The 111,301-nt window shown below is 66.0% G+C and carries 104 protein-coding genes, 1 tRNA gene, 3 pseudogenes and 1 riboswitch (1 of these 109 running past the window's edge); of the genes and pseudogenes, 57 read left to right on the top strand and 51 right to left on the bottom strand.

Features of this window, described 5'->3' with window-relative positions; all coding sequences use genetic code 11:
- Window positions 1–463, bottom strand: partial view of a long-chain-fatty-acid--CoA ligase gene (locus ACFOOL_RS03525; RefSeq protein WP_380094907.1) — the 5' portion only. The gene continues 1,250 nt to the left of window position 1, outside the view; only the first 463 of its 1,713 coding nucleotides appear in the window; its start codon is at window positions 461–463; its stop codon lies beyond the left edge, outside the window.
- 369 nt (window positions 464–832) lie between these two features.
- On the opposite strand from ACFOOL_RS03525, the gene ACFOOL_RS03520 reads away from it, so the two are divergent.
- The 8 genes from ACFOOL_RS03520 to ACFOOL_RS03485 all read left to right on the top strand — a co-directional run bounded on the left by ACFOOL_RS03520 (window position 833) and on the right by ACFOOL_RS03485 (window position 12,332).
- Complete coding sequence (locus tag ACFOOL_RS03520; protein WP_380094905.1) at window positions 833–3,310, top strand: acyl-CoA dehydrogenase; 2,478 nt, start codon at window positions 833–835, stop codon at window positions 3,308–3,310.
- Window positions 3,307–5,268: a 3-hydroxyacyl-CoA dehydrogenase NAD-binding domain-containing protein gene (locus ACFOOL_RS03515; RefSeq protein WP_380094903.1), complete on the top strand. Its 1,962-nt coding sequence runs from the start codon at window positions 3,307–3,309 to the stop codon at window positions 5,266–5,268. The genes ACFOOL_RS03520 and ACFOOL_RS03515 overlap by 4 nt, the downstream gene beginning before the upstream one ends.
- Before the next feature lies 1 nt (window position 5,269).
- Window positions 5,270–6,553 (top strand): acetyl-CoA C-acetyltransferase, encoded by a 1,284-nt coding sequence (locus ACFOOL_RS03510; RefSeq protein WP_380094901.1) that lies wholly within the window; start codon window positions 5,270–5,272, stop codon window positions 6,551–6,553.
- A 210-nt stretch (window positions 6,554–6,763) separates the two neighbouring features.
- A complete protein-coding gene (locus ACFOOL_RS03505) occupies window positions 6,764–8,374 on the top strand; it encodes a peptide ABC transporter substrate-binding protein (RefSeq protein ID WP_380095909.1) in 1,611 nt (536 codons plus the stop codon).
- 106 nt (window positions 8,375–8,480) lie between these two features.
- On the top strand, window positions 8,481–9,404 hold the full coding sequence (locus tag ACFOOL_RS03500; protein WP_380094900.1) for an ABC transporter permease: 924 nt from the start codon (window positions 8,481–8,483) through the stop codon (window positions 9,402–9,404).
- Complete coding sequence (locus tag ACFOOL_RS03495) at window positions 9,404–10,324, top strand: ABC transporter permease (protein ID WP_380094898.1); 921 nt, start codon at window positions 9,404–9,406, stop codon at window positions 10,322–10,324. Before ACFOOL_RS03500 ends, ACFOOL_RS03495 begins: the two co-directional genes overlap by 1 nt.
- Window positions 10,324–11,307 (top strand): ABC transporter ATP-binding protein, encoded by a 984-nt coding sequence (locus ACFOOL_RS03490; RefSeq protein WP_380094896.1) that lies wholly within the window; start codon window positions 10,324–10,326, stop codon window positions 11,305–11,307. Before ACFOOL_RS03495 ends, ACFOOL_RS03490 begins: the two co-directional genes overlap by 1 nt.
- Window positions 11,307–12,332 carry an ABC transporter ATP-binding protein gene (locus tag ACFOOL_RS03485; RefSeq protein WP_380094895.1) on the top strand — a complete coding sequence of 342 codons (1,026 nt, stop codon included), beginning with the start codon at window positions 11,307–11,309 and terminating at the stop codon, window positions 12,330–12,332. The genes ACFOOL_RS03490 and ACFOOL_RS03485 overlap by 1 nt, the downstream gene beginning before the upstream one ends.
- A 9-nt stretch (window positions 12,333–12,341) precedes the next feature.
- Here ACFOOL_RS03485 and ACFOOL_RS03480 read toward each other — a convergent pair whose 3' ends face one another.
- The gene (locus ACFOOL_RS03480) at window positions 12,342–12,824 is read right to left on the bottom strand and encodes a response regulator (protein WP_380094893.1); all 483 of its coding nucleotides are present in this window, start codon (window positions 12,822–12,824) and stop codon (window positions 12,342–12,344) included.
- Window positions 12,825–12,996: 172 nt separating this feature from the next.
- On the opposite strand from ACFOOL_RS03480, the gene ykgO reads away from it, so the two are divergent.
- Window positions 12,997–13,122 (top strand): type B 50S ribosomal protein L36, encoded by a 126-nt coding sequence (ykgO, locus tag ACFOOL_RS03475; RefSeq protein WP_046105532.1) that lies wholly within the window; start codon window positions 12,997–12,999, stop codon window positions 13,120–13,122.
- Between the two features lie 95 nt (window positions 13,123–13,217).
- Here the strand turns inward: ykgO and ACFOOL_RS03470 are convergent, their stop codons facing one another.
- The 3 genes from ACFOOL_RS03470 to ACFOOL_RS03460 form a co-directional block, all read right to left on the bottom strand.
- Window positions 13,218–13,925: a hypothetical protein gene (locus tag ACFOOL_RS03470; RefSeq protein WP_380094891.1), complete on the bottom strand. Its 708-nt coding sequence runs from the start codon at window positions 13,923–13,925 to the stop codon at window positions 13,218–13,220.
- 112 nt (window positions 13,926–14,037) lie between these two features.
- Window positions 14,038–15,477: a pyruvate kinase gene (gene pyk, locus ACFOOL_RS03465; protein WP_380094889.1), complete on the bottom strand. Its 1,440-nt coding sequence runs from the start codon at window positions 15,475–15,477 to the stop codon at window positions 14,038–14,040.
- Window positions 15,474–16,028, bottom strand: coding sequence for a DUF1036 domain-containing protein (locus ACFOOL_RS03460; protein ID WP_380094887.1), 555 nt, complete (start codon window positions 16,026–16,028; stop codon window positions 15,474–15,476). Before ACFOOL_RS03460 ends, pyk begins: the two co-directional genes overlap by 4 nt.
- Window positions 16,029–16,263: 235 nt before the next feature.
- Here ACFOOL_RS03460 and ACFOOL_RS03455 point away from each other — a divergent pair, with 235 nt between their 5' ends.
- Window positions 16,264–16,527 carry a DUF2312 domain-containing protein gene (locus ACFOOL_RS03455; protein ID WP_380094885.1) on the top strand — a complete coding sequence of 88 codons (264 nt, stop codon included), beginning with the start codon at window positions 16,264–16,266 and terminating at the stop codon, window positions 16,525–16,527.
- Window positions 16,528–16,767: 240 nt separating this feature from the next.
- On the opposite strand, the gene dxs is transcribed toward ACFOOL_RS03455, so the two are convergent.
- Window positions 16,768–18,696, bottom strand: a complete 1,929-nt coding sequence (gene dxs / locus ACFOOL_RS03450; protein ID WP_380094883.1) for a 1-deoxy-D-xylulose-5-phosphate synthase — start codon at window positions 18,694–18,696, stop codon at window positions 16,768–16,770.
- A 146-nt stretch (window positions 18,697–18,842) separates the two neighbouring features.
- On the bottom strand, window positions 18,843–20,438 hold the full coding sequence (locus ACFOOL_RS03445) for a DUF882 domain-containing protein (protein WP_380094881.1): 1,596 nt from the start codon (window positions 20,436–20,438) through the stop codon (window positions 18,843–18,845).
- Between the two features lie 259 nt (window positions 20,439–20,697).
- On the opposite strand from ACFOOL_RS03445, the pseudogene ACFOOL_RS03440 reads away from it, so the two are divergent.
- Window positions 20,698–20,874: pseudogene (locus tag ACFOOL_RS03440) on the top strand (type II toxin-antitoxin system RelE/ParE family toxin); the annotation flags it as partial.
- 13 nt (window positions 20,875–20,887) lie between these two features.
- Window positions 20,888–21,187, top strand: coding sequence for a HigA family addiction module antitoxin (locus tag ACFOOL_RS03435; protein WP_380094880.1), 300 nt, complete (start codon window positions 20,888–20,890; stop codon window positions 21,185–21,187).
- Window positions 21,188–21,194: 7 nt separating this feature from the next.
- Here ACFOOL_RS03435 and ACFOOL_RS03430 read toward each other — a convergent pair whose 3' ends face one another.
- From ACFOOL_RS03430 to ACFOOL_RS03415, 4 genes are all read right to left on the bottom strand, one after another.
- The gene (locus tag ACFOOL_RS03430; protein ID WP_380094878.1) at window positions 21,195–22,886 is read right to left on the bottom strand and encodes a L,D-transpeptidase family protein; all 1,692 of its coding nucleotides are present in this window, start codon (window positions 22,884–22,886) and stop codon (window positions 21,195–21,197) included.
- A gap of 163 nt (window positions 22,887–23,049) precedes the next feature.
- A complete protein-coding gene (locus ACFOOL_RS03425) occupies window positions 23,050–23,730 on the bottom strand; it encodes an outer membrane protein (protein WP_380094876.1) in 681 nt (226 codons plus the stop codon).
- A gap of 107 nt (window positions 23,731–23,837) precedes the next feature.
- Window positions 23,838–25,322, bottom strand: a complete 1,485-nt coding sequence (locus tag ACFOOL_RS03420) for a sigma-54-dependent transcriptional regulator (protein ID WP_380094874.1) — start codon at window positions 25,320–25,322, stop codon at window positions 23,838–23,840.
- A 302-nt stretch (window positions 25,323–25,624) separates the two neighbouring features.
- Window positions 25,625–25,798, bottom strand: a complete 174-nt coding sequence (locus ACFOOL_RS03415) for a YdcH family protein (RefSeq protein WP_380094872.1) — start codon at window positions 25,796–25,798, stop codon at window positions 25,625–25,627.
- Between the two features lie 160 nt (window positions 25,799–25,958).
- Between ACFOOL_RS03415 and ACFOOL_RS03410 the strand changes: the two genes are divergently transcribed.
- The 4 genes from ACFOOL_RS03410 (at window position 25,959) to rpsU (ending at window position 28,379) form a co-directional block, all read left to right on the top strand.
- Window positions 25,959–26,165, top strand: coding sequence for a YdcH family protein (locus ACFOOL_RS03410; RefSeq protein ID WP_380095907.1), 207 nt, complete (start codon window positions 25,959–25,961; stop codon window positions 26,163–26,165).
- A 79-nt stretch (window positions 26,166–26,244) separates the two neighbouring features.
- Window positions 26,245–26,736 carry a 5-(carboxyamino)imidazole ribonucleotide mutase gene (purE, locus tag ACFOOL_RS03405; protein ID WP_380094870.1) on the top strand — a complete coding sequence of 164 codons (492 nt, stop codon included), beginning with the start codon at window positions 26,245–26,247 and terminating at the stop codon, window positions 26,734–26,736.
- Between the two features lie 7 nt (window positions 26,737–26,743).
- Entirely contained in the window at window positions 26,744–27,835 is a 1,092-nt protein-coding gene (locus tag ACFOOL_RS03400) for a 5-(carboxyamino)imidazole ribonucleotide synthase (protein WP_380094868.1), read from the top strand.
- Window positions 27,836–28,157: 322 nt separating this feature from the next.
- Entirely contained in the window at window positions 28,158–28,379 is a 222-nt protein-coding gene (gene rpsU, locus ACFOOL_RS03395; RefSeq protein ID WP_380094867.1) for a 30S ribosomal protein S21, read from the top strand.
- Between the two features lie 65 nt (window positions 28,380–28,444).
- On the opposite strand, the gene ACFOOL_RS03390 is transcribed toward rpsU, so the two are convergent.
- The 4 genes from ACFOOL_RS03390 to ACFOOL_RS03375 all read right to left on the bottom strand — a co-directional run bounded on the left by ACFOOL_RS03390 (window position 28,445) and on the right by ACFOOL_RS03375 (window position 31,773).
- Complete coding sequence (locus ACFOOL_RS03390) at window positions 28,445–29,647, bottom strand: multidrug effflux MFS transporter (RefSeq protein ID WP_380094865.1); 1,203 nt, start codon at window positions 29,645–29,647, stop codon at window positions 28,445–28,447.
- Complete coding sequence (locus ACFOOL_RS03385; protein WP_380094863.1) at window positions 29,644–30,453, bottom strand: alpha/beta hydrolase; 810 nt, start codon at window positions 30,451–30,453, stop codon at window positions 29,644–29,646. The genes ACFOOL_RS03390 and ACFOOL_RS03385 overlap by 4 nt, the downstream gene beginning before the upstream one ends.
- Before the next feature lie 35 nt (window positions 30,454–30,488).
- Entirely contained in the window at window positions 30,489–31,145 is a 657-nt protein-coding gene (locus ACFOOL_RS03380; RefSeq protein ID WP_380094861.1) for a DsbA family oxidoreductase, read from the bottom strand.
- 76 nt (window positions 31,146–31,221) lie between these two features.
- Window positions 31,222–31,773 (bottom strand): hypothetical protein, encoded by a 552-nt coding sequence (locus tag ACFOOL_RS03375; RefSeq protein WP_380094859.1) that lies wholly within the window; start codon window positions 31,771–31,773, stop codon window positions 31,222–31,224.
- A 144-nt stretch (window positions 31,774–31,917) separates the two neighbouring features.
- On the opposite strand from ACFOOL_RS03375, the gene ACFOOL_RS03370 reads away from it, so the two are divergent.
- Window positions 31,918–32,130: a SlyX family protein gene (locus tag ACFOOL_RS03370; RefSeq protein ID WP_380094857.1), complete on the top strand. Its 213-nt coding sequence runs from the start codon at window positions 31,918–31,920 to the stop codon at window positions 32,128–32,130.
- 99 nt (window positions 32,131–32,229) lie between these two features.
- On the opposite strand, the gene ACFOOL_RS03365 is transcribed toward ACFOOL_RS03370, so the two are convergent.
- From ACFOOL_RS03365 to ACFOOL_RS03330, 8 genes are all read right to left on the bottom strand, one after another.
- On the bottom strand, window positions 32,230–33,630 hold the full coding sequence (locus tag ACFOOL_RS03365) for an NAD(P)(+) transhydrogenase (Re/Si-specific) subunit beta (RefSeq protein WP_380095906.1): 1,401 nt from the start codon (window positions 33,628–33,630) through the stop codon (window positions 32,230–32,232).
- Between the two features lie 10 nt (window positions 33,631–33,640).
- Complete coding sequence (locus ACFOOL_RS03360; protein WP_046105516.1) at window positions 33,641–33,949, bottom strand: proton-translocating transhydrogenase family protein; 309 nt, start codon at window positions 33,947–33,949, stop codon at window positions 33,641–33,643.
- A gap of 1 nt (window position 33,950) precedes the next feature.
- Window positions 33,951–35,390 (bottom strand): Re/Si-specific NAD(P)(+) transhydrogenase subunit alpha, encoded by a 1,440-nt coding sequence (locus ACFOOL_RS03355; RefSeq protein ID WP_380094855.1) that lies wholly within the window; start codon window positions 35,388–35,390, stop codon window positions 33,951–33,953.
- Between the two features lie 64 nt (window positions 35,391–35,454).
- Complete coding sequence (locus tag ACFOOL_RS03350; protein WP_380094853.1) at window positions 35,455–35,619, bottom strand: aa3-type cytochrome c oxidase subunit IV; 165 nt, start codon at window positions 35,617–35,619, stop codon at window positions 35,455–35,457.
- Window positions 35,620–35,671: 52 nt separating this feature from the next.
- Window positions 35,672–37,471: a M3 family oligoendopeptidase gene (locus ACFOOL_RS03345; RefSeq protein ID WP_380094851.1), complete on the bottom strand. Its 1,800-nt coding sequence runs from the start codon at window positions 37,469–37,471 to the stop codon at window positions 35,672–35,674.
- Between the two features lie 72 nt (window positions 37,472–37,543).
- The gene (locus tag ACFOOL_RS03340; protein WP_380094850.1) at window positions 37,544–38,302 is read right to left on the bottom strand and encodes a sulfite exporter TauE/SafE family protein; all 759 of its coding nucleotides are present in this window, start codon (window positions 38,300–38,302) and stop codon (window positions 37,544–37,546) included.
- A 380-nt stretch (window positions 38,303–38,682) separates the two neighbouring features.
- Window positions 38,683–39,414, bottom strand: coding sequence for a DUF1013 domain-containing protein (locus ACFOOL_RS03335; protein WP_380094848.1), 732 nt, complete (start codon window positions 39,412–39,414; stop codon window positions 38,683–38,685).
- Between the two features lie 115 nt (window positions 39,415–39,529).
- Complete coding sequence (locus ACFOOL_RS03330) at window positions 39,530–40,552, bottom strand: NAD(P)H-quinone oxidoreductase (protein WP_380094846.1); 1,023 nt, start codon at window positions 40,550–40,552, stop codon at window positions 39,530–39,532.
- A gap of 82 nt (window positions 40,553–40,634) precedes the next feature.
- Between ACFOOL_RS03330 and ACFOOL_RS03325 the strand changes: the two genes are divergently transcribed.
- Complete coding sequence (locus ACFOOL_RS03325) at window positions 40,635–40,817, top strand: DUF1192 domain-containing protein (protein ID WP_380094845.1); 183 nt, start codon at window positions 40,635–40,637, stop codon at window positions 40,815–40,817.
- A 296-nt stretch (window positions 40,818–41,113) separates the two neighbouring features.
- Window positions 41,114–41,641, top strand: a complete 528-nt coding sequence (gene rcdA / locus ACFOOL_RS03320; RefSeq protein ID WP_380094843.1) for a protease adaptor protein RcdA — start codon at window positions 41,114–41,116, stop codon at window positions 41,639–41,641.
- 55 nt (window positions 41,642–41,696) lie between these two features.
- Here rcdA and rpmE read toward each other — a convergent pair whose 3' ends face one another.
- Entirely contained in the window at window positions 41,697–41,918 is a 222-nt protein-coding gene (gene rpmE, locus ACFOOL_RS03315) for a 50S ribosomal protein L31 (protein ID WP_380094841.1), read from the bottom strand.
- Between the two features lie 223 nt (window positions 41,919–42,141).
- Between rpmE and ACFOOL_RS03310 the strand changes: the two genes are divergently transcribed.
- A complete protein-coding gene (locus tag ACFOOL_RS03310) occupies window positions 42,142–43,959 on the top strand; it encodes an ABC transporter ATP-binding protein (protein ID WP_380094839.1) in 1,818 nt (605 codons plus the stop codon).
- Between the two features lie 333 nt (window positions 43,960–44,292).
- On the opposite strand, the gene ACFOOL_RS03305 is transcribed toward ACFOOL_RS03310, so the two are convergent.
- A complete protein-coding gene (locus tag ACFOOL_RS03305; RefSeq protein ID WP_380094837.1) occupies window positions 44,293–44,991 on the bottom strand; it encodes a thiamine diphosphokinase in 699 nt (232 codons plus the stop codon).
- Between the two features lie 27 nt (window positions 44,992–45,018).
- Window positions 45,019–45,119: riboswitch (TPP riboswitch) on the top strand.
- A 67-nt stretch (window positions 45,120–45,186) separates the two neighbouring features.
- Between ACFOOL_RS03305 and thiB the strand changes: the two genes are divergently transcribed.
- From thiB to ACFOOL_RS03290, 3 genes are all read left to right on the top strand, one after another.
- On the top strand, window positions 45,187–46,191 hold the full coding sequence (gene thiB / locus ACFOOL_RS03300) for a thiamine ABC transporter substrate binding subunit (protein ID WP_380094835.1): 1,005 nt from the start codon (window positions 45,187–45,189) through the stop codon (window positions 46,189–46,191).
- Between the two features lie 252 nt (window positions 46,192–46,443).
- Window positions 46,444–48,036: a hypothetical protein gene (locus tag ACFOOL_RS03295; protein ID WP_380094833.1), complete on the top strand. Its 1,593-nt coding sequence runs from the start codon at window positions 46,444–46,446 to the stop codon at window positions 48,034–48,036.
- On the top strand, window positions 48,020–48,655 hold the full coding sequence (locus tag ACFOOL_RS03290) for an ATP-binding cassette domain-containing protein (RefSeq protein ID WP_380094830.1): 636 nt from the start codon (window positions 48,020–48,022) through the stop codon (window positions 48,653–48,655). Before ACFOOL_RS03295 ends, ACFOOL_RS03290 begins: the two co-directional genes overlap by 17 nt.
- A gap of 15 nt (window positions 48,656–48,670) precedes the next feature.
- Here the strand turns inward: ACFOOL_RS03290 and ACFOOL_RS03285 are convergent, their stop codons facing one another.
- The 4 genes from ACFOOL_RS03285 to ACFOOL_RS03270 form a co-directional block, all read right to left on the bottom strand.
- On the bottom strand, window positions 48,671–50,596 hold the full coding sequence (locus tag ACFOOL_RS03285; RefSeq protein ID WP_380094828.1) for a hypothetical protein: 1,926 nt from the start codon (window positions 50,594–50,596) through the stop codon (window positions 48,671–48,673).
- A 48-nt stretch (window positions 50,597–50,644) separates the two neighbouring features.
- Entirely contained in the window at window positions 50,645–51,934 is a 1,290-nt protein-coding gene (locus tag ACFOOL_RS03280; RefSeq protein WP_380094826.1) for an adenylosuccinate synthase, read from the bottom strand.
- Window positions 51,935–52,223: 289 nt separating this feature from the next.
- Entirely contained in the window at window positions 52,224–53,807 is a 1,584-nt protein-coding gene (gene serA / locus ACFOOL_RS03275; protein WP_380094825.1) for a phosphoglycerate dehydrogenase, read from the bottom strand.
- 149 nt (window positions 53,808–53,956) lie between these two features.
- On the bottom strand, window positions 53,957–55,138 hold the full coding sequence (locus ACFOOL_RS03270; protein WP_380094823.1) for a phosphoserine transaminase: 1,182 nt from the start codon (window positions 55,136–55,138) through the stop codon (window positions 53,957–53,959).
- Between the two features lie 210 nt (window positions 55,139–55,348).
- Here ACFOOL_RS03270 and ACFOOL_RS03265 point away from each other — a divergent pair, with 210 nt between their 5' ends.
- From ACFOOL_RS03265 to ACFOOL_RS03250, 4 genes are read left to right on the top strand one after another with little or no spacing between them, the layout of a single operon-like run.
- On the top strand, window positions 55,349–56,650 hold the full coding sequence (locus tag ACFOOL_RS03265) for a PQQ-dependent sugar dehydrogenase (RefSeq protein ID WP_380094821.1): 1,302 nt from the start codon (window positions 55,349–55,351) through the stop codon (window positions 56,648–56,650).
- 9 nt (window positions 56,651–56,659) lie between these two features.
- The gene (locus ACFOOL_RS03260; RefSeq protein WP_380094820.1) at window positions 56,660–57,640 is read left to right on the top strand and encodes an ABC transporter substrate-binding protein; all 981 of its coding nucleotides are present in this window, start codon (window positions 56,660–56,662) and stop codon (window positions 57,638–57,640) included.
- 5 nt (window positions 57,641–57,645) lie between these two features.
- Window positions 57,646–58,395, top strand: coding sequence for an ABC transporter permease (locus ACFOOL_RS03255; RefSeq protein ID WP_380094818.1), 750 nt, complete (start codon window positions 57,646–57,648; stop codon window positions 58,393–58,395).
- Window positions 58,374–59,102, top strand: coding sequence for an ABC transporter ATP-binding protein (locus tag ACFOOL_RS03250; protein WP_380094817.1), 729 nt, complete (start codon window positions 58,374–58,376; stop codon window positions 59,100–59,102). The genes ACFOOL_RS03255 and ACFOOL_RS03250 overlap by 22 nt, the downstream gene beginning before the upstream one ends.
- Before the next feature lie 95 nt (window positions 59,103–59,197).
- On the opposite strand, the gene denD is transcribed toward ACFOOL_RS03250, so the two are convergent.
- From denD to ACFOOL_RS03220, 6 genes are all read right to left on the bottom strand, one after another.
- Window positions 59,198–60,184 (bottom strand): D-erythronate dehydrogenase, encoded by a 987-nt coding sequence (gene denD / locus ACFOOL_RS03245; protein WP_380094816.1) that lies wholly within the window; start codon window positions 60,182–60,184, stop codon window positions 59,198–59,200.
- 142 nt (window positions 60,185–60,326) lie between these two features.
- Window positions 60,327–61,055, bottom strand: a complete 729-nt coding sequence (locus tag ACFOOL_RS03240) for a hypothetical protein (protein ID WP_380094815.1) — start codon at window positions 61,053–61,055, stop codon at window positions 60,327–60,329.
- A gap of 160 nt (window positions 61,056–61,215) precedes the next feature.
- Window positions 61,216–62,559: a phosphoglucosamine mutase gene (gene glmM / locus ACFOOL_RS03235; RefSeq protein WP_380094813.1), complete on the bottom strand. Its 1,344-nt coding sequence runs from the start codon at window positions 62,557–62,559 to the stop codon at window positions 61,216–61,218.
- 140 nt (window positions 62,560–62,699) lie between these two features.
- On the bottom strand, window positions 62,700–64,631 hold the full coding sequence (gene ftsH, locus ACFOOL_RS03230) for an ATP-dependent zinc metalloprotease FtsH (protein ID WP_380094811.1): 1,932 nt from the start codon (window positions 64,629–64,631) through the stop codon (window positions 62,700–62,702).
- A 224-nt stretch (window positions 64,632–64,855) separates the two neighbouring features.
- The gene (gene rpoH, locus ACFOOL_RS03225; protein ID WP_380094810.1) at window positions 64,856–65,725 is read right to left on the bottom strand and encodes an RNA polymerase sigma factor RpoH; all 870 of its coding nucleotides are present in this window, start codon (window positions 65,723–65,725) and stop codon (window positions 64,856–64,858) included.
- A 227-nt stretch (window positions 65,726–65,952) separates the two neighbouring features.
- A complete protein-coding gene (locus ACFOOL_RS03220) occupies window positions 65,953–66,981 on the bottom strand; it encodes an RluA family pseudouridine synthase (RefSeq protein ID WP_380094809.1) in 1,029 nt (342 codons plus the stop codon).
- Here ACFOOL_RS03220 and ACFOOL_RS03215 point away from each other — a divergent pair.
- The gene (locus ACFOOL_RS03215) at window positions 66,980–67,327 is read left to right on the top strand and encodes a hypothetical protein (RefSeq protein WP_380094807.1); all 348 of its coding nucleotides are present in this window, start codon (window positions 66,980–66,982) and stop codon (window positions 67,325–67,327) included. The two genes, ACFOOL_RS03220 and ACFOOL_RS03215, sit on opposite strands and share 2 nt — an antisense overlap.
- 15 nt (window positions 67,328–67,342) lie before the next feature.
- Here ACFOOL_RS03215 and ACFOOL_RS03210 read toward each other — a convergent pair whose 3' ends face one another.
- Window positions 67,343–68,290: a hypothetical protein gene (locus ACFOOL_RS03210; RefSeq protein ID WP_380094805.1), complete on the bottom strand. Its 948-nt coding sequence runs from the start codon at window positions 68,288–68,290 to the stop codon at window positions 67,343–67,345.
- A 182-nt stretch (window positions 68,291–68,472) separates the two neighbouring features.
- Window positions 68,473–69,042, bottom strand: coding sequence for a DUF1134 domain-containing protein (locus tag ACFOOL_RS03205; RefSeq protein WP_380094804.1), 570 nt, complete (start codon window positions 69,040–69,042; stop codon window positions 68,473–68,475).
- Window positions 69,043–69,169: 127 nt separating this feature from the next.
- Between ACFOOL_RS03205 and ACFOOL_RS03200 the strand changes: the two genes are divergently transcribed.
- From ACFOOL_RS03200 to flhA, 10 genes are all read left to right on the top strand, one after another.
- Window positions 69,170–69,637 carry a YHS domain-containing (seleno)protein gene (locus ACFOOL_RS03200; protein ID WP_380094802.1) on the top strand — a complete coding sequence of 156 codons (468 nt, stop codon included), beginning with the start codon at window positions 69,170–69,172 and terminating at the stop codon, window positions 69,635–69,637.
- Window positions 69,638–69,719: 82 nt separating this feature from the next.
- On the top strand, window positions 69,720–70,400 hold the full coding sequence (gene chpT, locus ACFOOL_RS03195; protein WP_380094800.1) for a histidine phosphotransferase ChpT: 681 nt from the start codon (window positions 69,720–69,722) through the stop codon (window positions 70,398–70,400).
- A gap of 77 nt (window positions 70,401–70,477) precedes the next feature.
- Window positions 70,478–70,846, top strand: coding sequence for a response regulator (locus ACFOOL_RS03190; RefSeq protein ID WP_380094798.1), 369 nt, complete (start codon window positions 70,478–70,480; stop codon window positions 70,844–70,846).
- Between the two features lie 349 nt (window positions 70,847–71,195).
- A complete protein-coding gene (gene sciP / locus ACFOOL_RS03185) occupies window positions 71,196–71,474 on the top strand; it encodes a CtrA inhibitor SciP (protein WP_380094796.1) in 279 nt (92 codons plus the stop codon).
- 232 nt (window positions 71,475–71,706) lie between these two features.
- Window positions 71,707–73,338: a flagellar basal-body MS-ring/collar protein FliF gene (gene fliF / locus ACFOOL_RS03180; RefSeq protein ID WP_380094794.1), complete on the top strand. Its 1,632-nt coding sequence runs from the start codon at window positions 71,707–71,709 to the stop codon at window positions 73,336–73,338.
- Window positions 73,339–73,343: 5 nt separating this feature from the next.
- Entirely contained in the window at window positions 73,344–74,438 is a 1,095-nt protein-coding gene (gene fliG / locus ACFOOL_RS03175) for a flagellar motor switch protein FliG (protein WP_380094792.1), read from the top strand.
- 4 nt (window positions 74,439–74,442) lie between these two features.
- Entirely contained in the window at window positions 74,443–75,105 is a 663-nt protein-coding gene (locus ACFOOL_RS03170; protein ID WP_380094789.1) for a hypothetical protein, read from the top strand.
- Complete coding sequence (fliN, locus tag ACFOOL_RS03165) at window positions 75,105–75,449, top strand: flagellar motor switch protein FliN (protein WP_380094788.1); 345 nt, start codon at window positions 75,105–75,107, stop codon at window positions 75,447–75,449. The genes ACFOOL_RS03170 and fliN overlap by 1 nt, the downstream gene beginning before the upstream one ends.
- A 13-nt stretch (window positions 75,450–75,462) precedes the next feature.
- Entirely contained in the window at window positions 75,463–76,830 is a 1,368-nt protein-coding gene (flbD, locus tag ACFOOL_RS03160; RefSeq protein WP_380094786.1) for a sigma-54-dependent transcriptional regulator FlbD, read from the top strand.
- Between the two features lie 157 nt (window positions 76,831–76,987).
- Window positions 76,988–79,132, top strand: coding sequence for a flagellar biosynthesis protein FlhA (gene flhA / locus ACFOOL_RS03155; protein ID WP_380094784.1), 2,145 nt, complete (start codon window positions 76,988–76,990; stop codon window positions 79,130–79,132).
- 12 nt (window positions 79,133–79,144) lie between these two features.
- On the opposite strand, the gene ACFOOL_RS03150 is transcribed toward flhA, so the two are convergent.
- Together ACFOOL_RS03150 and ACFOOL_RS03145 are read right to left on the bottom strand one after the other, a co-directional pair.
- On the bottom strand, window positions 79,145–79,609 hold the full coding sequence (locus tag ACFOOL_RS03150) for an AAA family ATPase (protein WP_380094782.1): 465 nt from the start codon (window positions 79,607–79,609) through the stop codon (window positions 79,145–79,147).
- Between the two features lie 66 nt (window positions 79,610–79,675).
- Window positions 79,676–79,870: a DUF2934 domain-containing protein gene (locus ACFOOL_RS03145; protein ID WP_380094781.1), complete on the bottom strand. Its 195-nt coding sequence runs from the start codon at window positions 79,868–79,870 to the stop codon at window positions 79,676–79,678.
- A 235-nt stretch (window positions 79,871–80,105) separates the two neighbouring features.
- Between ACFOOL_RS03145 and ACFOOL_RS03140 the strand changes: the two genes are divergently transcribed.
- Window positions 80,106–80,774, top strand: coding sequence for a PRC-barrel domain-containing protein (locus tag ACFOOL_RS03140; protein WP_380094779.1), 669 nt, complete (start codon window positions 80,106–80,108; stop codon window positions 80,772–80,774).
- Window positions 80,775–80,847: 73 nt separating this feature from the next.
- On the opposite strand, the gene fliJ is transcribed toward ACFOOL_RS03140, so the two are convergent.
- Together fliJ and fliI are read right to left on the bottom strand one after the other, a co-directional pair.
- Complete coding sequence (fliJ, locus tag ACFOOL_RS03135) at window positions 80,848–81,261, bottom strand: flagellar export protein FliJ (protein WP_380094777.1); 414 nt, start codon at window positions 81,259–81,261, stop codon at window positions 80,848–80,850.
- A 60-nt stretch (window positions 81,262–81,321) separates the two neighbouring features.
- Window positions 81,322–82,662: a flagellar protein export ATPase FliI gene (gene fliI / locus ACFOOL_RS03130; RefSeq protein WP_380094775.1), complete on the bottom strand. Its 1,341-nt coding sequence runs from the start codon at window positions 82,660–82,662 to the stop codon at window positions 81,322–81,324.
- Window positions 82,663–83,048: 386 nt separating this feature from the next.
- Here fliI and ctrA point away from each other — a divergent pair, with 386 nt between their 5' ends.
- Entirely contained in the window at window positions 83,049–83,744 is a 696-nt protein-coding gene (ctrA, locus tag ACFOOL_RS03125; protein WP_380094773.1) for a response regulator transcription factor CtrA, read from the top strand.
- Between the two features lie 121 nt (window positions 83,745–83,865).
- Window positions 83,866–85,143, top strand: coding sequence for an RNA polymerase sigma factor (locus tag ACFOOL_RS03120; RefSeq protein ID WP_380094771.1), 1,278 nt, complete (start codon window positions 83,866–83,868; stop codon window positions 85,141–85,143).
- A 141-nt stretch (window positions 85,144–85,284) separates the two neighbouring features.
- On the opposite strand, the gene ACFOOL_RS03115 is transcribed toward ACFOOL_RS03120, so the two are convergent.
- Together ACFOOL_RS03115 and ACFOOL_RS03110 are read right to left on the bottom strand one after the other, a co-directional pair.
- Entirely contained in the window at window positions 85,285–85,998 is a 714-nt protein-coding gene (locus ACFOOL_RS03115; protein ID WP_380094770.1) for a flagellar hook assembly protein FlgD, read from the bottom strand.
- Between the two features lie 12 nt (window positions 85,999–86,010).
- Window positions 86,011–87,492 (bottom strand): flagellar hook-length control protein FliK, encoded by a 1,482-nt coding sequence (locus ACFOOL_RS03110; protein WP_380094768.1) that lies wholly within the window; start codon window positions 87,490–87,492, stop codon window positions 86,011–86,013.
- Window positions 87,493–87,744: 252 nt separating this feature from the next.
- Between ACFOOL_RS03110 and mnmA the strand changes: the two genes are divergently transcribed.
- Window positions 87,745–88,896: a tRNA 2-thiouridine(34) synthase MnmA gene (gene mnmA, locus ACFOOL_RS03105; RefSeq protein WP_380094766.1), complete on the top strand. Its 1,152-nt coding sequence runs from the start codon at window positions 87,745–87,747 to the stop codon at window positions 88,894–88,896.
- A 93-nt stretch (window positions 88,897–88,989) separates the two neighbouring features.
- On the opposite strand, the gene ACFOOL_RS03100 is transcribed toward mnmA, so the two are convergent.
- Window positions 88,990–89,175, bottom strand: a complete 186-nt coding sequence (locus tag ACFOOL_RS03100) for a hypothetical protein (RefSeq protein WP_380094764.1) — start codon at window positions 89,173–89,175, stop codon at window positions 88,990–88,992.
- Between the two features lie 216 nt (window positions 89,176–89,391).
- Here ACFOOL_RS03100 and ACFOOL_RS03095 point away from each other — a divergent pair, with 216 nt between their 5' ends.
- Entirely contained in the window at window positions 89,392–91,098 is a 1,707-nt protein-coding gene (locus ACFOOL_RS03095; RefSeq protein WP_380094763.1) for a vWA domain-containing protein, read from the top strand.
- 307 nt (window positions 91,099–91,405) lie between these two features.
- Here the strand turns inward: ACFOOL_RS03095 and ACFOOL_RS03090 are convergent, their stop codons facing one another.
- Window positions 91,406–92,356 (bottom strand): ring-cleaving dioxygenase, encoded by a 951-nt coding sequence (locus ACFOOL_RS03090; RefSeq protein WP_380094762.1) that lies wholly within the window; start codon window positions 92,354–92,356, stop codon window positions 91,406–91,408.
- Between the two features lie 183 nt (window positions 92,357–92,539).
- Here ACFOOL_RS03090 and ACFOOL_RS03085 point away from each other — a divergent pair, with 183 nt between their 5' ends.
- Together ACFOOL_RS03085 and ACFOOL_RS03080 are read left to right on the top strand one after the other, a co-directional pair.
- Entirely contained in the window at window positions 92,540–93,148 is a 609-nt protein-coding gene (locus ACFOOL_RS03085; protein ID WP_380094760.1) for a UdgX family uracil-DNA binding protein, read from the top strand.
- 94 nt (window positions 93,149–93,242) lie between these two features.
- Window positions 93,243–93,319, top strand: a tRNA-Met gene (locus ACFOOL_RS03080).
- 178 nt (window positions 93,320–93,497) lie between these two features.
- Here ACFOOL_RS03080 and ACFOOL_RS03075 read toward each other — a convergent pair.
- Both ACFOOL_RS03075 and ACFOOL_RS03070 read right to left on the bottom strand, forming a co-directional pair.
- Window positions 93,498–93,587, bottom strand: a pseudogene (locus tag ACFOOL_RS03075) (IS5/IS1182 family transposase); the annotation flags it as partial.
- Window positions 93,588–93,627: 40 nt separating this feature from the next.
- A pseudogene (locus tag ACFOOL_RS03070) lies at window positions 93,628–93,921 on the bottom strand (transposase); the annotation flags it as partial.
- Between the two features lie 523 nt (window positions 93,922–94,444).
- Between ACFOOL_RS03070 and ACFOOL_RS03065 the strand changes: the two are divergent.
- From ACFOOL_RS03065 to ACFOOL_RS03050, 4 genes are all read left to right on the top strand, one after another.
- Window positions 94,445–95,422, top strand: a complete 978-nt coding sequence (locus ACFOOL_RS03065; protein ID WP_380094758.1) for an ABC transporter permease — start codon at window positions 94,445–94,447, stop codon at window positions 95,420–95,422.
- Between the two features lie 17 nt (window positions 95,423–95,439).
- Window positions 95,440–96,723, top strand: a complete 1,284-nt coding sequence (locus ACFOOL_RS03060; protein WP_380094755.1) for a sugar ABC transporter substrate-binding protein — start codon at window positions 95,440–95,442, stop codon at window positions 96,721–96,723.
- 26 nt (window positions 96,724–96,749) lie between these two features.
- Window positions 96,750–98,243: a sugar ABC transporter ATP-binding protein gene (locus ACFOOL_RS03055; protein ID WP_380094753.1), complete on the top strand. Its 1,494-nt coding sequence runs from the start codon at window positions 96,750–96,752 to the stop codon at window positions 98,241–98,243.
- Window positions 98,244–98,367: 124 nt separating this feature from the next.
- A complete protein-coding gene (locus tag ACFOOL_RS03050; protein WP_380094750.1) occupies window positions 98,368–99,012 on the top strand; it encodes a cysteine hydrolase family protein in 645 nt (214 codons plus the stop codon).
- Between the two features lie 63 nt (window positions 99,013–99,075).
- Here the strand turns inward: ACFOOL_RS03050 and ACFOOL_RS03045 are convergent, their stop codons facing one another.
- Window positions 99,076–99,963 (bottom strand): LysR family transcriptional regulator, encoded by an 888-nt coding sequence (locus tag ACFOOL_RS03045; RefSeq protein WP_380094748.1) that lies wholly within the window; start codon window positions 99,961–99,963, stop codon window positions 99,076–99,078.
- Between the two features lie 120 nt (window positions 99,964–100,083).
- Here ACFOOL_RS03045 and ACFOOL_RS03040 point away from each other — a divergent pair, with 120 nt between their 5' ends.
- From ACFOOL_RS03040 to ACFOOL_RS03020, 5 genes are all read left to right on the top strand, one after another.
- Window positions 100,084–101,577: an aldehyde dehydrogenase family protein gene (locus tag ACFOOL_RS03040; RefSeq protein WP_380094747.1), complete on the top strand. Its 1,494-nt coding sequence runs from the start codon at window positions 100,084–100,086 to the stop codon at window positions 101,575–101,577.
- A gap of 89 nt (window positions 101,578–101,666) precedes the next feature.
- A complete protein-coding gene (locus ACFOOL_RS03035) occupies window positions 101,667–102,488 on the top strand; it encodes an enoyl-CoA hydratase/isomerase family protein (protein WP_380094745.1) in 822 nt (273 codons plus the stop codon).
- Between the two features lie 20 nt (window positions 102,489–102,508).
- Window positions 102,509–103,711, top strand: coding sequence for a CaiB/BaiF CoA transferase family protein (locus tag ACFOOL_RS03030; protein WP_380094744.1), 1,203 nt, complete (start codon window positions 102,509–102,511; stop codon window positions 103,709–103,711).
- Window positions 103,708–104,868, top strand: a complete 1,161-nt coding sequence (locus ACFOOL_RS03025) for a thiolase family protein (protein WP_380094742.1) — start codon at window positions 103,708–103,710, stop codon at window positions 104,866–104,868. Before ACFOOL_RS03030 ends, ACFOOL_RS03025 begins: the two co-directional genes overlap by 4 nt.
- Before the next feature lie 11 nt (window positions 104,869–104,879).
- Window positions 104,880–105,287: a Zn-ribbon domain-containing OB-fold protein gene (locus ACFOOL_RS03020; protein WP_380094740.1), complete on the top strand. Its 408-nt coding sequence runs from the start codon at window positions 104,880–104,882 to the stop codon at window positions 105,285–105,287.
- On the opposite strand, the gene ACFOOL_RS03015 is transcribed toward ACFOOL_RS03020, so the two are convergent.
- Entirely contained in the window at window positions 105,196–105,438 is a 243-nt protein-coding gene (locus ACFOOL_RS03015) for a helix-turn-helix domain-containing protein (RefSeq protein ID WP_380094738.1), read from the bottom strand. The genes ACFOOL_RS03020 and ACFOOL_RS03015 overlap by 92 nt on opposite strands.
- Before the next feature lie 352 nt (window positions 105,439–105,790).
- Here ACFOOL_RS03015 and ACFOOL_RS03010 point away from each other — a divergent pair, with 352 nt between their 5' ends.
- The 3 genes from ACFOOL_RS03010 to ggt all read left to right on the top strand — a co-directional run bounded on the left by ACFOOL_RS03010 (window position 105,791) and on the right by ggt (window position 109,503).
- On the top strand, window positions 105,791–107,422 hold the full coding sequence (locus tag ACFOOL_RS03010; protein WP_380094736.1) for an L-lactate permease: 1,632 nt from the start codon (window positions 105,791–105,793) through the stop codon (window positions 107,420–107,422).
- Between the two features lie 10 nt (window positions 107,423–107,432).
- Window positions 107,433–107,633, top strand: a complete 201-nt coding sequence (locus ACFOOL_RS03005; RefSeq protein ID WP_380094734.1) for a hypothetical protein — start codon at window positions 107,433–107,435, stop codon at window positions 107,631–107,633.
- A 208-nt stretch (window positions 107,634–107,841) separates the two neighbouring features.
- A complete protein-coding gene (ggt, locus tag ACFOOL_RS03000) occupies window positions 107,842–109,503 on the top strand; it encodes a gamma-glutamyltransferase (RefSeq protein WP_380094733.1) in 1,662 nt (553 codons plus the stop codon).
- A 278-nt stretch (window positions 109,504–109,781) separates the two neighbouring features.
- Here ggt and ACFOOL_RS02995 read toward each other — a convergent pair whose 3' ends face one another.
- Together ACFOOL_RS02995 and ACFOOL_RS02990 are read right to left on the bottom strand one after the other, a co-directional pair.
- Entirely contained in the window at window positions 109,782–110,513 is a 732-nt protein-coding gene (locus tag ACFOOL_RS02995; protein ID WP_380094731.1) for an SDR family oxidoreductase, read from the bottom strand.
- Window positions 110,514–110,532: 19 nt separating this feature from the next.
- The gene (locus ACFOOL_RS02990; RefSeq protein WP_380094729.1) at window positions 110,533–111,264 is read right to left on the bottom strand and encodes a FadR/GntR family transcriptional regulator; all 732 of its coding nucleotides are present in this window, start codon (window positions 111,262–111,264) and stop codon (window positions 110,533–110,535) included.
- Window positions 111,265–111,301: the final 37 nt, after the last annotated feature.

Here is a 111,301-nt window from a genome sequence, read left to right as displayed (position 1 = left end):
TCTTGACGAGGCCGGCGGCGAGCAGGGCTTCGCCCTTGCCGAAGATCTGCTCGAGATCCAGCGTCACCATGAGGTCGGCGCCGGCATCGCCGACCACATGGCTCAGCTCGGAGACCGTATAGAGCGGATTGCAGTTGACCACGATGCCGCCGGCGCGCAGCACGCCGTAATAGGCGATGGGATAAAAAGGCGTATTGGGCAGCATGAGCGCCACGCGCGTACCCTTCCGGACGCCGAACTGCGATTGCAGCGCCCCGGCAAAGGCGACGATCTTGCGGCCCAGCTCGCCGAAAGTGGTGGTGCCGCCCAGAAAATCCAGCGCCACGGCGGCGGGGGTCCTGGCGCAGGCGGCCAGCACCTGTTCATGGACCGGGGTGGTGTCGATCTCGGCGTCCCAGGCGATGCCTTCGGGATAGGAGGCGATCCAGGGGCGGGCGTCGTCGTCTCGGCCAGGAATTTCCATGCGTGTCTCCTCCAATTTCCCCGATGGGGTAGCGGTCTGCTCGCTCCGCGCGAGGCCATGCCGTGGGCGCTCTTTGGCACCTTGTCAGGCGGCCTTGCCGGGAAAACTATCCCACGGGCTTACGTTAGCGTCAATTCGCTGCCGCTGAATATGACAGTTTTGCAAAGCCGTTCGAACGCGGCGAACGAGAATGGACCGATCGGGCCTTTAGTTGACGTATACGTAAACTTGGGTAGACTGACCTCCACAATCCCGCCCCGCCGCGCTATGCTGGCGGGCAGCCGGGGACGGTCCGGCGGGCCGGTATCGATGGCGACGGACGCCGTTCCCGTCCTCCGGGGCCGCGACCGTCCGAGGAGGATGGCGACGATGACCCTGCTGCTGGTTGCGATCGGTCTTGCCGGATTTGCGACGCTCGCCGTGCGGGAAAGTCCGCTCTGGCAGTGGGGCGTGGCGCTGCTGGCCCTGGGGGCGCTGTCCGGCCTCGATTTCGTCGGCGCCGGGGCGGTGTACGGTCTCGGCTGGTTCGGCTGGACGCTGATCGGCCTCGGGGCGCTGCTGCTGATCCTTGCCATCAAGCCGATCCGCATGATCGTCCTGACGCGGCCGGTTTACGGCGCCGTCCGGTCGATCCTGCCCAGGGTGAGCCGCACCGAACAGGAGGCGCTGGATGCCGGCACGGTCGGCTGGGACGCGGAACTGTTTTCCGGCCGCCCCGACTGGTCCAGGCTGATGGATATCCGCCCGCTGACCCTGACGGCGGAGGAGCAGGCATTTCTCGACGGACCGACCGAAACCGCCTGCGCCATGATCGACGACTGGGATATCCGCCACAACCGCGCCGATCTTTCCCCCGAGCTCTGGCAATTCCTCAAGGACAAGGGTTTTCTGGGGATGCTGATCGGCAAGCAGCACGGGGGGCTGGGCTTTTCGGCGCAGGCCCAGTCGATGATCGTCTCGAAGATCGCCAGCCGCTCGGTGGCGGCCGGGATCACGGTCATGGTGCCCAATTCGCTGGGGCCGGGCGAATTGCTCGAGCGCTACGGCACTCCGGCGCAACAGGAGAAATATCTTCGCCGCCTCGCCACCGGCGAGGAGGTGCCCTGTTTCGCGCTGACCGGGGTGCATTCGGGGTCCGATGCCGGGGGCATGCGCGATATCGGCGTCGTCACCCGCGGCACCTATGGCGGTGAGGAGGTTCTGGGCGTCCGCCTTTCCTTCGACAAGCGCTACATCACCCTCGCCCCCATCGCCACGCTGGTGGGTCTCGCCTTCATCCTCAAGGACCCGGACGGCCTGCTGGGCCGGGACGCCGATATCGGAATAACCCTGGCGCTGATCCCGCACGATCATCCCGGCCTCGATATCGGCAAGCGCCATTATCCGGCCCGGCAGGCCTTCATGAACGGGCCGGTGCGCGGCAGGGATCTCTTCATCCCGATGGATTTCCTCATCGGGGGCACCGAATATGCCGGACAGGGCTGGCGCATGCTGATGGAGTGCCTCTCCACCGGCCGGGCCATCTCGCTGCCGGCCATCGGCGCCACCTCGATCAAGCAGACCCTGCGCGCCACTTCCGCCTATGCGCGGGTGCGCCGCCAGTTCGGGATTCCCATCGGGATCATGGAGGGCGTCGCCGAGCCGCTGGGCGAGATGATCAAGCGCGCCTATGCGTTCGAGGCGGCGCGGCGGCTGACCGCCTCGATGGTGGACGAGGGCCAGCGTCCCGCGGTCATTGCGGGCCTGCTCAAATACACCACCACCGAGGCCATGCGCGACAGCATGGACGACGCCTTCGACATCCAGGGCGGCCGCGCCATCCAGGACGGGCCGGGCAACTATCTGTTCGGCGCCTACCAGTCCATGCCGGTGGCGATCACCGTGGAGGGGGCCAATATCCTCACCCGCACGCTGATGACCTTCGCCCAGGGCGTGCTCCGGGCCCATCCCTATCTGCTCAGGGAAATCCAGGCGGTGCAGGCCACCGGCCGGCGCGCCGGGCTGGCCGCGTTCGACGCCGCTTTCGGCGGGCATGCGAAATTCATGCTGCGCAATATCGTGGCGAGTTTCCTGCACGGGCTCACCAATGGCGCGTTCGCCTCGGCGCCCAATGACGGGCCGATGGCGCGCTATTACCGGCGCCTGCACCGCTATGCGCAGGATTTCGCACTGGTGGCGGACTGGACCACGGTGGTGCTGGGCGGGGCGCTCAAGCGCAAGCAGAAAATTTCGGGGCGCATGGCCGACCTTTTGGGCGATCTTTACCTCATGTCGGCGACGCTGAAGCGCTTCGACGAGGAAGGGCGGATCGCCGAGGACAGGGAACTGGTCGAGGCGATACTGGACGACCGGATCGCCTCGATGGAGCGGATTTTCGGGGAAGTCTTCGCCAATTTCCCCAATCCTTTCTTCGGGTGGGCCATGCGGGTGCTGTGCTTCCCGCTCGGGCGGCATGCGCGGCCGTCCACCGACCGGGTCAATTACCGTTTCGTGCGCGCCGTGCTGCGGCCCGGTCCCTTCCGCGACCGCCTGACTACCGGCGTCTATATTTCCATGGACCCCAATGACGTCACCGGCGTTCTGGAAGATGCCTTTGTCAAGGTGACCGAGGCGGAGGAGGTGGAAGCCAAATTCGTCAAGGCCGTGCGCCGGGGCGTCGTCGAAAGGCGGCTCGACCGCGACGCCATTGCCGATGCGGTGGCGGCGGGCGTCCTCAACGACAACGAGGCGGGGCTGATGCGGGCGGCGGACGAAGCCACGGAACGGGCCGTGCAGGTGGATGATTTCGGCATGGACGTGCTCGAGCCGACCGGGCCGCGGCCAGCGACGAGAGAGGAGCCCAGATGATCGCCCCCCAGGCAACCGATACCAGGCACTGGCGCTTCCATGCCGATCTGGAAAAGATCGGCTGGCTGACCATCGAATCTCCGGGTGGCTCGGTCAACACGCTGAGCCGCGAGGCGATCATGGAACTCGAAACGCTGGTGGCGCGCCTCGAGGATCTGGCCAGTTCGGACGAATTGATCGGGGTGGTGCTGCTTTCGGCCAAGGACAGCGGCTTCATCGCCGGCGCGGATATTTCCGAATTCGACGCCATGAGCGATTTTTCGGTGCTGCCCGAGGCGCTGCGGCGCACCCATGCCCTGTTCGCGCGCATCGAAAACCTCAAGATTCCGGTCATTGCCGGCATTCATGGCTTCTGCCTCGGCGGCGGGCTGGAACTGGCGCTGGCCTGCCATTACCGCATCGCGGTCGATGACGAAAAAACCCGGATCGGCTTTCCGGAGGTGAATCTGGGCATTTTCCCCGGCTTCGGGGGCACCGGGCGCTCGATCCGCCAGGCGGGACCGGTCGATGCCATGGGAATCATGCTCACGGGCAGAATGCTGCGGGCCCGTGCCGCGCGCGGGCTCAATCTGGTCGACAAGCTGGTGCGCCACCGCGACATGCTGCGCTGGGAAGGGCGGCGGGCGGTATTGGAACAGCGCCGGTCGCGCCCGGCGCCCTGGTCGAAAAGGATCATGGGGCTGGGGCCGTTGCGCAGCTATGCCGCGGGCAGGATGCGCGAACAGGCCGGCAGGAAGGCGCGCAAGGAGCACTATCCGGCCCCTTATGCGCTGATCGACCTGTTCGAGCAGCATGGCGACGACTGGAAGGCGATGATCCGCGGCGAGATCGACGCCTTCGTGCCGCTGATGGGCTCGCCCACCGCCACCAATCTGCGGCGGGTCTTCTTCCTTTCCGAAGGGTTGAAGAAGCAGGGGGAGAAGGGCGCCGGATTTTCCCGTGTCCACGTGATCGGCGCCGGCGTCATGGGCGGGGACATCGCCGCCTGGTGCGCCTATCGCGGCATGAGCGTCACCCTGCAGGATCTGGACATGGCGCGCATCGGGCCGGCGCTCGAGCGGGCCGAAAAACTGTTCCGCAAGCGTTACCGCAAAAAACGCGAAGTCGACGCCGCCATGCTGCGGCTGGTGGCCGATCCCGAGGGCAAGGGCGCTGCGCGCGCCGATGTGATCATCGAGGCGGTGGTGGAAAAGCTCGAGGTCAAGCAGGAAATCTTCCGCGAGGTGGAGCGGAGGCTGAAGCCCGGCGCCATCCTTGCGACCAATACCTCCTCCATCGAGCTCGAGCGCATTGCCGAGGCCCTGGAGGACAGGAGCCGGCTGATCGGGCTGCATTTCTTCAACCCGGTGGCGCAATTGCCGCTGGTCGAGGTGATCCGTTCGCAATTCAATGCCGACGAGGCCATCGCCCGGGGCGCGAGCTTCGCCCTGGCCATCGGCAAGAGCCCGGTGGTGGTCAAGTCGGCGCCCGGTTTCCTCGTCAACAGGGTGCTGATGCCCTATATGCTGGGCGCGGTGGAGCAGGTGGAGCGCGGCGAGAGCAAGGAATTGCTCGATGCGGCCGCGCTCGCCTTCGGCATGCCGATGGGGCCGATCGAATTGATGGACACGGTCGGGCTCGACGTGGGCAGGTCGGTGGCCATGGAACTGGGCCATGAAGTGCCGGCCGAGAGCCGCTTCGCCCGGCTCGTCGCCGAGGGCAGGCTGGGCCGCAAAAGCGGCGAGGGCTTTTACCGATGGGACAAGGGCCGGGCCGTCAAGGGGCCGGTGCCGCCCCATGCCGATCTGGCCGGGCTGGGCCGGGAACTGGTGAAGCCGCTGGTCGATGCGACCGCGCTCGTGGTCGAGGAAGGCGTCGTCGCCTCGCCCGAACAGGCCGATATCGGCGTGATCCTGGGCACCGGTTTCGCGCCGTTCCTGGGCGGCCCGCTAAAAGCCCGCGCCGATGGGAGGGCGTGACATGACCCAACTCAAGCGCGTCGCCATTGTCGGCTCGGCCCGCATCCCCTTCGCCCGGGGCGGCACCGCCTATGTGGATGAAACCAACCTGGCCATGCTGGGCACGGTATTGGCCGGCCTTGCCGACAAATACGGGCTCCGGGGCGAGAAGGTGGATGAGGTGGTCGCGGGGGCCGTGCTCAATCACAGCCGCGATTTCAATCTCGCCCGGGAAGCGCTGCTCGATGCAGGCCTGTCCCCGCGTACGCCGGGCACCACCATGCAGATCGCCTGCGGCACCAGCCTGCAGGCGGCGCTGATGCTGGCCGGCAAGATCGCCTCGGGGCAGATCGAGAGCGGCATCGCCGCCGGCTCGGACAGCGTCTCGGACAGCCCCATCGTTTTCGGCCCGAAATTCCAGCACCGGCTGCTGGCGCTCAATGCCGCCAAGACCGCGGGGCGAAAGCTCAAGGCCTTCAAGGGCTTCTCCTTCGGCGAACTGGCCCCGGTCGCGCCTTCGGTCAACGAGCCGCGCACCGGGCTGTCCATGGGCCAGCATTGCGAATTGATGGCGCGCGAGTGGAAGATCGGCCGCAAGGAGCAGGATGAGTTCGCCGTCGCCAGTCATCGCCATGCCGCCCAGGCTTATGAGGAGGGCTTTCATGACGACCTGCTGGTGCCCTGTGCCGGTCTCTTGCGCGACAATAATGTGCGGCCCGACGCCAATATGGAGAAGATGGCGACGCTCAAGCCCGCCTTCGACAAATCCAGCGGCCATGGCACGCTGACGGCGGGCAATTCGACCCCGCTGACCGACGGCGCGGCGGGGGTGCTGCTGGCGAGCGAGGAATGGGCGCGCGCGCGCGGCCTGCCGATCCTGGCCTGGCTGACCACGGGCCGGGTGGCGGGCAATGATTTCGCCCATGGCGAGGGGCTGCTGATGGCACCCACCATCGCGGTTTCCGAAATGCTCGGACGGGCCGGGCTGGGCTTTGCCGATATCGATTATTTCGAATTGCACGAGGCTTTCGCGGCGCAGGTTCTCGCCACGCTCAAGGCCTGGAAGGACCCGGCCTATTGCCGCGAGGTGCTGGGGCGGGACGCGCCGCTGGGCGAGATCGATCCCGCGCGGATCAACGTCAAGGGGTCGAGCCTGGCATATGGCCATCCTTTCGCCGCCACCGGCGCCCGCATTCTGGGGCTGGCGGCCAGCCTGCTGGCCAGGCAGGCTGGCAAGCGGGCGCTGATTTCCGTCTGCACCGCCGGCGGCATGGGCGTTGCGGCCCTGCTGGAGGCGGCAGGGTGAGCGTCTGCCCGGCGTTCCGGGTTTCCAAGCGGAGATAAGATGACGTTTAGGTCAATCTTTCGCTTGTCAGTGGACGGAATTGCGGGATACCGTCCGGAAATCTTGACCGGCGGGTAAAATCCCGCCGGCAATAGAGAATGAGCCGCCGTGTGCAATGGGCGGCCGTTGGAGAAACGCAGAATTCCATAAGGAGATGGGACGAGCATGAAAATCACCACAGCCCTCAAGGCGGTGTCGACCGCCGGCGCCATGGCGCTGATGTTGACCACGGCAGCGTCCGCCGTAACGCTGCAATTGCACAATGGCGGGGACCCGCGCACGCTGGATCCGCACAAGGCATCGGGCAATTGGGAAGATCGTCCGATCAGCGACTATATCGAGGGGCTGATGACCCTGGACCCGGCCGGCGAGCCGGTTCTGGGCCAGGCCGCGTCCTATGAGGTCTCCGATGACGGCCTCGTCTATACCTTCACCCTGCGCGACGACGCCATGTGGTCCGACGGTACGCCGGTGACCGCCGGGGATTTCGTGCTCGGCATGCAGCGCCTGCAGGATCCGGCGACCGCCTCCGACTATGCCTATCTGATGTATTTCGTGAAGAACGCCGAAGGCATCAACTCGGGCGAGATCACCGATTTCGATGAATTGGGCGTCAAGGCGCTCGACGACAAGACGGTCGAGATCACCCTCAATGCGGCGACGCCCTATCTCCTGGCGGCGCTGACCCATTATACCGCCTATCCGGTGCCGGCCCATGTCGTTGAGGAGCATGGCGAGGACTGGAGCCAGATCGGCAATGTGGTCGCCAACGGCCCCTATGTGCCGGTGGAATGGGTGCCGGGTTCCTTCGTGCGCTCGGAAAAGAACGAGCATTATTACGACGCCGCCAATGTCGCCATCGACGAGGTGGTCTATCACATCACCGAGGACGACAACGCCGCGCTCAACCGCTACCGCGCCGGCGAGTTCGACATCCTCTCGAGCTTCCCGGCCGACCAGTACCAGCTTTTGCAGGACCAGTATCCGGGCGAGGCGCATGTCGCGCCGTTCCTGGGCGTCTATTACTACGTGATGAACCAGGAGCGCGAGGAGCTCCAAGACGTCAATGTCCGCAAGGCGCTGTCCATCGCCATCAATCGCGAAGTGATCGGCCCCGACGTGCTGGGGACAGGTGAATTGCCGGCCTATGGCTGGGTGCCGCCGGGCACGGCCAATTACGAGGGCGAGCAATATATGCCCGACTGGGCCAGCGAGGATTATGGCGCCCGCGTCGAGGAAGCCAGGGGATTGATGGAGGAGGCCGGCTACAGCGCCGACAATCCGCTCAACCTGCAACTGCGCTACAACACCAATGAGAACCATCGCCGCATCGCGGTGGCCATCGCCTCCATGTGGGAGCCGATCCACGTCAAGGTGGAGCTGTTCAACGCCGAAGTGGGGCCCCACTATGACGCCCTGCAGGCCGGCGACTTCCAGATCGGCCGGGCCGGCTGGCTGATGGACTATAACGACGCCTCCAACATGCTCGACCTGCTCAAGTCCGGCACCCAACAAGCCAGCGGCACCGTCGCCTGGGGCAATAATTACGGCCGCTATTCCAATGCGGAATATGACGACCTGCTGGCCCAGGCCGCGACGGAGCTGGATCTGGTGGAGCGTGCCGGCCTGATGCATCGGGCCGAGGCCATCGCCATGGACGAGTTCGGCGTGTTGCCGATCTATTACTACGTGTCCAAATGGGTGGTCTCTCCGAAGATTTCGGGCTTCGAGGACAATGCGGTGGACCGTCACCTGACGCGCTACCTGTCCAAGGCCGAGTAACCCGATCCTGGGGGTCGCTGCCGATGCAGCGATCCCCTTTCGTCCCGCTCGCATTCCACAGGCCCCTTCCTGCGGATGCTCGGAGCCGCGGACAAGGAATGCCGAAATGCTCAGTTACGCGCTGCGCCGGGTACTGTCCGCCATCCCCGTCGCCCTGATCGCCGTCACGGCGTGCTTTTTCATCCTCCGGCTCGCTCCGGGCGGCCCCTTCGACCAGGAACGGGCGCTGCCCGAAACGATCCTGCGCAATCTGCGCGCCGCCTATGATCTCGATCAGCCGCTGATCACCCAATATCTGCTCTATATCGGCCGGTTGCTGCGCGGCGATCTGGGGCCGTCCATGGTGGTGCAGGATTTCACCGTCTCGCAGCTCCTGGCGCTGGGCCTGCCCTTCTCGGTCATGCTCGGGCTCGTCGCCTTCGTCATCGCCACCATTATCGGCCTGATCGCGGGCGTCATCGCGGCGGTGACGCAGAACAAATGGCCGGACTATGTGCTGGTGCTGGTGGTGATGATCGGCGTGGTGGTTCCCAATTTCCTCATGGGGAGCCTGCTGCAGCTGGTGTTCGGCGTCTATCTCAAATGGCTGCCGGCGGGCGGCTACCGGGTGGGCTCCATTGCCCATCTCATCCTGCCGGTGGTGGTACTGGCCTGGCCGCATGCCGCCCGTATCTCGCGGCTGATGCGCGGCTCGATGATCGAGGTCCTGGGCAGCAATTACGTGCGCACGGCGCGCGCCAAGGGCATCGGCCAGCGGCTGGTGCTGACGCGCCACGCCATCAAGCCGGCGCTCATCCCGGTGGTCTCCTATCTGGGGCCGGGTCTTTCCTATCTGCTGACCGGCTCGCTGATCGTCGAGCAGATCTTCGGCCTGCCCGGGATCGGGAAATATTTCATCAATGCCGCCCTCAACCGCGATTACGGCCTCGTGCTGGGCACGGTCATCCTCTACATGGCCGTCATCCTCGTCCTCAATCTGCTGGTCGACCTCGCCTATGCCTGGCTCGATCCCAAGGTGAGGTACCGCTGATGGCCGGCATTACCCGCAAGGACGAAACCCTCAATCTCTACGCCGAGAAGCTGGCGGCGCTGGATGCGCCCAAGGGCCGCTCGCTCACCGACGACGCCATCCGGCGGCTGCTGGCCAACAAGGCGGCGCTGGTGTCGCTGTTCCTCATCGCGGCCATCGTGCTGATCGCCTTTATCGGCCCCTATTTCCTGCCCTGGGGCTATTCGCAGGTGGATTGGGGGGCCATCCGCAAGCCGCCCGATTTCGACAAGATGCACTATCTGGGCACCGACCAGAATGGCCGCGACCTGCTGGCCCGGCTGTTGCAGGGCACGCAAATGAGCCTCATCGTGGCGGCGGTGGCCACCATCGTGTCGGTGGTCATCGGCATCGTCTACGGCGCCGTCTCGGGCTATCTGGGCGGACGGGTCGACGCGGTCATGATGCGCTTCGTCGATATCATGTATGCGCTGCCCTATATCCTGTTCGTCATCATCCTCGTGGTGATCTTCGGGCGCAGCCCCATCCTGCTGTTCGTGGGCATCGGCGCCCTGGAGTGGCTGACCATGGCGCGCATCGTGCGCGGCCAGACGCTCAGCCTCAAGGAGCGCGAATTCATCGAGGCGGCCAAGGCCAGCGGCGCGCGGCCCTGGACCATCATCATCCGCCATATCGTGCCCAACCTCACCGGGCCGGTGGTGATCTACGCCACGCTCACCATTCCCGAAATCATCATCACCGAAAGCTTCCTGTCCTATCTGGGCCTGGGCATCCAGGAGCCGCAGACCTCGCTGGGCACGCTGATCTCGGAAGGGGCGCAGGTGACCGAAGTGATGCCCTGGCTGCTGATCGGGCCGGCGGTGGTGCTGGTGACGCTGCTGTTGTGCCTCACCTATGTCGGCGACGGATTGCGCGACGCGCTGGACCCCAAGGATCGCTGATGAGCAAGGTTCTCGACGTAATCGACCTCGGCGTCACCTTTGAGTTGCACGACACCGAAGTGCGGGCGGTGAACGAGCTGAGCTTCTCGCTGGAAGCGGGGGAAACCCTGGCGGTGGTGGGCGAAAGCGGCTCGGGCAAGAGCCAGGCTTTCCTCGCCATCATGGGGCTGCTGGCCCGGAACGGGCGCACCTCGGGCCGGGCCCTGCTGGGCGATATCGACCTTCTGGGCCTGGGGGCGTCGCAGCTCGACCGGGTCCGAGGCAAGGACATCGCCATGATCTTCCAGGATCCGATGACCTCGCTCAATCCCAGCCTCAAGGTGAGGACGCAACTGGCCGAAGTGCTGGTCAAGCATCGCGGCTTCGACCGGGGCAAGGCTGAGCGCGCCGCCATCGAGATGCTGGAGCGGGTGGGCATTCCCGAGCCGGCCAAGCGCGCCGCCGCCTATCCGCACGAAATGAGCGGAGGCATGCGCCAGCGGGTGATGATTGCCATGGCGCTGCTGTGCCAGCCCAAGATCCTGATCGCCGACGAGCCGACCACGGCGCTCGACGTGACGGTGCAGGCGCAGATGCTGGACCTGTTCAAGTCGCTGACCGACGATTTCGGCACGTCGCTGGTGCTGATCACCCACGATCTGGGGGTGGTGGCCGGGGTCGCCGACCGGATGATGGTGATGTATGGCGGGCGGGCTGTCGAAAAGGGCAGGGTCGACGATCTGTTCTACGACCCGCGCCATCCCTATACGCTGGGTCTTTTGCATTCGACCCCCCATATCGCCCGCCGCGCCGAGCGGCTCGATCCGATCCAGGGCCTGCCGCCCAGCCTCGAGCACCTGCCGCAGGGCTGTTCCTTCCACCCGCGCTGCGCCTTCTGCTTCGCGCGGTGCATCGAGGAGCGGCCGCTGCTGCTTCCGGCCGGCGAGGGGCGGGAAAAGGCGTGCTTTTACGAAGGCCCGCTGCAATCGGAAGAGGTGGCGTAATGATCCAGTCGCCCGGCAACCTGCTCGAAATCCGCGACCTGAAGAAGACCTTCTCCATCGCCACGGGCCTGTTTTCGCGAACGCTGACGCTGACGGCGCTCGACGACATCAATTTTACCGTCCGCCAGGGCGAGACGCTGGGCATTGTGGGGGAAAGCGGCTGCGGCAAGTCCACGCTGGGGCGCTGCATCCTGCAATTGATCAGCCCCGACCAGGGACAGGTGCTCTGGCTGGGCCAGGATTTGACGCGCCTTTCGGGCGAGGACATGCGCCGACGCCGCGCCGATCTGCAGATCATCTTCCAGGACCCGCTGGCCTCGCTCAATCCGCGCATGACCGTGGGCGAGATCATCGAGGATCCGCTCCGGGAGCTCCGGCCCGAGCTCAACCGGACGGAGCGGCGGGCGCGGGTGGTCAGGATCATGGAGGCGGTGGGGCTCCTGCCCGAGATGATCAATCGCTACCCGCACGAATTTTCCGGGGGGCAGGCCCAGCGCATCGGCATCGCGCGGGCGCTGGTCACCGAGCCCAAGCTCATCGTCTGCGACGAGCCGGTCTCGGCGCTGGACGTCTCGATCCAGGCCCAGATCCTCAACCTGCTCTCCGAGCTCAAGGACGAGTTCGGGCTGACGCTGATCTTCATCTCGCACAATCTGTCGGTCGTGCGCCATGTCTCCGACCGGATTCTGGTGCTCTATCTGGGGCGGATCGTCGAGTTGGCGAGCGGCGACGAAATCTATGGCGATCCCAAGCATCCCTATACGCAGGCGCTGCTGACCGCGGTGCCGATCCCCGACCCCAGGCTGGCCCGGCAGCGCAATATCGACGCGCTCAAGGGCGAAATCCCCTCGCCGATCAATCCGCCCTCGGGCTGCCCCTTCCGCACCCGCTGCCGGCATGCGAGACCCCGGTGCGCCGAAATCCGGCCGCCGCTGGAGCAGCTTGAAAACGGCCGGCTGGTCGCCTGCATCCGCTGGCGCGAGATCGAGGCGGAAAGGGCCCTGGAGGCGGCGCCGGGCGGCTGAGCCGTCGCCTCAGCCGCCGCGTCGGTCCGCATCGATGGCGACGGTCCGGCGGCGGCGGTCGGGACCGGCATAGGCGGCCGCTTCGATGAAGGGCCGGGGGCTGGCCGCGATGGTGTCGAGGCGGGACTTGAGATGATTGGCGGCGAATGGCTTGCGCAGGAATTCGGTGACGCCGGCATCGCGCGCCGCGGCGATGCGCGCGGCGCCGGGGGCGGCGGCCATCATGATCACCGGGGTGAGGCGATTGCGGCTGTCCCGGTCCCGGCGCAGGGACCGGACCAGTTCCACCGCGTCGGTGCCGGGCAGGGCCTCGTCGATGATGATGAGTTCGAAGTCGCGCCGCGCCAGCTCGAGTCGTGCCGCCTTGGCGTCGAAGGCTTCGCAGATGTCGCGCCGGCCGATGGAGCGCAGCATGGCGCCGACCAGGCTGGCCATATTGGGCTGAGGATCGATGATCAGGGCGCCGGTCCGGTAGATAATTTCGCTGGTCATGGGCACACACCGCAATTTGCCGCGATGCAAGATGATAGGATATTATCCTGACCGGCGCGTTAACGGCGAAAACTGCGCGAAGGCGCGTTGACAGGCGGGGCCGGTTTCCTTATGTAGAGGCCAGTTTCCGGGCGCCTTGGCGCCCCTTTTGTTTGACCCGGGGATTTGAAAGATGAAGATCCGCAATTCGCTGAAGGCGTTGATGACTCGCCACCGCGCGAACAAGCTCGTCCGCCGCCGCGGACGCGTCTACATCATCAACAAGGTGGACAAGCGCTTCAAGGCCCGCCAGGGCTGAGCCAGCGCCTATGCTGCCAGTTTTCCAAAGCCCGCCTCCGGCGGGCTTTGTCGTTTCTGCCGGTCGCCTTCGCTCGCGTGAAACGCTGAAACGACCTAAAAAGCGAACTTTACCGAGGCGCCCAGATCGGCGCGCCAGACGTGGTCGATCTCGTAGGGCGTTATCGCCGTGACGCCCATATTACCCTTTCTGGTGTCCCCGGTCCTGAAGCCGCCGGCATAGGAGATCGCCGCCTCAAGGCCCAATACTGCAGCGGGCGTGATCCTATGCCGAAGGCCGGCGCCGATCTCGAGGGCCGGACTTAGGCTGGCATGGTCGGCCACGTCGGTAACAAACGAGCCCGAAGCCCTGTCGGTTTCGATCACGCCGGTGAGGGAGTTGATCGACACGCCCAGCCCGGCGCTGGTCCGCAGAAAGGTCTCGTCCGCAACAACCCAGTCATGGGCGATGTTTGCCATGATCACATTGCTGATTGCATCGCCCCCGAAATCGGATGTCCCGCCATAGCGGGAAAAATGCGCATCCCAGCTCACGCTTCCTCGTATATGCCGATAGCTGACGAAGGCGGAAAGAGCGGGGTCGATCCGGCGCCCCACATGGCCGCCGATCCCGATGGTGTTCCCGAAGGTCACGTTGGCGACGACGCCGCCGGCATCGGGGGCCATTCCGCCATTGGTGGTGCTGGACGATCCGAAGGCCGCGCCGCCGGTCAGGTCGAGACCGGCGAAAAAGCCGTCCTCCTGCGCCGAGACAGGTATGGACAGGGCCAGAATGGCCAATGCGGCAAGTGTCAGACGTCGCAATTTCGCCCCCGTATACGGGGCAGATCATTAAGATTTATCGTTAATAAAGTTATACCTATGCCCGGACCGGGCCATGACGATGGGCGGGGAACGACCGCGCCCGGCTGGAGCCTCAGCTCGAGCCGGCGCCGTCCTGCCGCACGAAGGCGATGCGCAGCATATTGGTGGCCCCGGGTGTGCCCAGGGGTACGCCGGCGGTGATGGCGATGCGGTCGCCGGGTCGGGCGAAGCCTTCCTGGTAGGCGATGACGCAGGCGCGATCGACCATGTCCTCCAGGTTCACCGCATCCTCGGTCTGCACGCAATGGATGCCCCAGACGATGGACAGCCGGCGAATGGTGCGCAGATTGGGCGAGAGGGCGATGATGGGCTTGTTGGGCCGCTCGCGCGCCGCGCGGATGCCGGTCGAGCCCGAGGCGGTATAGGTGACGATGGCGGCCAGATCGAGCGTTTCGGCGACCTGGCGGGTGGCGGCCGAGATGGCGTCGGCCGCGGTGGCCTCGGGCTCGGTCTGGGCGGCGCGGATGATGTTGCGGTAATTGGCGTCGCCCTCGACCGCGGCCGCCACCTTGTTCATGGTGGCGACGGCCTCGACCGGGTACTGTCCCGAGGCGCTCTCGGCCGAGAGCATGACGGCGTCGGCGCCCTCGAAGACGGCGATGGACACGTCCGACACTTCGGCGCGGGTGGGCACCGGCGAGGAGATCATCGATTCGAGCATCTGGGTGGCCACGATCACCGGCTTGCCGTAGCGGCGGCACATGCGGATCATGCGCTTTTGCAGGCCCGGCACGGTCTCGAGCGGCAATTCGACCCCCAGATCGCCGCGCGCCACCATGATGGCGTCGGAGAGCTTGACGATCTCCTCCAGCCGTTCGATGGCCTGCGGCTTTTCGATCTTGGCCATGACCCCGGCCCGGCCCTGGACGATCTTCCTCACATCGATGATGTCCTCGGGGCGCTGCACGAAGGAGAGGGCGATCCAGTCCACCTCCGCCTTGAGCGCCTCGAGCAGGTCGGCATGGTCCTTTTCGGTCAGCGCGCCGGTGGGCAGGAGCGTGTCGGGCAGGGAGACGCCCTTCTTGTCGCTGAGCTTGCCGCCATAGACCACCTCGGTCTCGATGGCGCCATTGCCCACCTTGGTCGCCCGGAGCTGGAGCTTGCCGTCGTCGAGCAGCAGGCGGTCGCCCACCGAGACGCTTTCGATGATCTCGGGATGGGGCAGGTAGACGCGCTCGGCCGTCCCCTCGTCGTCCTGATGGCTGTCGAGGGTGAATTTCTGTCCGGCGGCCAGGTTGACCGCGCCGCCGACGAATTTCCACACGCGCAGCTTGGGGCCCTGCAGGTCGGCCAGGATGCCGATAGGGCGCCCCAGGCGCGCCTCGACGCTGCGGATGCGCGCGACGGTCTGGTGCAGCAATTCGTGGCTGGCATGGCTCATATTGATGCGGAAGACGTCCGCCCCGGCCCTGGCCAGTTCCTCGATCATCTTCTCCTCATGGCTGGCGGGGCCGAGGGTGGCGAGGATCTTCGCGCGTCTGATCCGTCTCATTGCGTATCCATATCGTCTGGCGTTAGGGGAGTGTCGGGAGCGTCGGGATCGACGAGGAAGGCCGGGTCTTCGAGGTCTTCGCCCAGATCCGGGCCGACAATGCTCGGCTCGCCGGCGCTTTCGGTGAGTTGAAGCGTCCAGTCGGTCCGGTTCTGTGTATCGATTTCAAAGAACCCGGTGCGCTCATAACCCCGGGCGAGGCAATCCTCAACCCCGAATATGGTGAAGGTTTCGTCACGGGTGCACATGAAGACCTGGCCGTTCCAGGCGCCCCCGCCGATATCGTCCACGGCATAAAGATAATAGAAGCGCCGTTGCAGATTGCCCTGATAGAGCACGCGGCAGTCGCCGGGCGGGGTCTGCCACCAGCCCTCGCTGATCCAGCCGCGCTCGGCGCGATAGCCCAGGGCGACCGAAACCAGATTGGCGGTTTCGTTGCAGATGCGCAGATCGGCACGGGCGGGCGCGGTCATGGCCATGAAGCCACCCAGGGACGCGATCAGCAGGAGCGAGCAGAGACGGATGCCGTGCAAGTGGACGCCGGGAAACATTGGGAAAACGTGCCCTTCTTTGAGCCGATGCGGATGGCGAGGTCAATGGTTAATGGCCCGATATGACGGAATTGCGAGACCGGCGCGCCGCCATTTTCCCCAGGGTGTGGATTTGCCCATAAAAAGGTTGAACCGCTCGGGGGCATGGGGTTGATGGGGGCTGGAAAGTTTCCCGTTCATTTTCATGTCCGCCCGGCGCCCGATCCCGGCTGCGGACCGACCAGAGAGGTTGCCCATGGCCGTCGAGGACAGCGTCGCGCAGGATCAGCTCCGCGCCTTCATCGAGCGCATCGAGCGGATGGAAGAAGAAAAGGCGGCCATCGCCGCCGACATCAAGGAAATCTACGCCGAAGCCAAGGGCAACGGCTTCGACACCAAGATCCTGCGCAAGATCGTCGCCATCCGCAAGCAGGATGCCAATGAGCGCATGGAGCAGGAAGCGCTGCTCGAGCTCTACATGTCGGCCCTGGGCATGGTGCAGGCGCCGCCCGAGCACTAAGGGCCTTTCATATTGTGAACGGAAGCGGCGACCAGCGCTCCCTCCCCCCTTGAGGGGAGGGATGGGGAGGGGGTGGTTTGGGAGATCACCGAAGGACCCCCACCCCCGACCCCTCAAGGGGGAGGGGAGCAAAAGCAACGATTCCGCCTACAATGAAAGGCTCTAAGGCAGCTTTGCGCATTGGACCAAACGCCCGCGTCAGCGGGCGTTTGCGTTTCACCTGCAGCGGAACGAAGCAGGCTACACCTTGGCCAGTGCCGCGTTCAGCGCCGCCTGATCGTAGCCCAGCGCCGCGAGGGCCGATTTGACGATGCCGGCGTGGTCGAGGCCGGCGGCCGCATACATTTCGGCCTGGCTCGCATGCTCGACAAAGGTGTCGGGAATCATCAGCGGGCGGAATCGCAGCTTGCCGTCGAGCAGGCCGTTGGTGGCGAGGAAGGTGGCCACATGGCTGCCGAAGCCGCCCAGCCCGCCCTCTTCGGTGCTGATCAGCACGTCGTGGCCGGCGGCGAGCTCGGCGATCAGTTCCTCGTCCAGCGGCTTGAGGAAGCGGGCGTCGGCCACGGTGGGATTGAGCCCGAGCGCGGCGAGCTTGTCGGCGGCGGCGAGCACTTCGCCGAGCCGTGTGCCGTAGGAGAGCAGGGCGATGGTGGCGCCGCGGCGCAGGATGCGGCCCTTGCCGATGGGCAGGGCTTCGCCCCGCGCCGGCATGTCGACCCCCATCCCTTCGCCGCGCGGATAGCGGAAGGCGATGGGGCCGCGGTCATAGGCGGCGGCGGTCGCCACCATGTGGCGCAATTCGGCCTCGTCGGCGGCGGCCATCTGCACCAGGCCGGGCACGGCGCCGAGATAGGCATTGTCGTAATTGCCCGCATGGGTGGGGCCGTCGGCGCCGACATAGCCGGCCCGGTCGATGGCGAAGCGCACCGGCAGGCCCTGGATGGCCACGTCGTGGATCACCTGGTCGTAGGCGCGCTGCAGGAAGGTCGAATAGATGGCGCAGAAGGGGCGCATGCCTTCGCTGGCGAGCCCGGCGGCGAAGGTGACCGCGTGCTGCTCGGCGATGCCCACATCGTAGATGCGGGTGGGAAACAGCTCGGCGAACCTGTCGAGCCCGGTGCCCGAGGGCATGGCGGCGGTGATGGCGACGATGCGCGGATCGGCCTCGGCCTGCTGGATCAGCGAGGAGGCGAAGACCGAGGTGTAGGAGGGCGCATTGGAGGGCGCCTTGGCCTGGGCGCCGGTGATGACGTTGAACTTGTTGACGCCGTGATATTTGTCGGCGGAATTCTCGGCCGGCTCGTAGCCCTTGCCCTTGCGGGTCACCGCATGGACGAGGATCGGGCCGCCGCCGAAATCCCTGACATTTTCGAGGATGGGCAGCAGGTGGTCGAGATCGTGCCCGTCGATGGGCCCCACGTAGTAAAAGCCCAGTTCCTCGAACAGCGTGCCGCCGGTGAAGAAGGAGCGGGCGAATTCCTCGGTCTTGCGCGCTGGCTCGTGCAGGAAGGGCGGCAGCTTCGACACGAAGGTCTTGGCCGCCTCGCGGGTGCCGCGATAGACCGGGCCGGAGACCAGATGGGCCAGATAGGTGCGCAGCGCCCCGGTGGGCGGGGCGATGGACATGTCGTTGTCGTTGAGGATGACGATCAGCCGGGCATCCATGGCGCCGGCATTGTTCATCGCCTCATAGGCCATGCCGGCCGACATGGCGCCGTCGCCGATGACGGCGACGACATTGCGCGGCGTCTCGAGGTGCTCGCTGGCCACCGCCATGCCCAGACCGGCCGAGATCGAGGTCGAGGAATGGCCGGCGCCGAAGGGGTCGTATTCGCTCTCGGCGCGGCGGGTGAAGCCGGACAGGCCGTCCTTCTGGCGCAGGGTGCGGATGCGGTCGCGGCGGCCGGTGAGGATCTTGTGCGGATAGGCCTGGTGCCCGACATCCCAGATGATGCGGTCATTTGGGGTGTCGAAGACGGCGTGCAGCGCCACGGTGAGCTCCACCACGCCCAGCCCGGCGCCCAGATGGCCGCCGGTGACCGAGACGGCCTCGATGGTTTCGGCGCGCAATTCGTCGGCCAGTTGGCGCAGTTGCTCGCGCGGCAGGGCGCGCAGGTCGGCTGGGCTCCGGACGGTGTCGAGCAGCGGCGTGGAAGGCTTGTCGGCCAAACTGGTCCCCGTGATTAGCTGGATCGGCCCCTGTTTATGCCTCGGGCCGGGCCTTGGCAATGCCGGCCCGCCCCCGGGCCCGGGGAGAGGGCGTTGAACGGCACCATCGGGGCTTTTGCAAGGCAGGCCATCCCGATGGCGCAGGCTCAGTCGAGCTGCGCGAAGCGGGTCGGGGAGAGGCCGGCGATATCCGTGCCCACCCCCTGGACGGCGGTATAGCGGCCCATTTCGGGGGTCGGATCGAAATCGGCCTCGTCATGGTCGAAGATGACGGCGAAATGACCGGAGGCGAGCGCCGCCGGGGCGGTGAAGAGGTCGGCGACGTGTTCGAGGTCGGGGGCGACGAAATCGGGCCGGCGCATGGGGCCGTCAGCGCGCCCGGCGACATGGCGGGCGAGCGCCTGGGCCAGCGGGGTCGTGTCGGCGGCGCCGGCGGCCTCGAAGGTGTGGTCGAAAAGTCCCGCGAACGCATTGGCCCGGGGGGCCGGCTGGCTGGCGCGCAGGCCGGCCGCGGCCCGGACCGGCGGGGCCAGCGCAACGCGGGCAGCGGGCGGCGCGGGGGGCGTGCCGGCATTGGCGGAGTTGCGGATGATCGCCTCCAGCGCCTGCTGCGCGCCCGGATCGGGCAGGGCGGCGGGAGCATAGGCGGTCAGGACGTCGGCGGGCGGATCGGTCATGATCACCCGGGGCGTGGGCATGGTGGGGGCGGTCAGCGCCGCCAGCGCGGTCACCGCATCGCTGCGCAGATCGGTCGGCATGGCGACCGGCAGGGCCACGGCGACCGCCGCGTTCCCGCCCAGCTCCTCGTCCGTCAGCGGCGCGCTGCCGCTGGTGGCGAAGGGGATCGGGGCGGCCTCGGCCATGGCGACGGCCGGCATGGCGCCGTTTCCGGCATCGAGATCGCTGGGCCGCATGACCGGCATGGCAGGGGCGACAGGCTGGGACAGGGCTGCGGTCTGGACCTGCGGTGCCGGCGCCGGGGCCGGCGGGGTCGCCGCCTCGGCGCCATTGCCGCCGAACAGCACGTCCATCAGCGTCCGGCCGCTGCCGGCGCTGGCCACCCTGGTGCCGGAACTGGAGGCATTGCAGGGATAGGCATGGCACTGCTTCCACTGGGCCAGGGCGACCTGATAGCCCTCCTGGGAGAGCGGCTTGCCGTCGGTGGGCAGGTGCATGGTGCGCCCGTCGGGGAACAATTCCTTGAGCTGGGCGCGGGTCATGCGCGGCCAGGCGCGCACCGAGCCGGTGTCCAGATGCACGAACGGACTGCCTGAATTGGGATAATAGCCGACGCCGCCCACCTGCTTTTTCATGGCGGCGGCGCGCAATCTGGTCAGCGGCACGCCGGGAATGAAGAAATCCATCGCGGTGCCGCGCATATGCTGGGAATCGTCGGCGACGCCGGACGAGGTTTTGGCCAGCATGGCGTTGGTGGCCGGCGAGCGATAGGCCGAGACCACGTTGATCGGCTGGGTCGCGCCCACGTCCTGATAGACTTCCCAGATCAGGTCGAACAGGCGCGGGTCCATCTTGGCGGGCTCGTTGCGCCGCCAGTCGCGCAGGAACTGGTTGAGCTGGTTGAGGCCGGACTGCACATATCGGCCGTCGCGCTTGAAGACGATCCGCGCGGTTTCCTTGGTGTGGGTATAGTGGAGATAGAGCGCCCGCTCGGTGGCGGCCTGGGCCGGTGCCGCGGCCAGCATGGCCGAGACTGCCATGATCGCGCCGGCGACAAGCCGCACACGACGCCCCCAATTGAAAATCCCCATCCCCGTCACGCCAAACTCTGCCCGGTTCAATCGCCAGATATGGTGGGATGTTAGCGTCAAAACCGAACGATTTTGTTAACGCTAACCGGATGCGACCCGGCCGGGCCGGTGCCTCACGCCTTCGTTATTACGGGCAAAACCGGGCGCAACCAAGGCGAAACCGTAAAGCAAAGGTTAAGCGACGGGCCGTGCAATGTATTTCGTATCGCAACATGATACATTCCGGTCAGCAATGCTCGATGCTGCAATGGAATTGGGGGACCTGCGCTCACCGCCGGGCAACAGGCTGGAAGCGCTCAAGGGGGACCGGGCCGGTCAGCACTCCATCCGTATCAACGACCAATGGCGGATCTGCTTCGTCTGGAAGGCGGATGGCGCCCACTCCATCGAGATCGTCGACTATCACTAGGACCATCATGACCATGCGCGCTCGTATCCAGCCACCCGTTCATCCCGGTGAAATCCTCAAGGAGGAATATCTCGTGCCCCTGGGCATGTCGGCCGGACTTCTGGCCCGGCGCCTGCATGTGCCCCGGACACGGATCGAGCGGATCGTGGCCCGCACCCATCCGGTCACCACGAATACGGCGCTGCGCCTGGCGCGATTTTTCGATACTACGCCGGACTACTGGATGAACCTGCAGGTGGCTTACGATCTGGCGAGCGAAGCTGCCGCCATTGCCGACGAGCTTGATGGCATCGAGCGGCTGAGCGCCGCCTGATCCCGCCTCAGGGCGAGAGGTCGCCGGGCACCTGTTCGGCTTCGGCGACGATGGCGGGGACCGGAGCGGTTTCGAGGCCCAATGCCGCGATCAGCGCCTCGTTGTGCCCGTAAATGTCCCCGAAGGAGCGGATGGTGCCGTCGGCGTCCACCCGCAGGGTGAAATAGACCAGGTGCACGGGAATCCGCGTCTTGGGGTTCACCCAGCGCTCGGACGGCCCGAACAGCTTTTCCAGTGACGCGCGGGAGATGTCGGCCTCGTTGGCCATCAGCGCCTCGGCGAACTCCATGGGATTCTCGACGCGGATGCAGCCATGGCTGAAGGCGCGCTGCGAGCGCGAGAACAGGCCCTTGGAGGGAGTGTCGTGCAGATAGACGTCGTGCTTGTTGGGAAACAGGAACTTGATCTGGCCCAGCGCGTTGCCGGCGCCCGGGCGCTGGCGCACGCGGAAGGGGAAATTGCCGGCCGAGACCTGGCTCCAGTCCACCTGCCACGGGCTCACCACCGTGCCGTTATAGAGCAGGTCCATGTTCTGGTTGTCGGTATAGGCGGGATTGCGCAGCACCGCCGGGGCGATCTCGCTGCGGGTGATGGAGGTGGGGACGTTCCAATAGGGGTTGACCACCAGGTGGCGGATGGCGTCCGAAAAGATCGGCGTCTGGTGCTTGGTGGTGCCCACTACCACGCGGGTGGCATATTCCTCCCGGCCCTCGCGCAGGACGGCGAGGCGGAATTCGGGGATGTTCACCATGACGGCGAAATCGCCCAGCTCCGACGGCATCCAGCGCCACCGCTCCATATTGGCGATGATGTCCTGGCGGCGGGTGGCGCCGCCGCCGTTGAAGGCTGCGATGGTGGCCGGACCGATGATGCCGTCCACCTCCAGTCCCTGGCTCTGCTGGAAGTTCCGCACGGCCGAAACGGTCAGCTCGTCATAGGTGCCCGAGGCGGAGGCCGTCAGCTTCAGGCGCTCGCGGATGAGCGGCACGCGCGGATCGGAATGGCCCGGGCGCAGGACCGGTCCGTTGCCGATCGGGGCGGGGCGGGCGGCGCTGTCGTCGAATTCGGCCAGTGCTTTCCTCAAGGCCAGAAATTCGGGATGGCGGGGCTGGAGCTCCCCCAAGATCGCCGCCGGATCGTCGCTTCTGGCGAGGCGCTCGAGCAGTGCGGCCTCGTCGATCGGCTTGGGCTGGATATCGAGCATCTCGCTGATCGACTGGGGCTTGATGCGGCCATTGTGGATATGATGGGCATAGCGCATGGTGGCGCGCGAAAAGGCGGTTTCCAGCGCCGCCATGGCGGAGGCGTCGCCGCGGGCGCGCGCCAGGTCGATATCGGGGGTGAGATAGTCCTCTGGGCGCAGGCCCTCGGCGGCGGCATCCCGGAACAGGGTCACGATCTTTTGCGCTGCAGGGGAAAAGCCCGTGCCGCTGCCGGCCTGGCTCAGCCAGATCGGCTCGAAATGGCGTTCGCCGTAAAGGAAATACAGACGCTGGGCCTCGGCATGGGCCTGGGTGTCGGCGCGGGCACCGTAATAGGCGGCGGAGAGATCGGCCTTGATGGTGCGGGCGATCTCGCTGCGGGGCGGGGCGATGACCACGCGGACCGGCTCGAGGCTCGCCACCTGCTGGGCCAATGCGGGCGTTCCGGGGCCGGCGAGGGCGAGAAGCGCGACCAGAACGACCAGAACCTTGTTCATACCTGCTCCTTGGCGGCGAAGCGACGGACCGAATCCGCCGATTCCGGGCCGGGCCCGCAAGAATCCCAATAGCCTGCAAAGTTTAACGGGAGCAATCGCTCGCGAATTCGTGAAACGCGTCTGTGGCGGCGGCGCAACGCATGGGCGCTGCGCCGCGCCGGGATCAGAACTTGTAGTTGAGCCCGCCGCGCACCACCGAGAAGCGCTGGCCGATGTCGCGGTCCCCCACGGTGGGCAGGCCGTTATAGGCCTGGCTGCCCAGGTCGACATAGAGATATTCGGCCTTGAAGGAGAGATTGGCGGTGGCCTGCGCCTCGAGGCCGAGGCCCGCCGTCCAGCCGAAATGATTGGCCGTCTGGATGGTGGTGACGCCGTCGTCTATCTTGGCCGAGCCGCGGCCATAGGCGATGCCGAGCGTGGCATAGGGCATGACCTGGCCGACCGGCACGCCGGCCCGGGCGCGCAGCGTGCCGAAAAAGTCGGTCTTGGCCTCGAAGGTGCCGCCGCCGGCGACGGGCTCGCTATAGCCGATATTGGCCCATTGCAGGTCGGTTTCGCCGCCCACGACGAAGCCGCCCATGTCCATGTTGTAGCCGACCTGGCCGCCCAGCATCCAGCCGCTGCTGTTGTTGTCGGTCTGGCCGCCGGCCAGGGCCGGGCTGTTGGTGGTGGTGCCCCAGCCATAGCCGCCGCTGACGCCGGCGTAAAAGCCGGACCATTGCGCGGCGCTGGCGGGCGAATAGATGGGGGAGGATGCGTTGCCGGCGTTCCAGTTCAGATCGGCGGCCTGCGCCGATGTGGAGACGGCCAGAACGGCGAGCAGCGCGATGCCGGAATGTCTCATGATGGCCTCGTGGTTAAGAACTTGGCGCAAAGTCACTCCAATCTCTTAACGATGCGGTAAGGAACACGGTTAACGCGCCGGCCGGGGCGATCACATTTGCCCCAGGATCAGGCCGCGTCGCCGATCAGCCCCTCCGCCAGGCCGTATTCGTGCAGCTTGCGATAGAGCGTCGAGCGTCCGATGCCCAGCGCCCGGGCGACGCGCGACATGCGCCCGCCATGATGGCGGATGGCGAATTCGATGGCCGCCCGCTCGATATCGGCCAGGGGGTGCAGCTGGCCGTCATCGCCCAGGAAGCGGTCGGGCGAGGGGGCCAGCGCCGGCTCGGGGCGGATGCGGGGCAAGGCGGCGTCGATATGGATCGGGGCGACGGGAAGCGGGGTCTGCTCCAGGGTCCGCAGTGCCTCCTCGCGCCCCGAGGACCGGGAGACGATCTGCGGGAAATCCTGGGCTTCGAGGAAGGCGCCGTCGGTAAGCACCACGGCGCGATAGACGGCGTTTTCGAGCTGGCGGATATTGCCCGGCCAGTCATAGGCGCAGAGCAGGTCCATGGCGGCGGGGGAGATGCCCAATATGCGCTTGCCCGCCTCGGCCGAGAACCGGGCGATGAAATGGTCGGTGAGCGCCCCCAGGTCCTCCTTGCGCTCGCGCAGCGGCGGCACATAGATGGGGAAGACGTTGAGGCGATAGAACAGGTCCTCGCGGAATTCGCCGGACTTGGCCAGGTTGAGCAGCCGCCGGTTGGTGGCCGAGATCAGCCGCACATTGACCTTTTCGGGTCTCGCGGCGCCCACCGGCTCGATCTCGCCCTCCTGCAGGGCGCGCAGCAGCTTTACCTGCAGCTCGGGCGACAATTCCCCCACTTCGTCGAGAAACAGCGTGCCGCCATGGGCCTCGGCGAACTTGCCCGGCTGGTCGGCGATGGCGCCGGTAAAGGCACCCTTCTTGTGGCCGAACAGCACCGATTCGACGAGATTGGGCGGGATGGCGCCGCAATTGACGGTGACGAAGGGTTTGCCGGCCCGCTCGCCCGTTCCCTGGATGATGCGGGCGACCAGTTCCTTGCCGACGCCGGTTTCGCCCTCGATCAGCACCGGGATGGCGCTTTTCGCCGCCTTGGCGCTGAGCGTGAGCACGCGCGCCATGGCCGGGGCCGCGGCGATCATGTCGCGGCGCGTGAAGGTGCCGCTCTTGCGGGCGCGCTCGGCGCGGATCGCGGCTTCCAGCGTATCGAGCTTCATGGCGTTGCGCAGCGAGATGACGAGGCGCTCGGGCGCTACCGGCTTGACGAAATAGTCGGCGGCGCCCTGGCGCATGGCGGAGATCACGGTTTCGAGCGAGGCATTGGCCGTCTGGATGATCACCGGGGTGGTCAGACCCTCCCGGCGCATCGCCTCCAGCACCGCCATGCCGTCGAGATCGGGCATGACCAGGTCGAGGATCATGGCGCCCACGCCGGGGTCCTCGCGCAGGATGGACAGGGCCTGCTCGCCCCCGGTCGCGGTGATGGGCTTGAAGCCGGACCGGTTGGCGATCTCGGCCGTCAGCCGCAATTGCACCGGATCGTCATCCACAACCAGAACGCGCGTCATCACTACCCCATAGCCCAGCCGGTGCCGGCACGAATCGTGCTGTGCCGTTTTGGGAAAGACGATGCCGGCAGGGCCTTAAGAGGATGTTAATGTTAGAGCATCGGACCGAAAAGTGCGGCATGGTTTGGGGACGGACCGACGCGGTCATAAACGGATAGGAGCGCTCGATCCGCTTCCATCGGATCGTCCGGCGCTCCAGGAAACAAGTGCACCCGCCGGGCTCGCTTCCGGCCAGCAAAAAGGGCCCCGGCTTGCCGCCGCGACCCTCCAGGCCAGATCGTCCCCGTTCGGCGTCTGCCACGCTATTGGGCGGCGCTCTGCAGCTTGGAAAGTTCGTCCTTCACCTCGAGTTTCTTGCGCTTGAGCGCCGAGATCATCAGGTCGTCGACCTGGCGGTTCTGCATCTCGATCTGGATTTTCCGGTCCAGTTCCTGATGCCGCCTCTCGAGCGCCGCGATATAGCCTTCAGTCGTCATGAGAACTCCTTTCAGCGTGTTGGACGGGGTTATCGTCCCAAATATTTCGGGCTTTGTCGATGCCGTTGGAGCCGATGCCGGAAAACTGATGCAAAGCCCGGCGCGATCGGATAACAGGGGAAGGATCAGCGTCTGACCATATCGGTGTTCCATGCTGCCATTGACCAAGGAGCAGGAGGCTCAGCTGGGTCTCGAACTGGCGACCAAGCGCCAGGAGCACGCCGATCTGGATGCGGCCATCCATACGCTCACCCAGTCGCATCTGGCCGACAGGATGCTGATCCAGCGCCTCAAGAAGCGTAAGCTGGCGCTCAAGGACCGGATCGTGCAACTGGAAAACATCCTGCTTCCCGACATCATCGCCTGAGCGCGGCCCGCGCTTCGCTTGAGTTGCGCCCCGAATTGCGCTAAGGGCGCGCTTTGCGGAGCGGGACGAGGGAAATTCCATGCTCAAGCCACCCGTTGCCATCGTCATGGGCAGCCAATCGGACTGGCCCACCATGCGGCTGGCCGCCGAAACCCTCGAAACCCTGGAAGTCGAATATGAGGCGCGCATCGTCTCGGCGCACCGCACCCCCGCGCGGCTGGTGGATTTCGCCACCAATGCGCGCGAGGAGGGGATCGGGGTCATCATCGCCGGCGCCGGCGGGGCGGCGCACCTGCCCGGCATGATCGCCTCGATGACGACGCTGCCGGTGCTGGGCGTGCCGATCCGCTCCAAGGCGCTCAACGGGCTCGACAGCCTCTATTCCATCGTGCAGATGCCCGGCGGGGTTCCGGTGGGAACCATGGCCATCGGCGAGCCGGGCGCCATCAATGCCGCCCTCATGGCTGCCGCCATGCTGGCGCTGGCCGACGAGGACCTGGCCGACCGGCTCGAGGCCCATCGTGCCCGCCAGAGCCAGGCCGTGCCCCAGTTTCCCTCCGATCTCGAATAGGCGTTCCTTGTCCGAAAAACCCGCAATTCTGCCTTCGGGCGCGACCATCGGCATATTGGGCGGGGGGCAGCTCGGACGCATGCTGGCGCTGGCCGCCGCGCGGCTGGGGTTCAGGAGCCATATCTATTGTCCCGATCCGCACAGCCCCGCTTTCGAGGTCACCCCGCACAGGACCGTGGCCGCCTATGACGACATGGCGGCGCTGCGCAGCTTCGCCGCCGCAGTCGATGTCGTCACCTACGAGTTCGAGAACGTGCCGGCGACGACCGCCGAAATGCTGGCGAGGCTGAAACCCCTACGTCCCGGCGCCAAGGCGCTGGCGGTCTCGCAGGACCGGCTGGCCGAAAAGGGTTTCCTGTCCTCCAAGAACATTCCCGCGGCGCCCTATCGCGCCGTCCATGGCCTTGCGGATCTCGAGGCCGGCCTTGGCGAGCTGGGCCTGCCGGCAGTGCTCAAGACCACGCGGCTGGGCTATGACGGCAAGGGCCAGCGTGTGCTGCGCGTGGCGGGCGAGGCCGAAGCCGCCCTGGCCGCGCTCCAGCCCCATCCGCTGGTGCTCGAGGCCTTCGTGCCGTTCGAAAAGGAGATTTCGGTGGTGGTGGCACGCGGGCTCGATGGCGCGGTGCGCGCCTTCGATCCCGCCTGGAACGTGCATCGCGACCATATCCTCCACACCTCCACCGTGCCGGCAGGCATCGCTCCGGCGCTGGAGCGGCAGGCGGGGATGATCGCCAAGGCCATCGTCATCGCCCTCGACTATGTGGGGGTCCTGGGCGTCGAATTCTTCGTCGTCGGGGGCGAGGGCAAGCCGGGCCTGCTGGTCAACGAGATCGCGCCGCGCGTGCACAATTCCGGGCACTGGACCGAGGCGGCCTGCCTCACCGACCAATTCGAGCAGCATATCCGCGCCATCGCCGGCTGGCCGCTCGGCGATCCGCGGCGCCATGCCGATGTGGTGATGAAAAACCTCATCGGCGCGGAAGTCGAAACCGTGCCCTCAGCGCTGGACGGCGAGAGCCAGCCGCATCTTTACGGCAAGACCGAAATCCGCCCGGGCCGCAAGATGGGGCATGTCAACACCATTTTGCGCCAGGAGTAGGCGGATGCCGTCCTTACTTTCTGCCCGCACGCCGCAACCATCGTCACCACCCGGTTTATCCGGGTGGTCCATGCGACCTCGCGGCGAAACTGGATTGCCCGGATAAACCGGGCAATGGCGAAGGAAGTGCTGGCCCGGCCTCCTCTCCCCGCGATCCTGCCTGCGCAGACGGCATTTTCGGGTGGTGGTATGGACATGGCCAGCGCGATGAGCTATAGACCGCGCCACGGTGACCGGCTCCGCTGGTCGGCGGGGTGGCTGCTTTGGCCCTCTCGTTCCCATCCAACCAGTTTGCAAGAAGCTTTGAAAGGGCGGTTGACCTTTGCAAGTAGTCGTTCGCGATAACAATGTTGACCAGGCGCTGCGCGCGCTCAAGAAGAAGCTGCAGCGCGAAGGCGTCTTCCGCGAGATGAAGCTGCGCAACTACTACGAAAAGCCCTCCGAGAAGAAGGCCCGCCAGAAGGCCGAGGCCGTGCGCCGCGCCCGCAAGCTGGCCCGCAAGCGCGCCCAGCGCGAAGGTCTCGTGGCGGCGCCCGGCCGCTAGGCCGCCCGGCTTTCAGAATGCCCGAAATTACGACGCCGTCCCCAACGGGGCGGCGTTTTTTCATGTCAGCTTGCGGCGCGGCGGCAGTGCAGCATGGCGGTGGGGATGGCGAGCGCCGCCAGCAGCGGCAGCAGCACCATCATCGCCAGGCGCGCATCGTCGAACAGCGCGCTGGCCAGCAGCGAGGCGAGGAACCCCCCGCCCATCTGGAGGAAGCCGGTCATCGCCCCGGCGGCGCCGGCGATATCGCCGAAACGGCTCATGGCGGCGGCGGTGGCGGTGGGGCCGATGGCGGCCAGCGCCAGCATCCAGAAGCTGACCGGCGCCATGACGGCGAGCACCGAATCGGGGAACAGGCCCGGCGCGACCGCAAAGCCGGCGCCGCCGATGGCGAGCAGGACGAGGCCGAAGGCGATCATCTGCGATCCTTCGAGGCGCCGCGCCAACCGCGCCGCCACCACATTGCCGGCGATGAACGATCCGGTCTGGATGAGAAGCGCCATGGCGAACTGGAACGGGGTGAGGCCCAGTGCGTCGATCAGCACGAAGGGTAGCAGGGCCGCGAATGCGTAAAAGCCCCCGAAGGCGAGCGCCTGCACCAGCGCGGGCAGCATGAAATCGGGCGAGGCCAGCAGGCGCGCGTAATTGCCGGCGATCCGCACCGGGTGCAGCGGCACGCGCGCCGCCTCGGGCAGCGTCTCCCGCGCGCCCAGGCCCAGCATGGCGATGATGGCAAGGCCGAAGCCGGCCATGATGGCGAACATCACGTGCCAGCTTCCCGCCAGCATCAGCACGCTGCCGAGGGTGGGGGCGATTACCGGAACGACGGTGAGGATGAGGTTGACAAGGGTGAGGATGCGCACCGCTTCCATGCCGAGGAACTGGTCGCGCACCATGGCGCGCGACAGCGCCACACCGGCCGAGACGCCGAACCCCTGCAGCGTCCTGCCGACCAGCAGCATCTCCAGCGTCGGGGCCAGCGCTCCCACCAGGCTCCCCAGCACGTAGATGGCGAAGAACCCCACCCCCACGGCGCGGCGGCCATAGCGGTCCGAAAGCGGGCCGCAGATGAGCTGCGCCAGCGCGAAGGCGGCGAAATAGACGGTGAGCGTCAGCTTGCCGCCGGCATCGGTGGTGCCCAGATCGGCGACGATGGAGGGCAGGGCCGGCGCGTAGAGGGTGAGGCTGAGCGGGCCGGTCGCCACCATCAGCCCGCCGATGATGGCGGTGCGCCGGGCGGACATGCCCACGAATGGCGATGTGGTCAATTGGCGAGGGCTTTCTCGAAAAAGGGCCGGGCATGGCTCCAGATGCCGGCGTCCCACAGATCGGAATGGCCGGCATCGGGCACGATCCAGAGTTCGTCCGGATGCGGCGCGAGGGCGTGGAGCCGCTCGCCATTGCTCACCTCGATGACGGTGTCGCCGGTGCCGTGGGCGACCAGTACCGGCTCCTCGACCCCTTCGATCCACAGATCGCTGCGGAACTGGTCCTGCATGACCCAATGCACCGGCAGGATCGGATAGCGCTCGGCGGCGACGTTGACCGCCGAGAGGAACGGGGTTTCGAGCAGCAGCGCCCTGGCCTCGCGCCGGCTGGCCACATAGGTGGCCGGGCCGGTGCCCAGCGAGCGTCCCCAGATCAGCAGCGGCGCGCCCTTTTCGGCGGCCCAGTCATAGGCGGCGAGCGCATCGGCCAGGATCCCGGCCTCGCTGATCCGGCCGGGGGACGCGGGAAAGCCGCGATAATCGAAGGCGAGGAAACCGTAGCCATCGGCGGCGAATTGGGCGTAGCGCTCGTGCTCGTCGCCGAAACTGCCCGAATTGCCCTTGTAATAGACGATGACCGGCATGCCGGGCCGGGGAGCCTGATACCAGCCGTGGATGCTGCCGTCCTCCACGGGGATGGCGACCTCCTCGGCACCGGCGAGGCCGGCGGCGGCAAGGGCGGTCACCTCGCCCTGGGGGAAATATTGCAGCGCCCGCTGGTTCACATACATGTAGCCCACCGCCCCGGCATAGGCGACGGCGAGGAGCAGGAGGAGGGCGAACGTCAGGCGGCGCAGCAGTTTCACGGTCGAATCCCGGCTTGGCTTTGCGCCGGACTATATCAGCCGGCGTCGCCCTGTCCGAGTTCGGAAATGGTCTTGTCGAGCGCCTGGGCGAAGACCTCGTCGGGCTGGGCGCCCGAAAGCGCGTATTTGCCGCCGAAGATGAAGAAGGGCACGCCGCGAATGCCTTGTTGCGCGGCGTCGGTGGCCAATTGGGCGGTGACCGACAATTCGTGCTCGTCATTGATGGCGTCGAGCGCGTCGCCCCGGTCCCAGCCGAATTCGGCGGCGATGTCGACCAGCACATTGTCGTCGTTGATCTGGCGATGCTCGAGGAAATAGGCCTCGGCGATGGCATTGGCCAGCTCGTGCTGGTTGCCATTGGCCTTGGAGAGCCGCGTGATGGTGTGCGCCTTGGCGGTGTTGAACATGCGCGGCTGGCGGCTGAGATCGAGATCGAGGCCGGCCTTCTTCGCCTCCCCCTCGACCCGTTCCCACATCTCGCTGGGGTCTCGGCCATATTTGGCGCGCAGCATCTCGCCCACATCGACGCCTTCGGGCGGCACGTCCGGATCGAGATAGAAGGGATGGTTCTCCACCGTCACCTCGATATCGTCGGGCAGCGCCGCGATGGCCTGGTCCAGCCGTGCCGAGCCGACCAGGCACCAGGGGCAGACCACATCGGTGAACACGTCGATCTTGAGCAGTCTGGCCATAGGAACTCCCGGGAAAATCTCCTGCCCAGATGGACCCTCGGGCACCCGCTGGCAAGAGGGCACCCGCGGGTAACCGTCAGGCGGGGGGAGCCTGCTGGCCCTGCATCAGCGCGAAGGGCGGGCTGTAGGCGGCGGCGATGGCAAGGCCCATGGTGGCGCTGAAGCCCAGCACCAGCAGCATGGGGGTCATCAGCCAGCCGGCGCCGGGCGCGGCGGCGCCGACCCGGCGCAGCGCCGCCAGCCCCACCAGGAAGAGCGTGGTGCAGACGAGGCTCAACTGCAGCGAATCGAGCGGCGGCGTCACGAAAGGCAGGGCGATGTAACAGCCGACAAGGACAAGGAGCCAGAGCCGGGCGGCCCGGCTTGCGCGTTCGTGCGGCAACAGGCCGAAGGCGGCGCCGAGCAGGCAGAGCTGGGCCAGATGCGCCACCGCGCCCATCCAGCCGGGCAGGCCGAACGGCGCGAAGAACAGCGGCAGGATGCCCAGCGCCTCCGCTCCCAGATTGACGAGGCCGAAGGCGCCCAGCGGCAGGAAGGCGGCAACCAGCAGCACGATCGCGCCGCGCAGGTCGAGCGCGCCGGCTCGGGGGCGGGGCGGGGCGATGTTCAGGACTCTTGCGGTGGCCATTGGCTTGGCTCCTCTCGGCGATTGCGTGGAGTCAATGGCCGGGAAGGGGATCGGGTTCCGTAAGCGTCAACCGGTGCGCGCTTGAGGCGGCTTGCCCCCCCGCCCCCGATGGGCCTATCCGGAGGCGGCAATAAAGGAGGGCTCATGACGGCTTCCGACCACGGCGACCGGCTCGATGCGCTGGAAATGCGCATCGCCTATCAGGACCGGACCATCGAGGACCTCAACGCGGCGCTCACCGGCCAGTGGCAGGTCATCGACCGGTTGACGCGCCAGCTCGCTTTGCTGGAGGAGCAGGTCCGCTCCGGCGGCTATATCGCCGATCCGGACACCGAAAAGCCCCCGCCGCATTATTGAGGGGGGCATCGCCTCCTCGCCTGCGCCGGCAATGAAAAGGCCCGCCGAAGCGGGCCCGTTCCGATTGTCTTGGGGTCGAGGCCCGCCCGCAAGGGGCGATCAGTGGCCCAGCGCCTTGACGATGTCCTCGGTCACCTTCTTGGCGTCGCCGAACAGCATCATGGTGTTGTCGCGGAAGAACAGCTCGTTCTGCACGCCGGCATAGCCGGCGGCCATGCCGCGCTTGATGAACAGCACCGTGCCGGCGTCCTCGACATTGAGCACCGGCATGCCGTAGATCGGCGAGGTCTTGTCGGTCTTGGCGGCGGGGTTGGTGACGTCGTTGGCGCCGATGACGAAGGCCACGTCGGTCTGGGCGAACTCGGAATTGATGTCTTCCAGCTCGAACACTTCGTCATAGGGTACGTTGGCCTCGGCCAGCAGCACGTTCATGTGCCCCGGCATGCGGCCGGCCACCGGATGGATGGCGTATTTGACCTCGACGCCGGCGGCCTTGAGCAGGTCGGCCATTTCCCGCAGCGCATGCTGAGCCTGCGCCACCGCCATGCCGTAGCCGGGCACGATGATGACCTTGCCGGCATTCTTCATCAGGAACGCCGCGTCGTCCGCCGCGCCCTGCTTGACCGGGCGGTCTTCCTCGGCGCCGGAAGCGGCGACGGCATCGCCCCCGAAGCCGCCCAGGATCACCGAGATGAAGGAGCGGTTCATCGCCCGGCACATGATGTAGCTGAGGATCGCACCCGAGGAGCCCACCAGCGCGCCGGTGATGATCAGCGCCGTATTGCCCAGGGTGAAGCCGATGCCGGCGGCCGCCCAGCCCGAATAGGAGTTGAGCATGGAGACCACGACCGGCATGTCGGCGCCGCCGATGGGGATGATCATCAGCCCGCCCAGCACCAGGGCCAGGATGGTGATGGTCCAGAACATCCAGGGCGCGCCGGTGACGGCGAAGGCCCAGACCAGCGCCAGGATGGCGATGCCGAAGCCGATATGGATGAGGTGCCGGGCCGGCAGCAGGATCGGGCGGCCGCTCATATTGCCGTTGAGCTTGGCGAAGGCGATCACCGAGCCGGTGAAGGTGAAGGCGCCGATGGCGGTGCCGATCGACATTTCGATCAGCGCCTGGGCGTGGATATGGTCCAGCGTGCCGATGCCGAAGGCTTCGGGCGCATAGAGCGCGGCGGCGGCGACGAAGACGGCGGCCAGGCCCACCAGCGAGTGGAAGGCGGCGACCAGTTGCGGCATGTCGGTCATCTTGACCGCGCGGGCGATATAGGCGCCGATGCCCCCGCCGAGGGCGAGGCCGGCCACGATCAGCAGCCAGCTCAGCCAGTCGCCGGGCGCGGCCACGAACAGCGTCGTGACCACGGCGATGCCCATGCCCAGCATGCCGAACATATTGCCCTGGCGGGCCGAGGAGGGATGGGAGAGGCCCCTGAGGGCGAGGATGAACAGGACGCCCGAGACCAGATAGAGAAGGGCGGCGATATTTGCGTCGATCATTTTCCGATCAGCCCTTCTTCTTGTACATGGCCAGCATGCGCTGGGTCACGAGGAAGCCGCCGAAGATGTTCACCGAGGCGAAGACCAGGGCGATGAAGCCGAACAGCTTGGATACCCAACTGGCGTCATGGACCATGTTGACGCCCACGGCGAGCAGCGCGCCCACCACGATCACCGAGGAAATGGCGTTGGTGACGCTCATCAGCGGGGTGTGCAGGGCCGGGGTGACGCTCCAGACCACGAAATAGCCGACAAAGATCGCCAAGACGAAGATGGCGAGACGGAAGGTGAAGGGGTCGATCGCGGACATGTCCATTCTATTGGCCTTCCTTGGATGCGGCGGGCTTTCTGGCGGCGGGTTTCTTCGCCGTGGCGGCGCGGGCCGGTCTGGCCGGAGGCGCGGCGGCGGATTGATCCGCGTCCTTGCTCTCCGGTGCCGGCTTGGGCGCGGTCTTGGATGCGGTCTTGGACGCGGTCTTGGACGCTGCCGCCTTGGCGGCGGCGAGCTTGCGGGTTGCCGGCTTGCTCACCGCGCCGGTCTTGGCCGGCGCATCCTTGGGCTCGAGCTTGGCGGCAGGCTTTTTCGGCGCGGCCTTGGGCGCAGCGGCCGGCTTGGGCGCTTCGGCCGGAGCGGCGGCGATGAAATTGGGATGCACCACCGCGCCGTCGCGGGTCAGGACAGTGGCCTTCACCAATTCGTCCTCCCAGTCGATGGCGAGCGCCTTGTTCGCCTTGTCGATCAGGGTTTCGAGGAAGGCGAGCAGATTGCGCGCATAGAGCTGGCTGGCGCTGGTGGGAATATGGCCGGCCAGATTGGTGTGGCCGATAATGGTGACGCCCCGATGTTCGATCGTCTTGCCGGGCTGGGTCAGCTCGACATTGCCGCCGCGCTCGGCGGCGAGGTCGACGATCACCGAACCCGGCGTCATGCTTTCGACCATGGCTTTGGTCACCAGTCTGGGCGCCGGACGGCCCGGGATGAGGGCGGTGGTGACGACGATGTCCTGCTTGGCGATGTGCCCGGCGACCAGTTCCGCCTGTGCCGCCTGCTCGTCCTTGGTCAGTTCGCGCGCATAGCCGCCGGTGCCCGAGGCGTCCTTGAGCGCTTCGGTCATGATGAACTTGGCGCCCAGCGATTCCACCTGCTCGCCGGCGGCGGCGCGCACGTCGGTGGCCGAGACCACGGCCCCGAGCCGCCGTGCGGTGGCGATGGCCTGCAGGCCCGCGACGCCCGCACCCATGACGAAGGCCTTGGCCGGGCGTACCGTGCCGGCCGCCGTCATCATCATCGGCATGGCGCGGCCGAAAGCGGCGGCGGCCTCGATGACGGCCTGGTAGCCGGCCAGGTTCGCCTGCGAGGAAAGAATGTCCATCACCTGGGCGCGGGTGATGCGCGGCATGAATTCCATGGCGATGGCGGTGACGCCGGCCTGGGCCAGCGCTCCGACCGCCGCCTCATTGCCATAGGGGTCGAGCGCGCCGATCACCAGCGCGCCCGTGTTGACGCCCTTGAGTTCGGCGGCCTCGGGACGGCGCACGCACAGGACGATATCGGCGCCTTTGAGCGTCGCGGCGGCGGTGCTGCCGATGGTCGCGCCGGCCTCGGCGAATTGCGCGTCATCGATGCGCGACAGGGTGCCCGCACCCTTTTCCACCGCCACCTCGGCCCCCAGGCCGATGAGCTTGGCGACGGTTTCGGGGGTGGCGGCCACGCGGCTTTCGCCCACGAACCGCTCGCGCAGTACGGCAATTTTCATCGGAATTCTCCTGCCCGCCTGCCCGGGGCAGGCTTGGTTTTTAGGCCTGCTTGTTCGGTCCCGGTCAGGGATTGATGAGGAAATACAGGATGATCATCGACACCACGGAGGCGTAGATCACCCATTTCACGCCGGTGACGAAGCCATTGTAGGTTTTTTCGTGTTCGGCGTAGTCCATGGCGGATTCCAGTACCGGCTCGGCATGATGTTCAGGGCGGGTCTTGGCCATAACGTCCTCGAAAAATACAGTCGTCTTTAAGTGTTACGCCGAAAGTCGTGGCTTAGGGCGAGGTGGTTTCCAGCTCGTCGATCAGCCGCTCGATCATCGACAGGCCAAGCGACCAGAATTGGGGATCCTTCGCATTCAGCCCGAAGGGAGCGAGGAGTTCGGTGTGATGCTTGCTGCCCCCTGCCTTGAGAAGCTCGAAATAGCGCTCCGCAAAGCCTTCGCTGGCCTTCTCATACTGTGCATAGAGGGAGTTCACAAGACAGTCGCCGAAAGCATAGGCATAGACATAGAAGGGCGAATGGATGAAGTGTGGGACATAGGCCCAGAAAACCTCGTAGCCGTCATTGGCGGTTATGCCTTCGCCCAGCGACTCTGCCTGTATCTCCAACCAGATGGCGTTGATTTCCTCGCTGCGCAGCTCGCCCTGGCGGCGCGCCGTGTGCACTCGCCGCTCGAAGCTGTAGAAGGCGATTTGCCGCACCACGGTGTTGAGCATGTCCTCGACCTTGGAGGCGAGGAGCGCGAAGCGCTGCGCCGGCTCGGTGGTCTTTTCCAACAGCGCCCGGAAGGTCAGCATCTCCCCGAAGACCGAGGCGGTTTCGGCCAGGGTCAGCGGCGTATTGGCCAGGATCGGCCCCTGCGCGGCGGCGAGGCGCTGGTGCACCCCGTGGCCCAGTTCATGGGCGAGCGTCATGATGTCCCGGGTGCGGCCCATATAGTTGAGCATCAGATAGGGATGGGCGCTGGGAACGGTGGGATGGGCGAAGGCGCCCGAGAGCTTGCCATTGCCGGTGGGGGCGTCGATCCAGCCGGAATTGAAGAAGGGCTTTGCCACCTCCGCCAGCTCCGGCGAGAATTTTCCATAGGCTTCGAGCACGGTCGAGACGGCGCTGTCCCAGTCCCAGATGCGCTCGTCGCTGGTGGGCAGCGGGGCGTTGCGGTCCCAGGCGTTGAGCTTGTCCTTGCCGAACCATTTCGCCTTCATTTTATAGTAGCGGTGGCTGAGGCGCGGATAGGCCGCCTCGACGGCGCTTTGGAGCGCGTCGACCACCTCGCGCTCGACCGAATTGGCCATGTGGCGGCTGTCGGCGATGTCCTCGAAGCCGCGCCAGCGGTCGGCGATTTCCTTGTCCTTGGCCAGCACGTTGGTGATGTGGGTGAACAGCCGCTCATTGGCCTTGAGCGTGCGGGAAAGGGCGTGGAAGGCGGCTTCGCGCCGGGCTTCGTCCTTTTCCGACAGCAGGTGCAGCGTGGCTTCGAGGTTGAGCTTTTCCCCGTCCACCTCGAATTCCAGGCTCGACAGGGTCTCGTCGAAAAGCCGGTTCCAGGCCGAGAACGCCGTCACCGACTTGTCGTGGAACAGTTCTTCCAGCTTGTCGTCGAGCTGGTAGGGCCTGGCCTTGCGCAGATCGGCGAACCAGGTGCGGTAGCGCCCCAGTTCCGGATCGGCGGCGAGCGCGGCTTCCAGTTCCTCGTCGGCGATGCGGTTGAGTTCGAGCTCGAAGAACAGCACCCGGGTCGATAGCGCCGTCAGCGCCTCATTGGTGTCGCCCATGAATTTGGCGCGGTCCGGATCGGTCGCCTTCTGGGCATATTGCAGGAAGGCGAAGGAGCCGATGCGGCCGGTCAGGTCGCCCAGCGCCTCGCTGTCGCGAATGGCCTCGATCAGCCTTCCGGCCCGGGTCAGCTCGGCCAGCCTGCCCTTGTAGTCGGCCTCGAACTTTGCCGCCCGCTCGCGGGCTTCCTCCAGCGCTGCCTTGAATTGCCGGCTGTCCCGCCCGGGATAGAGATCGTCAAGGTCCCAAACCGGCAGGTTCCCGAACTGGTTATGGCCCTTTGGCGCAGCGCTCATGGATATTCGACTCCGTATGGTTCCCGACGGGTGGGGACCTTAACCGAGACAGGGCGGCGCTGTGAAGCGCGCTCAGCCGGCCAGGATGCCGTTGACGCCGTCCCAGACCAGCTTGAGCGCCAGCAGGAACACCAGCCAATAGGCGATGCGGTAGAAGAGTTCGGCCGAGATGCGGCGCACGAGGAAAACGCCGATGAACACGCCCACCACGCCCACCGGCGCCAGCGCCGCCGACAAGGTGAGATTGTGCACGTTGAGCTGGCCGAGGAAATAATAGGGCACGAGCTTGGAGGCGTTGACGATGGCGAAGAAGAAGGCGCTGGTGCCGGCATAAAGGACCGGCGAGAGCCGCCGCGGCAGCACATAGATCTGGAAGGGCGGGCCGCCCGTATGGGAGATGAAGCTGGTGAACCCGGCCACCGCTCCCCAGAAGCCGCCCCAGGGCCTGGAGGGCGGCAGGCCCTCGAGCTTCTTGCGCAGCGGCAGGATGGCGTCGAGCACGAAGAGCAGGGTCACCACGCCCACCATCAGCAGCACCACCGCGTCGCTGACCACGGCCCAGAAGGCCCAGCCGATCAGCGTGCCGATGGCCGCCCCGGGCAGCATGATCCTGAGCAGGCTCCAGTCGCACTCCTTGCGATACATCCAGATGGCCACCGCATCCATGCACAGCAGCACCGGCAGCATCATGCCGGCGGCATCGCGGGGCGACATGACGAGGGCGAGCAGCGGCACCCCCACCACGCCCAGCCCGCCCAGCAGGCCGGCCTTGGACAGGCCCACGATCAGCACCGCGGCCACGGCGACCGTGACGAAAACAGGATCGAACATGAGGAAAGCGAATCCGGGGAGGGCGAAAGTGCCCCAACCGATCCCGCCCCCGGGATTTTGTCAACTCCGAGCGCCCTGCCGGAAGGAGCGCCCCCTTGCCGCTGCCCGCGACCGGGCGCCGCCGCCTCCTCCATCGGCTGCCCACGACCGGCCGCCGCCGCCCCCCCATCGTCACCACCGGACTTGTTCCGGCAATGGCGATGGGAGCGGAGGCATGGAGCTCCCGGTTTCCACTGTGTCATTCCCGCGAATGCGGGAATCCCTGTTGGGTAGCTGGGAGGACGGAGAGCCTCACTTGCGCGGTGCCCCCGGCGGGGCGAGCCGCCGAAACAAAAAATCCCCGCCGCAGCGGGGATTTCCGGATGGCCTTGCCGGCCCGCCTATTCGTCGGCGTGGTCCGGCTTGAGCGATTTGAGGCTGGCGAACACCGATTCGGCGTCCGGCTCGTCGTCCGCCGCATGGGGCCGCCCGGTGCCTTCCGGCTCGAAGCCGGCTTCGGTATCGGCGTGGCTGCGGCCGCCGGCGCGGGCCAGCGCCTCCTCGGCGGTGAGCAGGGTCGTGCCCTCGTTGAATTCGGCGGGGGCGGGGGCGTCCTTGGAGGCGCGCTTGACCTCGAGGTCGAGGTCGATCTGGCTGCACAGGCCCAGCGTGACCGGGTCCATCGGCGTGAGGTTGGCCGAGTTCCAGTGGGTGTTGTCGCGCACCGAATCGATGGTCGACTTGGTGGTGCCCACCAGCCGCATGATCTGCGCGTCCTTGAGTTCGGGGTGGTTGCGCACCAGCCATTTGATGGCGTTGGGGCGCTCGTTGCGGCGCGAGATCGGGGTATAGCGGGGGCCCTTGCGCTTGGCGACGGCCACGCGCACCTTGGGCTCGCTGAGCTTCATGCGGTAGTTCGGGTCGGCCTCGGCCTTCTCGATCTCCTCGCGGCTCAATTGCCCGTTCTGGACCGGATTGACGCCCATGATGCCGCCGGCCACGTCGCCATCGGCGATGCCCTGCACCTCGAGCGGATGCAGCGTGCAGAAGGCGGCGATCTGCTCGAAGGACAAGGCCGTGTTGTCCACGAGCCACACGGCGGTCGCCTTGGGCATCAGAAGGGACTGGGACATGGTTAAAATACTCCTGCTGGCGCGGCCGGTTTTCCTCCGGTCCGCTCCGCCTCTTGGCCAATGCTGAGGGGGAACTGGGCCTCAATATAAGGAAATTGCGGCCAATTCGCAATGATTAACTGGGGTCTTTCGCGCCGCCGAATGCCGTTTGTAGGATCAGTTTTCCGCGATGGCGGCGCGACTCCATGAAGGCATGGGCGGCGGCGGCCTCATCCAGGGCGAAGCGGGTGATGGCGGGGCGGGGAAAGCCGGGCGCGGCCAGCGCGGGCAGGAAGTCGGCGTGGATGCGCCGGGCGATGGCGGCCTTGGTGGCGGCGGGCTGGGGGCGCAGCGTCGAGCCGGAGAGCGTCAGGTCCTTGGCCATCATCTGGCGCAGGTTCACGCTGGCGGTGCCGCCTTCGAGCGTCGAAATCTGCACGATATGGCCGGCCCGGGCCGAGGCCGCGATATTGACCGCCGCCATGGCCCCGCCCACCACGTCCACCACCCGGTCGGCGCCGTGCCCGTCGGTCAGCACCATGACCCGCTCCGCGATATCCTCGCGCGTGCGGTCGATGCTGGCGATGGCGCCCAGCGCGGCGCAGTATTCGGCCTTGGCCGGATCGGAGACCACGGCGATGGCGCGGGCGCCGATGATGGAGCAGATCTGGATCGCCGCCCCGCCAATGCCGCCGGCCCCGCCATGCACCAGCACGCTCATGCCCGGCGCGAGCCCGGCGCGCATCACCAGCGTCTGGGTGAGGGTGAACCAGGTTTCGGGCAGGGCGGCGGCTTGGGGAAAACTCCAGCCTTGCGGCACGGGCAGCACCTGTCCGGCGGGCACCGCCACATATTCGGCATAGCCGCCGCCATTGGTCAGCGCCATCACCGCCTCGCCCGGGGCAAAGCCGCCGACATCGGCGCCGATGGCCGCCACCTCGCCCACCACTTCCAGCCCCGGCAGCGGCGAGGCGCCCGGCGGGGGCGCGTAATGGCCGCGCCTTTGCGCCAGGTCCGGGCCGTTGACGCCGGCCGCCGCCACCCGGACCAGCACCTCGCCGGGGCCGCAATGGGGCAGGGGCAGGCGCTGCGGCTGGAGCATTTCGGGGCCGCCGGGGGCGGCGATGGCGATGGCGAGCATGTCGGTTGGCAGGGTCATGGCATCATGGTGGCGCAGCCCGGCTTGCCCGGCAAGGCCGTCGCGCTAAACTCGCCGGCGGACGAAACGACGGAGCTGCGGCATGGACGAGGAAGAACGCGTAAAACCCACGCACCACGAGGTCGGAGCGGTGCTCGACGGGCTTTCGGTGGAGGAACTGGAGGCGCGCATCGCCCTTCTCGAAGAGGAAATCGTGCGGCTGCGCGGCGCCATCGCGGCGCGGGGCGATTCGCGCAAGGCGGCCGAGGCGGCGTTCAAGATCTAGCCGGCGAGGCAGTCCTTTTCATGGAATCCGGTCACAGGGTTAAAAAATCGACTCCTGTTAAGCCCGGATTAAGCTTTGCGCGGTAATCTCTCATTATTCAGATTTGTTCTGGATTTTTCAGAGTGGTTTCTCCCTCTGTTTGACGCCTCCCTGTTAACTTCGAGAGCCGTATCCGCGGCTCTTTTTTTCTTTTCGGGCCCGGCGCCACATCCCCACCCAAATTTTAACAATAGTTGCAACCTCCGGGTGACGAAGACCGGCCATGCCCCTAGCATGGCGGCATTGGAGGATTGCTCTTGGCCGAAACGGGCGAAACCAGCCAGGCGATCGCAATCGGTCCGCGCATCGTGGCGTCGGGCGGGTTCGACGCGCTCTATCGCGAAGGCATGGCGCTGATCGAGGCGGTCGCGGCCTATCTCGATGCCGAGGGGCGGCTGGAAAGCCGCGTGCTGCCGCGCGAGGCCGGCTTTCTTTACGCCACTGAATCCATGCGCCTGACCACCCGGCTGATGCAGCTCGCCTCCTGGCTGCTGCTGCAACGGGCGGTCAATGAGGGCGAGATCAGCCGCGAGAATGCCCGCTCCGAAAAGGAGAAGGTGCAGTTCTCCGCCACCCCCTCGCGGCGCGGCGGGCCGGGCTATGAGCAATTGCCCTCACGGCTGCGCGACTTCATCGCCAAGGGTGACCGGCTGTTCGATCGGGTGGTGCAGCTCGATGCGCTGGAGCGGGGCGAACTGCCCGAGGCCGGTGCCGATGGCGGGCCGGGCAATGGCGTCGCCGATCAGTTGGCCCGGCTCAAGGCCGCCTTCATGCGCGCCGAATAGGCCGATAAAAAAACCCGGCATCGGCCGGGTTTTTCGTATTCGAACTGGAAAATCTTTAGATGCCCAGGCCCTTGAAGCGCTCCTTGAAGCGCGAGACGCGGCCGCCGCGGTCCATCAACTGGCCCTGGGTGCCGGTCCAGGCCGGATGGGTCTTGGGGTCGATGTCGAGCTGCAGCGTGTCGCCTTCCTTGCCCCAGGTCGAGCGGGTCTGGTAGGTGGTGCCGTCGGTCATGACCACGTTGATGGTGTGGTATGCGGGGTGGATGTCGGTCTTCATGGCGTCGCCTCAAATCAAACGGGCGCCGCGGCGCCCGGAGAGCATCAAGCTGATATTGGCGGGCTTCCTACAGCACGGGCGCCGGTTTCGCAAGGGTGCACAAAGCCTGGGCACGAGCGATTTTGTCGCCCCCGCCGCGGTTGCGGGGTCCCTGCCCACCCCTTATATGGGAGCGACCGCCGGGCGCCGTCCGGCTCGCTAACAGAAACGGCGCGTTCAAGCCATGACAGATCAAGCCGTTGCGGCACAGGCGGAACCCGAGGAAATCGTCACCGATATCGAGCAGGCGCCGCGCCGGCTCCAGCCGCTGCGCCGGCTGCTGCCCTTCCTGCTGCGCTATCCGGTGCGGCTGGCGCTGACCGTCTTGTTCCTTCTGGTCTCGGCCACGTCCTCGCTGGCCATTCCCGCCGTGATGGGCGGGGCCATCGACGAGGGGTTCCTGGCGCAGAACCTCGAAAATGTCGGCCGCTATGGCTGGCTGATCATCGGCATTTCCGCCATCATGGCGGTGGCCAGCGGCGCCCGCTTCTATTTCATCTCCGTCATCGGCGAGCGGGTCGTCGCCGATCTTCGCCAGGCCGTGTTCAGCCATCTGCTGACGCTGGAGACCCGCTATTTCGACACCCATCGGGTGGGCGAGCTCACCAGCCGCCTGAATGGCGACGTGACCGTCATCAGGGGTGCGGTGGGCTCCAGCTTCTCGCTGGCCCTGCGCTCCCTCGTCACCATTGCCGGGGCGCTGGTGATGATGATCCTCACCAGCCCGGTGCTGACCCTGGCCGTGGTCATCGCCCTGCCGGCCATCCTCATTCCCGTCTTCATCTATGCGCGGCGCCTGCGCGGCATGTCGCGCCGCACCCAGGACGCGCTGGCCGATCTGTCGGCCATGGCCACCGAGATGCTGGGCGCCAACCGCACGGTCAAGGCCTTCACCCAGGAAGGCGAGCAGGCCGCCCATTACGAGACGCGCAGCGAAGCCAGCTATCGCGCCGAGGTGCGCCGGCTGGGCGCGCGGGCCGTGCTGGTGGGCATGGTCATCTTCCTGGGCACGGCGGCGCTGGTGGGCCTGGTCTGGTGGGGTGCCCGCGCCGTGTTCGACGGCTCGGTGACGGCCGGCCAATTGGCGCAGTTCCTCGTCTATGCGCTCATGGCCTCGGGCGCGCTCACCAATATCTCGGAAGTGCTGGGTACGCTGCAGACCGTGTCCGGCGCCACCGAACGGCTGACCGAAATCCTCGACACCAGGGCCGGGATCGCCGATCCGTCCCGTCCCGTCCCCCTGCCCGAGCCGCCTCTGGGCACGGTCGCCTTCGAGAATGTCGGCTTCGCCTATGGCGGCGCCGGGGCCGAGCCGGTGCTGTCCGCGCTCGATTTCACCGTGGGCAAGGGGCAGACGGTGGCGCTGGTCGGCCCCTCGGGCTCGGGCAAGTCCACCACGCTGTCGCTGCTGCAACGGCTCTACGACGTGACCTCGGGCACGATCCGGGTCGACGGCATCGATATCCGCGACGTGCGGCTGGACGAATTGCGGCGGCGCTTCGCCTATGTCGAGCAGGAGCCGATCATCTTCTCGGGCACGATCGCCGAGAATATCCGTTTCGGCAAACCCGGCGCCGGCATGGACGAGGTGATCGCCGCCGCCAGGGCGGCGCTGGTCGACGATTTCGTCGCCGACCTGCCCGATGGCTACGAAACGCTGGTGGGCGAGCGCGGCGTCATGCTTTCGGGCGGCCAGAAGCAGCGCCTCGCCATTGCCCGCGCCATACTCAAGAATGCGCCGATCCTGCTGCTCGACGAGGCGACCAGCGCGCTCGACGCCCAGAGCGAGCGTCTGGTGCAGCGGGCGCTCGAACATCTCATGGCCGGCCGCACCACGCTCGTCATCGCCCACCGCCTCGCCACCATCCGCGACGCCGACACCATCCTGGTGCTCGAGGGCGGCCGCATCATCGACCAGGGCACCCACGACCAACTCGTCGCCAAGGGCGGCCGCTACGCCGAACTGGCCAAACTGCAATTCCGCCTGGCCGAGGCGGTGTAGGGCGGTCCCGGCCGTTCCCACCCCGCACCGAACCCGCCATTAGAGCCTTTCACTGTCAAGCGGATCAGCGCCTTCTTGCTCCCCTCCCCCTTGAGGGGAGGGGTCGGGGGTGGGGGTCCTTCGGTGCTCCACCAAACCCACCCCCTCCCCAACCCTCCCCTCAAGGGGGAGGGAGCGCTGGTCGCCGATTCCGTCAAAACATGAAAGCCTCTAAGCCGCTATCCCGCGCCCGCGACGACCGGCCCTCGGATCAAGGCCGAGGGCAGCAATGGTGAGTGCTCGCATGGCGCAAGCTATCTCGGCGCCGCCCGCCTTCCGCGATCCGATTCCCCCTCATCCCGTCCGAAACACCGCCATCAAATCCCAGAGCCGCCGCCGGTCGAGGATCAGCAGCCAGGGCGTCGCGTCCTCGGGCACGATCTCCACCGTGCCGCCCGTTCCTTCATTGGAGGTGCCCAGGCGCCCGGCCGGCTCCAGCAGCAGGGCGTCGAGCGGGTAGCGCAGGCCCAGCGAGCGCCGGAAGCGGATCGGGGCGAGGGGGTGGATCGAAACGCGCTCGCCCGGCGCGGCCTCGAAGGCGAAGGGGCCCGATATCGCCAGCGCCAGGTCGACCTCGTCCACCAGCATCACGCGGCGCTCGTGCGCCACCTGCCGCACGGCGCTGAGCGCCGCGAGGGTATGGTCGAGCCGCCTGCCGGTCATGCCCAGCGCCAGGGTCACCGGCGCCCGGGTCGAATAGAGCGCCTTCTGGAAATCGGTGGTGATCTGCTCGTCCAGATGCAGGATGCGGGTGCGGCCCGCCCAGGCGTCGGGGTCGGCGAGGGAATCGAGATCGCCGATGATCGCCTCGGGCATCAGCCCGGCGGCGGCGATGCTGTCCGCGCCGCCATCGGCCCCGACCAGCGCCACGCCGCGCGCCGCCAGCTCGCGCAGCAGGGCCGGGTCGGCCGTGCCGCCACCGACAATGGCAAGGGGACGGGAAAAGACCAGCGGCGCCCTGTCGCCGGTCGGAGGAGGGAGGGGGGATTGCACTTCGGGTCGTCTCTCAATATGGTCCGCATCGTCTCGCTGGGGTGTTCCGGTTGCCGCCGGAGCTGAGAGTTACCCATTGAACCTGAACCAGGTCATGCTGGCGGAGGAAGTACGAGATGGCAAGGGCGCTTTCTCGCGCCCCGCCATTGACACATCCCTTCACCCATGGCCGCACACCACCGAAGGGAGACCGATATGGTCAAGTCCTCCTCTCTGGCGCTTGCGGTCCTCGTTGCCGGGCTTTGCGTCCCGGCCACTGCGCAGGATGCGCCGATCCTCACCATCTACACCTATGACGGCTTCGCTTCCGAATGGGGGCCGGGCGTGCCGCTCAAGGAAGGCTTCGAGGCGGTTTGCGGCTGCACCGTCAATTTCGTCGGCGCCGACAGCTCCATCGGCACGCTGCGTCGCGTCCAGCTCGAAGGCGACAGCACCGAGGCCGATATCGTGCTGGGGCTCGACACCGCCATTGCCGGCGAGGCGCGGGCCACGGGCCTGTTTGCCGATCACGGGCTCGAGCTGTCCGGCCTCTCCCTGCCCGGGGCCTGGGCGGATGCGCAGTTCGTGCCCTTCGACTATTCGCATTTCGCCTTCATGCACGATACCGACACCATGCCGGTGCCGCCCGCGTCCTTCGAAGAGCTGATCGCGCTGCCCGATACGGTCAAGATCGCCATTCAGGACCCGCGCTCGGCCACGCCCGGGCTCGGGCTGCTGCTGTGGATCAAGGCCGCCTATGGCGAAAGAGCGCCCGAAATCTGGGCCGGCCTCAAGCCGCATATCCTCACCATCACCCGTGAATGGAGCGAGAGCTATGCGCTGTTCCTCGATGGCGAGGCCGATATGGTGCTCTCCTACACCACCTCGCCGGCCTACCACATCTATGATGAGGGTGATCACACCATAAAGGCGGCGCTGTTCGAGGAAGGTCATTTCGCCCAGATCGAGGTGGCGGGCATCCTCAAATCCTCCGGCCAGCAGGAATTGGCGCGGCAGTTCCTCGCCTATCTCACTTCGCCCGAGGGGCAGAAGGCGATTCCCACCACCAACTGGATGTTCCCCGTGGTGGATCTGGGCGCCGAGCTCGACCCATCCTTTGCCGGCCTGCCGCAGCCGCAAAAAACCCTGACGCTGCCCGAAGCGGACATCATCGCCCATTCCTCCGAATGGATCGATGAAATGCTGACGGCGGTGCAGTAGCGGGGCCGAGGCGATGGCGGCCCGCGATCCCGGGAGCATCGTCACCACCGGGCTCGTCCCGGTGGTCCATCGGCGCGATGTTCCGGCCCCTTCGCCTCCCTCCCCCTTGTGGGGAGGGATCGAGGGTGGGCGTTCGGGATTGCCGGGGAGTCCAATCAATTCATCTAGAAAATCGACGGCACGGCCCCCACCCCTAACCCCTCCCCACAAGGGGGAGGGGAACGCAACAGCTTCTATTGCGGCGGTGCATCCATGCTGACCCTTCCCCGCCGTCCCCTGCGCATTGCCGGGGCAGGCCTGCTGGCCCTCGTCATCGCGGCGCTCATCGCCAGCGTGCTCTGGGCCATTCTGGCGGCGGCCACCGATGCGGGCGGGACCTCGCGCGTCGACATTCCGCATCTGCTGCGCATGACCTCCATCCAGGCGGGACTGACCACCGTGCTGTCGCTGGCGGTGGGCATGGCGGTGGCCTGGGCGCTCAATCGCCTGCGTTTTTTCGGGCGCGATCTGGTGGTGGGCCTGTTCGCCGCCGCCATCGTCACCCCCGGCATGGTCGTGGCCTTCGGCCTCCTGTCCATCTGGGGGCGCAATGGCTGGATCAACCAGATCGGCAATGCGCTGTTCGGCGTCACCTTCGACAGCCCGGCCTTCGGCCTTCAGGGCATCCTGCTCGCCCATGTCATTCTCGACGGCGCCTTTGCCGCTCGCATCCTGCTGGCGCGGCTGGATGCGGTTCCGGCCAGCCGGCTCAAGGTGGGGCAATCGCTGGCGCTGTCCGCCTCGCAGCGCTTCCGCCTCATCGACTGGCCCGCCATGCGCGGCAGCCTGCCGGGGCTGGGCGCCATCATCTTCCTTCTCGCCTTCACCAGCTTTCCCATCGTGCTGCTGCTCGGGGGCGGCCCGGCCAACCAGACGCTGGAAGTGGCGATCTACACCGCCGTGCGGCTCGATTTCGATCTGGTCGGGGCGGTACGGCTGGCGCTGACCCAGATCGGGGTCTGTGCCGTGGTCATCGTCATGGCCTCCGCCTTCACCCCGGTGCCCTCGGCGCTGGGCCGCTCTGCCCAGCCCCACTGGCAGGACGGGCCCCTGGCGCGGGGGGTGCAGGTGCTGGTGCTGGCGCTGGCGACGCTCGGCTTCGCGCTGCCGCTGCTCTCGGTTCTCCATGACGGGCTGGCAGGCGGCCTCGTGCGGGTATTGGGGCAGGAGAGCTTCTGGCGCGCCACCGCCACCAGCCTCGTCATCGGCACCGCCTCCGCCATGCTGACCCTGGCCCTGGCCCTGGTGCTCGCCCTCGGGCGCGGCGCGGCGGGCCACCCGGCCCTGCGGTTGGGGCTCACCGTTCCCGCCTATGCCTATCTCGCCGTGCCGGCGGTGGTGCTGTCGCTGGGCTTTTTCCTATTGGTGCGCAATCTCGGGGTGAAGGCGAACCTGGCGGCACCCTTTGTAGTCGTCATTGCCAACAGTCTGTTGGCGTTGCCCTTCGCGATGGCAACGCTGGGGCCGCCGCTCGAGGCCATCGCCCGCACCCGCGGCAAGCTCATCCGCTCGCTGGGCCTGTCGGGAGCCGTGCAATTCGTCCAGATCGAATACAAGCTGCTGGGGCGCGATATCGGGCTCATGCTGGCGCTGGCTTTCTGCTTCTCCCTCGGGGATCTGGGCGTCATCGCCCTGTTCGGGACGCAGGACTTCCAGACCCTGCCGCTGATGATGTACCGGGCGCTGGGCTCCTATCGCAACAATGACGCGGCGGCCATCGCCGCCCTCCTGCTCATCGGCACCATCGCCGCCTTTGTCGGCCTGCCGCGCCTCATCGAAAGGATCGCCCATGCTCCGCGCCGATGATCTGGTCTTCGCCTATGAGGGGCAGGCGCCATATCGCTTCACGCTCGAGGCAAGTCCTGGAGAAATAACGGCAATTTCGGGCGCCAGCGGGTCGGGAAAGTCGACCCTGCTCGATCTTCTGGCCGGCTTCATCCGGCCCCGCGGCGGCTCGCTCACGCTCGACGGCGTCGATCTTCTGCCGCTGCCGCCCGAAACCCGCCCGGTGTCGCTGCTGTTGCAGGCGGACAATCTGTTCGAGCATCTTTCGGCGGCGGAAAACGCCGCGCTCGGCCTGCCGCGCGGCACCGGGCGCGCGGCGGGGCGGGCAAGGGTGGAGGAAGCGCTGGCCGAGGTCGGGCTCGCCGGGTTGGGGCCGCAATCGGCGTCCACCCTGTCGGGCGGGCAGAAGCAGCGCGTCGCCCTGGCGCGCACCCTGCTGCGCGACCGGCCGGTGCTGCTGCTCGACGAGCCGTTCTCGGCGCTGGACGACGAGACCCGCAAGACCACGCGCGAACTGGTGGGCGAGCTGACCCGCCGCCACGGCTGGCACACCATTCTGGTCAGCCACCATGCCGACGACATCGCGGCGCTGGCGAACCGGCATTATCGGATCGTCGAGGGCCGCCTGGAGCGCGTCTGAGGCGCGCCGCGACCCTCAATCGGCCCAGGCGGTCAGCACCTTGTCGAACAGGACCTGCGCCTCGTCGTCCTTTTCCAGCGTCAGGATGGCGTTGCGGCCGGTGCCGTAGACCACGGCCAGATCCAGCCAGCGGCGGCTTTCCAGCAGGCTGGAATTGTTGGCGGCGTCATTGGGCGAGGCGCTGAGGGCGAAGAGGAAGGAATTGCCCACGACGCGGGCGGCGGCGCCGGCCAATGCCGTGCCCGGCACCAGTTCCTCGTCCTTGAGCAGCACGCCGGCAAGGGTGGCGATCGAGCCGCCGATGAAGGTGTCGGGGACCTCGAAGCTGATTTCCATCAGATGGCTGGCCGGCAGCACCGGGTCGGAATTCTTGCGGATGACGATGGAGACGCCCAGATTGCGCGCCGGGATGCTGGCCTCGGCCACGAGGGTGGGCATGCCGATCTCGTCGACGCCCTCGGTCCAGTCCACCGTGCCCGAGAACGGCACGGCGCCGCTCTGGCCGTCGCTGGAGGCTTCGAGCAACAGCGACTGGTTGCCGGCCAGGACGGCCGGATCGACGCTGGCGGCCGGATCGTTGGCGGAGGAAATGCTGGTTTCCTCGCCCGAAAGGCGTTCCTCGGTCTTGATCTCTCCATTGCCGATCGAGGGCAGGACGGATTCATTGCCGGTGGGCGTGACCGGCTCCGGGGTCGGATCGAGCCGGTCCTCCACCCCTTCGAGGGCGCTGGTCGGCTCGGTCGTGGTGGTGGCGGCGGTGTTGCCGGGCCGGGCCGCGCCCTCCTCGTTCAGCGCCGGATCGGTGGGCGAGGAATCCATGGTGGGCAGCGTTGGCTGCTCGGAAACGGTGGCGGTCTCGGTGACGGCGGTGGTGCGGCCGAACATCTGGTCGAGATCGACATAGCCCTCGCGCCAGGCCCAGAGGCCGGCGCCGCCGACCCCGGCGAGCAGCAGCGCGAAGACGATGAGGAAGATGGTGAGACCCGCTCCGGGGCGCGGCTGGGCGCCGGCCGGCGCAAAGCCGGCGTCGTCGCCGGCTTCCTCGCCATCGAGGGGCGGGGCGGCCTCGCGCTCGGGCAGGGTCGCCGTGGGCTCGCCCCGGGCCTCGCGGTCCAGGGTCTCGATGGCGCGCTCGATGGCGCCTTCCGCCTCGCGGGTGTCGTCTTCCTCCAGGTCCACTTCGCGGATGCTGGAAAGGGCGGCCTCGACCGGCTCGATCGCCGCGTCCGCCTCGGGCTCGGCCGCCGGCCGGCGCGCCAGCGCGGCGCCGCCCAGGCTGGGCTCGATGCGCGGGGGAGGGGCGGTCTGGGACACGCCCCGGGCGGTGTCGGCATTGGCGGCTGTCGTCGGCGGGCGTGGCGTGAAGAAGGAGGGCCGGGCGGGCGGCGCGCTTTCCGGCGCTGGCTGCCCGGCCTCGGGCAGGGCGGGGTCGGGCGAGGGGTCCCTGCCGGTGCCTTCGTCGGCCGATACGCTGACGCCGCTGGTGGCGGCCGCCTCGGCGATGATGTCCTCGATCGAGGTGGTGGAGGCTTCCGCCCTTTCCTCGGCGGGGCCGTCTTCTGCTTCGGGCGCCTCTGCCACGGCGGGCTCGGCGGGCTCCGGAGCTGCCGGCGGAGGCTCCGGCTCCGGGGCCGGCGCCGGTTGAGCAGGCGCCGGTTCGGGGCGGGGCGTGACGGCGGGCGCGGTGGGGCGGGGCGCCAGCGGACCGTCGCGGCCGAGGCTGATGACCGCCTCGCTCGCTTCCTGCTCGACCTGGCGGATGCAGTCCTCGAGCTGCAGCCGGTGCTGGGTGATATCGCGCGCCGGCAGCGGAGGCTGGATGGCGCGCAACTGCCCCACAAGGGCCGAGCGCGCCTTCTCATAGACCGCGCGCCGCGCGGCCCCGTTGTTCTCCGGCAGCGCCGAGATCGCCCGACGCAACAGCTCCTTGTAATCCGCCATGGGCTAGTTGGTACTCACTCTTGCAGCGCCGTCTTGTAACAAAATTTATCAGTCTTGGAACGGGTCAACGACCAGGATGGTGTCGGCCCGCTCGGGGCTGGTGGACAAAAGAGCGACCGGAGCGCCGATCAGTTCTTCGATATGACGGACATATTTGACCGCCTGCGCTGGCAATTCGGCCCAGCTCCGGGCGCCGGCGGTGGTCTCCGACCAGCCTTCCAGAGTTTCGTAGATGGGCTTAACCCGCGCCTGTGCCCCCATTGAGGCAGGCAAATAATCAATCCGTGAACCGTCGAGCTCGTAGCCCACGCAGACCTTGATCTCCTTCAGCCCGTCGAGCACGTCGAGCTTGGTGAGCGCGATGCCGGTGATGCCGGAGGTCTTGACGGTCTGGCGCACCAGCACGGCGTCGAACCAGCCGCAGCGGCGCGGCCGCCCGGTATTGACGCCCACCTCGCGGCCCACCGTCGCCAGATGATGGCCGATCTCGTCATCGAGCTCGCAGGGAAAGGGGCCTTCGCCCACGCGGGTGGTATAGGCCTTGGTGATGCCCAGAACGTAGCCGATGGCGGTGGGGCCGAGGCCCGAGCCCGCCGCCGCCTGGCCGGCCACGGTGTTGGAGGAGGTAACGAAGGGATAGGTGCCGTGATCGTTGTCCAGCAGCGCGCCCTGGGCGCCCTCGAACAGGATGCGCGCGCCCTGGCGGCGCTTGTCCTCGAGCACGCGCCACACCTGGTCCATGAAGGGCAGGATCTGGTCCGCGATCGAAGTAAGCTCCTGATGGATGGTTTCGACGGCGATCTCGGCCAGGCCCATGCCGCGCCGCAGCGCGTTGTGATGCGTCAGCAGCCGCTCGATCTTGGGAATGAGCGTATCGGGCTCGGACAGGTCGACCAGCCGGATGGCGCGGCGGCCCACCTTGTCCTCATAGGCCGGGCCGATGCCGCGGCGGGTGGTGCCGATCTTGAGGCCGGAATTGGCGTCCTCGCGAATGGCGTCGAGCTCGCGATGCAGCGACAGGATCAGCGGGGCGTTGTCGGCGACGCGCAGCACCTCGGGGGTGATGGTCACGCCCTGGCCGCGCAGCTTTTCCATCTCGGCGACGAAATGGTGCGGATCCACCACCACGCCATTGCCGATGACCGATAGCTTGCCCTGGACGAGGCCGGAAGGCAGCAGCGACAGCTTGTAGCTGACCCCGTCGATGACCAGGGTATGGCCGGCATTGTGGCCGCCATGGAACCGCACCACCACGTCGGCGCGTTCGCTCAGCCAGTCCACGATCTTGCCCTTGCCCTCGTCGCCCCATTGCGAGCCGACGACAACCACATTCGCCATAGTTCAATCTTCCCCAAGATGGCGTGCACGAACCGCACACGAAAACAGCCGCTCTCCGTCGCATCGCCGGTAGGATGCGGCCGGACAACAGGTCAGGTCCGATTGTCCTTACATCACGCCGGCAAGGATGACAAAGCCGCAGGCAAGGCAAAAACGCGGCAAAACGCGCTTGTCGACGACAAATCTTCAGGGCCGGGAGCGTCGTCCTTGCCGGCTCCGCCTCGCCGATGCCGCCGGAGACGGGACAGGCGGCCCGGAGGCCGCCCGTGTCAGCGTATTCGCGCCGGCGTCAGAAATGCAGGGCCTTGGCCTGCTTGACGCCCTCCAGCGAGACGATCTCGGCCAGTTGGGTCTCGGTCAGCGTGCCGTCGATCGAGACCAGCGCGATGGCGTCGCCTCCCACCTCGGCGCGGCCCAGGTTGAAATTGGCGATGTTGATGCCCAGCGTGCCCAGAATGGTGCCGAGGCGCCCGATATGGCCGGGCTTGTCCTCATTGGTCACATAGAGCATGGAGGGGGTCAGCTCCGCCTCAAGGTTGATATCCTTGACCTGGATGATGCGCGGCTTGCCATTGGCGAAGAGCGTTCCGGCAAGGCCTCTTGTCTGCCGCTCGGTGGTCACGGTCAGGCGGATATAGCCCTCATAGGCGCCCTGCCGGTCGCGCGTCGTGGTCTCGACGGCGATGCCGCGATCCTTGGCGATCTGGGGCGCCGAGACCATGTTGACGTCGCCCAGCGAAGGCTTGAGCACCCCGTTGATCGCGGCGGCGACCATCGGCCGGATATTGAGGCCGGCGGGCGTGCCCTCGAATTCGATCCGGATGCCCTTGATGGCGGTCTCGGTGAGCTGGCCGGCAAAGGAGCCGAGCGCCTCGGCCAGCTTCACCCAGGGGGTGATGATCGGGGCTTCCTCGGCCGAGATGGAGGGGAAGTTGAGGGCGTTGGTGATCTCGCCGGTCATCAGATAGGCCGAAATCTGCTCGGCCACCTGCAGCGCCACGTTCTCCTGCGCCTCGCTGGTCGAGGCGCCCAGATGCGGCGTGCAGATGACATTGGGCAACTCGAACAGCGGGTTGTCCTGCGCCGGTTCGGTGAGGAACACGTCGAGCGCCGCACCCGCCACCTGTCCGGATTTCAGCGCCTCGTAAAGCGCCTCCTCGTCGATCAGTCCGCCGCGGGCGCAGTTGATGATGCGTACGCCCTTTTTCGTCCTGGCCAGCGTCTCCTTGTTGAGGATGTTGCGGGTAGCGTCGATCAGCGGCGTGTGCAGGGTGATGAAATCGGCGCGGGCGAGCAGGTCGTCGAGATCCACCTTCTCGATGCCGAGCGTCTGGGCGCGTTCTGGGGTGAGGAAGGGATCGTAGGCGATCACCTTCATCTTGAGCCCCTGGGCGCGGTCGGCGACGATCGAGCCGATATTGCCCGCTCCGATCAGGCCCAGCACCTTGTTGGTGACCTCGACCCCCATGAAGCGGTTCTTTTCCCATTTCGAGGCGCGGGTGGAGGCGTCGGCCTCGGGCAATTGCCGGGCCAGGGCCATCATCATGGCGATGGCGTGCTCGGCGGTGGTGATGGAATTGCCGAAGGGCGTGTTCATCACGATGATGCCCTTCTTGGTCGCGGCCGGGATATCGACATTGTCGACGCCGATGCCGGCGCGGCCGATGACCTTGAGATTGGTGGCGGCGGACAGGATCTTCTCGGTCACCTTGGTGGCCGAACGGATGGCCAGGCCGTCATATTGGCCGATGACCTCGAACAGCTTGTCCTTGTCCTTGCCCAGATCGGGCAGGTAGTCGACCTCCACGCCATTGTCCTTGAAGACCTGCACGGCGGTGGGGCTGAGTTTGTCGGAAACGAGAACCTTGGGCATTGGGTATCCCCTGAATTTGCGGTGTCTGGTCCTCACCTGCGCTTTGGCTTGCCGTCACCACCCGGCTTGTCCGGGTGGTCCATGGATTGCCCGGCCAAGCCGGGCAATGACGGTTTCAAATGGCGTGTGGGACCGTGAGCTCTACGAATCTAGGCGGCGGCCTTGAGCTGGGCCTTTTCCTCGGCGAAGGCCCAGTCGAGCCACGGGGTCAGCGCGGCCAGGTCGGAGGCTTCCACCGTGCAGCCGGCCCAGATGCGCAGCCCGGCCGGAGCATCCTTGTAGGAGCCGAAATCGTAGCCGACGCCCAATTTGTCGAGGCGGCTGACGATGGCCTTGGCGAAGGCGGCCTGCGCGTCGTCGTCCAGGGCCGTGATCGCCGGATCGACGATGGAGAGGCAGACCGAGGTATTGGACCGCTGATCGGCATTTCCGGCGAGGAAATCGATCCAGTCGGTCTTGTCCACCCAGTCGGCCAGCACCTTGAAATTGGCGTCGGCGCGGGCCTGCATGGCCTGGAGCCCGCCGATCCGCAGACCCCATTGCATGGCGTCGATGGCGTCCTCGATGCACAGCATGGAGACGGTGTTGATGGGCTCGGCCTTGAAGATGCCTTCAATCAGCTTGCCGCCCTTGGTCATGCGGAAGATCTTCGGCAGCGGACGGTCGGGCTTGTAGGTCTCGAGCCGCTCGACGGCGCGGGGCGAGAGAATGAGGATGCCATGCGCGGCTTCCCCGCCCAGCGCCTTCTGCCAGGAGAAGGTGACCACGTCGAGCTTGGCGAAATCGAGCTTCTGGGCGAAGGCGGCCGAGGTGGCGTCGCAAATGGTCAGCCCTTCGCGGTCGGCCGGGATCCAGTCCGCATCGGGCACGCGCACGCCCGAGGTGGTGCCGTTCCAGGTGAAGACCACGTCGCGGGTGAAATCGACCTGCGCCAGATCGGGCAATTGCCCATAGGGCGCATCGAGCACGCGCACGTCGTCGAGCTTGAGCTGCTTGGTCACATCGGTGACCCAGCCGGCGCCGAAGCTTTCCCAGGCCAGCATGTCGACGCCGCGGGCGCCCAGCGCGCTCCACAGGAACATTTCCACCGCGCCGGTATCGGAGGCGGGCACGATGCCGATGCGATAGTCCGCCGGCACTTGGAGCAGTTCGCGCGTCAGGTCGATGGCTTCCTGGATGCGGGCCTTTGCCGGCTTGGAGCGATGCGAGCGGCCGGTCAGCGCGCCGGCAAGCACCTCGGGCGTCCAGCCTGGACGCTTGGCACATGGACCCGACGAAAAATTGGGATTAGCCGGTTTGACCGCCGGTGCGGTTTGGGGCGTTTCAGCCATATCAAGCGGCCCTCCCAGGCCTATGCGTCTCGCGTTAGGGCGAGATGTCCTGAGGCGGGGAATACTCCCGTCGATGGTCGCGCGTCAATGGAAAGATTCGGCGAATGCCCGGCGGGGCGATTTTCCCTCCCTCCCGGTCTGGTCCTCGGCGCCCAAACACATTAGCGTGTGGGCTTTCTTCTTCCGCCTTCCCGCTATTTCGAGACGACCATGGCCGAAAGCTCCTTGTTTGCCCGCTTCGTTGCTCTTGTCGGCGGTGTCGCCGTCGCCATCCGCCATTCCGGGGACGGCCCGCGCCAGCCCGCCTTCGGCACGGCGCCCGCCATTCCCGATCCCAAGCCGCAGGGCAGCATTCCGACGCTGAAAATGCCCACGGCCCGGGGCTGGGAGGGTGATCACCGCCCGACGCCGGCGGCCGGCCTCAAGGTCAATGCCTTCGCGCGCGACCTGCACCACCCGCGCAACATGCTCGTCCTGCCCAATGGCGACGTGCTGGTGGCCGAATCCATGGGCGAATCGGGCAGTCCCCGGTCGTTGTTCGACCATGCCATGCAGGCGACCATGAAGCGGGCCCGGGCCTCGGGCCGGAGCGCCAACCGGGTGACGCTTCTGCGCGATGCCGATGGCGATGGCGTGGCCGAGGAGCGCCATGCCTTCATCGAAGGGGTGCGCCAGCCCTATGGCATGGTGCTGCTGGGCGACACGCTCTATGTCGGCGCCAGCGATGCGGTTCTGGCCTATCCCTACGAAACCGGCGCCACAAGGATCACCGCGCCGGGGAAGAAGCTGATGAGCATGAAGGCGGGCGGCCACTGGACGCGCAATCTCATCGCCAGCCATGATGGGACCAGGCTCTATGTCGCGGTGGGCTCGCTGAGCAATATCGGCGATCAGGGCATGGAGGCAGAAGAGGACCGCGCATGCATCCACGAACTCGACCTCACGACGGGAAAGTCGCGTGTTTTTGCCGGCGGCCTGCGCAATCCGGTCGGCATGGCCTGGGAGCCCGAAGGGGGGCTGCTCTGGACGGTGGTGAACGAACGCGACGGGCTGGGCGACGAAACGCCGCCCGACTACCTCACCTCCGTGGTCGATGGCGGCTTTTATGGCTGGCCCTATTGCTATTGGGACCGGGTGGTGGACGACCGGGTGCCGCAGGATGCGGCCAAGGTGGCCTCGGCCAAGCAGCCCGATTACGCGCTGGGCGGCCATACGGCGTCGCTGGGCCTTTGCTGGCTGCCCGAGGGTACGCTGCCGGGCTTTCCCGCCGGCATGGCCATCGGCCAGCACGGCTCGTGGAACCGCTCGAAGCTCTCGGGCTACAAGCTTACCTTCGTCGAGTTCCGGAACGGCAAGCCCGTGGGCATGCCGCGCGACATTCTCACCGACTTCCTCTCGCCGGACGAGAAGCATTCCTATGGCCGGCCCGTGGGCGTGACGCTGGCCGGAGACGGGGCGGTGCTGATGGCGGACGATGTGGGCGATGTCATCTGGCGCGTCACCGGCGCCTAGGAGCGGGACATGAACAGGTTCGGCCCGATCCTGGCCCTCGGCCTGGCGCTGGCGGCGACGGCCGTTTCCGCCCAGGCGCGCGAAATACTGGTTCTGGGGCTCCAGGAAAGCGGCACGGTGCTGTGGGAGATCGAGGCGCTGCAGGCGCTGGGGCTCGATGAGAAGCACGGCATCGAGTTGCAGATCCGCCCGCTGGCGGACAGCCGTGCCGGCCAGATCGCGCTGCAATCGGGCGCCGTCGACGTGATCCTGTCCGATTTCACCTGGGTCTCGGTGCAGCGCGGCAAGGGCACCGAAGTGGCCATGGTGCCCCATTCCCTGGCCGTGGGCGGCCTGATCGTACCCGCGGACAGCGCTATCGGAGCCGTCCCGGACCTCAAGGGCCGCACGATCGGCGTCGCCGGGGGCCCGGCGGACAAGAGCTGGGTGATCCTGCAGGCCTATTACAACAGCCTCACTGGCGCCGCACTGGCCGAGGATGCCGGCGCCCGCTTCGGGGCGCCGCCGCTGATCAACGAACTCCTGGGCGCCGGCAGCATCGATGCGGGGCTGAATTTCTGGCACTGGAACGCGCGCGCCAAGGCCGAAGGCATGGTCGAGCTGATCTCCGTGGCCGAGATGCTGGCGGCCCTGGGCGTCGCCGAGCCGCCGCCGCTTCTGGGCTGGACCTTTACCGAGGCGACGGCCGAGGCAAGGGGTGAAGCCCTTGGGGCCTTTCTCGACGCCTCCTTCGACACCAAGGCGGTGCTGCTGGCCGACGATGCGGCATGGGAGGGCCTCGCCCCGCTGATGGGCGCGGCGGACGATCCGGCGCTGTTCGCGCAGTTGCGCGACGATTATCGCGCCGGGATCGTGGCGCATTACGATCCGGCGGACCAGCATGCCGCCGAACAGAGTTTCGCGCTGCTCGCCCGGTTCGGCGGCAGCGATTTGGTGGCCGACCAGACCCAGCTTGCCCCGGGCACGTTCTGGGCCGGCTATGCCAGGTAGTGAGGATGCGCCGGCAGGTCCTGGAGGCGCTGTCGCTGCCGCTGCTGCTGCTTCTGTGGCAGGCGCTGGCGATGATCTTTTCCCATCGCCTCTTTCCCACTCCCGTCGCGGTGACGCAGGAAATCTGGCTCCTGGCCAGCGAGGGGCGGCTGCTGGCCGATCTGGCCAAGACGCTGCTGCGCGCCGGCGCGGCCTTCGTCCTCGCCATGGGCCTGGGCATTGCGCTGGGCATCGTTCTGGGCCGCACCGCCTGGGCGGACCGGCTGTTCTCGGCCTGGCTGGTCGTGGGGCTCAACCTGCCGGCGATCATCGTCGCCATCGTCCTTTATATCTGGCTGGGATTGACCGATCTGGCGCTGATCGTCGCCGTGGTGGTCAACAAGGTGCCGCTGGTCATCGTCACCATCCGTGAGGGGGTGCGCAGCCTGTCGCCCGATTATGACGAATTGGCGCGGGCGCTGCGGCTGCCCTTCCGGCGCCGGCTGCGCCTGGTCGCGGTTCCCCAGCTCATGCCCTTCGTGCTGGCGGCGGCGCGCACCGGATTGTCGCTGATCTGGAAGATCGTGCTGGTCTTCGAGGTGCTGGGCAGCGATGGCGGGGTGGGCTACCGGGTCGGGGTCATGTTCCAGTTTTTCGACGTCACCGGCATCATCGCCTATACGGCGAGCTTCATCCTCGTGGTGCTGGCCTGCGAATATGGCGTGCTGCTTCCGGCCGAGAGGAGGGTGCTGGCATGGCGCGCGGACCGGGCCTGAGCGTCGCGATCGCGGAAAAAACCTTCCCCTCCGGCAGCGTGCCGCTGTTTTCCGGCCTGCGGCTCGATATCGCCCCGGGCAGCACGGTGGCGGTGTTGGGACCGTCGGGTGTGGGCAAGTCGACATTGTTGCGGCTGGTCGCGGGGATCGATACCGATTTCAGCGGCCGCATCGTCGTGGACGGGCGCGATGCGGCACTGGCGCCGGCGCCCGGCTTCGTCTTTCAGGACCCCCGGCTCTTGCCCTGGCTGACCGTTGGCGGGAATCTGCGCCTTGCCGATCCGGCGCTCGGCGTAGAGGCCACTGACCGCCTGTTGGCGTCGGTGGGGCTGGCGGGTCGGCAGGATGACTTCCCCCATCGCCTGTCCGGCGGCATGCAGCGCCGTGCCGCGCTCGCCCGCGCCCTTGCCGCCAATCCGCGCCTGCTGCTGCTCGACGAGCCATTCGTGTCGCTCGATCCGGCGCTGGTGCGGGAGATGCATCAATTGTTGCTAGGCCTGCTCGATACCGGCGGCCCCACCGCCCTCATCGTCTCCCACGCCGCCGAGGACGCGGCGCGCCTCGCCGACCGGGCCGTGCTGCTGGCGGGCCGCCCGGCACGGGTCGTGGCGGATATCCCCCTCGAGCGGCCCCGCCGGTCGCGCAGCGAGGCGGAGATCGCCGTCTATCGCCTTGAGCTGGAAGCACTGGCGGCGAAGACGGGCTAGGCGCCTTTGCTTGTCAGGCGGAATCGGTGCCTTTTCTCCCCTCCCCTCAAGGGGAAGGGGCGCTGGTCGCCGCTTCCGTCAAAACCTGAAAGCCTCTAGGCGCCGCCTCCCTGGCCCCGTTCGTCCTCCATATGGGCGCGGATGATCTGCTCGAAATCGGTTTCGGCGCGAAAGCCGAGGGCGATGGCGCGGCCGGCGTCGAAATTCTGCGGCCAGCCGGCAACGATGGCGGCGATGGTCTCGTCGCGCTCGCGGCGGATGAGGGAGACGGCGCGGGGGCCGGCCAGCTTTTCGAGCGCGGCGATCTGCTCGCCCACCGTCGCCGAGAGGCCGGGCATGGTCAGCGTGCGGCGCTGTCCGAGGGGCGCGGTGTCGAGCGTTGCGGCATGCAGCAGGAAGCCGATCGCGGCGCGCGGGCTGGCGAACCAGTGCCGCACGCTGTCGTCGACCGGCAGCACCGCTTCCAGGCCGGCCAGCGGCTCGCGGATGATGCCGGAAAAGAAGCCGGACGCGGCCTTGTTGGGCTTGCCCGGGCGCACCACGATGGTGGGCAGGCGGATGCCGATGCCGTCGAGAAAGCCGCGGCGGGAATAATCGGCCAGCAGCAATTCGCCGATCGCCTTCTGGGTGCCGTAGCTGGTGAGCGGCGTATGGGCCTGATCGTCGGGGATGACCGGCGGCAAGGGCTCCCCGAAGACGGCGATGGAGGAGCTGAAGACGAGACGCGGGCGATAGGGCTGGCGCAGGCCTTCCTGCCGGATGGCTTCCAGCAGCAGGCGGGTGCCGTCGAGATTGATGCGATAGCCCTTGTCGAAATCGGCCTCGGCTTCCCCCGAAACGATCGCGGCGAGATGGAAGATGAGATCGGGCCGGGCGGCGATCAGCGTCTCGGCGGCGCCGGGAGCGGACAGGTCGGTGGCGATGGCTTCGACCGGAATCGCGGTGTGCGGCTTTTCCGGCGCCACGATGTCGGACAGGGTCAGGGCGGTGATGTCGGTCCCGCCCAGCCGGCCCTCGGCGATGAGCGCGTTGACGAGCTTGCGGCCGACCATGCCCGCCGCGCCGATGATCAGAATATGCATGTCTGGCAATCTCCCCGTGCCGTTCGCCTCGATCGGTGCCGCACCGGTCCGGCGTGGCAGGGCCGGCGCCCGACGGACACCGGCCCTCGATAAAACGGCCTATGCTGCGGCCCGCCCCGGAACCCCGGAATGGCCGGCGATTCTAGTTGAAGCGGTATCGTACCGTACCGCGGACTTCATGCACCCAATTATTGTCGATGGAATAGGGATGGGGAGCCGCGTTGTTCTCGATTCTGTTGATATAGAGCGCGCGATAGCCCAGATCGGCGACCACCTGTCCGAAATCATAGCCCAGGCCGGCCATGCCGGCGGCGGCGAAGCTGGTGTTATGGCCGCGGATGTCGGGCGCGACCGAGCCGCTGCTGATGACGTCGTTGAAGGCCACGCCGGCACCGGCGCCGACATAGCCGAACGCGCCGCCGGCGGCGCCATAGCCGTCCCCGAAGCCGAAATCGTAATAGGCGTTGGCGAGCAGGACGGTGGAGCGCAGCGAGAGTTTGTGAACGCCGGGACTCAGCGTGTTTGAGCTATCGGCGATGGTGGCGCGCATTCCCTCATTGGCCAGATAGTCGAGCGTGGCATCGACACGCAGGCCGGTCCCGGTCTCGAAGCCCGCGCCGGCGCCGACCGAATAGCCATAGCCGAACCCATCGATGTCGAACGTGGTGGGGGTGGCGTCGGGATGGTTGACCCTCTTGGCCCAGAGCAGGTTCAGCCCGGCGCTGCCGCGCAGGTAGAACGAGCCGGCATAGCCATAGTCCACGTCGGGGATATCGATTACCGGCGGGTAATAGGGCAGGTCGGCCGCAAGGGCCGGGCATGCGATTGCGGCGGCTCCTGCCACCATGAGCGCGGCGGTCAGCTTGCGCATGAGTGCTTCCTTTGGTTCCACGAGACCAGTCGATCGCACTCAATATCCGGCAAACCTCTTAAAGCCGGCTTAACCTAAAAATTTAACCCTAATACTATGCCAACGGAAATGATTACCGAATTGTTGCCGTTCATAGGGCCGTCTGCTCGTGAAAGGTCTTTCAGGCGACTTCCCTGATTGCCGCCTCGACCTGGCCGACCACCTTTTCCACCAGCCCGGCATCGTCGGCTTCGCCCATGACGCGGATCACCGGCTCGGTGCCGGAGGCGCGCACCACCAGCCGGCCGGTCTCGCCCAGCATGGCCTGTCCGTCGGCGATGGCCTGGATGACCTGCTTGTGTTCGAGCGGCTTGCCGGAGCGGAACCGCACGCTGCGCAAAAGCTGCGGCACTTTTACGAAGCGCGAGCAGATGTCCGAGACCGGAACGCCCTTCTGCTTGAGCACCGCCAGCAATTGCAGCGCCGCCACCAGCCCGTCGCCGGTGGTGGTGAAATCAGAGAGGATGATGTGGCCCGATTGCTCGCCGCCGACATTGAAGCCCTTGGCGCGCATGGCCTCGAGCACATAGCGGTCGCCGACCTGGGTGCGCTCCAGCGTCAGGCCCAGGCCCATGAGGTGCCGTTCGAGGCCGAGATTGGACATGACGGTGGCGACGATGCCGCCCCCCAGCAGCATCTGGCGCTCCAGCCAGCTTTCGGCGATCACCGCCATGAGCTGGTCGCCATCGACCACATTGCCCTTCTCGTCGATGATGATGACGCGGTCGGCGTCGCCGTCGAGCGCGATGCCGATATCGGCGCGCACTTCCTTGACCTTGGCGGCGACGGCTTCGGGCGCGGTGGAGCCCACCTTGTAGTTGATGTTGAAGCCGTTCGGCTCGACGCCGATGGCGAAGACCTCGGCGCCCAGTTCCCACAAGGCGATGGGGGCCACCTTGTAGGCGGCGCCATTGGCGCAGTCGAGCACGACGCGCAGGCCGGTCAGGTCGATGTTCCGGGGTAGGGTGCGCTTGGCATATTCGATATAGCGGGTGCGCGCCTCCTCGTCCCGATGGGCGCGGCCGATGTCGCGGCCCCGGGCCAGATAGGCGGTCATGTCGGCGTCGATCAGCCGCTCGATCTCCAGCTCGATCTCGTCGGAAAGCTTGTAGCCGTCGGGACGGAAGAGCTTGATGCCGTTGTCGTCGTAGGGATTGTGCGAGGCCGAGATCATCACCCCCAGATCGGCGCGCAGCGAGCGCGTCAGCATGGCCACCGCGGGGGTGGGCATGGGACCGAGCAGGTAGACGTCCATGCCCACGGCGGTGAAGCCCGCGGTCAGGGCCTGCTCGATCATGTAGCCCGAGCGCCGCGTGTCCTTGCCGATCACCACGCGGTTGCGATGGTCGCCGCGCACGAATTTGGTCCCCGCCGCCATGCCGACCCGCAGCGCGAGATCGGGGGTCAGCTTGTCGCCATTGGCCAGGCCGCGGATGCCGTCGGTGCCGAAATATTTGCGGGCCATGTCTCGTCCCCCCGATTCACCGGTTGGTTGCAAGGATATCACTTTACCAGCGCAATAGCGGAGTGCCGTCGAAGACGAAAGGGCCACCTTGCGGTGACCCTTAATTTTGATCGCCCTGATCCGCCGGGACCTTTCGGCGCTCAGCTCTCGGGCTGCGGTTCCATGCCGGGCTCGGGCGGCGCGTCGGGGCGCTTCCGGCTCGGCCGGCCCGCCGCCGGCACGCCGGAGGCCTTGGGCGCCGCCGGGCCGCTATCGTCGGGACGCACCGGCTGCTTGCCGTCCATCAGGGCGCGCAATTCGTCGCCGGTCAGGGTTTCATATTCGAGCAGCGCCTGGGCGACGGCTTCCCACTGATCCTGATAGGTGGTCAGGACATGGCGGGCCGAGGCCTCGCCTTCCTCGATCAGCTTGCGCACTTCCTCGTCGATCAGCTTGGCGGTTTCGTCCGACATGTGCTGGGACTGGGTGACCGAGTGGCCCAGGAACACTTCCTGGTCGTTGGACTTGTAGCGCACGCGCCCCAGCCGCTCGCTCATGCCCCATTCCATCACCATGGAGCGGGCGAGATTGGTCGCCATCTGGATATCGCCCGAGGCGCCGCTGGTCACCTTTTCGGGGCCGAACTTGATGATCTCGGCCTCGCGCCCGCCGAACAGCATGGTCAGGCGCGCCAGCGCCTTTTCGCGGCTGAAGGAATAGGAATCGTTCTCGGGCAGGGTCATCACCATGCCCAGGGCGCGGCCGCGCGGGATGATGGTGGCCTTGTGGATCGGATCGATGCCGGCGACCTTGAGGGCGATGATGGCGTGGCCGGCCTCGTGATAGGCGGTCAGCTTCTTCTCGTCGTCGGTCATGGCCATGGTGCGGCGCTCGGCGCCCATCATGATCTTGTCCTTGGCATCCTCGAATTCCTGATGGGTGACGAAGCGCTTGTTGCGCCGTGCCGCCATCAGGGCGGCCTCGTTGACGAGGTTCATCAGGTCCGCGCCGGAAAAGCCGGGCGTGCCGCGGGCCAGGACCTTCAGGTCCACGTCCGGCGCCAGCGGCACCTTGCGGACGTGCACTTTCAGGACCTTTTCGCGCCCGGCGACGTCCGGATTGGGCACCACGACCTGGCGGTCGAAGCGGCCGGGACGCAGCAGGGCCGGGTCGAGCACGTCGGGGCGGTTGGTGGCGGCGATGAGGATGATGCCCTCATTGGCCTCGAACCCGTCCATCTCCACCAGCAACTGGTTCAGCGTCTGCTCGCGCTCGTCATTGCCGCCGCCGAGGCCGGCGCCGCGCTGGCGGCCGACCGCGTCGATCTCGTCGATGAAGATGATGCAGGGCGCGTTCTTCTTGGCCTGCTCGAACATGTCGCGGACGCGGCTGGCGCCGACGCCGACGAACATTTCCACGAAATCCGAGCCGGAAATGGTGAAGAAGGGCACATTGGCCTCGCCGGCGACCGAGCGCGCCAGGAGGGTCTTGCCGGTGCCGGGCGGACCCACCAGCAGCACGCCGCGCGGAATGCGGCCGCCCAGGCGCTGGAATTTTCCGGGATCGCGCAGGAATTCGACGATCTCCTCGAGGTCCTGCTTGGCCTCGTCGACGCCGGCGACGTCCTCGAAGGTCACCTTGCCCTGGGTTTCGGTGAGCAGCTTGGCGCGCGACTTGCCAAAGCCCATGGCGCCGCCGCGCCCGCCGCCCTGCATCTGGCGGATGAAGAAGAACCACACGCCGATGATGACGATGAAGGGCAGCCAGCTCGAGAGCAGGATGGACCAGAACGGGCTCGATTCCTGGGCGCGGGCGGTGATGCTCACATCGTGGTCTTCGAGCCGGGTGATGACGTCGGCGCCGGCGGGCAGCACGGTTTCGAACCGGCTGCCGTCGCTGAGCAGGCCCGAGACGACATTGTCGGTGATGGTGACGCTGGAAACCCGGCCTGACTGGATGTCGGTGACGAACTGGCTGTAGCTCTTCTCGGCGATGGAGATGGAGCGCGTCGACGACTGGAAGACCTGGAACAGGCCCATCAGCATGAAGAGAATGACCAGCCAGATGGCGAAGTTGCGGAAGTTTCCGTTCATCAAATCCTGTCCCGGAGGGGCCGGCACGCGCGCGGCGTCGGCAATTGGCCGAATGTAAGGCCGGCAATGGGGCGTTACAAGGGCAAGACCTGTGCTGTTCCGCGCGGCCCGTCCAGTCATATTGTCGCGATGGGGTTAATGGGCGGTCACGACAAAGCGGGGCGGCGAATAAAAATGCCCCCGGCCGCAGGGCCTGGGGGCATTGGGGTCATAGAAGGCAGGGCTTATTCGGCGCCCGCCGCCTCGCGGACGGCTTCCTGGACCTTTTCGAAGGCGCGGACCTCGATCTGGCGAATGCGCTCGCGGCTGACCGCGTATTGCTGGGCCAGTTCCTCCAGCGTCAGCGGATTGTCCTTGAGGCGCCGTGCCTGGAAGATGGCGCGCTCGCGCTCGTTGAGCACGTCCATGGCGCGGTTGAGCATCTGCATGCGCTCGTTGAATTCCTCGTTTTCGCCCAGCACGGTCTCGGCGTCGGGCGTGTCGTCCACCAGCCAGTCCTGCCATTCGGAGGCGCCCTCGTCGGCGCGCATGGGCGCGTTGAGGGAAGCGTCGCCCGAAAGCCGCGAATTCATCTGCACGACGTCGTCTTCGGAGACGTTGAGGGTCGTGGCGATCTGCTTGATCTGGTCGGGATGCAGCGAGCCGTCGTCGAGCGCGGCGATCTGTCCCTTCACCTTTCTGAGGTTGAAGAACAGGCGCTTCTGCGCGGCGGTGGTGCCGATCTTGACCAGGCTCCAGGAGCGCAGCACATATTCCTGGATGGCGGCGCGGATCCACCACATGGCGTAGGTGGCGAGGCGAAAGCCCTTTTCGGGCTCGAAGCGCTTGACCGCGTGCATCAGGCCGACATTGCCCTCGGAGATGACTTCCGAAATGGGCAGGCCATAGCCGCGATAGCCCATGGCGATCTTGGCCACGAGCCGCAGATGGCTGGTGATGAGTCTGTGGGCCGCGCCAGGATCGTCATGTTCCTTATAGCGCTTGGCCAGCATGTATTCCTCGTTGGCCTCCAGCATCGGAAACTTGCGGATTTCCTGCAGATAGCGGCTGAGACCCCCTTCGGACGAGAGAACCGGCAAATTGGATTGGGCCATTTTACGCACCCCCTTTTCTTGTCCCCCGCTTCGCGGGCGGAAGGCCCGCCTTCGCCCGTAACGGCGCAAAGACGGATGTGAGTTCAATATAGGTTGCAGTTTGGCGATTTTAAGGGGCCGAAGCCCGGCAAAGCATTACAATTCGGACAGAAACCGGCCCGTTCGCCATCATTCATCGTCATAATACGATAAAAGGCGGAAAAGTTCAAACACGTTGGCGTGAGACCTCAGCGGGGCCGGGCGCGGTCGTATTCCTCGAGGATATCCTGCAGCGCCTCGAGATCGGCGGGCAGGGGGGTTTCGAAAAACATTTCCTCCCCCGTTTCGGGATGCTCAAAGCCCAATTCGGACGCATGCAGCGCCTGCCGCCCCAGGGCCAGCACCCTTTCGGCGACGGTTTCGGGGAGCTTGTTGATCTTGGTGGCGTAGCCGGAGGCATAGAGCGCGTCGGCGACGAGAGGGTGGCCGATATGGACCATGTGGACGCGGATCTGGTGGGTGCGGCCGGTTTCCAGCCGGCATTGCACCCGGGTGATGTCCCAGCCGTCGCCGCCATAGCGGGCCTCGACCGCGTAATGGGTGATCGCCTCGCGGCCCTGGCGCAGCACCGCCTGCTTGAGGCGATTGCCCGGGTCGCGTCCCAGCGGCGCCTCGATCGTGCCGGCGGCCGATTGCACGGCGCCCCAGGCGAAGGCGGTATAGGCCCGGTGCAGGGGGCCGGTGCGGCCATGATCGGCGAACTGCGCGGCCAGGCGCCGGTGCGCCGTCTCGGTCTTGGCCACCACCATGACGCCGGAGGTGTCCTTATCGAGCCGGTGGACGATGCCTGGGCGCTTCACCCCGCCAATGCCCTTGAGGCTGTCGCCGCAGTGAAAGAGCAGCGCATTGACCAGCGTGCCCGAGGGCGAGCCGGGGGCGGGGTGCACCACCATGCCGGCCGGCTTGTCGAGGACGATCAGTTGCTCGTCCTCGTAAAGGATGGCGAGCGGGATGTCCTCGGGCTGCGGATCGGCCTCTTCGGGAGGCGGGGCGACAAGCACGATTGTCTCGCCGGCCTTCAGCCGGTATTTGGGTTCGTTCACGGGCCGGCCGTCAATGGTGACGGCTCCGGCCAGGATCAGATCCTTGATGCGGTTGCGGCTGAGGGCATCGTGCGCCCGGGCCAGAGCGGCGTCGAGGCGGCTGCCCACGCTGTCGCCATCGACCGCAACCCTGACGGGCTCGCCCTCGAACTCGAAATCGGTGTCATCCGCCATGAACAATCCTGAACCCGACCAGCCGGAAATCCCCGATGCCGAATTGTCGCCGGAAGCACGGGACGTGCTGGCGAGAGCGCGCCGGTCCTTCGGTATTTCCATCGGCATCCTGCTGCTGGGCTTTATGGCGATTGGCTTTGCGCTTGTCTATCGGGCGATGCGGGATGCCCCTCCGCCGGACCTCGCCGCCGCGGTGAGCGTCCCGGCCGGTGCCGAAGTGGTCTCCGCCCTGACGCTCGACGGCGCGGTTCAGGTCACCTATCGCGCCGGGGGCGCCGTCCTGCTCGACGTCTTCGATGCCGGCAGCGGCGCGTTGATCCGCAGCGTACAGATCGGGGCGGAATAGCGCGGGACCGGACGCTTACCGTTCCTGGATTTCCCGCAGCGCCGCCAGCCGGTCCGAGACCGAGCCGCGATGGGCGGTGGCGGGGCTGGGCAGCATGTCCTCGCCTTCCCCGTCATCGGCGAAACGCTGCACCCGGTCGAACAGGCTCTCCTCGGGCAGCGCCGCGATGGGGGCGTCGTCGTGCACGGCATAGACCAGCCGGCTGACCCCGGCGGCGATGTCGTTGAGCTTTTCGCGCAATTCGGCCTCTTCGAAGCGCTCGCTTTCCCAGTTGGCCAGGATCGTGGCCTCGACCTCGCCCACCTTGGTGCGCAGCGTTTCGAGCTCTTCCTCCATGGAGAGCTTGTCGGCCAGCAATTGCACGGGGCGGCTCCCGCTCTGCTCCCCGATATTCTCGGTTTCGGCCAGAAGGGCGTTGAGCGAGTCCTCGGCGCTGGCGATGCGCGCCTCGGCCGTCACCAGATCCTCGGGTTCGGCCTGCCGGCGCGGGTCGGTGCCGGACGGCGGCGGCACCTCGATTTCGCCGCGAAGGGTTTCCAGGTCCCGCTCGCGCATCCGCAGGCGCTGGGCGAGATCGGCGCCCTCCTTTTCCAACTCGAGGACACGGGCCCGCAGCGCCGCCTCGCGGCTTTCCAGTTCCTGCACCACCTGCTGGTGGCTTTCCCGCTCGACCCTCAATGCGCCCAGGTCCACGCGCTGCTGGTTGGCGTCGCTCGACTGTTCGGCGAGGCGCCGGCGCAGCGTCTCGATGGTCATCTCCAGCCGCCGGGTGGACAGGGCGAACTCGGCGCGCAACTGGTCCTTGTCGGCGCGGAACTCGGCCATGGTGATGGGGGTGGCCGCCTCGATGCGGCGCTTGGTCAGGCGTACGGCGCGCTTCCACACCGCCGGCAGGATGACCAGCGCCACCAGCCCCGCCACCAGCAGGCCCAGCGCGAAATACATGGTGTTCTCGATCAGCATCGAGCGTGTCTCCGGCGCGGCCGGACGCCATCCGGGCAGAGGGCGTCAGGCGTTATCTGGCAGCAAAGCGGCGCGGGCGCCATCCTCGCGGCCCCTTAACCCTAACGGCTTTGCCGGTGCCCGTCACGACAAAGCCGGCGCTGCGGGCCCCGGCTCTGGTCGAATTGATCGGTGCGGCCGGGTCAGAACGGGTTCCAGGTGGGCTGGTTGGTGAAGTGCAGATAGCCCACATTGATGCCCAGCCGGGCCCCGACGCCCGAGCGGATGGGCACGACGACCACGTTTCCACGCTTCACCACGGTCATGCCGACGCCGCCGATGACATAGGCCGAGCCGTCGACGCCCGGATAGCGGCCCAGAATGTCCTGGATCGTGGACAGGTTGTAGACCAGCATCATCACCTTGGAGCCGTCCCCGCCGATGTCGAAGCCGATGCTGGGGCCCTGCCAATAGACCGAATACTGGCCGGCATTGCGCGTATAGAGCGTGCCCTCGCCATATTTGGCGCCGATGAAGATGGCCCCGCCCGCTTCCTCGCCCAGCACATAGCCGTTGGGCAGGCCGAACTGGCTTACCGCCCGCTCGACCACCGAGGCCAGGCCCTGGGCGGCGGAGCCGAAGAATTCCTGGCCGCTCTCGATCAGTTCCTCGCCCGAAAAAGTGTCGCTCAGCGACCCCTGCGCCAGGGCCGGTCCGGCGGGCAGGGCGAAGGCCACCAGCAGGGCGGCGAGCTGAACGAGGCGCGTGAACATGGCGGGTCTCCCGTTGCGGATGGCGGGCGGTTACGAAGGCCTTAAGGTCTCCGGCGCTAGACTGGGGCGCGATGAATGCCGATCCTTTGGGCCGATCATGACGCAAACCTGTAAACAAATCTTAACCATGATCGCCCTTGTTCTGCCGCTTTTTTGGCCCTTTCCGGCCATGGTCGGGCAAAGCGCGGCCCAGTCGCTGGCCGGTTACGTGCAGACCGATCCGCTGACTGGGCTGGCCATGGGCGGCATGGACCCGGTCTCCTATTTCACCGAGGCGGCGCCCTTGCCGGGCAGGGCCGAGTTCGAATTCGCCTGGATGGGCGCGCCCTGGCTGTTCGCCAATGCTGCCAATCTCGAAGTCTTCCGGCGCCATCCGGAAATCTATGCGCCCCAATATGGCGGGCACGGCGCCATGAGCATGGCGCGGGGCTTCGTTTCCGATGCCGATCCGCTGATCTATGCGGTCTTCAAGCGGCGGCTCTACCTGTTTTATTCCGCCTCCAACCGCGAAGCCTTCCTCCTGGCGCCCGACGCGGCGGCGATCCGGGGCGCCGAACAGTGGCAGCTTCTGTCCAAAACGCTCTCGATGCGGTAGCAGATGCGCCTTGCGGGCTTTATCGTCCCATTACTGATTCTCATCTGTTTCCCGTCCATCGATGCCGCAAGGAGGACATGACATGGCCGACATCATCGAGCTCAAGGCGACGGACCTCGCCGCCATGCTGTGCTCCCGGGTCTGCCATGACCTGATCAATCCCATCGGCGCGATCGGCAACGGGCTCGAAGTGCTCACCGATCCGACGCAGTCGGAGATGGCCGAGGGCGCGCGCGACCTCATCGCCAGCGCCGCCAAGCAGAGCCGGGCCAAGCTCGAGTTCGCGCGGCTGGCCTATGGCGCCTCCTCGACCTCCGGCACCGATATCGACACGCGCGAATGCGAGCGGGTGGCGCGGGTGTTGTTCGAGATCGAAAAGGCGGATCTGGAATGGAACGTGCCGCTAATCCTCCTGCCCAAGCACAAGGCCAAGCTGTTCATGAACATGCTGCTGATCGCCGCAGGCTCGGTGCCCCGGGGCGGCGTGGTCACCGCCTCGATCTCGGGTGCGGCCGGGGAGGAGAAGTTCGAGTTCACCTCGCGGAGCGATCCCGAGAAGCGGCAGAAGACGCTGGTTCCTTCCGGTTCGGCGGGGCTGCTTTCGGGCGAGCCGGAGGAGGGCTTCGTCGATGCCCGGGGCATCCAGCCCTTCTATACCGGGCTTTTGGCGCGCATGACCGACATGGAGCTGTCCATCGGGCTGGAGAACGACGTCTTCTTCTTCAACGCCGTGCCCGCGGCGCGGATGCAGGCCGCCGAATAGGCGGCTCCGGCGCTAACCATTCGCCAACCACTTTTCTGCATAGTCGGGCCATGTCGGAAAATCCGGGGCCCCGAGCCATGCGAAGCTGCCTGATCGTCGATGATTCCAGCGTGGTGCGCAAAGTGGCGCGCCGGATTCTGGAAGATCTCGACTATGTCGTGGAGGAAGCCGAGGACGGCCAGGAGGCCATCGACAAGTGCCGGCAGCAGATGCCGGACGCGATCCTGCTCGACTGGAGCATGCCGATCATGAGCGGGCTGGAATTCCTCAAGCTGCTGCGCGCCTATGTGGGCGGAGAAAAGCCGCATGTCATTTATTGCACGGTCGAAAACGACATCGGCGCCATTGCCCTGGCGCTCAAGGCCGGCGCCGACGACTATATGATGAAGCCTTTCGACCGCAAGATCCTCAAGGCCAAGTTCGACCGCGTCAAGATCGCCGCCTGAGGCGCGCGGTGACCAGCGCCCCCCTTGGGGGCGTCATTTCGGCTCTTGGCTCAATTTAGTCCCCATACCCGGCTTCCTTCGGGCTTGACCCAAGGGTCACCTGTCCACCCCGGGTTTCGGGGCTCCGAGCGCCGCACGGCGTTGGTGCGGGCAACAACGGTCAATCCAGGAGCGTCCGAAGTGAACATACCCCACAAGGGGAGGGGGCGCCGGCTCATGAGTGCCCGCCCCGTACAATTGATTGAAACCTCTGGGGTTTCTTAACCGCTTGTAAGTTTCCCCTTAGGGGTATCTTAAGGCGGCTCCTCTACTCTCATGCTTATATGGTCAGGTTTGAGTAGAGAGTAAAATGACCGTACAGATGCGTCCTCGCGTGAAGTACGTAATCGGCCCGGATGGCAGTCCCCTAACGATAGCGGACCTGCCCCCGGCCAATACGAGACGGTGGGTGATCCGCCGCAAGGCTGAGGTCGTCGCCGCCGTGCGCGGCGGCCTGCTCAGCCTCGAAGAAGCCTGCGAGCGCTACGCGCTCAGCGTCGATGAATTCCTCAACTGGCAGGCCGCCATCGACAAGCACGGCCTGGCCGGTCTGCGGACCACCTGGATTCAGCACTACCGCGAGGGCTGAGCCCGCCAGAGCGGCAGACCAGAGATTTCGACCCGCCGGCCGGTCCGGCGGGTTTTTCGCGTTCGCATCGGCCCCAAAGGTTACCTCCCGTTAACGCCTGCCGGCAGATTTTGCCGCAATTTGCAAAGTGCGACGCGAGGTTAAGAGATTGTTTACCATCCGCTAGGTAATTTTTGCCCATCGGTCTTGGGGGCACCAGCGACCGCATGAGTCTGATGACCAGAGTGGTGGCGTGGAAAGTCTGACCAATCTCATTGACCGGATCGGGATGCCGCGCATCGCCGCCATGGCGATCGTTGCCGTGCTGATGCTGGGTTTCTTCGGCTTCCTCATCATGCGGGCGCAGACGCCCAGCATGGCGCCGCTCTATTCGGGGCTCAGCCTCGAGGATTCCTCGGCCATCATCACCGAATTGCAGACCCTCAACCTGCCCTATGAACTGCGCGGCGAGGGCGACACCATCCTGATCCCGCGCGACCAGATCACCACGATGCGCATGACGCTGGCCGGCGAGGGCCTGCCCACGCGCGGCCAGGTGGGCTACGAGATCTTCGACCAGCAATCGACGCTGGGCGCCACCAGCTTCGTGCAGAACATCAACAATGTGCGGGCCCTCGAGGGGGAACTGGCCCGCACCATCGCCTCGCTGACCCGGATCAAGGGCGCCCGGGTGCATCTGGTGCTGCCCGAGCGCGAACTGTTCCGCCGCGAGCGCAAGGACCCTTCCGCCTCCATCGTGCTGTCGGTGCGCGGCGAGCTCTCCAATGGCGAGATCCGCGCCATCCAACATCTGGTCGCCTCGGCCATAGAGGGCCTCACTCCCGGCCGGGTCTCGGTGGTCGACGATCGCGGCAACCTGCTTGCCTCGGGCACCGGCGAGGACCGCGACGGCATGATGACGGCGCTGAACGACGAGCGCACGCTGGGCTTCGAGAACCGGCTGCGCACCCGCGTCGAGGACATGCTGGCCAATGTGGTGGGCGCCGGACGCGCCCGCGTCGAGGTCGCCGCCGAGCTCGACTTCAACCGTTCCACCCTCACCCAGGAACATTTCGACCCCGAGGGGCAGGTGGTGCGCTCGACCCAGACGCGCGAGAGCGAAAACCTGTCCAATGGCGCCACCGGCCAGGTAACCGTGGCCAACGAACTGCCCGGCGCCAGCCAGAACAATGGCGCGGCGGGACTGGCCGAGCAGGGCAATTCCACCGAAGAAATCATCAATTACGAGATTTCCCGCACCACCAAGACCGACGTGACCGAGGCCGGGGCGATCAAGCGGCTCTCCGTGGCCGTGGTGGTCGACGGCGTTTATGCGGACGACGGCGCCGGCAACATGACCTATACGCCGCGCAGCGCCGAGGAGGTGGCCCAGATCCAGACCCTGGTGCGCTCCGCCGTGGGCTATTCGGCCGAGCGCGGCGATACCGTGGACGTGGTGAACATGCAGTTCGCCGAGCGGCCCGACCTCGTCGCCCCGGGCACCGACGCCAATGCCGGCCTGCTCGACTTCACCCGTGACGACCTGATGAACGGCGCGGAGATGGCGGTGACGCTGCTGATCGCGCTGGCGCTGGTGTTCTTCGTCATGCGGCCCCTGCTCAAGAAGGCGCTGACGCCTGAAAGCGAGCCCCTGGCCCTGCCCGAGGCGGCCGAGCTGGGCCAGCACGGCGTGCTGATCGCCGACGGACAGGTGATGGAGGAAGAGAGCCCGGGCCCGCGCGACAAGACGCCCGCCTGGGTGGCCAATGCCAAATCCATGGGTGAAACCCAGCTCCAGACGCTCAAGACCGTGGGCACGCTGGTCGAGGAAAATCCGAAGCAGGCCGCGCTGATCGTGCGCGACTGGCTCGGCAGCGCGGCGTGACGGCGATGGCACTGGTCTCCCAATCCACCGGCGAAAATCCCGTCCCCGCCACCACCGGCTCGCCCGTTCCGGCCGGCACGCAATTGCAGGTGGGCGGCGAGCAGCGACAGTTGCGCAATGACGAGAAGGCGGCCGCGCTGCTGCTGGCGCTCGGCCCCGATTACGGCAAGCCCATCTTCGACGAGTTGGACGAGCTGGAAATCCGCCAATTGTCCCGGGCCATGTCCCGGCTCGGCCCCATCACCCAGGAAATGCTCGACGACCTGATGATCGAGTTCGTCACCACCGTTTCCTCCAACGGATCGCTCTCGGGCAATACCGATTCCACCGAGCGCCTGCTGCTCTCCTTCCTGCCCCAGGAACGGGTCGACGCCATCATGGAGGAAATCCGCGGGCCGGCCGGCCGCAATATGTGGGAGAAGCTCTCCAACGTGCAGGCGGACGTGCTGGCTGCCTATCTCAAGAACGAATATCCCCAGACCATCGCCGTGGTCCTGTCCAAGATCGCCACCGAGCACGCCTCCAAGGTGCTGGCCGTGCTGCCCGAGGAACTGGCCATGGACGTGGTGCAGCGCATGCTCGGGCTCGACCCGGTGCAGAAGGAAATCCTCGAAAAGATCGAGATGACCCTCAGGACCGAATTCATGTCGACGCTCAATCACACCAAGCGCCGCGACAGCCACGAGCAGATGGCTGAAATCTTCAACGCCTTCGACCGCCAGACCGAGGCGCGCTTCATCACCAGCCTCGAGGAGATCAACCGCGACGACGCCGAGCGCATCAAGCAGCTCATGTTCACCTTCGAGGACCTGGCCCGGCTCGACATGCCGGCCATCCAGACCCTGCTCAGCCGGCTGGACAAGCGCGACCTGGCGCTGGCCCTCAAGGGCGCCAGCGATGCGGTCAAGGAATTCTTCTTCCAGAACATGTCGAGCCGCGCCGCCAAATTGCTCCAGGACGACATGACCGACATGGGGCCGGTGCGCCTCAAGGACGTGGACGAGGCCCAGACCCGCATGGTCGCCACCGCCAAGGACCTGGCGGCCAAGGGCGAGATCGTCATCCTCAAGACCAAGTCCGACGACCAGATGATCGCGTGACGCCATGGCCAGCCCCGCCCGCTACACCTTCGACCTGAACCTGGAGCCGCGCTCCCCCCGTTCGGTGGCGCCGCCCCCGGCCCCCGTCCCCGCCATTCCCGAGGACGTCGTGGCCCAGCTCATCGCCAACGCCCGCGAGGAAGCCTATGCGGAGGGCCTCTCGGCGGGCGAAAAGAACGCCACTGCCATGGCGGCGCAGACCATCGCCGCCGCCGCCGCCACCCTCGCCACCCAATCGGCGGAGATGGCGCGGGCGGTGGACGAGGCGCGCCTGGCGTTCCAGGGCGAAGCGGTGGACCTGGCCGTCTCGGTGGGCCGCAAGCTGGCGCTGCACCTCATCGCGCGCTTTCCTTTGGCCGAGCTCGAGGCGCTGGTGGCCGAATGTCTTTCCGGGCTGGACGGTGCGCCGCATCTGGTGATCCGCTGCCATCCCGACCTCGCCGATGCCGTGCGCGACACGGCGACCGCCCAGATGGCCTCGTCGGGCTTTGCCGGCCGGCTGGTGGTGATGGGCGACCCCGATATCCGCATCGGCGACGGGCGGCTGGAATGGGTGGATGGCGGGCTGGTGCGCGACATCGCCGCCACCTCCGGACAAATCGACCGGCAGATCGCCGCTTTTCTCGCGGCCCGCAGCCCTGCCGGACAGCACAAGGAGAACGGTTGATGGCCGATCCCGATAACGACGTCATGGCCGCCGAAGGCCTCAACCTGGACGAAATGGCCGCCGCCGCGCGCGACCCGCGCGGCGAGGCCCATATCGAGCGCAGTGCCGCCGACCTCGAGGCCGTGTTCGACGTGCCGGTGCGGGTGTCGGTGGTGCTGGGCCGCACCAAGATGCCGGTCTCGGCCCTGCTCAAGCTCGATACCGGCACGGTGATCGAGCTCGACCGGCAGGTGGGGGAAGCCGTCGAGATCTTCATCAACGACCGCCTGGTGGCGCGTGGGGAAATCGTGCTGGTGGAGAACCGGCTCGGCGTCACTATGACCGAAATCATCAAGCCGCAATAAGGGAGCCGGAAACATGCGCTTGCTCATCGTGGGAGCTCTCGAGGGCCAGTTGAGCCTGGCCACCCGAATGGCCATGGACGGCGGCGCCAAGGTGGCCCATGCCCCATCGGTCGACATCGCGCTTGCGGCGCTCCGCGCCGGGCGCGGCGCCGACCTGCTGCTGGTCGACGTGATGATGGACATCGCCGGACTGATCGCCGGGCTCGAAGCCGAACGCATCGCCGTGCCCGTGGTCGCCTGCGGGGTGGAGGCCAATGCCGCGGCGGCGGTCAACGCCATCCGCGCCGGCGCCAAGGAATATATCCCCCTGCCTCCCGATGCCGAGCTGATCGCCGCCGTCATCGCCGCCGTGGCCCGCGAGAGCTCGGATTTCCTCTATCGCGACCCGGCCATGGAACGGGTGGTGAAAATGGCCGAGCAGATCGCCGGCTCGGAGGCCTCGATCCTGATCACCGGGGAAAGCGGCACCGGCAAGGAAGTGGTGGCCAAGTTCGTGCATGCCCGCTCGCGGCGCGCCGGCAAGCCGTTCATCTCGGTCAATTGCGCCGCCATTCCCGAGGCGCTGCTGGAAAGCGAGCTGTTCGGGCATGAAAAAGGGGCGTTCACCGGCGCCGTCGCCCGGCGCATCGGCAAGTTCGAGGAAGCCTCGGGCGGCACGCTGCTGCTCGACGAAATCTCGGAAATGGATGTGCGCCTCCAGGCCAAGCTGCTGCGCGCCATCCAGGAGCGGGTGATCGATCGCGTCGGCGGCTCGAGGCCGGTGCCGGTGGATATCCGCATCCTGGCCACCTCCAACCGCAATCTGGGCGACGCGGTGCGCGAGGGCAGTTTCCGCGAGGACCTGCTGTTCCGCCTCAACGTGGTCAATCTCAAGCTCCCCGCCCTGCGCGACCGGCCCGGCGACATCCTCGCCCTGGCCGAGCATTTCGTCGCCAAATACGCCAAGGCCAACGGCATTCCGCCCCGGGCCCTGTCGCCGGAGGCGCGCGACGCACTGGTCAAGGCGCCCTGGCCGGGCAATGTGCGCGAGCTGGAAAACACCCTGCACCGGGCCGTGCTGCTCTCCTCGGGCGACACGATCGGCACCGAGGCCATCGTGCTGCCCGACGGCATGGGGCTGGCCGAAGCGGCCCGCGCCGCCTCGCCCGCCGTCATGGCCGCCCAGACCGCCGAGGCGATGAGCCGGGCGCTGGTGGGCCGGACCGTCGCCGATGTCGAGCGCGACCTCATTCTCGATACGCTCGACCACACGCTGGGCAATCGCACCCATGCCGCCAATATACTGGGCATCTCCATCCGCACCCTCAGGAACAAGCTCAACCAATATGCCGAAGAGGGCGTGGCGGTGCCTGAGCCGGGCGAGAAGCGGGGGGCGGCGTGAAGCAAGTGTCGGCGGGCGCCCACCTCTCCCTATGGGGGAGAGGTCGACGCGAAGCGGCGGGTGAGGGGGCCTCCACCGGGCTCGCGAAAATGCCCCCTCATCCGCCCTTCGGGCACCTTCTCCCACAAGGGGAGATGGAAGCGCCGTGGAAGCTCGCATGACCGACATCCCCTCCAGCCCCCGGACCGGCTTCGCCCTGCCCTCGGTGACGCGGATCATCGACACGCTGCGCTCGGGCGATATCGCGCTGGCCGCCGGGGTGATGGGGATGATCGTCATCCTCATCGTGCCCATGCCGGCGCTGCTGGTGGACATGCTGCTGGCCATCTCCATCGTCTTTTCGGTCATGATCCTGATGACCGCCCTGTTCATCCAGCGGCCGCTGGAATTTTCCGCCTTTCCCACCGTGCTGCTGATCGCCACCATGCTGCGGCTGGGGCTCAACCTGGCCACCACGAGGCTGATCCTGTCGGACGGCCACAACGGCACCGCCGCAGCCGGCCATGTGATCGAGGCCTTCGGCAATTTCGTCACCCGCGGCAATTTCGTCATCGGCGCGGTGATCTTCATCATCCTGGTGATCGTCAACTTCATCGTCATCACCAAGGGTTCGGGCCGCATCGCGGAAGTGGCGGCCCGCTTCAGCCTCGACGCCATGCCCGGCAAGCAGATGGCCATCGACGCCGATCTGTCGGCGGGCCTCATCGACGAGGACACCGCCAAGAAGCGGCGCGCCGACCTCGAAGGCGAAAGCGCCTTTTTCGGCAATATGGACGGCGCCTCCAAATTCGTGCGCGGCGACGCCATTGCCGGGCTGATCATCACCTTCATCAATATCGCCGCCGGCATGCTGATCGGCATATTGCAGGAGGGGCTGAGCGTCCCGGAGGCCGGGGGCGTCTATACGCTGCTGACCATAGGCGACGGCCTGACCGGCCAGATTCCGGCGCTGATCGTTTCCACCGCCGCCGGCATATTGGTGTCCAAGTCCGGCGTCACCGGCGCCGCCGACAAGGCGCTTTCGAGCCAGTTCGCCGGCTATCCGCGCGCCCTGGGCATGTCCTCGGCCGTCATGGCCGCCCTCGCCCTGCTGCCCGGCATGCCGATCCTTCCCTTCCTCGCCCTGTCCGGCGGCGTCGGCTATGCCGCGTTCCGCGCCGCCAAGGCCAAGGCCGCGCGGGAGCACACGGAGGCCGCCGAGGCGATGGCCAAGGCCGCCGCCGGGCCGATGGGCGCCGCGGGCGCCAATGCCTCGCCCGCCGAGCCGCCCATTACCGATTCGCTCAGGATCGACGACCTCAAGCTCGAACTGGGCTATGGCCTGCTCAGCCTCGTCAAGGAGGACGAGACCGGCACCGATCGGCTGACCGAGCAGATCAAGGCGCTGCGCCGGCAATTGGCGCTGGAGCTCGGCTTCGTCATGCCCCCGGTGCGCATCCTCGACAACATGCAATTGGAGCCCAACGACTACAAGGTGCGCATCAAGGAGGTGGAGGCCGGCGCCGGACAGATCTTCGCCAGCCAGCTCATGGTCATGGATCCCTATGGCAATCCCATCGACCTGCCGGGCCATCACACCACCGAGCCCACCTTCGGCCTGCCCGCCACATGGATCGAGCCGGCCCTGCGCGACGAGGCCGAATTGCGCGGCCTCTCGATCATCGATCCCTCGACGGTGATCTCCACCCATCTGACCGAAATCCTCAAGGCCAATGTCGCCGACCTGCTCAGCTACGCCAATGTGCAGTCGCTGCTTTCCGGCCTGCCCAAGGACCAGCAGAAGCTGGTGGAGGACATTGTGCCCGGCCAGATCACCGTGTCGGGCCTGCAGCGGGTCCTGCAGGCGCTGCTGACCGAGCGCATCTCCATTCGCGACCTGTCGGGCATTCTCGAGGCGGTGGCCGAAGTCGCCGGTTCCGGCCGCTCCGTGCCTACCATCACCGAACATGTCCGCAGCCGCCTGTCGCGCCAGATCTGCGCCGCCAATCTGGGCCCGGACGGCAATCTGCCGCTGCTGACCTTGTCGCCGCAATGGGAGCGGGATTTTGCCGAGGCCATGTCCGGGGATGGCGAGAACCGACATCTGGCCATGGCGCCCAGCAAGCTGCAGCAGTTCATCGGGGCGGTGCAGTCCGCCTATGAACGCGCCGCCCAGCAGGGAGAGCTGCCGGTGCTGATCACCTCGCCCGCCATCCGCCCCCATGTCCGTTCCATCATCGAGCGCTTCCGCCCGCAAACGGTGGTCATGAGCCAGAACGAGGTGCACCCGCGCATCCGCCTCAAGACGGTGGGCAGCGTTTAGAGGTTTTCATTGTCAGAGAGTGCGGACGGCGTCGTAAAATCGCAGTTCCGCGGCGTCGGGCGCCTCGAAAGCCGCGATCCAGCCGGCGAGGTCGGCGCGGGTGATCGGGGGGTCCTCGCGGCCGCGCGCCGCGAGGCGCTCCAGCAGGACCTCGAGCGGCGCGGTCAGCCAGTGGAGTTCGGCCCGCGCGCCCAGCGCCTTCGCCTCGGCGGCGAGCGCCAGGCGCTCGGCACGGCCCCAGCTTCCCCATTCGACGATGACGTCCACTCCGGCAGCGAGATAACGGCGGGACAAGGTCCATTGCAGCGCCTCGATCGCGGCGCGGCGTTTTTCGTCCCAGAGGTCCAGATCGAGGGCGGCCAGCCAGCCATCGGGCTCCATCCGCACCGCGCCGGTCTCCGCCTCCAGCGCCAGGGCTTGGGTGGTCTTGCCCGCTCCGGGCAGGCCGCTGACGATGAACAGCGTGGCGCGCCGCAAGAACTCTCCCTCCCCGACCGGCCGACCGGGGCAAAATGCCTTATTCCTGGCCCGGCGGCCAGTGGTTCAGGAAAGACGTCCGGGCACTACCGGCGGGGCTTCGGGCTCGGCGGCCCGGGCGGAGCCGTCGCCCGCTCCCTTGCCGGCAAGCTCGCGCTCGGCGGCGTACCAGAACTCCTCTTCCCTGCCCTCCGGCTGACCGGCGCGATCCCATAGCTGATAAGCGCGGTCACGAATTTTGTCCTGCTCAAGATCGTGCATGGCTTCCTCCTGTCGATGCATCCGGACAACGCCGGGCGCCACCGCACGGTTGCCCCGCAAATCGGAAAGCCGCCCGGCCGGACCTTTCCGGTTCCGGACCTGCGGAAAAAAATGCGGCGGAACGGCCGGCGCAGTCGCTGCGTTGACCCGGCATAACGGGCCGCACGGCGCTTCACCGGCAAGTTTTGCGCCGCACGGCCCTGTTCACAGCAATGATGAACCATTGGAGCTTACAATGATCCGCACGCTTTTTGCTACCACCGCCATCGCCGCGCTGATGTCGGCTTCCGTCGTCGCGCAGGACACCGCTCCTGTCGAAACGCCCGATTCCACCGTGGACCAGCAGGTCGATGAAGGGACCGATGCGACCACCGACACTACCCCCGATGCGGCCGGGGATTCCGCGCAGGATGCCGCGCCGGGTACTACCGGCGAGACGGTGGACACCACGGTGAACGACACCACCACCACGGTCCAGGACACCACGCGGACCGGTTTCGACATGGCCGCCGGCTATGTCGTGGCCGACACCGATAACTTGGCCTCCAACCTCATGGGCTCGCCGGTCTATTCGAGCGGGGCCGACGATGCCGAACAGGTGGGCACGGTCAACGACCTGGTCTTCACCGCCGATGGCGACATCGCCGCCGTGGTGATCGGCGTGGGCGGGTTCCTGGGCATCGGCGAGAAGAACGTCGCCGTCGATTTCACCATGCTGGAATTCACCCTGGCGGCCGATGGCACCGAGCGCTGGGTGCTGCCCACCACCGCCGACGCCCTGACCGCCGCGCCGGACTTCGTCTGGCGGGATGACGAGCCGGCCGAGCCGCTGCCTGCCGACTCCATGGCTCCGGCCGATCCGATGGCCCCGGCCGACCCGATGGCCCCGGCCGCGCCGCAATAAGGGCGCTCCGGCAACGGAAACGCGAAAGGCCCGCTCCGGCGGGCCTTTTCATGGTCGGTGCAACGAAAAGGGCTTATTGGCGGCGGAAGCGCAGACGCGCCACCTCGTCATAACCGGCCTGCTCGACCCTCGCCTGTTCGTCGCGCTCGCGCTGGGTCTCGCGCTGGTCGAGCAATTCCACCTTCTTCAGGTCCTCGAGCGCCTCGGCGAGCGCGTCCTGCGCCGCTTCGAGCTTGCCCTTCATGTCGTTGGCCGAAGCCAGCAGGTTGTCCCGCCGGGTGAGCGCGGCCTTGGCGAAGGTGGAATAGGCGAAGTGCGCGACATCGGAGATACCGGTCTTGGTATGTTCGATTTCGATCTGCTGATCGAGCTCGCCCGCCATGCGCTCGAAATCGGCGATCATCATCTCGATCTGCGCGACCTGGCGGCGCTTCTCGTCCACATGGAACTTCCTGAGCCGGATGAGGCTCTCGCTGCGCGATTTCAAGACCTGTACTCCTTACACATCAAGTCAGTTCCGGACCGTCCGGCAATGCCGGCCGCCCCATCAGTCCCGCGCATCCGCCTCGGCCACGATCCGGGTCAGCATGTCATAGCCCTCTCCGATCGTCGTCGTTTCCTCCCGCTGCTGGCCCAGAAACGCTTCCAGCAGCGGATGGATGGCGATTGCGCGGTCCACGTTCGGATCTGACCCTTTCCGGTAAGCCCCCAGCCGGATCAGTTCCTCCATGTCCGAAAAGATGGACATGAGCTCGCGCGCCCGCGCCAGGGTCGGGCGTACCTGTTCGGGCACGCATCCCGGCATGGTCCGCGATATGGACCGGAGCACATTGACGGCGGGGTAGCGTCCCCGCTCGGCAATGCCGCGCTCCATCACGATGTGCCCATCCAGAATGCCGCGCACGGCATCCGCAATGGGCTCATTGTGATCATCACCTTCCACCAAAACGGTAAACAGTCCGGTAATGGAGCCCGAATTGGGCAGGCCCGGCCCGGCCCGCTCCAGCAATTTGGGCAATTCGGTGAACACGGTGGGGGGATAGCCCTTGGCGGTGGGCGGTTCCCCGATGGCCAGGCCGATCTCGCGCTGGGCCATGGCAAAGCGCGTGAGGCTGTCCATCATGCACAGCACCCGCCGCCCCTGGTCGCGGAAATATTCGGCCAGCGCCATGGATATATAGGCCGCCTGCCGCCGCATCAGCGCCGCCTCGTCCGAGGTCGCCACCACCACCACGGCGCGGGCGAGGCCTTCCTCGCCCAGATATTCCTGGATGAATTCATGCACCTCGCGCCCGCGCTCGCCGATCAGCCCGATGATCGAGACGTCGACATCGGTGTTGCGCGCCAGCATGCTCATGAGAACCGACTTGCCCACGCCCGAGCCGGCGAAGATGCCCATGCGCTGCCCCTCGCACATGGTGGCGAAGGTATTGAGGCACCGCACGCCCAGCTCGACCGGATCGCCCACCCGGGCGCGGTCATGGGCGGCGGGCGGGGACTGGCGCAGCGGATAGGCGAGGGCGCCGCGCGGCAGCGGCCCCTTGCCGTCCATGGGCTGGCCATTGGCGTCGATCACCCGTCCCAGCCAGCCCGGCGAGGGGTTCACCGCCCCGTCATGGCGCCGGAACACCGCCCGGCATCCCAGCCGCACGCCGCCCAGTTCGCCAAAGGGCAGGCAGAGCGCGTGGCCGTCGCGAAAACCGATGATCTCGGCATCGAGCCGCGCCCCGTCGCTGGCCTCGATGGCGACACGCCCGCCCACGCGCAGCTCGCGCACCGGGCCGACGATCTCGATGAGCAGCCCCTGGACGGATTTCACCCGTCCGAAAACCTCCACGTCCTCGATGGCCTCGATGGCCGAGATCAGTGCCTTCATGGTTTCCTTCATGGATCGAATCGACCCGCCGGCTGCGAATCGGAACGTAACCCATCGTTAACGCAAAAGCGCTATTTCCCCTGCTAATGGGCAAAATCCGCCCGGCGCCGGCCTGGCGCGCAAACCCCTCAAAATCCTGCGATTGCATGAGTCCCGTGAATCGTTTGAAGGGCTTTCTTAATGTTATGTATTAAGAAAATTACGGAGCATTTATATATAAATTTCAATGATTTAATATAAATTCACCTTACCGCTCTTTGCGTATTGCGGGTTCGAATTAAACTTTGTTAACTAGTTGCGCTTAGGCTTCGGTCATATCCAGTAGGGTTGGAGCGGGAAGGGCAATCTGGCCTCGCCTCCCGCGGGTTCCAGCAGGAACGAATGACAAGGGGATTATAATGCGGGTACTCCTTATTGAGGACGACAGCGCCACGGCGCAGAGCATCGAATTGATGCTCAAGTCCGAAAGTTTCAACGTCTACACCACCGATCTGGGTGAGGAAGGCGTCGATCTCGGAAAACTGTACGACTACGATATCATCCTTCTGGACCTCAACCTGCCGGACATGAGCGGCTACGAGGTGCTGCGCACGCTGCGCGTCGCCAAGGTCCAGACTCCCATCCTGATCCTGTCCGGCCTCGCCGGCATCGAGGACAAGGTGCGCGGTCTCGGCTTCGGCGCCGACGATTACATGACGAAACCCTTTCACAAGGACGAACTCGTGGCCCGCATCCACGCCATCGTCCGGCGGTCCAAGGGTCATGCCCAGTCGGTCATCTCCACCGGCGATCTCACCGTCAATCTCGACACCAAGACCGTCGAGGTGCAAAGCCAGCGCGTGCATCTGACCGGCAAGGAATACCAGATGCTGGAGCTGCTCTCGCTGCGCAAGGGCACCACCCTCACCAAGGAGATGTTCCTCAACCATCTCTATGGCGGCATGGACGAGCCGGAACTCAAGATCATCGACGTCTTCATCTGCAAGCTGCGCAAGAAGCTGTCGGTGGCCACGGGCGGCAAGAACTACATCGAGACGGTCTGGGGCCGCGGCTATGTGCTGCGCGAGCCCGAGGAGACCGAGAACGTCGCCTGACGTCCGCCTCCGGCCGAGGAATTTGGACCACCCCGCGCTGCAAGGCGCGGGGTGTTTCCGTTTCCGGTAGCAATGGTTTGGCCATATTCCCTTGCCAGACAAGCTGCGGAGGAAAAGAGCCATGAGCGAGCCGACGCAAGGCGCCCGCCGGGAAACCGATCGCGCCATCACCGCGGTGTGGCGCAGCGAGCACGCCCGGGTCATCGCCGGGCTGACGCGCATGGTCCGCGACATCTCGCTGGCCGAGGAGCTGGCGCAGGAAGCGCTGCTGGCGGCGCTGCGCGCCTGGCCCGAGACCGGCGTGCCGCGCAATCCGGGCGCCTGGCTCATGCAGGCCGGCAAGCGCAAGGCCATCGACTATTTCCGCCACCGCAAGATGGCCGCCGGCAAGCTGGCGGAAATCGGCCGCGATCTCGAGGAGGTGACAGCCGACGCCGAAACGGCCATCCACGAAGCGCTGGACGACGATGTCGGCGACGACCTCCTGCGGCTCATCTTCACCGCCTGCCATCCGGTCCTGCCGCCCGAAAGCCGGGTGGCCCTGACCTTGCGGCTGCTCGGGGGGCTGACCACCGAGGAGATCGCCCGCGCCTTTCTCGTCAACGACACCGCCATCGGCCAGCGCATCGTGCGCGCCAAGCGCGCCATCGCCGATGCGGGACTGGGTTTCGAGGTGCCGCGCGGCGCGGACCGGCAACAGCGTCTCGGCTCGGTATTGGGTGTGCTCTACCTGATTTTCAACGAAGGCTATTCGGCCACCGCCGGCCAGGACTGGATGCGTCCCCGTCTCTGCGAGGAAGCCATGCGCCTGGGGCGTATCCTGGCGGAGCTGATGCCCGACGAGCCGGAAGTGCACGGCCTGCTGGCGCTGATGGAAATCCAGCATTCGCGCGCCCCCGCCCGCACCGGAGCCCAGAGCGAGCCGGTGCCGCTGCCCGAGCAGGACCGGACGCTGTGGGACCGCCGGATGATCGCCAGCGGCCTTGCCGGACTGGCCCGCGCCTATCGCCTCGGCGGCAGCGCCGGCCCCTATACGCTCCAGGCCGCCATCGCCGCCTGCCACGCCCGTGCCGAAAAGGCCGAAGACACCGACTGGGCCCGGATCGCCACGCTTTACGGCCTGCTCAACCAGGTCGCCCCCTCGCCGGTGGTCGAGCTCAATCGCGCCGTCGCCGTGTCCATGGCCGAGGGGCCGGCCGCCGCGCTCAGCCTCATCGACGCCCTGCGCGACACCCCGGCGCTGCGCAATTATCACCTGCTCTACGGGGTACGCGGCGACCTGCTGCGCCGCCTGGGCCGCCATACGGAGGCCAATCTGGAATTCCTCAAGGCGGCCGGACTGACCCGCAACGAGCGCGAAAAAGCGTTTCTCACCAGCCGCGCCGGAGAGGAAATCTAGCGGCTTTCATTGTCAGGCGGAATCGGTGCCTTTGCTCCCCTTGAGGGGAATGATCGTTGGTGCGGGGGATAAATTGCGCCAAGAGCCTTAAATGAACTCTCCCCGCCGCCAGGGGAGGGGCCGTTGGGGAAGCGGGCCGGGTCAGCCGGCCTCCTCGTCCTCGTCGGGATCGGCGGCGGGCGGCGGGGGGGCGGTCTCGCTCACCAGGCGCACATCGGAGACGTCCTTGAGGGCGACCTTGTTCTTGCCGATGGTCAGCATCGGCTCGGAGCCGGAGAAATCCACCGCCGTGACGATGCCCACCGAGGAGGTGGAGACCGAAACCGTGTTGCCGGCCAGGTTGGTGCCCTTGATCTCGATCGTATAGACGCCGTCCGGCTTCATGCTGCCGTCCGAGCCGATGCCGTCCCAGAGGAAATTGCCCGGGCCGGCATTGAGCGAGCCGGTTTCGGTATAGACCACGCTGCCGGCGGCATTCTTGATGGTCACGGTGGCGTTGGCGACATTGGCTTCGGCGTTATAGGCCCAGAAGGCGCCGCCATCCTTGAGCTCGGCGGTCTTGCCCGAGGCCGAGACCTGCTTGCCGATATAGGAGACGGTGTCGGCGCGGAAGCTGGTCTGGGTGTTGAGCAGCAGCGCCTCGAGGAATTCGTTGGTCTTCAATTGCTGCTCGACGCCGGTGAACTGCACCAATTGCTGGGTGAACTGGTTGGTGTCCATCGGGTCGAGCGGATTCTGGTTCTTGAGCTGGGTGGTGAGGATGCTCAGGAAAGTATCGAAATTCTGCGCGATCGTGGTGCGCGACTGGGCAGTCTTGCTGCCTTGGCTGGAACCGGAAACGCCGTCGACGGCCATGGGACCTGCTCCTTACGCGATGATGTTGACGCCGCTGGCCTGCAAGGCGCCGCGGTAGAGATTGACGGTGGGGGCGGCCTCCTGCTCGGCCGGGCCCGGCTCGCCGGCGGCGGGGCCATCGGCGCCGCCCTCCCGGCCGCGCCCGAACTGGTCGCGTTGCCCGGCAAAGGGATTCTGCTTGAGTGAGAATTCGAGACTGGTCTTGCCGGCATCGAGCCCGGCCTGTTGCAGGGCACGTTCCAGCCCGCGCTGGTCGCGCTGCATCAGGTCCAACGTCTCGGATTTCTCCACCATCAGCCGGGCGCTGACCTTGCCGGCATGGTCGATGTCCAGCCGCACCTCGATACGGCCCAGCTCGGGCGGGTCGAGCCGGATCTGGAACCTGGTGCTGCCGTCCTGCACCTGCCGGGCCAGCTCGAAGGCGATCTGGGGCAGGTTGAGCTGCTGCTGGCTGGTCTGGTAGCCGGCCTGCACGATCCGCGGATTGGCGGCGGCATCCACCCGCGCCGCCTGGGCGACGGCCTGGGCATCGGCCGCGGGGGCCGGGGCGGCGGAGGCGTCGCGCGCCGCCGGCGGGGCGGATGCGGTGCGCTCGCGGGCCGGAGGCTCGGCACGCGCCGGCTTGTCGTCCCGCCCCGTCTCGGGCGTCTGAACGGGTCCGGGCGCATCCTCGGGCGCATTTTTCTCCCTGCCGGCCAGAACCGGTTCGGTGAGCTTGAGCGCGGGTGCGGCAAGGGTGGGTTCCTCCGGCACCGCGGCCATCGGCGCGGCGCTTGCGGCGAAACGGGCCAGCGCCGCCTCGATTTCGGCATCGAGGCTCTGGCCGGGCGCCATGCCCAGTGCGGCGAGCCTTTCGGCCGAAACCGGCCCGTCCTCGAGGGCTGCCAGCAGCGCGCCGAGCCGGTCGCCGAGAGTTTTGAGGAGTGCGGTTTCCTCGCCGGTCGCCGGCCGGGCGGCGTCGAGCGAGCGGGCGAGCGGATCGAGCAGGCGCATCAGCGTTCCTGCAAGGCCGGGGGCCTCCTTGTCGGTGCGCGCCAGCAGCGCGGCGAAATCGTCGGGAACCGGGAGGGCGTCGATATCGAGCCCCAGCGCCTCGGCGAGGCCGGACAGCGCCGCTTCCACCCGCGCCAGCAGTTCGGGATCGAGCGGTTCACCCCGCTCGAGGCCGGCGCGGAGCGCAGCCAGCGCGTCGACGAAATCGACCATGGGCTGCGGCTCCGGCGCGGCGGCAGGTGCGACGGGGGCAGAAAGGGCGGCGGCAAGGGGATCGGCGTCCGGGTTCCCATCGGCTCCGCCGTCCTGCCCCGGGGGGAGGACGACGCCGATATCGGCGGCTCCGCTTCCATCCTTGCCGGCGGCCATGTCCTCGATGAGGGCGGCGAACATGCCCGGGAGCGCGGCGGGCGCCTTGTCCGCCTGCTGATGGGCGGGCGGCGGCCCGCCGAAGAGACGGGCCGCGCTGCCGCTGCTGATGACTATCAAATGTGATGCCACGCCGGGCGCCCTCGACAAAGACCGATTCAAAAAGAAAGAAGCAAAAGCCTTGCCAGATTAGGATTTTCCGAAATTCCCTTTTATTTCAGTAGATTAATGCTTCCGGTCGCGCTGCGGGAGTGCTGCAGGGGCGGCTGGTCCTGCCGTGCGGGCGGCAAAAGCTGCCGGGTGAATGGACAGAGCGGGCGGGGCGGCGTAGAACGCGCCTTCATGGTTTCCGCTGGCCCTTGACCCCAACCGGATACGAAAGAGATGCTGAACTCGCTTGATATCGCCAAGCGCCCGCAGGACACGCGCGTCGTCGTCGCCATGTCCGGGGGCGTGGATTCCTCCGTCGTCGCCGGATTGCTGGCTGCCCAGGGCTATGAAGTCGTGGGGGTCACGCTGCAGCTCTACGACCATGGCGAAGCCATTCACCGCAAGGGCGCGTGCTGCGCCGGGCAGGACATTCACGATGCGCGCCGCGTCGCGGCGCGATTGGGCATTCCCCATTACGTGCTCGACTATGAGGAGCGCTTCAAGAACGCGGTGATCGAGCCTTTCGCCAATGCCTATCGGCAGGGCGAGACGCCGGTGCCCTGCATCGCCTGCAATCAGTCGGTCAAGTTCGTCGACCTGATGCAGGTGGCCCAGGACCTGGGGGCGGACGTGCTGGCGACCGGCCATTACGTGCAGACCCGGCTGGGCGAGGACGGCCGGCGCGCGCTCTATCGCCCGGTCGATGCCGACCGCGACCAGAGCTATTTCCTTTTCGCCACCACCCAGGAGCAGCTCGATTTCCTGCGCTTCCCACTGGGCGGGATGAGCAAAGCCGAAGTGCGCCAGCATGCCCGCGACATGGGCCTCGAGATCGCCGACAAGCACGACAGCCAGGACATCTGCTTCGTGCCGCAGGGCAAATATGCCGACATCATCCGCAAGATGCATCCGGAGGCGCTGGCGGGGGGCGATATCGTGCATCTGGATGGCCGCGTCCTGGGCCGGCACGAAGGCATCGTCAATTACACCATCGGCCAGCGCAAGGGCCTCGGCATCGCGGCGAGCGAACCGCTTTACGTGGTCAAGCTCGATCATCGCGGCGGCCGCGTCATCGTCGGCCCGCGCGAGGCGCTCAAGACCCACACGGTGCGGCTGCGCGACGTCAACTGGCTGGGCAGCCTGCCCCTGGCCGAGGCCAGCGCCGGCAATGGCGCGCCGGTCGAGGTCAAGGTGCGCTCGACCCGCGGTCCGCAGCCGGCGGTGGTGCAGATGCGGGACGGCGAGGTCTATGTCACCCTGGTGAGCGGCGAATACGGCATCTCGCCGGGCCAGGCCTGCGTCTTTTACGCCGACGACAGCGCCACCAGCCGCGTCCTGGGCGGCGGCTTCATCGCCGAAGCGGTGCCGCAGGCCCTGGTGGCATAGAGATCAAGCGCCGCTGCGTTCCCCTTTCCCCCTGTGGGAGCAGGCAAAGAGCCGAGGCAATGGCGAGGGACTCCTCGCCCCAGATCCCGCGCGTCACTCCCCCTGCAATTGCTCGGCCGTCGGCTCCTTGGCGGCGTTGGAGGCGTCCTTGAGCGCCTGATAGGCGCCGGGACCGCCCATGATGATGGAAAGGGAAATGACCAGCGCCAGCACCCCCATGCCCAGGATCATGATGCGGATGGGGTTGAGGCCGAAAGGAAGATTGGGCTTGTCGGTCATGCGGGGTCTCTTTGAGGGCCGAAGATTTTTCGCCGTCGCCAAAGCCGGACGCGATGGCGGGGTCTCCGGCCCAAGGATAGGCCAAAGCGGCGCCGCGCGCATGATCAAGTTATGGGGCGGAGCGCCGCACCCTGAATAAATCCGCGGTCCGGCCAAGGATCGGGCCTTCCCCGGCGTCCCATGTCCATCATCCCGTCCTTGCAGAGGATTTCGATCATGGACATCCGTATCCCCCTGGGCACTGCCGCCGTCGCGCTGCTGCTCCTGCCGCTGGGCCTGCAGCTCTACAATTCCACCACGCTGACGCCGGACCTGCCCGAGCCCCGGCAGGCCATCGCGGTGCCCGTCCCGCCCCCGGCCGAAAGCGATCGGACCCGGCAGGCCGCGCCGGTGCCCGGCCTCAGCCGCTTTCCCGCCGATATGGCGATGGAAAGCATGTCGATCCTGCCGCCCGTCCAGTTCATCGAGCCGACCGGCGACAGTTTCGCCGGCTTTGAGGAACAGCGCCAGAAAGTGGTGGCCGAGGATCCGGTCTCGACCTTCTCCATCGATGTGGACACCGCCAGCTATGCCTATGTGCGGCGCACGTTGGAGGATGGCTTCCTGCCGCAGCGCGATGCGGTGCGCGTCGAGGAGATGATCAATTATTTTCCCTATGACTATCCGGCGGCACAGAGCGCCGAGGCGCCGTTCCAGCCGATGCTGAAGGTCTATCCCACGCCCTGGAACGACAGGACGCAATTGCTCCAGATCGGCATAAGGGGCTTCGAGCCGCCGCCGGCGGATAGGAGGAGCAATCTGGTCTTTCTCATCGATACCTCCGGCTCGATGAACGCGCCGGACAAGCTGCCGCTGCTCAAGCGCGCCTTCGCCCTCCTGCTCGACCAGCTTTCGGACGACGACACCGTTTCCATCGTCACCTATGCCGGCGCCGCCGGGGTGGCGCTGGAGCCGACGCCGGCTGGCCGCAAGGCCACGATCATGGCGGCGATCGACCGCTTGCAGGCCGGGGGCTCGACGGCGGGGGCGCAGGGGATCGAGCTGGCCTACCGCCTGGCCGAGCAGGGCCGGATCGGCGAGGGCACCAATCGGGTGATCCTGGCTACGGACGGCGATTTCAACGTCGGCATCGACGATCCCGAAGCGCTTGGCCATTTCATCGCCGACAAGCGCAGGGGCGGCATCGGTCTTTCGGTGCTCGGCTTCGGGCGCGGCAATCTCGATGATGCGACCATGCAGGCGCTGGCGCAGAACGGCGACGGCAATGCCAGCTATATCGCCAGTTTCGCCGAGGCGAGGAAAGTGCTGGTGGAGGAGGTCGGCGGCACCCTCCACACCATCGCCCGCGACGTCAAGATCCAGGTCGAGTTCAACCCGGCGGCGGTGAGCGAATATCGGCTGATCGGCTACGAGACCCGCGCCCTCAACCGCGAGGATTTCAACAATGACGCGGTCGATGCCGGCGATATCGGCGCCGGCACCACTGTGACCGCGCTCTATGAGATCGTCCCGGCTGGCTCGGATGGCGGCCTGGTCGATCCCCTGCGCTACGGCGCCGAAACTCCTCGGGGCGACAGCGACGAGATCGCCTTTCTCAGGATGCGCTACAAGCTGCCCCGGGGCGATGCCAGCCAGCTCGTCGAGATGCCGGTCACGGCGGACATGGTTTATGGCGGCATCGCCGATGCGGGCCCGGATGCGCAGTTCGCCGCTTCGGTCGCCGCTTTCGGGCAGAAGCTGCGCTCCAGCGCCTATGGCGCCGGGATGGGCTGGGACGAGATCGCCGCCCTGGCCCGGGCAGGGCGGGGCGACGACCGCGGCGGCTATCGGGCGGAATTCATCCGTCTCGTCGAAACCGCGGCCCTGCTCGGGCCCGAGACGGGACCGGCGGGCTGCGGTATCGGCGGCGACGTCTGCCAATAGCCGGGCGGGTCCGGGCGGAGGAGGGCCCGGACCCGTTGGGCTCTGGAGGCGCTCAGGTTTTGAGGGAAGCGGCGACCAGCGCCCTCCCCTCAAGGGGGAGGGCTATTGCATATGGATAAATCCGCAATGCCGGCCCCTTCGCCTCCCTCCCCCCTGTGGGGAGGGATCGAGGGTGGGGGTTTCGGGATTGTCCGGGACTCCAATCAAATCATCGAGAAAATCGACGGCACGGCCCCCCACCCCTAACCCCACCCCTCAAGGGGGAGGGGAGCAAAAAGGCGCCGATTCAGCCTGACAATGAACGGCTCTAGCGCAGCGGCTTCAGCCCGGCCTCGATCTGCGCTCGCCGGTCCTCGAGGAAGGGCGGCAGCGACAGGGCCTCGCCCAGGGTTTCGAGCGGCTCGTCGGCGGTGAAGCCGGGAACGTCGGTAGCGATCTCGAACAATATGCCGTTGGGCTCGCGGAAATAGAGCGAGGTGAAATAGAACCGCTCGACCTCGCCCGAGGAGCGGATGCCGAAGCCGTGCACCCGGTCGATCCACTGGCGCAGGCTGTCCTGGTCGGGGGTGCGGAATGCCACGTGGTGCACGCCGCCGGCGCCGGGCCGGGCCCGGGGCAGGCCGGGGTCGACGTTGACGTGCAGTTCGGCGCCGGGGCCGCCCGGTCCCATCTCGTAGACGAAGACCTCGCCATTGCGTTCGCGGGCCGGGTAGTGCCGGACCTGCCGCATGTTCATCACCCGGGTCAGCACCGCGTCGGTGGGCTCGAGCCGGGGCACCGAGAGGGTGATGGGGCCCAGGCCGATGATCTGCCTGTCGGCCGGCACCGGCGACTTCTCCCAGGGAATGGCCGTATTGGCCGCATCCACCACCATGCGGAAGCGCTGGCCCTCGAAATCCTCGAAATCGAGCGACAGATGGCCGTTGCGCGACTTGATGGCGCTGGTGCTCACTTCGTGATCCTGCAGGTGCTGCTGCCACCAGGCCAGGGTTTCCTCGCTGCCCACGCGCAAGCCGGTGCGGCCCACCGTGTGGTTGCCGCGCTGCTCGCGCAGGGTCTCGAAGTCGAAAAAGGTCAGGTCGGCGCCGGGCGACGCGACGCCGTCGCCGTAAAACAGGTGATAGACGGAGGTATCGTCTTGGTTCACCGTCTTCTTGATCAGGCGCATGCCCAGTGTCTGGGTGTAGAATTCGAGATTGCGCGGCGCGTCGGCGGTCACGGCCGTCAGATGGTGGATGCCGCCAAGTTCAAGGGTCATAGCATTTCTCCTCGTGCGGCGCCGATGCGCCGGGTTCGAGTGGAATGTAGGGCGGGCCCCTAATGTTGCATAGTGCAACAACCGCAACGAACTGGTGTCGATTTTTGAACGATGCCGCCGTTGAAAACGGCAACCCGCTGCCCTCCGGGAGCATTGGATTGGTGAACGCAAGGAGCCAGGACCGTGACCGAGCAGCAAATCCGTTCCCTGTCTGAGGCGCGCCGTGCGGTGGAGGATTGCCGGCGCTGCCCGCTTTACCGGAACGCCACGCAGGCGGTGTTCGGCGAGGGGCCCGCTTATGCCAGCCTCGTCTTCGTGGGGGAGCAGCCCGGTCATGAGGAGGATCTGGCGGGGCGTCCCTTCGTCGGGCCGGCGGGGCGCCTGTTCGATCAGATTCTTGACGAGGTGGGAATAGATCGCACCGCGGTCTACGTCACCAATGCGGTCAAGCATTTCAAGTTCGTGCCGCGCGGCAAGCGGCGCCTGCATCAGCGTCCGGACGGCGACGAGATCCGGGCCTGCAAGTTCTGGCTCGATCTCGAAGTGACGTTGGTGAGCCCCAAGATCATCGTCGCCTTGGGCGCGACGGCGGCAAAAAGCCTGCTGGGCCGGGCGAGCGTCACCATCGGGCGGCTGCGCGGGGCGCCGATCGCCATGGAGGGTGGCCCGCTCCTCTTCGTCACCAACCACCCCTCATATCTGCTGCGCATTCCCGATGCCGAAGGCCGGCGGCGCGAGCGCCTGAAGTTCGAAGCCGACCTCGCCCTGGTCCGCCAGACCCTTGAGCGTTGAAAAAGTCCACCTTCGCCCACCGGCGGAGCTTGACAGCAAAGCCGCGCCAACCTTAGTAAGGCGCGCGCCGGCCATTGCCGGCAGCCCATATCGGGGCGGAGTAGCTCAGTTGGTTAGAGCAGCGGAATCATAATCCGCGTGTCGGGGGTTCAAGTCCCTCCTCCGCTACCATCAAGCTCCCCGGCAGCTGCATGTCGGGATCGAGCTTGCCAGGCGACGCGCATAGCTTGGACATTTCACCTTCGATCTCGACAAGCATTTTGGCATTTGGCTGTTCGGATGGTTGCACCGTCACGTGCCTGATAAAGGTGCGCGCAGCCTTGAGGGCGGCCGAGACCTTGCGGTCGGCAAGCGCTGCACGAAACCAGTCGGCGTCGTATCCCTTGTCCCCGAGCAGACTCTTTGCCCTGGGCAAGGCATCGAGCACGAGAGGGGCACCCTAGGTGACCGATTCATAATTTCGCAGCCATATTCGGATTGTCGTATCGTGTGGCCACGGCTCTGAAGTGTTTGAGTTTATTGAAGAAGCGCTCGACGGCGTTTCTCTGCCGGTAGACCCATGGACTGAATGGGAATGTTTTGACCCGGTTGGGCATGGCGCGGATGTTGGCTCATGCGCCGCGTTCAGCCATCGTGTTGCGTAAAGCGTCGCTGTTATAGGCGCGGTCGGCGATCAGGATGTGCCCGGCCTCGAGCGTTTCGAACATGTCGATGACCGAGCGCCCGTCATGGGCTTGCCCCTCGGTCAGCTTGATCCGGATCGGGCGGCCTTCGGGTACGCCCCCAATGTCGCCAATAGCAGACCCACTCGCCGACGCCTGTTAGGTCGGGATTGCCGTCCCTAATACCCAACCAAGTTCCACCGAGGCTTGTTGCCCACCTGGCGGCATCGACTTTCAGGACGAGGCCGCGATCAGCGTCATTTCGGTGAGCTAACCTCCAAAGCACGGATGTGTTTCGGCACTGCCGCAATGCTTGCTCCCTCGACCGAGGCGACTTGGACGTTTTCTCAATGCCACTGCGCAACTCCTCAACGGGCGGCGACCTCCTATCTCCAATACATAGATTATATGAATGAGAAATAATCAAAAGATATAGTTTGTGTAAATCCCGCTGTGTCTCCACCCTGTGGTTCGAGGATACCATTGGGCGGCGGACACCCGCACAAGTGGTGGGGGCGAAGAGCCCTCTAGGGAAAGTTGAGTGTGGTCCATTGCGCCCTCTCATCGAACGCCGTCCTTGCAGTTTGGATTGGGCTAACCGCGCGTCGCGAAATTGGCCGTGAGGACGATGAAGATGACTGAACTCGGGGAAAACCCAGGTATCAAGATGGGACTGTTTAGCGATCCAGCATCCCGTCGTGTCCTGGTCAATATTCTCCTGGTGGTTGGCCTCTACCTGGTCATCGGCCTGCTTCGCCCGGCGTTCTTATCGTCAGGTAGCTTCTGGTCGCTCTCCCAGCAGACGTCGGTGCTGCTGCTTGTGGCACTTGGTGCAACCTTCGTGGTCATGATGGGCATGATCGATCTGTCGATCGGTTCACTGGTCACGCTGTCGGCAATGGTCCTGGCGGTCAGCCATCCCATGCTGGGCGACGGAGCCGTATTGTTCGCCATTGCCGTCACCACTGCCGTCGGAGCGCTCAACGGCGTCGTCATCACCGCATTCCGACTGCCATCATTTCTAGTGACCTTGGGCAGTCTGTCCATCATCCAGGGAATTACGCTGACCATCAGCCCTAGCTATGTGCGCTTTCAGAGCGATCTCGTCGATTTTATCGCCATCCAGCGCCTGTTTGGCGTCGTGCCGGTACTGACGGTGATCGCGGTCGTCATGGCTGTGCTGTTCGTGCTCGTGGCGCGCTACTCGGTCTTTGGTCGGGGCGCCTATGCCATTGGCGGCGGCGAGAAGGTGGCCCAACTGCTTGGTCTGCCTATTCGCCGCTACAAGATTGCTGCCTTTGCGATTTCGGGTTTCACCTGCGCCATTGCTGGGGTGATCCTGGCCGGTCAGGTGGGTGCGGGCAATCCGCAGATCGGTGCCCGCTTCCTGCTTGATGCGATTGCTGCCATTGCCGTGGGTGGTACCGCGCTGAGCGGTGGCGTCGGTGGCCCGTTCGGCACGGTGATCGGTGCAGCCATCATCACGCTGATCAGCAGTGGCCTGGTCTATTTTGGCGCCGCCGAAGAGTTGCAGCTCATCGTCAAGGGCCTCGTCGTTATCCTGGCCGTCTACTTCACCATGAAGCGTGGCGCCGGACTCATCGTCAAATAGGTTCATGGGAGGAATTCATGACCAATAAATCAGTCTCCGGCATTGGCCGGGACGTTCTTCAGTCTCGCCTCGACATCATGCTGAGCCGGCGTAGCCTATTGCTCGGCGCAGGCGGCCTCGCAGCCGCAACGGCCCTGCCGGGTCTGCTCACGACAAACGCCTTCGCTCAGGACGGCTGGACGCCCGAAGACATTGCCGAGAAATTCGGTTCGGTCGAAATGGCCGATTCCTGGCACAGCCTCGTCCTTGCCATCATTGCGGATCGCGCGGCCGGTGGCGAAGCTGCAGCAAAGGCCCTCGGCCAGACCTATCGTCCGGTATCGGCAGAACTCAACCCAGGCAAGCAAGTGGCCGACATCCAGGCCATCGCCAATACCGGCGTGCCGGCCTTCAATTGCGTGCCGCTTGAGGCGCCCAATGTTGAAGCGATCTATCGCGCTGCCGCCGAGCGCGGCATACCGTTCACCGCCTCTTATAACAGCCCCGCTTGGAAAACTCCGGTCGACTACGGCCCGGAATATTCCGGCTACTTCGCCATGGATGACCGCGCTGCCGGCCGTGAAATGGCGCGTCGCCTGTTCGATCACCTCGAAGGCAAGGGGACGGTGATCTATCTCGCCGGCCTGGCGGGGGCGACGGCCAGCAACCTGCGGGGTGCCGGTATTGCCGAAGTGCTCAAGGAATATCCCAACATTATTCTGGCCACCGAGCAGAATACCGATTTCTCACAAGCCGATGCCCAGGCCAAGATGGAAAATCTTCTAGGCAGCATCTCCCAGATCGATGGTGTTCTCGCCGCGACCGACGACATCGGCATTGGTGCCTACAACGCCTTGCGCATCCGGGGCGAGAAGCGCCCGATCGTTTCGATCGATGGCGGTCAGCAGGTGTGGGAATTGATCCGCGACGGCAATTATCTCGGCTCGGTCAATGGTTTCAGCCACTGGTCCGGTGGCTACTTCCTGGTGCGGTTGTTCGACGTGCTGCATGGCTGGGTTCCCGAGCCGGCCGAGCGCATGATGTTCTGGCAGACCACCTGGGTCGACCGGAGCAATGCGGCGATCTATCTCGACGCCTTCTATAACGGGGATCTGCCTTATGACTTTGCCCGTATGTCGCGCGTGCTGCATCCCGAAGACTGGGACACCCAGCAGCAATTGACCCCCATGGACCCCAATGTGCTTTGGCAGGATGACGCCAAGCCAGATGGTTACGAACTGCCGGCCGGCTATGACGCAGCATCGATCGAAAAGATCGGCAAGCTCTATGCCGACCACTGGGTCACCCGTCAGTTCACCTGACACCCATAGTTGACGGAAGCCCGAATATGCCGACCCCAGCTTTGACACTCGAAAACATTCATAAGACATTTGGGGAGACTCAGGTCCTGCGCGGTGTCACCATGAATGTAGGTGTGGGGTCGGCGCTGGGACTGGCCGGTGAGAATGGCGCGGGCAAATCGACGCTGCTCAAGGTGGCCGCTGGTCTGGTTGCGCCCGATAGCGGTCGGATTCTCGTGCATGGCAAACCCGTCCAGATGCGCAGCTATCGCGATGCCAATGCTGCGGGCATCTTCATGGCCTTCCAGGAACAGGCTGTTCTGCCCAACCTTCATGTCTACGAAAATCTCTATTTCGGACATGAACGACGCTTTTCAGTCGCAGGCATTCTGCAGCCGGGCCGTATGATCGACCAAGCCGAACGCTTCGTGCAGGAACTCCAAATCGGTGACCTGATCGGCGTTCGCGACGATCTGGGCAGCTACCAGTTCGGGCGGCGCCAGCTGGTGGAAATCGTGCGGGCTTTCGCCATTGCCGAAGTGCTCGAGATTGAACACCCCATCCTGCTGCTCGATGAAGCCACAGCCGCTCTCAATACCGCCGAACGGCAGGTCTTGTTCAAGTTGATCCGTCGGGTCCAGGCGCGTGCGTCGATCGTTTTCGTCTCGCACCTGTCGGGCGAAGTTATCCAAACCACCGACCGCATTCTGGTTCTCAAGGATGGTCAGTCTGTCGAAGAGCGCCCATCCCAGGGCATGGAGGAAAAAGAACTTCATCGCCTGATCACCGGCCGCTCGCGGCCTGAAGCTTTCTATCTGGAAGACCGGCAGCGCCCCACCTGCGGTGAGCCGGTGCTGACGCTCGATGGTATCGCCGTCGACAGCGAAATCGCTAAGGTGGACTTCACCCTGCATGCCGGAGAAGTGCTCGGCGTTGCCGGTCTCGTCGGCTCGGGTAAGGAAGAACTCGGTCGCCTGGTCGCTGGACACGTCAGACCCACGCAGGGGGCTCTGACCTGGGCCATAGCGCCCAAGGTGGGCTACGTCCCCAAGGAACGCAAGGAAGAGGGGTTATTCCTCGACCATTCGGTCGCTTGGAATGCCACTGTCGCGGCCTTGTGGCGCGGTCATTTCAATCGAGCCGGCATTGTCGACCTCAGCGCGGAGAAGAGCGCGACATCCGGCTTGATCCGCGATCTCGATGTTCGCCCACCGCTGTCTCAAAAGCCGATCGGCCTTCTCAGTGGCGGAAACCAGCAGAAAGTGGTGATCGGACGCTGGACGCTGACCGAAACCAATGTGCTGGTTCTCGACAATCCGACCCGTGGTGTCGATGTCGGCGCCCGGCACCAGATTTACCGCCTGATCCGCGATATCTGCGATCAGGGCGTCGCCGTGCTGCTGATTTCCGATGATCTGCTGGAGCTGATCGGTTTGTCCAACCGAATCGTGACCATGCGTGACCATGAACAGATCGGCATTTTCCCCGCATTGGTAGAGGCCAAACCAACCGAGGCCGATCTGATCGCAGCATTGGCCTGACCCGGCGCTCCATAGATATCGCCTATGGGACCGTCAAAAACCGTAGTTACTAGACCAGGTTTCCGCCTGTCTTAGTTTGCCAGAGCTGTGGCAAGCCCGCAGCATGTTACGAGGAGATAGCGACGTGACAGATTTTCCGCCCATCCCGAAAGACGACACCGTTCTGGTGCTGTCCCACATGCAGAACGACTTCATCCACAAGGATGGAAAGGGCGCCCGCATTGCCCATGACCAGATGTATGGCACCGGCACTATGGACCGGATCAAGGCGCTGGTTGCTGCATGCCGCGCCGCCGGCATTCCGATTATCTATCACAATGAGACCTTTCGACCCGGCCATCCCGAACTGCGCGAAACGCGTGGCGGATACGTCCGTGGGACCGGCCGTGTGCTTGGCCTTGCCTCCGACCAGATGGCGATCCGTGGCACCTGGGGCGCCGCCATCCTCGACGACGTAGCCATGGACCCGACCCGGGACGAGTTCGCCATTGATAATGGCAAGGTGGATCCATTCACCTGCACGGAATTTGAAGTGCTGCTGCGTAACCTCAACCGCAATATTATCATGATTGCGGGTCTTGCATGCAATTTCGGTGTGGAGATGGCGGCGCGCAGCGGCAATGAGCGCGACTATGGCATCTGCGTGGTGTCGGACTGTGTTGACCGTTTCCTTGGAGACTATACCGAGCGCACACTGACCGATCTGCTGCCGCTCTATGGTCGCGTGGAAACTTCGGACGTGCTGATCCGCGAACTGGAAAGCCAATAACGAGAATCCAGGCCTTCCTTAAGCTTCGCGCGGGCCGGTGGCAAAAGCTGTCGGCCCGACTGTTCATGCAATCCGGGCGAGGCTTGCTCGGCGGAACACTTCACGAATGGCACGCTCCTGGCTGCTGCGTCGCACCGCGGCATAGAACTCAAACTTGATCGTGTTTTCGGGCAAAATCATCTCCAGCCGTCCAGCTTCTACATGCTCGCGCACCATCGAGCGTGGCAGCATGGATGCACCGGCCCCCGCAACTGTCAGGTCAATCATGGTTCGTAGGTTGTTGCAGGTGCAGATCGTGGACGAGACTATGGCCTCCTCGCGCAGGATGTCGGTAACATACTGATGCAGGTGCGACAGGCGGGGGAGAGACCAGATCGGCATGGCCGACAGCAAGTCATGGCGACTCTTGCCCCGAAACGGGTCGTAGCGTTCGGGCGTGCTGAACCAGCATAGCTCCGCCAACCCTATACAAGCGCTTTCAAGCGAACGCTCCTGCACTGGTCCTACCAGTAGAGCAAGGTCAATCTGCCCCTCTTCAAGCCGGTGCTGAAGATTCATGGAAATGTCGATTTCCACTTCGAGCTGCAGCTTTGGAATGGTCTTGTTGATGTCACTCAACACTTCAGGCAGGCACATTACGCCGGCAATTTCACCGCAGCCGAGGCGGACAATTCCGGTAAGGCTTTCCGGTGAATCGGCCGGGATCAGTGCGCCCTCGAGCAGGTTCCATAGATGTTCCAGTTCACTTACCAGCTGACGCGCACGTACCGTGAGGACCATGTTGCGACCCTCGCGCTTGAACAGCGCGTAGCCCAGATGGGCTTCCATCTCCCGAACCCGGGCGGAAATGGTGGGTTGGGTGGCGTTCAGCCGCTCGGCGGTAGCACTGAATGTTCCGAGCCGTGAAATCCAGAGCAGGGTCTCGATGTGATAGAGGGCCAGTCTATTCATAAAAATTTCCTATGTTTCAGGCGCAGAACATATTATTGGACGTCACCTCAGTCAAAGCCCTAAATTCAACCTAACAGACAGAGCATGGCCATTTTGTTGGGCCGGACGAGGAGCTTAGCATTGACCATACGCTTCGGTATCTGGATCGATAATGAGGAACGTGATGCGGCGTCGGGCCGATACTTTGCGTCAATCGATCCATCCAATGGCCAGCCTTGGGCCGAAGTGGCTGCCGGTGGCGCTGCCGACGTCGACGCTGCTGTCAAATCAAGCCAGCTCGCTTTCGACAATGCGGAATGGCGCTGGATGGAGCCTTCGGCCCGCCGGCGTCTCCTGCTCAATATTGCGGCGCGCATTCGTGCCAATATTGACGAGCTGGCCGAAGTTGAAAGCCGCGATGCAGGCAAGTTGCTCAAGGAATGTCGACTGCATGTCGAGGCGGCTTCGGAGTGGTTCGAATATTTTGCCGGCATGACCGACAAGGTCTGCGGGCAGACCATCCCGTCCGATGCTGGCGTTTTCAACTACACCACGCTCGAGCCCTATGGTGTGGTCGGTGCCATCGTGCCCGGCAATTCGCCGCTCCTGCTGACAGTCTGGAAGCTTGCGCCGGCACTTGCTGCGGGCAACACGGTCGTGGTCAAGCCCAGCGAATACACATCGGGCTCGATCATCACTCTGATGCGCAAGCTGGTCGATCTGCTGCCTCCGGGTGTCATCAACGTTGTGTGCGGTGACGGCGTTGAGGCGGGCAGCGCTATGGTTGATCACCAGGGCATTCGCAAGATCTTCTTCACCGGTGGGCCGGGCCATGGCGCGGCGGTTGCGCAGGGGGCCGGCAAGCGGCTGGTGTCTACGATCCTCGAACTGGGCGGCAAGAGCGCCAACATCGTCTTTGCCGATGCACAGCGCGAAAAGGCGCTGGCCGGTGTAATGGCCGGTGTCTTCGCGGCAACCGGTCAGACCTGCATGGCCGGCTCTCGCGTGCTGATTGAAGAATCGATTTTTGACGAGTTTGTCGCGACGTTGGTCGAGCGCACTAAGTCCATTCGCATTGGCCATCCCGCTGGAGCCGACACAGATGTCGGTCCGATCGGTACGCAGAAGCAGCTCGATCGCGTTGCGGGGCTGGTGGAGCGTGCGCTAGCCGATGGTGCCAGGTTGTTGACGGGCGGCAAGCGTGCCGAAGTGCCCGGTCATGCTGGCGGCTATTATTACGAGCCGACCATTCTAGTGGGTACCAGCAACCAGGATTACATCTGCCGCGAAGAAATTTTCGGGCCGGTCATGACGATTATGCCGTTCAAGACCGACGCGGAAGCTCTTGCGATCGCCAATGACAGCGACTTCGGTCTGGTTGCCGGTCTATGGACCAGCGATCTCTACCGGGCGCAGGAATTCTCCCGCAAGCTTGATGTGGGCACTGTGTTCCTCAATCTCTACCGGAAGGTTGCTCCGCAAACTCCGTTTGGTGGTCGCGGCAACAGTGGTTACGGGCGTGAAAACGGATTCGCCGTCATGAACGAATACATGCAGATCAAGAGCGTGTTGATGGACGTCGATCGCGATCGCATCCAGAATCCGTTCACAATGCGCGTCGGCTCCGCCCGTTGAGGCATCCGGCTATTCCGCATCTCGACTTCACCGGCACCCGCTGTTGAGCGCGCACGTCTGTCCCCATCTGCTTGAAGGGAAGAGCTGTCATGTCTGAGCAATCTCAAGTGCCAATCGTGGTCACCGAGCACGATGGCGTTTGGACCATACGGCTCAACCGACCTGAGCGCATGAACGCGCTCAACCCTGCCGCGATGGAAGAGTTGCGCGCGGCATTGGCCCGGTTTCGCGACGATGACGAGGCGTTGGTATGTGTGTTGATCGGGACCGGTGAACGCGCCTTCTGCACGGGCGCAGACCTGCGCGACACACTGCCCCCGGCGACCAGTTTTGCGCAGGGATTATTCTCTGCCGATCGGTCCTGTGTCGACAAGGGCAACTACGTCAGAGCCCTCGACCTGGACCGACTGGCGATCAACAAGCCGGTGATTGCGGCGGTCAACGGCTACGCCCTTGGCGGGGGGTGCGAGCTTGCGCTGGCCTGCGATATCTGCATTGCGGCTGACACGGCGATTTTTGGCCTTCCCGAAGTGCGGGTGGGGTCAATCCCGGCTGTTGGCGGCATTCAGCAATTGGTGCGGTCGGTTGGCAAATCTGCCGCCATGTCGATGATCCTGACAGGCCGCAAAGTACACGCTGCAGAAGCGCTTCGATTAGGCCTGGTTAGCGAGGTCGTGCCGGCCGACACATTGTTGGGACGCGCGCACGAACTGGCACGCGAAATCGCCGCCAATGCGCAATTGGCAGTGCGCGCGGCGCTCATGCTGGCCAATGAAGGGCGCGACCTGCCGCTTCAGAGCGCATTACTGCTCGAGCAGTTGGCGTGGGGGGTGTTGCGGGACACCGAAGATCGCATCGAAGGGCGCAAGGCTTTTGCCGAAAAACGTCCGGCCAAATTTCGCGGCGCATAAGAACAAGGCGGAAAGACAACATGCGTGACGTACTCAAAGGCATCAAAGTTGTCGATCTGACTCAGATTGGCGCGGGACCGACCTGTACCATGCTGCTGGGCGACTTCGGTGCCGAAGTCGTCAAAGTCGAGCCCTTGTCAGGCGATATTGGCCGCGCTCTCGGCCCGCCCTGGTACAGCGACCAGAGCCCGATACATATTGGCTTCAATCGCGGCAAAAAGAGCATTGCCGTCGATCTCAAGCAGGAGGAGGGCGCCGCATTGGTGCGTCGCCTGGCGGACCAGGCCGACATCCTGGTGGAGAGTTTTCGGCCGGGTACCCTGGATAAGTTCGGTCTTGGACCTGCCCAACTTGAGCAGGACCATCCGGGCCTGATCTATTGCTCGGTCTCCGGGTACGGACAGACGGGACCGTTTGCCTTCCACCCCGGCGTGGACGGCATCATGCAGGCCGCATCCGGCTTGATGGGACTGATCGGCACGGCCGAAAGCGGTCCGATGAAAGTTCAGGCTCCCATAGTGGATGTGTTCACTGGTTATGTCGCCGCATTGGGCTGCATGACAGCGCTGATCGAGCGCAGCAAGACGGGCAAGGGTAGGCATATCGATGCCAGCCTTTTCGGCTCGGCAGTTGCCTTGCAGCAATCGGCGGTCACGGCCTATCTGGGTGATCCCGTACAACCGGCAAAGCTGGGGAGTGCCGCCCCCTATTCGGCGCCCAATGAGGCCTATCCGACCGCCGACGGCTGGATCATGATCGCCGCCTATATGGTCAAGCACTGGCCGCGCTTCTGCTCGGTGATCGGAAGACCGGATCTGACTGACGATATCCGCTTTGCCAACTCCGCCGACCGGGTGGTGAACCGGCTCGAACTCTTTGCCCAGGTGGCCGCCGCCATGAAGACGCGAACAACCGACGAATGGTTGCCGCTGCTCGAAGCGCAGGACATCTTGTGCAGCCGCGTAGCGGGCTATGAGGATGTGATCGCCCATGAACAGACCCAGTTCTCCCGCCTCATCGCCACGATGGAGCACTCTTCGCTGGGTTCATTGAAGACGCCGGGCAATCCCGTTAATGCGCGCCAGATGAATGCGGCGCCCTTCGCGCCGCCCCCGCTGCTGGGCGAGCATACGAGGTCGATCCTTGCGGATCTGGGCCTGGACGCCGGGTCGATCGATGACCTGTTGAAGCGCGCGATAGTAAGCGCGGATGCCGGCCGATGATTGGCAGCAGGCGCAAGGCGGCCATCATCGGCATTGGCGAAACCGACTATGTCGGCGATTGGAAAAAAGTCCGCGCTGGCGAACGAGTTACTGACGCCTATGGCTATGGCGCCAGGGCGTTCAAGGCTGCCCTGGCTGATGCCGGGATTGCGCGCGATCGCATCGACGGCGTAATCGTGGGTCAGTCCACCGCCTATGAGCGCATGTGCGAGACCGTGGGGCTCAATGTGCGCTGGGGCGGGCGCCAGGATGCCGGCTTGGCGGTGATCGAAGCGTGCATGGCGATCGAGACCGGTGCCGCCAATGTGGTAGCCCTGATCTACGGCAACGACCAGCGCTCGGCCAGTACGCAATATGGCGGCACGCAGGCCATGGGGGGGGACCTGTTTCTCTCTTATGTCTATCACACGCCTTGGGGATTAACCTCACAGGGCGCGCTCTATGCCCTGATGATGAACAGCTATAGTGCGCAGACCGGTTTTGACCGCGCCGATCTGGGATATATCGGCGTTGCGCAGAGACAGTTTGCGAGCCTCAACGAGCAGGCAATTATGCGTAAGGTCATCACCCATGACGACTATCTGGCGTCCCCCTATATCTGCGAACCTCTGCGTCTGCTCGATTATTGTCTGGTCAACGACGGCGGGGTCGCGTTGATCCTTGCCGAGGCCGGCCTAGCCCGCGCCCTCTCCAATCGTCCGGTCTATGTCGAAGCGCTTGGGCGCTACGACCTCAATCGCGGCGCAACCAGCCTTGAACCGCGCTTCGACGACTTTTACCACCCCGCCCATGCTGTCGTACGCGAGCAGGTGTTTGGCGATGCCGGGCTCGATCTGGCCGACATTGACAGCTTTCAGGTCTATGACAGTTTTTCCGCCCATGTTCCCTTGGCCCTGGAAGGCTATGGTTATTGCGCCGTGGGCGATGTCGGCCGCTTTCTCAGAGAAGATGGAATCGGCCCCGGTGGTGTCTTGCCCACCAATACAAGCGGCGGGCACCTGTCGGAATCTTACATGCAGGGCTGGAACCACCAGGTTGAGGCAATTCGTCAGCTTCGGGGGACCTGTGGTGCACGACAGGTCGAAGATTGCCGCCGTGTCCACTATTCCGCAGATATTGCCGGCAAGGCCATATCGATCATTTACGGCACCGACTGAGAGATTTGAGCATGCAGACCAACGCCACGTCCGACCGCATGCGTGGACTATTTGACCTGACGTTCTGGGAGTATCTAGATCAGAACGAAATGCGCCTTCAATGCTGCTGCGCGTGTTCCACCTACCGCTACCCCCCGTCTGCGATTTGTCCGGATTGCCTCGAAGAAGCCCACGACTGGCGCGCCGTTTCCGGGCGCGGCACCGTCCTGTCCTGGACGGTCTTTCACCGGCAGTATCTGCCGCAATACCCTGCACCCTATAACGTCATTGCTGTGAGACTCGACGAGGGGCCTGTGCTGGTGACCAACCTGTTGGAGGAGGATGCCATCAGCACTTCCATCGGAAAGCGGGTGGCGATTGTGTTGCAGAAAATGGATGACGGTGTCTGCCTTCCAAGAGCGTCCATTCTGAAGGAATGATTGCTTCGCGATTTGCCGGGCGCTGGCCGTTCTCAATTTCGCTGAGATAGGCGCGTTTTATCCCAGCGCCGAAGGCAAGCTGCTCTTGTGTCCAGCCACGCTCCTTGCGCAGCTTGCGGATGTTTTGGTCGAAAGTCTTGATGAGTGTCATGTCCGCAACCTCTATTGCGGGCCATCACCTCACTATCCCCTAGGGGCATTTATGCTGACCTTCGATCCAGTTCGTCCATAATCATCGTATCATGGCTGCCTTCAATTCCCGGCGCCGTGGGCGTCCCGCCGTGGTTTCCTGCCGTGGCGTTGTAAATCCCCAACCTTTTCGGAAGCATAGGCTCCAGGCCATGGCACCGGCCCGGTCTTCGTGAAACCATGGCGGGAATTCCGGTGCGCCCGCAGATGGGCGCATCCAGTCATTCCGGACCTTGCCCGGCCGAATTTTGACCTGGAACAAAATCATGGTGCCCGGGGGCGCTATGGTGTGGGTTGGTGGAGCGGATCAAATCATGCAATTACCTGTCGATATACTGCATTGGACCCTGTCCGTTGTTCCGGTGATCGTGCTGGCGTTTTTGTTGATCCAGCTTCGCTGGACGGCGCAACAGGCGGGGGCGCTGGGAATATTCGTGGCTGCCGCCATTGCGCTGCTGGTGTTCAGGACGCCGCTCGAGACGCTGGCGGTGGCCGGCGGCAAGGGGGTCTGGGACGCGATCTTCATCCTGCTGGTCATCTGGCCGGCGCTGCTGCTCTACCAGATCATGGACAAGTCGGGCGGCTACGAGGCCATGCGCCAGGGCATAACCCGCATGAGCCGCAACGAATTGTTCATCGTGGTGGCGCTGGGCTGGGTGTTCGCGTCCTTCCTGCAGGGCATTGACGGGTTCGGCACCCCCATCGCCATCGTGGCGCCGCTGCTGGTCGCCTTCGGCCTCAAGCCGATCTACGCCGTGGCCATTCCCATCATCGCCCATATCTGGGCCAAGTTCTACGGAACGCTGGGCGCGGGCTGGCTGGCGACCCTGCAGGTGGTGGACATCGACCAGGCCACCACCCTGGCCACCGCCTATCAGGCGGCGATCCTGATCGTCATCCAGACGCTGCTGGGCGGGCTGACGGTGGTGTGGATGTATGGCCGCTGGCCGGCGATCCGCCACGGCTGGCCGCTGGTGCTGATCATCGCCGCCATCCAGGGCCTGGGGCAGATCGTGGCGGTGATGATCGATCCGGCGCTGGCCGCCTTCCTGCCGGCCACGGCGGCGATGCTGGCGCTGTTCCCGCTGGCGCGCTGGAAGCGCTATGCCGAGCCGGCGCCCGATATCGTGGACCGCCCGGCCATGCTGGCCGATGGCGCCACCGCCGCCCGGGAGCGGACCCCGCCCATGGGCACGGCGATGGCCTTCCTGCCCTATATCGTGCTCAGCCTGATCGCGGTGGGCACCTCGCTGGTCGTGCCGCTGCGCGAGGCCCTGGCCAGCGTCAGCTTCGGCCTGCCATTCCCCGCCGTGTCGACCGGCTACGGGCTGACGGTGGCGGGAAGCGACGCCTATTCGGCGCTGCGGCCCCTGACCCATCCGGGCGCGGGGCTGCTGCTGACCGCGCTGCTCACCTGGATCGTCTTTCTCGGGCGCGGCTATTTCGCGCGCTGGGCGGCAGCGGCGCCAGGCGGCGCGCAAGGGGTGCTGCGCGGCCTCGTCGACACCGCCATTCCCGCCTCGGTGCCCATCATGGCCTTTCTGATCATGGCCTCGATGATGAACCATTCGGGGCAGAACGAAGTGCTGGCGCTGGGCATTTCGGCGGTCGCGCCCGCCTATGTCTTCGCCTTCCTCTCCAACGGCATCGGGGCCGTCGGCGCCTTCACCACCTCGAGCAGCACCTCGTCCAACGTGCTGTTCTCGGACCTGCAGATCACCATCGCCCGGCTCAAGGACCTGCCCGAGGCGACCATATTGGCGGCCCAGAGCGCGGGCGGCGCCATCGGCAATGCCATCGCCCCGGCCAATGTGGTGATGGGCGCCAGCACCGCCGGCATCAGCGGCAAGGAGGGCGAGATCATGCGCAAGACGCTGCCCTGGACCATCGCCGCCTTCCTGCTGACCGGCATCGCCACCGTCGTTCTCGTCCTGCTCGCGGCATAGGGGAAACGTAATGAAGGCCTTGTTCAAGAACCGCGTCGCCTATCTGGGCCTGTCCTTCCTGCTGCTGATGGCCTCCTATCCGCTCATCAGCATCGGCACCACGGAAGGACCGGCATGGCTATGGTGGCTGGGCCTGGCCATGCTGCTGCTGGGGGCGCTGATCCCGCCGGCGCAGCGCGTGCTGTTTCCCCCCGCCCGGGACCCGGGCTAGCGCATCGGACCGAAAAGTGTATTCACGGTTTTCGAATAATCCGATGCGCAAACAAAGAAATAGAGCGCTCGATCCGATTCCATCGGATCGTCTGGCGCTCTAGGGATGGCCGCTCTTCAGCGGGACGGTCCCGAGCGCCGCTTTCGCCCCGACAGGGCGCGGCGCCCCTCCGTCCCGGTCCGCACCCTCGAATGAAAAGGAACCGATCATGAGCCATGCAGACGGGCCGCGCACCGGCCGCCCCCCCATTCTCGCCTCGCGCGGCATGGTGTCGACGCCGCATTATCTGGCCTCGGCCTCGGGCCTCGACGCCCTGCGGCGCGGCGGCAGCGCCGTGGATGCGGCGATCGCCGCCAATGCCACCTTGTGCGTGGCCTATCCGCATATGGCGGGATTGGGCGGCGACGGGTTCTGGCTGATCGCCGGGTCGGGCGTCGAGGGCGTGCAGGCGCTGGACGCCAGCGGGCCCTCGGCGCAGGCAGCGACCCGCGACTATTACCGCGGGCGCGGCATCACGCAGAACATCCCCATGCGCGGGCCGCTGGCGGCGCTCAACGTGCCGGGCGCGGTCGACGGCTGGCGCCTGGCGCATGAGCGGTACGGCAAACTGCCCTGGGAAAGCCTTTTTGCCGATGCCATCGAATTCGCCCGCAACGGTGTCGCCATCACCCGCTCGCTCGCCGACTGGCTGGCCCGGGACGCCGGCATCCTTGCCCGGGACCCGGGCATGGCGGCGGTGTTCCTGCCGCGCGGCGTGCCCGAGCGCGAGGGCAGGGTGCTGGTGCAGGCCCGGCTGGCCGAGACCCTTGCCACCCTGGCGTCCGCGGGGGCCAGGGCGGGCTTTTACGAGGGCGATGTGGCGCAGCGCATCTGCGCGGCGATCGCACCGGGCGGCTCGCCGCTCCGCCCCGAGGATTTTTCCGGCTATCAGGCGCGCTGGGTGACGCCCATCTCCACCACCTATCGCGGCCGTGAGGTGTTCCAGTTGCCGCCCAGCACCCAGGGTTTTGCGGCCCTGCAGATCCTCAACCTGCTCGAAGGCTTCGACGTGCGCGGCTGGGGGGAAGGCTCGGCCGATTACTACCATCACATCGTCGAGGCGGTGAAGGTCGCCTTCGCCGATCGCGACGAATGGCTGACCGATCCCGCCTTCGTCGATATTCCGCTCGAGCGGCTGCTGTCCAAATCCTATGCCGAGGAGCGCCGCGGGCTGATTTCCGCGACGCGGGCGCTGGAGCTGCACGAGGTCGAGCCGGGGCTGCGCTACGGTACGCAGTTCGACAGGCGCAGCCCCGATGGCGGCACCATCTATCTGTGCGTCACCGATGCCGACGGGATGGTGGTTTCGATGATCCAGTCGATCTATCACGATTTCGGGGCGGCGGTGATGGGTGGGGATACGGGCGTGGTGATGCAGAATCGCGGCTCGTTCTTCTCGCTCGACGCCAATCACCCCAACCGGCTGGAGCCGGGCAAGCGCTCCTTCCACACCATCATTCCCGCCATGCTGCTCGAGGACGGGGCGCCGGTGCTCGCCTATGGCACCATGGGCGGGGAGGGCCAGCCCCAGACACAGGCGGCCATGCTGACGCGGCTGATCGATTTCGGCTTCGACGTGCAGCAGGCGATCGAGGCGCCCCGCTGGCTGATCGGGCGGACCTGGGGGGTGGAGACGCACGACCTGATGCTGGAAGCGCGCATTCCCGACGAGACGGCGCGCGAATTGCGGCTGCGCGGCCAGCCGGTCAAGATGGTGGGGCATTGGGACGGGGCGCTCGGCCACGCCCAGGCCATCCGGATCGACCGCGGGAACCGGCTGTTCGAAGGCGGCGCCGACCCCCGCGGCGACGGTGCCGCCATGGGATATTAGGCGTTTTCCCTCAATCCCCCTCCCCTTGGGGCAGGGCTATTGCATATGGATAAATCCGCAATGCCGGCCCCTTCGCCTCCCTCCCCCTTGAGGGGAGGGAATGAGGGTGGGGGTTCGGGATTGTCCGGGAATCCGAACGGTTCATCGAGAAAATCGACGGCACGGAACCCCCACCCCCGACCCCTCCCCTCAAGGGGGAGGGGAGCAAAGGCAAAGATTTCGCCTGACAATAAAAGGCTCTGGGGGTGGGGGTATCCTGTAATGGGCGGGTGCGCCCCCTACACCCGGTCGAAATTGCTGGGCAGGATGATCATGTCGCGGATGGTGACGCTGCGGCGGCGGGTCAGCATGAAGAGGATGGCCTCGGCCACGTCTTCGGGCTCGATCAGCCCGCCCGCCTCGCGGGCCTTGCGCAGGTTCTCCGCCGGCCAGTCGTCCAGCAGCGCCGACACCACGGGGCCGGGCGAGATCTGCGCCACCCGTACATTGTGCTGCACCATCTGCCGGCGCAGGCCCTGCACGAAGCTGGTGATGGCCCATTTCGAGCCCGAATAGACCGGCTCCCAATAGGTGGGGAAATGCCCCGCCACCGAGCAGGTGACGATGATGTCGCCGGTGCGGCGCCCGATCATGTGCGGGGCCACCGCATGCACGTTCTTGATCACCGCATTGACGTTGAGGTTGAGCATGCGGTCGATGGCCTCGGGGGTGGTGTCGGCCAGCTCGCCCCCGATATAGCTGCCGGCATTGCAGTGCAGGATGTCGATGCGGCCGGTTTTTTCCAGCACCTCCGGCACCATGCGGGCGCAGCTTTGCGCGTCGAGCAGGTCGGTGACCTGGGCGATGGCGCCTTCGCCCAGCTCTGTTGTGAGCGCGGCGAGCGCCTCGGCGTTGCGGTCGGCCATCACCACGCGGGCGCCTGCCTCCAGCAGCGCCCGGCTGGTGGCCAGGCCAATGCCCGAGGCGGCGCCGGTGACCACGGCGATCTTGTCCTGCAACGGCTTGCTCATGTGCTGTCTCTCCTCCATTTCACGGGACGGCGCGGCCGATCCCCAGGTCCACTATGGCGATATTGAGCAGCCGCGCCATGGAGGCGTGGGCGCCTTCGCTGTCGCGCAGCCGGATGCGCTCGATCACCTCGCCATGATTGGGCAGCGAGGCGCCCGGCTCGCGGGCCCGCGAGATGGTGAGGCGGAAGGAATAGGCCAGCGCCGCGCCGATGGTATTGGACAATTGCTGGAAGACGATATTGCCGCTGGCGCGCAGCAGGGCGGTGTGGAAGGCGATGTCGGCCTGGTTGAAGGCCTCGAAATCCTGCGCCGCCTTGTAGCGGCCCATGCGCGCAAAGGCCTCCTCCAGCGGGGCGATGTCGCGCGCGGTGGCCCGCAATGCGGCCAGCCGCGCCGCCGCCGGCTCGATCACCTGGCGCGCCTCGATCAGGCTCAGCACCAGTTCGGCGCTGGGATGCAGCTCCATCGACCAGGCCAGGATATCCGGGTCGAGCAGGTTCCATTCCTCGCGGGCCCGCACCAGCGTGCCGGTGCGGGGGCGGGTGGTCACCATGCCCTTGCTGTCGAGCACCTTGACCGCCTCGCGCACGGCGCTGCGGCTGACCTTGAAGCTCTCGCACAATTCCGGCTCGGGGGGCAGCGCCGCGCCGGGGGCGTATTCGCCGCCCAATATGCGCTGGGCCAGCGTGCGGACCACATGGCGGTGCACGCGCGGCTTGAGCAGGGGTTTGGTCCTTTCGGCCAGGGTCAAGTCAGGGTCCTTTCACGTCCCGGCCGCGCCGGGGGCG

Source organism: Devosia honganensis (assembly GCF_042648785.1).
Taxonomy (GTDB): Bacteria; Pseudomonadota; Alphaproteobacteria; order Rhizobiales; family Devosiaceae; genus Devosia; species Devosia honganensis.
This window is presented reverse-complemented; position numbering and strand designations above follow the sequence as displayed.

What these genes read in the sequence shown, in the direction of transcription:
- ACFOOL_RS03520 (WP_380094905.1), top strand. Translation starts at nt 833, where the DNA reads ATGACCCTGCTGCTGGTTGCGATCGGTCTTGCCGGATTTGCGACGCTC.
- ACFOOL_RS03515 (WP_380094903.1), top strand. Translation starts at nt 3,307, where the DNA reads ATGATCGCCCCCCAGGCAACCGATACCAGGCACTGGCGCTTCCATGCC.
- ACFOOL_RS03510 (WP_380094901.1), top strand. Translation starts at nt 5,270, where the DNA reads ATGACCCAACTCAAGCGCGTCGCCATTGTCGGCTCGGCCCGCATCCCC.
- ACFOOL_RS03500 (WP_380094900.1), top strand. Translation starts at nt 8,481, where the DNA reads ATGCTCAGTTACGCGCTGCGCCGGGTACTGTCCGCCATCCCCGTCGCC.
- ACFOOL_RS03495 (WP_380094898.1), top strand. Translation starts at nt 9,404, where the DNA reads ATGGCCGGCATTACCCGCAAGGACGAAACCCTCAATCTCTACGCCGAG.
- ACFOOL_RS03490 (WP_380094896.1), top strand. Translation starts at nt 10,324, where the DNA reads ATGAGCAAGGTTCTCGACGTAATCGACCTCGGCGTCACCTTTGAGTTG.
- ACFOOL_RS03485 (WP_380094895.1), top strand. Translation starts at nt 11,307, where the DNA reads ATGATCCAGTCGCCCGGCAACCTGCTCGAAATCCGCGACCTGAAGAAG.
- ACFOOL_RS03480 (WP_380094893.1), bottom strand. Translation starts at nt 12,824, where the DNA reads ATGACCAGCGAAATTATCTACCGGACCGGCGCCCTGATCATCGATCCT.
- ykgO (WP_046105532.1), top strand. Translation starts at nt 12,997, where the DNA reads ATGAAGATCCGCAATTCGCTGAAGGCGTTGATGACTCGCCACCGCGCG.
- pyk (WP_380094889.1), bottom strand. Translation starts at nt 15,477, where the DNA reads ATGAGACGGATCAGACGCGCGAAGATCCTCGCCACCCTCGGCCCCGCC.
- ACFOOL_RS03460 (WP_380094887.1), bottom strand. Translation starts at nt 16,028, where the DNA reads ATGTTTCCCGGCGTCCACTTGCACGGCATCCGTCTCTGCTCGCTCCTG.
- ACFOOL_RS03455 (WP_380094885.1), top strand. Translation starts at nt 16,264, where the DNA reads ATGGCCGTCGAGGACAGCGTCGCGCAGGATCAGCTCCGCGCCTTCATC.
- ACFOOL_RS03435 (WP_380094880.1), top strand. Translation starts at nt 20,888, where the DNA reads ATGCGCGCTCGTATCCAGCCACCCGTTCATCCCGGTGAAATCCTCAAG.
- ACFOOL_RS03430 (WP_380094878.1), bottom strand. Translation starts at nt 22,886, where the DNA reads ATGAACAAGGTTCTGGTCGTTCTGGTCGCGCTTCTCGCCCTCGCCGGC.
- ACFOOL_RS03425 (WP_380094876.1), bottom strand. Translation starts at nt 23,730, where the DNA reads ATGAGACATTCCGGCATCGCGCTGCTCGCCGTTCTGGCCGTCTCCACA.
- ACFOOL_RS03420 (WP_380094874.1), bottom strand. Translation starts at nt 25,322, where the DNA reads ATGACGCGCGTTCTGGTTGTGGATGACGATCCGGTGCAATTGCGGCTG.
- ACFOOL_RS03415 (WP_380094872.1), bottom strand. Translation starts at nt 25,798, where the DNA reads ATGACGACTGAAGGCTATATCGCGGCGCTCGAGAGGCGGCATCAGGAA.
- purE (WP_380094870.1), top strand. Translation starts at nt 26,245, where the DNA reads ATGCTCAAGCCACCCGTTGCCATCGTCATGGGCAGCCAATCGGACTGG.
- ACFOOL_RS03380 (WP_380094861.1), bottom strand. Translation starts at nt 31,145, where the DNA reads ATGGCCAGACTGCTCAAGATCGACGTGTTCACCGATGTGGTCTGCCCC.
- ACFOOL_RS03375 (WP_380094859.1), bottom strand. Translation starts at nt 31,773, where the DNA reads ATGGCCACCGCAAGAGTCCTGAACATCGCCCCGCCCCGCCCCCGAGCC.
- ACFOOL_RS03370 (WP_380094857.1), top strand. Translation starts at nt 31,918, where the DNA reads ATGACGGCTTCCGACCACGGCGACCGGCTCGATGCGCTGGAAATGCGC.
- ACFOOL_RS03360 (WP_046105516.1), bottom strand. Translation starts at nt 33,949, where the DNA reads ATGGACATGTCCGCGATCGACCCCTTCACCTTCCGTCTCGCCATCTTC.
- ACFOOL_RS03355 (WP_380094855.1), bottom strand. Translation starts at nt 35,390, where the DNA reads ATGAAAATTGCCGTACTGCGCGAGCGGTTCGTGGGCGAAAGCCGCGTG.
- ACFOOL_RS03350 (WP_380094853.1), bottom strand. Translation starts at nt 35,619, where the DNA reads ATGGCCAAGACCCGCCCTGAACATCATGCCGAGCCGGTACTGGAATCC.
- ACFOOL_RS03345 (WP_380094851.1), bottom strand. Translation starts at nt 37,471, where the DNA reads ATGAGCGCTGCGCCAAAGGGCCATAACCAGTTCGGGAACCTGCCGGTT.
- ACFOOL_RS03340 (WP_380094850.1), bottom strand. Translation starts at nt 38,302, where the DNA reads ATGTTCGATCCTGTTTTCGTCACGGTCGCCGTGGCCGCGGTGCTGATC.
- ACFOOL_RS03335 (WP_380094848.1), bottom strand. Translation starts at nt 39,414, where the DNA reads ATGTCCCAGTCCCTTCTGATGCCCAAGGCGACCGCCGTGTGGCTCGTG.
- ACFOOL_RS03330 (WP_380094846.1), bottom strand. Translation starts at nt 40,552, where the DNA reads ATGACCCTGCCAACCGACATGCTCGCCATCGCCATCGCCGCCCCCGGC.
- ACFOOL_RS03325 (WP_380094845.1), top strand. Translation starts at nt 40,635, where the DNA reads ATGGACGAGGAAGAACGCGTAAAACCCACGCACCACGAGGTCGGAGCG.
- rpmE (WP_380094841.1), bottom strand. Translation starts at nt 41,918, where the DNA reads ATGAAGACCGACATCCACCCCGCATACCACACCATCAACGTGGTCATG.
- ACFOOL_RS03310 (WP_380094839.1), top strand. Translation starts at nt 42,142, where the DNA reads ATGACAGATCAAGCCGTTGCGGCACAGGCGGAACCCGAGGAAATCGTC.
- thiB (WP_380094835.1), top strand. Translation starts at nt 45,187, where the DNA reads ATGGTCAAGTCCTCCTCTCTGGCGCTTGCGGTCCTCGTTGCCGGGCTT.
- ACFOOL_RS03295 (WP_380094833.1), top strand. Translation starts at nt 46,444, where the DNA reads ATGCTGACCCTTCCCCGCCGTCCCCTGCGCATTGCCGGGGCAGGCCTG.
- ACFOOL_RS03290 (WP_380094830.1), top strand. Translation starts at nt 48,020, where the DNA reads ATGCTCCGCGCCGATGATCTGGTCTTCGCCTATGAGGGGCAGGCGCCA.
- ACFOOL_RS03285 (WP_380094828.1), bottom strand. Translation starts at nt 50,596, where the DNA reads ATGGCGGATTACAAGGAGCTGTTGCGTCGGGCGATCTCGGCGCTGCCG.
- ACFOOL_RS03280 (WP_380094826.1), bottom strand. Translation starts at nt 51,934, where the DNA reads ATGGCGAATGTGGTTGTCGTCGGCTCGCAATGGGGCGACGAGGGCAAG.
- serA (WP_380094825.1), bottom strand. Translation starts at nt 53,807, where the DNA reads ATGCCCAAGGTTCTCGTTTCCGACAAACTCAGCCCCACCGCCGTGCAG.
- ACFOOL_RS03270 (WP_380094823.1), bottom strand. Translation starts at nt 55,138, where the DNA reads ATGGCTGAAACGCCCCAAACCGCACCGGCGGTCAAACCGGCTAATCCC.
- ACFOOL_RS03265 (WP_380094821.1), top strand. Translation starts at nt 55,349, where the DNA reads ATGGCCGAAAGCTCCTTGTTTGCCCGCTTCGTTGCTCTTGTCGGCGGT.
- ACFOOL_RS03260 (WP_380094820.1), top strand. Translation starts at nt 56,660, where the DNA reads ATGAACAGGTTCGGCCCGATCCTGGCCCTCGGCCTGGCGCTGGCGGCG.
- ACFOOL_RS03255 (WP_380094818.1), top strand. Translation starts at nt 57,646, where the DNA reads ATGCGCCGGCAGGTCCTGGAGGCGCTGTCGCTGCCGCTGCTGCTGCTT.
- ACFOOL_RS03250 (WP_380094817.1), top strand. Translation starts at nt 58,374, where the DNA reads ATGGCGCGCGGACCGGGCCTGAGCGTCGCGATCGCGGAAAAAACCTTC.
- denD (WP_380094816.1), bottom strand. Translation starts at nt 60,184, where the DNA reads ATGCATATTCTGATCATCGGCGCGGCGGGCATGGTCGGCCGCAAGCTC.
- ACFOOL_RS03240 (WP_380094815.1), bottom strand. Translation starts at nt 61,055, where the DNA reads ATGCGCAAGCTGACCGCCGCGCTCATGGTGGCAGGAGCCGCCGCAATC.
- glmM (WP_380094813.1), bottom strand. Translation starts at nt 62,559, where the DNA reads ATGGCCCGCAAATATTTCGGCACCGACGGCATCCGCGGCCTGGCCAAT.
- ftsH (WP_380094811.1), bottom strand. Translation starts at nt 64,631, where the DNA reads ATGAACGGAAACTTCCGCAACTTCGCCATCTGGCTGGTCATTCTCTTC.
- rpoH (WP_380094810.1), bottom strand. Translation starts at nt 65,725, where the DNA reads ATGGCCCAATCCAATTTGCCGGTTCTCTCGTCCGAAGGGGGTCTCAGC.
- ACFOOL_RS03215 (WP_380094807.1), top strand. Translation starts at nt 66,980, where the DNA reads ATGAACAATCCTGAACCCGACCAGCCGGAAATCCCCGATGCCGAATTG.
- ACFOOL_RS03220 (WP_380094809.1), bottom strand. Translation starts at nt 66,981, where the DNA reads ATGGCGGATGACACCGATTTCGAGTTCGAGGGCGAGCCCGTCAGGGTT.
- ACFOOL_RS03210 (WP_380094805.1), bottom strand. Translation starts at nt 68,290, where the DNA reads ATGCTGATCGAGAACACCATGTATTTCGCGCTGGGCCTGCTGGTGGCG.
- ACFOOL_RS03205 (WP_380094804.1), bottom strand. Translation starts at nt 69,042, where the DNA reads ATGTTCACGCGCCTCGTTCAGCTCGCCGCCCTGCTGGTGGCCTTCGCC.
- ACFOOL_RS03200 (WP_380094802.1), top strand. Translation starts at nt 69,170, where the DNA reads ATGATCGCCCTTGTTCTGCCGCTTTTTTGGCCCTTTCCGGCCATGGTC.
- chpT (WP_380094800.1), top strand. Translation starts at nt 69,720, where the DNA reads ATGGCCGACATCATCGAGCTCAAGGCGACGGACCTCGCCGCCATGCTG.
- ACFOOL_RS03190 (WP_380094798.1), top strand. Translation starts at nt 70,478, where the DNA reads ATGCGAAGCTGCCTGATCGTCGATGATTCCAGCGTGGTGCGCAAAGTG.
- sciP (WP_380094796.1), top strand. Translation starts at nt 71,196, where the DNA reads ATGACCGTACAGATGCGTCCTCGCGTGAAGTACGTAATCGGCCCGGAT.
- fliG (WP_380094792.1), top strand. Translation starts at nt 73,344, where the DNA reads ATGGCACTGGTCTCCCAATCCACCGGCGAAAATCCCGTCCCCGCCACC.
- ACFOOL_RS03170 (WP_380094789.1), top strand. Translation starts at nt 74,443, where the DNA reads ATGGCCAGCCCCGCCCGCTACACCTTCGACCTGAACCTGGAGCCGCGC.
- fliN (WP_380094788.1), top strand. Translation starts at nt 75,105, where the DNA reads ATGGCCGATCCCGATAACGACGTCATGGCCGCCGAAGGCCTCAACCTG.
- flbD (WP_380094786.1), top strand. Translation starts at nt 75,463, where the DNA reads ATGCGCTTGCTCATCGTGGGAGCTCTCGAGGGCCAGTTGAGCCTGGCC.
- flhA (WP_380094784.1), top strand. Translation starts at nt 76,988, where the DNA reads ATGACCGACATCCCCTCCAGCCCCCGGACCGGCTTCGCCCTGCCCTCG.
- ACFOOL_RS03145 (WP_380094781.1), bottom strand. Translation starts at nt 79,870, where the DNA reads ATGCACGATCTTGAGCAGGACAAAATTCGTGACCGCGCTTATCAGCTA.
- ACFOOL_RS03140 (WP_380094779.1), top strand. Translation starts at nt 80,106, where the DNA reads ATGATCCGCACGCTTTTTGCTACCACCGCCATCGCCGCGCTGATGTCG.
- fliI (WP_380094775.1), bottom strand. Translation starts at nt 82,662, where the DNA reads ATGAAGGAAACCATGAAGGCACTGATCTCGGCCATCGAGGCCATCGAG.
- ctrA (WP_380094773.1), top strand. Translation starts at nt 83,049, where the DNA reads ATGCGGGTACTCCTTATTGAGGACGACAGCGCCACGGCGCAGAGCATC.
- ACFOOL_RS03120 (WP_380094771.1), top strand. Translation starts at nt 83,866, where the DNA reads ATGAGCGAGCCGACGCAAGGCGCCCGCCGGGAAACCGATCGCGCCATC.
- ACFOOL_RS03115 (WP_380094770.1), bottom strand. Translation starts at nt 85,998, where the DNA reads ATGGCCGTCGACGGCGTTTCCGGTTCCAGCCAAGGCAGCAAGACTGCC.
- mnmA (WP_380094766.1), top strand. Translation starts at nt 87,745, where the DNA reads ATGCTGAACTCGCTTGATATCGCCAAGCGCCCGCAGGACACGCGCGTC.
- ACFOOL_RS03100 (WP_380094764.1), bottom strand. Translation starts at nt 89,175, where the DNA reads ATGACCGACAAGCCCAATCTTCCTTTCGGCCTCAACCCCATCCGCATC.
- ACFOOL_RS03095 (WP_380094763.1), top strand. Translation starts at nt 89,392, where the DNA reads ATGGACATCCGTATCCCCCTGGGCACTGCCGCCGTCGCGCTGCTGCTC.
- ACFOOL_RS03090 (WP_380094762.1), bottom strand. Translation starts at nt 92,356, where the DNA reads ATGACCCTTGAACTTGGCGGCATCCACCATCTGACGGCCGTGACCGCC.
- ACFOOL_RS03065 (WP_380094758.1), top strand. Translation starts at nt 94,445, where the DNA reads ATGACTGAACTCGGGGAAAACCCAGGTATCAAGATGGGACTGTTTAGC.
- ACFOOL_RS03060 (WP_380094755.1), top strand. Translation starts at nt 95,440, where the DNA reads ATGACCAATAAATCAGTCTCCGGCATTGGCCGGGACGTTCTTCAGTCT.
- ACFOOL_RS03055 (WP_380094753.1), top strand. Translation starts at nt 96,750, where the DNA reads ATGCCGACCCCAGCTTTGACACTCGAAAACATTCATAAGACATTTGGG.
- ACFOOL_RS03045 (WP_380094748.1), bottom strand. Translation starts at nt 99,963, where the DNA reads ATGAATAGACTGGCCCTCTATCACATCGAGACCCTGCTCTGGATTTCA.
- ACFOOL_RS03035 (WP_380094745.1), top strand. Translation starts at nt 101,667, where the DNA reads ATGTCTGAGCAATCTCAAGTGCCAATCGTGGTCACCGAGCACGATGGC.
- ACFOOL_RS03030 (WP_380094744.1), top strand. Translation starts at nt 102,509, where the DNA reads ATGCGTGACGTACTCAAAGGCATCAAAGTTGTCGATCTGACTCAGATT.
- ACFOOL_RS03025 (WP_380094742.1), top strand. Translation starts at nt 103,708, where the DNA reads ATGATTGGCAGCAGGCGCAAGGCGGCCATCATCGGCATTGGCGAAACC.
- ACFOOL_RS03020 (WP_380094740.1), top strand. Translation starts at nt 104,880, where the DNA reads ATGCAGACCAACGCCACGTCCGACCGCATGCGTGGACTATTTGACCTG.
- ACFOOL_RS03015 (WP_380094738.1), bottom strand. Translation starts at nt 105,438, where the DNA reads ATGACACTCATCAAGACTTTCGACCAAAACATCCGCAAGCTGCGCAAG.
- ACFOOL_RS03010 (WP_380094736.1), top strand. Translation starts at nt 105,791, where the DNA reads ATGCAATTACCTGTCGATATACTGCATTGGACCCTGTCCGTTGTTCCG.
- ACFOOL_RS03005 (WP_380094734.1), top strand. Translation starts at nt 107,433, where the DNA reads ATGAAGGCCTTGTTCAAGAACCGCGTCGCCTATCTGGGCCTGTCCTTC.
- ggt (WP_380094733.1), top strand. Translation starts at nt 107,842, where the DNA reads ATGAGCCATGCAGACGGGCCGCGCACCGGCCGCCCCCCCATTCTCGCC.
- ACFOOL_RS02995 (WP_380094731.1), bottom strand. Translation starts at nt 110,513, where the DNA reads ATGAGCAAGCCGTTGCAGGACAAGATCGCCGTGGTCACCGGCGCCGCC.